Annotated in this window: 116 protein-coding genes and 2 tRNA genes (2 of these 118 only partly in view); 61 read left to right on the plus strand and 57 right to left on the minus strand. The window is 55.3% G+C overall.

Annotated elements, in window-relative coordinates; translation table 11 throughout:
• Positions 1–120, minus strand: partial view of a CvpA family protein gene (locus tag GGR95_RS06905; RefSeq protein ID WP_184564164.1) — the beginning only. 438 nt of this gene lie to the left of the window's left edge; only the first 120 of its 558 coding nucleotides appear in the window; the start codon lies at positions 118–120; its stop codon lies beyond the left edge, outside the window.
• Between the two features lie 27 nt (positions 121–147).
• Positions 148–1,515, minus strand: a complete 1,368-nt coding sequence (gene radA, locus GGR95_RS06910; RefSeq protein WP_184564166.1) for a DNA repair protein RadA — start codon at positions 1,513–1,515, stop codon at positions 148–150.
• Between the two features lie 64 nt (positions 1,516–1,579).
• Here radA and GGR95_RS06915 point away from each other — a divergent pair, with 64 nt between their 5' ends.
• The gene (locus GGR95_RS06915) at positions 1,580–2,053 is read left to right on the plus strand and encodes an SH3 domain-containing protein (protein WP_184564168.1); all 474 of its coding nucleotides are present in this window, start codon (positions 1,580–1,582) and stop codon (positions 2,051–2,053) included.
• 115 nt (positions 2,054–2,168) lie between these two features.
• The gene (locus GGR95_RS06920) at positions 2,169–2,642 is read left to right on the plus strand and encodes a tRNA (cytidine(34)-2'-O)-methyltransferase (RefSeq protein WP_184564170.1); all 474 of its coding nucleotides are present in this window, start codon (positions 2,169–2,171) and stop codon (positions 2,640–2,642) included.
• A 6-nt stretch (positions 2,643–2,648) separates the two neighbouring features.
• Here the strand turns inward: GGR95_RS06920 and GGR95_RS06925 are convergent, their stop codons facing one another.
• The 10 genes from GGR95_RS06925 to GGR95_RS06970 all read right to left on the minus strand — a co-directional run bounded on the left by GGR95_RS06925 (position 2,649) and on the right by GGR95_RS06970 (position 13,876).
• Complete coding sequence (locus GGR95_RS06925) at positions 2,649–3,455, minus strand: DNA repair protein (RefSeq protein WP_184564172.1); 807 nt, start codon at positions 3,453–3,455, stop codon at positions 2,649–2,651.
• A 138-nt stretch (positions 3,456–3,593) separates the two neighbouring features.
• Complete coding sequence (locus tag GGR95_RS06930; protein WP_246423313.1) at positions 3,594–4,025, minus strand: paraquat-inducible protein A; 432 nt, start codon at positions 4,023–4,025, stop codon at positions 3,594–3,596.
• A 14-nt stretch (positions 4,026–4,039) separates the two neighbouring features.
• Positions 4,040–5,074, minus strand: coding sequence for an alanine racemase (gene alr / locus GGR95_RS06935; RefSeq protein ID WP_184564176.1), 1,035 nt, complete (start codon positions 5,072–5,074; stop codon positions 4,040–4,042).
• 117 nt (positions 5,075–5,191) lie between these two features.
• Positions 5,192–6,688 carry a replicative DNA helicase gene (locus GGR95_RS06940; RefSeq protein WP_184564178.1) on the minus strand — a complete coding sequence of 499 codons (1,497 nt, stop codon included), beginning with the start codon at positions 6,686–6,688 and terminating at the stop codon, positions 5,192–5,194.
• Positions 6,689–6,828: 140 nt separating this feature from the next.
• Positions 6,829–7,506: an orotate phosphoribosyltransferase gene (locus GGR95_RS06945; protein ID WP_184564180.1), complete on the minus strand. Its 678-nt coding sequence runs from the start codon at positions 7,504–7,506 to the stop codon at positions 6,829–6,831.
• 58 nt (positions 7,507–7,564) lie between these two features.
• Complete coding sequence (pyrC, locus tag GGR95_RS06950; RefSeq protein ID WP_184564182.1) at positions 7,565–8,596, minus strand: dihydroorotase; 1,032 nt, start codon at positions 8,594–8,596, stop codon at positions 7,565–7,567.
• A gap of 61 nt (positions 8,597–8,657) precedes the next feature.
• On the minus strand, positions 8,658–9,596 hold the full coding sequence (locus GGR95_RS06955; protein ID WP_184564184.1) for a phosphoadenosine phosphosulfate reductase: 939 nt from the start codon (positions 9,594–9,596) through the stop codon (positions 8,658–8,660).
• 235 nt (positions 9,597–9,831) lie between these two features.
• On the minus strand, positions 9,832–12,210 hold the full coding sequence (locus tag GGR95_RS06960) for a glycosyltransferase family 2 protein (protein WP_184564186.1): 2,379 nt from the start codon (positions 12,208–12,210) through the stop codon (positions 9,832–9,834).
• Positions 12,210–12,839, minus strand: a complete 630-nt coding sequence (locus GGR95_RS06965) for a sulfotransferase (RefSeq protein WP_184564188.1) — start codon at positions 12,837–12,839, stop codon at positions 12,210–12,212. The genes GGR95_RS06960 and GGR95_RS06965 overlap by 1 nt, the downstream gene beginning before the upstream one ends.
• Complete coding sequence (locus tag GGR95_RS06970; protein ID WP_184564610.1) at positions 12,836–13,876, minus strand: glycosyltransferase family 2 protein; 1,041 nt, start codon at positions 13,874–13,876, stop codon at positions 12,836–12,838. Before GGR95_RS06970 ends, GGR95_RS06965 begins: the two co-directional genes overlap by 4 nt.
• Positions 13,877–14,134: 258 nt before the next feature.
• On the opposite strand from GGR95_RS06970, the gene GGR95_RS06975 reads away from it, so the two are divergent.
• Positions 14,135–15,040 carry an AAA family ATPase gene (locus GGR95_RS06975; protein WP_184564190.1) on the plus strand — a complete coding sequence of 302 codons (906 nt, stop codon included), beginning with the start codon at positions 14,135–14,137 and terminating at the stop codon, positions 15,038–15,040.
• A gap of 45 nt (positions 15,041–15,085) precedes the next feature.
• On the plus strand, positions 15,086–16,351 hold the full coding sequence (locus GGR95_RS06980) for a vWA domain-containing protein (protein WP_184564192.1): 1,266 nt from the start codon (positions 15,086–15,088) through the stop codon (positions 16,349–16,351).
• Positions 16,352–16,369: 18 nt separating this feature from the next.
• On the opposite strand, the gene purL is transcribed toward GGR95_RS06980, so the two are convergent.
• Both purL and GGR95_RS06990 read right to left on the minus strand, forming a co-directional pair.
• Complete coding sequence (purL, locus tag GGR95_RS06985; protein ID WP_184564194.1) at positions 16,370–18,529, minus strand: phosphoribosylformylglycinamidine synthase subunit PurL; 2,160 nt, start codon at positions 18,527–18,529, stop codon at positions 16,370–16,372.
• A gap of 310 nt (positions 18,530–18,839) precedes the next feature.
• On the minus strand, positions 18,840–19,736 hold the full coding sequence (locus GGR95_RS06990; protein WP_184564196.1) for a LysR family transcriptional regulator: 897 nt from the start codon (positions 19,734–19,736) through the stop codon (positions 18,840–18,842).
• A 184-nt stretch (positions 19,737–19,920) separates the two neighbouring features.
• Between GGR95_RS06990 and GGR95_RS06995 the strand changes: the two genes are divergently transcribed.
• The 10 genes from GGR95_RS06995 (at position 19,921) to GGR95_RS07040 (ending at position 31,215) form a co-directional block, all read left to right on the plus strand.
• A complete protein-coding gene (locus GGR95_RS06995) occupies positions 19,921–23,322 on the plus strand; it encodes an indolepyruvate ferredoxin oxidoreductase family protein (RefSeq protein WP_184564198.1) in 3,402 nt (1,133 codons plus the stop codon).
• 52 nt (positions 23,323–23,374) lie between these two features.
• Positions 23,375–24,262, plus strand: a complete 888-nt coding sequence (locus GGR95_RS07000) for a lysophospholipid acyltransferase family protein (protein ID WP_184564200.1) — start codon at positions 23,375–23,377, stop codon at positions 24,260–24,262.
• Positions 24,263–24,271: 9 nt separating this feature from the next.
• Complete coding sequence (locus GGR95_RS07005; protein WP_184564202.1) at positions 24,272–25,081, plus strand: glutamate racemase; 810 nt, start codon at positions 24,272–24,274, stop codon at positions 25,079–25,081.
• 48 nt (positions 25,082–25,129) lie between these two features.
• Entirely contained in the window at positions 25,130–26,158 is a 1,029-nt protein-coding gene (argC, locus tag GGR95_RS07010; RefSeq protein ID WP_184564204.1) for an N-acetyl-gamma-glutamyl-phosphate reductase, read from the plus strand.
• 16 nt (positions 26,159–26,174) lie between these two features.
• Positions 26,175–26,618, plus strand: coding sequence for a cytochrome c maturation protein CcmE (ccmE, locus tag GGR95_RS07015; RefSeq protein WP_184564206.1), 444 nt, complete (start codon positions 26,175–26,177; stop codon positions 26,616–26,618).
• A 72-nt stretch (positions 26,619–26,690) separates the two neighbouring features.
• Positions 26,691–27,302 (plus strand): holin-associated N-acetylmuramidase, encoded by a 612-nt coding sequence (locus GGR95_RS07020; protein ID WP_184564208.1) that lies wholly within the window; start codon positions 26,691–26,693, stop codon positions 27,300–27,302.
• Complete coding sequence (locus GGR95_RS07025) at positions 27,293–27,865, plus strand: holin family protein (protein ID WP_184564210.1); 573 nt, start codon at positions 27,293–27,295, stop codon at positions 27,863–27,865. Before GGR95_RS07020 ends, GGR95_RS07025 begins: the two co-directional genes overlap by 10 nt.
• A gap of 86 nt (positions 27,866–27,951) precedes the next feature.
• A complete protein-coding gene (locus GGR95_RS07030) occupies positions 27,952–29,919 on the plus strand; it encodes a heme lyase CcmF/NrfE family subunit (protein WP_184564212.1) in 1,968 nt (655 codons plus the stop codon).
• Entirely contained in the window at positions 29,916–30,368 is a 453-nt protein-coding gene (locus GGR95_RS07035; protein ID WP_184564214.1) for a cytochrome c-type biogenesis protein, read from the plus strand. The genes GGR95_RS07030 and GGR95_RS07035 overlap by 4 nt, the downstream gene beginning before the upstream one ends.
• Positions 30,369–30,438: 70 nt before the next feature.
• A complete protein-coding gene (locus tag GGR95_RS07040) occupies positions 30,439–31,215 on the plus strand; it encodes an enoyl-CoA hydratase-related protein (RefSeq protein ID WP_184564216.1) in 777 nt (258 codons plus the stop codon).
• Positions 31,216–31,300: 85 nt separating this feature from the next.
• On the opposite strand, the gene GGR95_RS07045 is transcribed toward GGR95_RS07040, so the two are convergent.
• From GGR95_RS07045 to gltX, 4 genes are all read right to left on the minus strand, one after another.
• Positions 31,301–31,612: a hypothetical protein gene (locus tag GGR95_RS07045; protein WP_246423314.1), complete on the minus strand. Its 312-nt coding sequence runs from the start codon at positions 31,610–31,612 to the stop codon at positions 31,301–31,303.
• Positions 31,613–31,688: 76 nt separating this feature from the next.
• Entirely contained in the window at positions 31,689–32,606 is a 918-nt protein-coding gene (locus GGR95_RS07050) for a calcium-binding protein (protein ID WP_184564218.1), read from the minus strand.
• A 352-nt stretch (positions 32,607–32,958) separates the two neighbouring features.
• Positions 32,959–34,254 (minus strand): citrate synthase, encoded by a 1,296-nt coding sequence (locus GGR95_RS07055; RefSeq protein WP_184564220.1) that lies wholly within the window; start codon positions 34,252–34,254, stop codon positions 32,959–32,961.
• A 122-nt stretch (positions 34,255–34,376) separates the two neighbouring features.
• Positions 34,377–35,777, minus strand: a complete 1,401-nt coding sequence (gltX, locus tag GGR95_RS07060) for a glutamate--tRNA ligase (protein WP_184564222.1) — start codon at positions 35,775–35,777, stop codon at positions 34,377–34,379.
• 111 nt (positions 35,778–35,888) lie between these two features.
• On the opposite strand from gltX, the gene GGR95_RS07065 reads away from it, so the two are divergent.
• On the plus strand, positions 35,889–37,952 hold the full coding sequence (locus GGR95_RS07065; RefSeq protein WP_184564225.1) for a ComEC/Rec2 family competence protein: 2,064 nt from the start codon (positions 35,889–35,891) through the stop codon (positions 37,950–37,952).
• 1 nt (position 37,953) lies between these two features.
• Here GGR95_RS07065 and lexA read toward each other — a convergent pair whose 3' ends face one another.
• From lexA to GGR95_RS07100, 7 genes are all read right to left on the minus strand, one after another.
• The gene (gene lexA / locus GGR95_RS07070) at positions 37,954–38,646 is read right to left on the minus strand and encodes a transcriptional repressor LexA (RefSeq protein WP_184564227.1); all 693 of its coding nucleotides are present in this window, start codon (positions 38,644–38,646) and stop codon (positions 37,954–37,956) included.
• A gap of 66 nt (positions 38,647–38,712) precedes the next feature.
• The gene (locus GGR95_RS07075) at positions 38,713–39,885 is read right to left on the minus strand and encodes a molybdopterin molybdotransferase MoeA (RefSeq protein WP_184564229.1); all 1,173 of its coding nucleotides are present in this window, start codon (positions 39,883–39,885) and stop codon (positions 38,713–38,715) included.
• Positions 39,882–40,355: a cyclic pyranopterin monophosphate synthase MoaC gene (moaC, locus tag GGR95_RS07080; protein WP_184564231.1), complete on the minus strand. Its 474-nt coding sequence runs from the start codon at positions 40,353–40,355 to the stop codon at positions 39,882–39,884. The genes GGR95_RS07075 and moaC overlap by 4 nt, the downstream gene beginning before the upstream one ends.
• On the minus strand, positions 40,355–41,167 hold the full coding sequence (trpC, locus tag GGR95_RS07085; protein ID WP_184564233.1) for an indole-3-glycerol phosphate synthase TrpC: 813 nt from the start codon (positions 41,165–41,167) through the stop codon (positions 40,355–40,357). Before trpC ends, moaC begins: the two co-directional genes overlap by 1 nt.
• A complete protein-coding gene (locus tag GGR95_RS07090) occupies positions 41,164–41,826 on the minus strand; it encodes a uracil-DNA glycosylase (RefSeq protein WP_184564235.1) in 663 nt (220 codons plus the stop codon). The genes trpC and GGR95_RS07090 overlap by 4 nt, the downstream gene beginning before the upstream one ends.
• Positions 41,826–42,845, minus strand: a complete 1,020-nt coding sequence (gene trpD / locus GGR95_RS07095; protein WP_184564237.1) for an anthranilate phosphoribosyltransferase — start codon at positions 42,843–42,845, stop codon at positions 41,826–41,828. Before trpD ends, GGR95_RS07090 begins: the two co-directional genes overlap by 1 nt.
• Positions 42,842–43,423, minus strand: a complete 582-nt coding sequence (locus GGR95_RS07100; protein ID WP_184564239.1) for an anthranilate synthase component II — start codon at positions 43,421–43,423, stop codon at positions 42,842–42,844. Before GGR95_RS07100 ends, trpD begins: the two co-directional genes overlap by 4 nt.
• Before the next feature lie 180 nt (positions 43,424–43,603).
• Between GGR95_RS07100 and GGR95_RS07105 the strand changes: the two genes are divergently transcribed.
• A complete protein-coding gene (locus tag GGR95_RS07105; RefSeq protein ID WP_184564241.1) occupies positions 43,604–45,247 on the plus strand; it encodes a divergent polysaccharide deacetylase family protein in 1,644 nt (547 codons plus the stop codon).
• A 104-nt stretch (positions 45,248–45,351) separates the two neighbouring features.
• Positions 45,352–46,392: a Hint domain-containing protein gene (locus GGR95_RS07110; protein WP_184564243.1), complete on the plus strand. Its 1,041-nt coding sequence runs from the start codon at positions 45,352–45,354 to the stop codon at positions 46,390–46,392.
• On the opposite strand, the gene trpE is transcribed toward GGR95_RS07110, so the two are convergent.
• The 7 genes from trpE to fabI form a co-directional block, all read right to left on the minus strand.
• Positions 46,389–47,900, minus strand: a complete 1,512-nt coding sequence (gene trpE, locus GGR95_RS07115) for an anthranilate synthase component I (RefSeq protein ID WP_184564245.1) — start codon at positions 47,898–47,900, stop codon at positions 46,389–46,391. The genes GGR95_RS07110 and trpE overlap by 4 nt on opposite strands.
• Before the next feature lies 1 nt (position 47,901).
• Positions 47,902–49,746 (minus strand): peptidyl-prolyl cis-trans isomerase, encoded by a 1,845-nt coding sequence (locus GGR95_RS07120; RefSeq protein ID WP_184564247.1) that lies wholly within the window; start codon positions 49,744–49,746, stop codon positions 47,902–47,904.
• 66 nt (positions 49,747–49,812) lie between these two features.
• On the minus strand, positions 49,813–50,997 hold the full coding sequence (locus GGR95_RS07125; RefSeq protein ID WP_184564249.1) for an aminotransferase: 1,185 nt from the start codon (positions 50,995–50,997) through the stop codon (positions 49,813–49,815).
• A gap of 48 nt (positions 50,998–51,045) precedes the next feature.
• Positions 51,046–51,567 (minus strand): xanthine phosphoribosyltransferase, encoded by a 522-nt coding sequence (gene gpt / locus GGR95_RS07130; RefSeq protein ID WP_184564251.1) that lies wholly within the window; start codon positions 51,565–51,567, stop codon positions 51,046–51,048.
• A gap of 5 nt (positions 51,568–51,572) precedes the next feature.
• Positions 51,573–52,187, minus strand: a complete 615-nt coding sequence (locus tag GGR95_RS07135; RefSeq protein WP_184564253.1) for a LysE family translocator — start codon at positions 52,185–52,187, stop codon at positions 51,573–51,575.
• A 17-nt stretch (positions 52,188–52,204) separates the two neighbouring features.
• Positions 52,205–52,819 (minus strand): LysE family translocator, encoded by a 615-nt coding sequence (locus GGR95_RS07140; RefSeq protein WP_184564255.1) that lies wholly within the window; start codon positions 52,817–52,819, stop codon positions 52,205–52,207.
• Positions 52,816–53,643: an enoyl-ACP reductase FabI gene (fabI, locus tag GGR95_RS07145; protein ID WP_184564257.1), complete on the minus strand. Its 828-nt coding sequence runs from the start codon at positions 53,641–53,643 to the stop codon at positions 52,816–52,818. Before fabI ends, GGR95_RS07140 begins: the two co-directional genes overlap by 4 nt.
• 254 nt (positions 53,644–53,897) lie before the next feature.
• Between fabI and pdxH the strand changes: the two genes are divergently transcribed.
• The 6 genes from pdxH (at position 53,898) to GGR95_RS07175 (ending at position 60,828) form a co-directional block, all read left to right on the plus strand.
• A complete protein-coding gene (gene pdxH, locus GGR95_RS07150) occupies positions 53,898–54,503 on the plus strand; it encodes a pyridoxamine 5'-phosphate oxidase (RefSeq protein ID WP_184564259.1) in 606 nt (201 codons plus the stop codon).
• 82 nt (positions 54,504–54,585) lie between these two features.
• On the plus strand, positions 54,586–55,140 hold the full coding sequence (locus GGR95_RS07155; RefSeq protein WP_184564261.1) for a cold-shock protein: 555 nt from the start codon (positions 54,586–54,588) through the stop codon (positions 55,138–55,140).
• Positions 55,095–55,601 (plus strand): DUF192 domain-containing protein, encoded by a 507-nt coding sequence (locus tag GGR95_RS07160; RefSeq protein ID WP_343042124.1) that lies wholly within the window; start codon positions 55,095–55,097, stop codon positions 55,599–55,601. Before GGR95_RS07155 ends, GGR95_RS07160 begins: the two co-directional genes overlap by 46 nt.
• Positions 55,602–55,673: 72 nt before the next feature.
• Positions 55,674–55,750: transfer RNA gene (locus tag GGR95_RS07165), tRNA-Pro, on the plus strand.
• Between the two features lie 741 nt (positions 55,751–56,491).
• Entirely contained in the window at positions 56,492–60,136 is a 3,645-nt protein-coding gene (locus tag GGR95_RS07170; protein ID WP_184564263.1) for a vitamin B12-dependent ribonucleotide reductase, read from the plus strand.
• Between the two features lie 263 nt (positions 60,137–60,399).
• On the plus strand, positions 60,400–60,828 hold the full coding sequence (locus tag GGR95_RS07175) for a YqaA family protein (RefSeq protein ID WP_184564265.1): 429 nt from the start codon (positions 60,400–60,402) through the stop codon (positions 60,826–60,828).
• Between the two features lie 4 nt (positions 60,829–60,832).
• Here the strand turns inward: GGR95_RS07175 and GGR95_RS07180 are convergent, their stop codons facing one another.
• The 3 genes from GGR95_RS07180 to GGR95_RS07190 form a co-directional block, all read right to left on the minus strand.
• Positions 60,833–61,888 (minus strand): YeeE/YedE family protein, encoded by a 1,056-nt coding sequence (locus tag GGR95_RS07180; RefSeq protein ID WP_184564267.1) that lies wholly within the window; start codon positions 61,886–61,888, stop codon positions 60,833–60,835.
• A gap of 43 nt (positions 61,889–61,931) precedes the next feature.
• Complete coding sequence (locus GGR95_RS07185; RefSeq protein WP_184564269.1) at positions 61,932–62,267, minus strand: ArsR/SmtB family transcription factor; 336 nt, start codon at positions 62,265–62,267, stop codon at positions 61,932–61,934.
• A gap of 80 nt (positions 62,268–62,347) precedes the next feature.
• Positions 62,348–62,716, minus strand: coding sequence for a thioredoxin domain-containing protein (locus GGR95_RS07190; protein WP_184564271.1), 369 nt, complete (start codon positions 62,714–62,716; stop codon positions 62,348–62,350).
• A 70-nt stretch (positions 62,717–62,786) separates the two neighbouring features.
• Between GGR95_RS07190 and GGR95_RS07195 the strand changes: the two genes are divergently transcribed.
• The 12 genes from GGR95_RS07195 to hemA all read left to right on the plus strand — a co-directional run bounded on the left by GGR95_RS07195 (position 62,787) and on the right by hemA (position 72,762).
• Positions 62,787–63,527, plus strand: a complete 741-nt coding sequence (locus GGR95_RS07195; RefSeq protein ID WP_184564273.1) for a cytochrome c biogenesis protein CcdA — start codon at positions 62,787–62,789, stop codon at positions 63,525–63,527.
• Between the two features lie 14 nt (positions 63,528–63,541).
• Positions 63,542–64,105: a thioredoxin family protein gene (locus tag GGR95_RS07200; RefSeq protein ID WP_184564275.1), complete on the plus strand. Its 564-nt coding sequence runs from the start codon at positions 63,542–63,544 to the stop codon at positions 64,103–64,105.
• Positions 64,106–64,215: 110 nt separating this feature from the next.
• Complete coding sequence (soxX, locus tag GGR95_RS07205) at positions 64,216–64,689, plus strand: sulfur oxidation c-type cytochrome SoxX (protein WP_184564277.1); 474 nt, start codon at positions 64,216–64,218, stop codon at positions 64,687–64,689.
• Between the two features lie 33 nt (positions 64,690–64,722).
• A complete protein-coding gene (gene soxY / locus GGR95_RS07210) occupies positions 64,723–65,139 on the plus strand; it encodes a thiosulfate oxidation carrier protein SoxY (protein WP_184564279.1) in 417 nt (138 codons plus the stop codon).
• Positions 65,140–65,160: 21 nt separating this feature from the next.
• A complete protein-coding gene (gene soxZ, locus GGR95_RS07215; protein ID WP_184564281.1) occupies positions 65,161–65,490 on the plus strand; it encodes a thiosulfate oxidation carrier complex protein SoxZ in 330 nt (109 codons plus the stop codon).
• 37 nt (positions 65,491–65,527) lie between these two features.
• Entirely contained in the window at positions 65,528–66,373 is an 846-nt protein-coding gene (gene soxA, locus GGR95_RS07220; protein WP_184564283.1) for a sulfur oxidation c-type cytochrome SoxA, read from the plus strand.
• A 96-nt stretch (positions 66,374–66,469) separates the two neighbouring features.
• On the plus strand, positions 66,470–68,173 hold the full coding sequence (gene soxB, locus GGR95_RS07225) for a thiosulfohydrolase SoxB (protein ID WP_184564285.1): 1,704 nt from the start codon (positions 66,470–66,472) through the stop codon (positions 68,171–68,173).
• A 24-nt stretch (positions 68,174–68,197) separates the two neighbouring features.
• A complete protein-coding gene (locus tag GGR95_RS07230; RefSeq protein WP_184564287.1) occupies positions 68,198–68,632 on the plus strand; it encodes a DsrE family protein in 435 nt (144 codons plus the stop codon).
• A 36-nt stretch (positions 68,633–68,668) separates the two neighbouring features.
• Complete coding sequence (soxC, locus tag GGR95_RS07235; protein ID WP_184564289.1) at positions 68,669–69,937, plus strand: sulfite dehydrogenase; 1,269 nt, start codon at positions 68,669–68,671, stop codon at positions 69,935–69,937.
• Entirely contained in the window at positions 69,921–70,988 is a 1,068-nt protein-coding gene (locus tag GGR95_RS07240) for a c-type cytochrome (RefSeq protein WP_184564291.1), read from the plus strand. The genes soxC and GGR95_RS07240 overlap by 17 nt, the downstream gene beginning before the upstream one ends.
• Positions 70,989–71,104: 116 nt before the next feature.
• Positions 71,105–71,542 (plus strand): DUF302 domain-containing protein, encoded by a 438-nt coding sequence (locus GGR95_RS07245; protein WP_184564293.1) that lies wholly within the window; start codon positions 71,105–71,107, stop codon positions 71,540–71,542.
• Positions 71,542–72,762, plus strand: coding sequence for a 5-aminolevulinate synthase (gene hemA / locus GGR95_RS07250; RefSeq protein ID WP_184564295.1), 1,221 nt, complete (start codon positions 71,542–71,544; stop codon positions 72,760–72,762). The genes GGR95_RS07245 and hemA overlap by 1 nt, the downstream gene beginning before the upstream one ends.
• A 50-nt stretch (positions 72,763–72,812) precedes the next feature.
• On the opposite strand, the gene GGR95_RS07255 is transcribed toward hemA, so the two are convergent.
• Together GGR95_RS07255 and GGR95_RS07260 are read right to left on the minus strand one after the other, a co-directional pair.
• Positions 72,813–73,757: an MBL fold metallo-hydrolase gene (locus tag GGR95_RS07255; RefSeq protein ID WP_184564297.1), complete on the minus strand. Its 945-nt coding sequence runs from the start codon at positions 73,755–73,757 to the stop codon at positions 72,813–72,815.
• A gap of 2 nt (positions 73,758–73,759) precedes the next feature.
• Positions 73,760–74,680 carry an MBL fold metallo-hydrolase gene (locus GGR95_RS07260; RefSeq protein WP_184564299.1) on the minus strand — a complete coding sequence of 307 codons (921 nt, stop codon included), beginning with the start codon at positions 74,678–74,680 and terminating at the stop codon, positions 73,760–73,762.
• Positions 74,681–74,978: 298 nt separating this feature from the next.
• On the opposite strand from GGR95_RS07260, the gene GGR95_RS07265 reads away from it, so the two are divergent.
• Entirely contained in the window at positions 74,979–75,662 is a 684-nt protein-coding gene (locus tag GGR95_RS07265) for a hypothetical protein (RefSeq protein ID WP_184564301.1), read from the plus strand.
• Between the two features lie 157 nt (positions 75,663–75,819).
• On the opposite strand, the gene GGR95_RS07270 is transcribed toward GGR95_RS07265, so the two are convergent.
• On the minus strand, positions 75,820–76,317 hold the full coding sequence (locus tag GGR95_RS07270; protein ID WP_184564303.1) for an RNA polymerase sigma factor: 498 nt from the start codon (positions 76,315–76,317) through the stop codon (positions 75,820–75,822).
• A 255-nt stretch (positions 76,318–76,572) separates the two neighbouring features.
• On the opposite strand from GGR95_RS07270, the gene GGR95_RS07275 reads away from it, so the two are divergent.
• Complete coding sequence (locus tag GGR95_RS07275) at positions 76,573–76,821, plus strand: EF-hand domain-containing protein (RefSeq protein ID WP_184564306.1); 249 nt, start codon at positions 76,573–76,575, stop codon at positions 76,819–76,821.
• 333 nt (positions 76,822–77,154) lie between these two features.
• Positions 77,155–77,745 carry an outer membrane protein gene (locus GGR95_RS07280; protein WP_246423315.1) on the plus strand — a complete coding sequence of 197 codons (591 nt, stop codon included), beginning with the start codon at positions 77,155–77,157 and terminating at the stop codon, positions 77,743–77,745.
• Positions 77,746–77,825: 80 nt separating this feature from the next.
• Here GGR95_RS07280 and GGR95_RS07285 read toward each other — a convergent pair whose 3' ends face one another.
• Positions 77,826–79,004, minus strand: coding sequence for a pyridoxal phosphate-dependent aminotransferase (locus GGR95_RS07285; protein ID WP_184564308.1), 1,179 nt, complete (start codon positions 79,002–79,004; stop codon positions 77,826–77,828).
• Positions 79,005–79,251: 247 nt separating this feature from the next.
• Here GGR95_RS07285 and cysS point away from each other — a divergent pair, with 247 nt between their 5' ends.
• From cysS to GGR95_RS07310, 5 genes are all read left to right on the plus strand, one after another.
• Positions 79,252–80,628 (plus strand): cysteine--tRNA ligase, encoded by a 1,377-nt coding sequence (cysS, locus tag GGR95_RS07290; RefSeq protein ID WP_184564310.1) that lies wholly within the window; start codon positions 79,252–79,254, stop codon positions 80,626–80,628.
• A gap of 100 nt (positions 80,629–80,728) precedes the next feature.
• Complete coding sequence (cimA, locus tag GGR95_RS07295) at positions 80,729–82,357, plus strand: citramalate synthase (RefSeq protein WP_184564312.1); 1,629 nt, start codon at positions 80,729–80,731, stop codon at positions 82,355–82,357.
• The gene (locus GGR95_RS07300; RefSeq protein WP_184564314.1) at positions 82,347–83,324 is read left to right on the plus strand and encodes an alpha/beta hydrolase; all 978 of its coding nucleotides are present in this window, start codon (positions 82,347–82,349) and stop codon (positions 83,322–83,324) included. The genes cimA and GGR95_RS07300 overlap by 11 nt, the downstream gene beginning before the upstream one ends.
• The gene (locus tag GGR95_RS07305) at positions 83,314–84,042 is read left to right on the plus strand and encodes a class I SAM-dependent methyltransferase (RefSeq protein WP_184564316.1); all 729 of its coding nucleotides are present in this window, start codon (positions 83,314–83,316) and stop codon (positions 84,040–84,042) included. Before GGR95_RS07300 ends, GGR95_RS07305 begins: the two co-directional genes overlap by 11 nt.
• Positions 84,039–84,803, plus strand: a complete 765-nt coding sequence (locus tag GGR95_RS07310; protein ID WP_184564318.1) for a squalene/phytoene synthase family protein — start codon at positions 84,039–84,041, stop codon at positions 84,801–84,803. Before GGR95_RS07305 ends, GGR95_RS07310 begins: the two co-directional genes overlap by 4 nt.
• A gap of 35 nt (positions 84,804–84,838) precedes the next feature.
• On the opposite strand, the gene GGR95_RS07315 is transcribed toward GGR95_RS07310, so the two are convergent.
• Complete coding sequence (locus GGR95_RS07315) at positions 84,839–86,113, minus strand: MFS transporter (RefSeq protein WP_184564320.1); 1,275 nt, start codon at positions 86,111–86,113, stop codon at positions 84,839–84,841.
• Between the two features lie 106 nt (positions 86,114–86,219).
• Between GGR95_RS07315 and GGR95_RS07320 the strand changes: the two genes are divergently transcribed.
• From GGR95_RS07320 to GGR95_RS07350, 7 genes are all read left to right on the plus strand, one after another.
• On the plus strand, positions 86,220–86,963 hold the full coding sequence (locus tag GGR95_RS07320; protein ID WP_184564322.1) for a precorrin-6A/cobalt-precorrin-6A reductase: 744 nt from the start codon (positions 86,220–86,222) through the stop codon (positions 86,961–86,963).
• Complete coding sequence (locus tag GGR95_RS07325; RefSeq protein ID WP_184564325.1) at positions 86,945–87,589, plus strand: DNA-3-methyladenine glycosylase family protein; 645 nt, start codon at positions 86,945–86,947, stop codon at positions 87,587–87,589. Before GGR95_RS07320 ends, GGR95_RS07325 begins: the two co-directional genes overlap by 19 nt.
• Entirely contained in the window at positions 87,586–88,251 is a 666-nt protein-coding gene (locus GGR95_RS07330) for an alpha/beta hydrolase (protein WP_184564327.1), read from the plus strand. The genes GGR95_RS07325 and GGR95_RS07330 overlap by 4 nt, the downstream gene beginning before the upstream one ends.
• 131 nt (positions 88,252–88,382) lie before the next feature.
• The gene (locus tag GGR95_RS07335) at positions 88,383–88,967 is read left to right on the plus strand and encodes an HNH endonuclease (protein ID WP_184564329.1); all 585 of its coding nucleotides are present in this window, start codon (positions 88,383–88,385) and stop codon (positions 88,965–88,967) included.
• A 112-nt stretch (positions 88,968–89,079) separates the two neighbouring features.
• Positions 89,080–89,754: a hypothetical protein gene (locus GGR95_RS07340; protein WP_184564331.1), complete on the plus strand. Its 675-nt coding sequence runs from the start codon at positions 89,080–89,082 to the stop codon at positions 89,752–89,754.
• Positions 89,755–89,858: 104 nt separating this feature from the next.
• Positions 89,859–90,731, plus strand: a complete 873-nt coding sequence (locus GGR95_RS07345) for a DUF805 domain-containing protein (protein ID WP_184564333.1) — start codon at positions 89,859–89,861, stop codon at positions 90,729–90,731.
• 153 nt (positions 90,732–90,884) lie between these two features.
• A complete protein-coding gene (locus tag GGR95_RS07350) occupies positions 90,885–91,250 on the plus strand; it encodes an MliC family protein (protein WP_184564334.1) in 366 nt (121 codons plus the stop codon).
• A gap of 16 nt (positions 91,251–91,266) precedes the next feature.
• Here the strand turns inward: GGR95_RS07350 and GGR95_RS07355 are convergent, their stop codons facing one another.
• The 4 genes from GGR95_RS07355 to GGR95_RS07370 all read right to left on the minus strand — a co-directional run bounded on the left by GGR95_RS07355 (position 91,267) and on the right by GGR95_RS07370 (position 93,600).
• On the minus strand, positions 91,267–91,980 hold the full coding sequence (locus tag GGR95_RS07355; protein ID WP_184564336.1) for a helix-turn-helix transcriptional regulator: 714 nt from the start codon (positions 91,978–91,980) through the stop codon (positions 91,267–91,269).
• Positions 91,981–91,988: 8 nt separating this feature from the next.
• Positions 91,989–92,294, minus strand: a complete 306-nt coding sequence (locus GGR95_RS07360) for an antibiotic biosynthesis monooxygenase family protein (protein WP_184564338.1) — start codon at positions 92,292–92,294, stop codon at positions 91,989–91,991.
• A gap of 95 nt (positions 92,295–92,389) precedes the next feature.
• Positions 92,390–93,199, minus strand: a complete 810-nt coding sequence (gene xth / locus GGR95_RS07365) for an exodeoxyribonuclease III (protein WP_184564340.1) — start codon at positions 93,197–93,199, stop codon at positions 92,390–92,392.
• A gap of 77 nt (positions 93,200–93,276) precedes the next feature.
• Entirely contained in the window at positions 93,277–93,600 is a 324-nt protein-coding gene (locus tag GGR95_RS07370; protein WP_184564342.1) for a HesB/IscA family protein, read from the minus strand.
• A gap of 95 nt (positions 93,601–93,695) precedes the next feature.
• Here GGR95_RS07370 and GGR95_RS07375 point away from each other — a divergent pair, with 95 nt between their 5' ends.
• The 8 genes from GGR95_RS07375 to GGR95_RS07410 all read left to right on the plus strand — a co-directional run bounded on the left by GGR95_RS07375 (position 93,696) and on the right by GGR95_RS07410 (position 101,107).
• On the plus strand, positions 93,696–94,877 hold the full coding sequence (locus GGR95_RS07375; protein WP_184564344.1) for a deoxyguanosinetriphosphate triphosphohydrolase: 1,182 nt from the start codon (positions 93,696–93,698) through the stop codon (positions 94,875–94,877).
• Positions 94,878–95,483, plus strand: coding sequence for an SDR family NAD(P)-dependent oxidoreductase (locus GGR95_RS07380; protein ID WP_184564346.1), 606 nt, complete (start codon positions 94,878–94,880; stop codon positions 95,481–95,483).
• A 58-nt stretch (positions 95,484–95,541) separates the two neighbouring features.
• Positions 95,542–97,287, plus strand: coding sequence for an arginine--tRNA ligase (argS, locus tag GGR95_RS07385; RefSeq protein ID WP_184564348.1), 1,746 nt, complete (start codon positions 95,542–95,544; stop codon positions 97,285–97,287).
• Positions 97,288–97,360: 73 nt separating this feature from the next.
• Positions 97,361–98,344 carry an SPOR domain-containing protein gene (locus tag GGR95_RS07390; protein ID WP_184564350.1) on the plus strand — a complete coding sequence of 328 codons (984 nt, stop codon included), beginning with the start codon at positions 97,361–97,363 and terminating at the stop codon, positions 98,342–98,344.
• Complete coding sequence (gene nagZ, locus GGR95_RS07395) at positions 98,341–99,360, plus strand: beta-N-acetylhexosaminidase (RefSeq protein WP_184564352.1); 1,020 nt, start codon at positions 98,341–98,343, stop codon at positions 99,358–99,360. The genes GGR95_RS07390 and nagZ overlap by 4 nt, the downstream gene beginning before the upstream one ends.
• Complete coding sequence (locus tag GGR95_RS07400; RefSeq protein WP_184564354.1) at positions 99,353–100,135, plus strand: segregation and condensation protein A; 783 nt, start codon at positions 99,353–99,355, stop codon at positions 100,133–100,135. Before nagZ ends, GGR95_RS07400 begins: the two co-directional genes overlap by 8 nt.
• A 4-nt stretch (positions 100,136–100,139) precedes the next feature.
• Positions 100,140–100,796 (plus strand): SMC-Scp complex subunit ScpB, encoded by a 657-nt coding sequence (gene scpB / locus GGR95_RS07405; protein ID WP_184564356.1) that lies wholly within the window; start codon positions 100,140–100,142, stop codon positions 100,794–100,796.
• A gap of 62 nt (positions 100,797–100,858) precedes the next feature.
• The gene (locus GGR95_RS07410; protein WP_184564358.1) at positions 100,859–101,107 is read left to right on the plus strand and encodes a hypothetical protein; all 249 of its coding nucleotides are present in this window, start codon (positions 100,859–100,861) and stop codon (positions 101,105–101,107) included.
• 41 nt (positions 101,108–101,148) lie between these two features.
• Here GGR95_RS07410 and GGR95_RS07415 read toward each other — a convergent pair whose 3' ends face one another.
• The 8 genes from GGR95_RS07415 to GGR95_RS07450 all read right to left on the minus strand — a co-directional run bounded on the left by GGR95_RS07415 (position 101,149) and on the right by GGR95_RS07450 (position 107,084).
• Complete coding sequence (locus tag GGR95_RS07415; protein ID WP_184564360.1) at positions 101,149–102,225, minus strand: 2'-deoxycytidine 5'-triphosphate deaminase; 1,077 nt, start codon at positions 102,223–102,225, stop codon at positions 101,149–101,151.
• Positions 102,226–102,303: 78 nt separating this feature from the next.
• Positions 102,304–102,380: transfer RNA gene (locus GGR95_RS07420), tRNA-Pro, on the minus strand.
• 70 nt (positions 102,381–102,450) lie between these two features.
• Positions 102,451–103,632 (minus strand): MerR family transcriptional regulator, encoded by a 1,182-nt coding sequence (locus tag GGR95_RS18895; RefSeq protein ID WP_246423316.1) that lies wholly within the window; start codon positions 103,630–103,632, stop codon positions 102,451–102,453.
• Positions 103,633–103,636: 4 nt separating this feature from the next.
• Positions 103,637–103,939: an integration host factor subunit alpha gene (gene ihfA, locus GGR95_RS07430; RefSeq protein WP_184564362.1), complete on the minus strand. Its 303-nt coding sequence runs from the start codon at positions 103,937–103,939 to the stop codon at positions 103,637–103,639.
• A 94-nt stretch (positions 103,940–104,033) separates the two neighbouring features.
• Entirely contained in the window at positions 104,034–105,005 is a 972-nt protein-coding gene (locus GGR95_RS07435; protein ID WP_184564364.1) for a beta-ketoacyl-ACP synthase III, read from the minus strand.
• Positions 105,002–106,078 carry a phosphate acyltransferase PlsX gene (gene plsX / locus GGR95_RS07440; protein WP_184564366.1) on the minus strand — a complete coding sequence of 359 codons (1,077 nt, stop codon included), beginning with the start codon at positions 106,076–106,078 and terminating at the stop codon, positions 105,002–105,004. The genes GGR95_RS07435 and plsX overlap by 4 nt, the downstream gene beginning before the upstream one ends.
• 40 nt (positions 106,079–106,118) lie before the next feature.
• Positions 106,119–106,325 (minus strand): 50S ribosomal protein L32, encoded by a 207-nt coding sequence (gene rpmF / locus GGR95_RS07445; RefSeq protein ID WP_184564368.1) that lies wholly within the window; start codon positions 106,323–106,325, stop codon positions 106,119–106,121.
• 204 nt (positions 106,326–106,529) lie between these two features.
• A complete protein-coding gene (locus tag GGR95_RS07450; RefSeq protein ID WP_184564370.1) occupies positions 106,530–107,084 on the minus strand; it encodes a YceD family protein in 555 nt (184 codons plus the stop codon).
• Positions 107,085–107,172: 88 nt separating this feature from the next.
• Between GGR95_RS07450 and GGR95_RS07455 the strand changes: the two genes are divergently transcribed.
• From GGR95_RS07455 to GGR95_RS07465, 3 genes are read left to right on the plus strand one after another with little or no spacing between them, the layout of a single operon-like run.
• On the plus strand, positions 107,173–107,637 hold the full coding sequence (locus tag GGR95_RS07455; protein WP_184564372.1) for an outer membrane protein assembly factor BamE: 465 nt from the start codon (positions 107,173–107,175) through the stop codon (positions 107,635–107,637).
• 39 nt (positions 107,638–107,676) lie between these two features.
• Positions 107,677–108,402: a GNAT family N-acetyltransferase gene (locus GGR95_RS07460; protein WP_184564374.1), complete on the plus strand. Its 726-nt coding sequence runs from the start codon at positions 107,677–107,679 to the stop codon at positions 108,400–108,402.
• Between the two features lie 35 nt (positions 108,403–108,437).
• Positions 108,438–110,246, plus strand: a complete 1,809-nt coding sequence (locus GGR95_RS07465) for an ABC-F family ATP-binding cassette domain-containing protein (protein WP_184564376.1) — start codon at positions 108,438–108,440, stop codon at positions 110,244–110,246.
• Between the two features lie 121 nt (positions 110,247–110,367).
• On the opposite strand, the gene GGR95_RS07470 is transcribed toward GGR95_RS07465, so the two are convergent.
• The 5 genes from GGR95_RS07470 to GGR95_RS07490 all read right to left on the minus strand — a co-directional run.
• Positions 110,368–110,904, minus strand: a complete 537-nt coding sequence (locus GGR95_RS07470) for a GNAT family N-acetyltransferase (protein ID WP_343042134.1) — start codon at positions 110,902–110,904, stop codon at positions 110,368–110,370.
• Between the two features lie 29 nt (positions 110,905–110,933).
• A complete protein-coding gene (locus GGR95_RS07475; protein WP_184564380.1) occupies positions 110,934–111,089 on the minus strand; it encodes a hypothetical protein in 156 nt (51 codons plus the stop codon).
• A gap of 157 nt (positions 111,090–111,246) precedes the next feature.
• A complete protein-coding gene (locus GGR95_RS07480; RefSeq protein WP_184564382.1) occupies positions 111,247–111,561 on the minus strand; it encodes a DUF1272 domain-containing protein in 315 nt (104 codons plus the stop codon).
• A 74-nt stretch (positions 111,562–111,635) separates the two neighbouring features.
• The gene (locus GGR95_RS07485) at positions 111,636–112,391 is read right to left on the minus strand and encodes a 3-hydroxyacyl-CoA dehydrogenase (protein WP_184564384.1); all 756 of its coding nucleotides are present in this window, start codon (positions 112,389–112,391) and stop codon (positions 111,636–111,638) included.
• 35 nt (positions 112,392–112,426) lie between these two features.
• Positions 112,427–112,865: the 3' portion of a GNAT family N-acetyltransferase gene (locus tag GGR95_RS07490; protein ID WP_184564387.1), read on the minus strand. 386 nt of this gene lie beyond the right edge of the window; the window shows 439 of its 825 coding nt (coding positions 387–825); the start codon falls outside the window, past its right edge; its stop codon occupies positions 112,427–112,429.

The following is a 112,865-nucleotide window of genomic DNA, read 5'->3' on the forward strand; positions in this document are numbered from 1 at the left end:
CGCTGCAACCCAACCCAAAATCGCCATAAGCTCGCGGACGAAACCGCGGCCATAGGCCAGCAGCGCTGACATCACAATGACCAACGCCACAACGCCGTCAATGATGGTAAAACCTTCCATGCTCGTCTTGCCTTTCTTAGGGGCGCATTAACCTGCGCCGAATATTTCGCCCACAAATGCAGTCAGATCAAACATCGGGCGAAGTGTGATCCCTTCGACGCCGACCGCTTTTCCGCCTTTCGGGGCTATTGCGGACGTAAAACCAAGTTTTTGCGCTTCTTTCAACCTATTTTCGGTTTGCGTCGCAGGTCTTAATGCGCCCGATAGGCTTAGTTCCCCAAAAACAACGGTCTCAGCGGGTAGGGCTGTGTCTTCGCGTGCGCTCAGAAGTGCGCAAGCAACGGCCAGATCGGCAGCGGGTTCGGATATCTTCATGCCGCCAGCCACGTTCAAATAGACATCCAGCCCCGCAAAAGGAATCCCGCAGCGGGCCTCCAGTACGGCGAGGATCATCGCCAGCCGGCCCCCGTCCCAGCCGACAACAGTGCGGCGCGGTTGCGAATGGGGTGACGGGGCGACCAGCGCTTGGATTTCAACCAGCACGGGGCGGGTGCCCTCGATACCTGCAAAAACCACGGACCCAGCAGAGGGTTGACCGCGTTCGGAGAGAAACAAGGCAGAGGGATTTGTGACTTCGGCCAAGCCACGGCCCGTCATCTCAAACACACCGATCTCATCGGCAGGACCAAAACGGTTTTTGACAGACCGCAGGATGCGAAACGGGTGACCGCGTTCGCCCTCGAAATAAAGTACGGTATCGACCATATGCTCGACCACACGAGGACCAGCAATCTGACCCTCTTTGGTGACATGTCCCACCAGCACAACAGAGGTGCCTGTGCGTTTGGCAAAGGATGTCAGCTCATGCGAGGCGGCGCGTACTTGGCTGACAGAGCCCGGCGCGCTCTCGACGTTGTCGGCCCACATGGTCTGGATGGAATCGATGATGGCCAGTTGCGGGCGTTCTTTGTCCAGCGTTGTCAGGATGTCGCGCAGGTTGGTTTCTGCGCCCAGTTTGACGGCAGCCTCTGACAGGCCAAGACGCTGTGCGCGCATACGCACCTGCGCCGAGGCTTCCTCGCCGGAGATATAGACAACTTTCAGGCCATTGTTTGCAAAGGCAGCAGCGGCTTGCAGCAACAGCGTAGATTTCCCGATGCCCGGGTCACCGCCCACCAGAATGGCCGATGCCGCAACCAACCCACCGCCCAAGACGCGGTCCAATTCACCCAAGCCCGAAAGGGTGCGGGGCGGTGGCGCTTCTTCGGTGGCGAGGTCCATCAGCATCATAGCGGACCCGCGCCGTGCGCCCAGCGATTTGGATGGGGGGCCTGCGCTTATGCCTATATCTTCTTGAATAGAGTTCCATTCGCCGCAATTATCACAGCGACCCGACCATTTTGGGAAGGTTGCTGCGCATTTGGTGCAGGAGAAGTTTTTGACCGGTTTTGCCATGCTGCGGCGATAGCAGCCTATCGTGCATGGGATCAATGGAAAACAATTGAAAGGGGTGTTTGTTATGCGAATGATTGGAATGGTGATTGCGTTTTTACTGGCTGCGACTGTGGCAATGGCGCAGGATTATACGGTTAAAAATACGTCTGACGGATATTTAAACCTGCGGAGTGGACCGGGGACATCTTATGATATCCAGCAGCGGCTTTATCCGGGCATGACCGTGCGCTGGATCGGCGAGCGTGGAAACTGGCTGAGGGTCAGGTTACAGGACGGGCGCACAGGATGGGCCTCTGCCAAGTTCCTGAAACAGGCTAAAGAATTAACTGGGAATGTGAATTACATACAGCCAACCTCAGACGGTTTTTTGAACCTGCGTTCGGGGCCAGGGACGAAGTATCGTGTTAAAGGTGAGCTCTATACTGGTGAAGAAGTATCTTTGATCGGAAGAAACGGGAATTGGACAAAGGTACGCAGCCGCAAATTCGGGTTGGGCTGGGTATATTCCAAATATATCGGTTACGATCCCGTCTATTAAGCACAGCGATGGCAGGGTCAGCATGAACTTGGCGTTGTGATACGGGCAGGTCTTGGGGTAACAGGGGCGCAAGATGGGCCACTCCCGAGCCTGCACGTTGGAAAGCGCCTAGTTTATGTCTGAACCCTCAATGAAAATGGTTCTGGTAACCCCTGAAATCCCCTTCAACACAGGGGCCATCGGGCGGACTTGTGTGGCGCTAAATCTGGAGCTGATCCTGATCAAGCCCCTTGGTTTTTTGCTGGATGAAAAATCCGTGCGCCGTGCGGGGACAGATTATTGGAAACACGTTAATCTGACACAATATGACGATTGGCAGAGCTTTCTTGAGGCGCGCAAACCGGCGCGTGACAGCATGTACTTCTTTGAAGAACACGGCGCACAGAGCATTTATGAGCCTGAGTTCAAAAAAGACGCCTATCTGGTTTTCGGATGTGAATCCGCAGGTTTACCGCGCAGCGTGTTGGACGGGATGGATGACCGTGTATTCCATCTGCCGATGCTGAATCCGGTTGTTCGGTCACTGAACTTGGCGAATGTTGCGACGGCTGTGGTCTATCAGGCTTTGCGGACGCAGTTGAGCGGCTGATTGCGCTTATTCCGCGGCTTTGGGTAGCTCATACAGGCTATTGTCCAGTGCAGTGCTGTCGATTTCCAGCGCCTCGCGAGGCACTTCGGGTTCAAAATGCACGGTGGTTTCGCGGCCCAGTTGCGGCAAAATCTCGTTCATTTCTTCGGTTAGACGCGCCAACTGCGCTGCTGCCACGCTCTCCTCCAGTTCAACCTCATGCAGCCAATGCTTCATCTCGGTCGAAATTGCCTTGGCCTGATCAAGGCGGTCATTGAATTGAGTGATCTCTTGTTGGCGCTGCTTGAGAAAGTCCCGTGCGCGGCCAATTTTCTCATCTGAGTAAACCTCAGCCAATTCTCGGCTGATATGGCTCATTTGTGCTGCGGTTTCCAGCAGGGCAGGTTCAAGCGTACTCAGATCAGGGTGATCACGCAGATAGGCCAGACGCTCACGCACGGCGTCAAACTCTGAACTCAGTTGAAATGTGCGGCCACGGTCCGCCGCATGGACGGCACCATAAGCACGCGCAACGTCATCCATGGAGACGGTAAAGTGGCGGTGAGAATTCTCAAGCCGCATAATGCGTGCATTGGCAGGCAGGAAAAAACAAATGCCAGCGGCTAGAACGGTTGCTATGATTTGCACATACATGCCAGCATTTTCGAGAGGTTGATCCCCGAAATTCAGCGAGATTTCAACCCACGGCCAATATCCCAATGCGGCCATGATGGTGGCAGTTGTCAATGCGGCAGCAAGGGCGGCAAAAAACAGCAACGCCAAGCGCTGCATCAAATACTGGATGACAAAGCCCACGGCTTTTAAGTGCTGCATGTTTCTTCCCCCGAAGAGCTTTGGGCAAAATATCGCTCAAAACCGCATGGGGTGAGGGTAGAGGGCTGCTCGGGGCTTGCAAAGGAAAATTTGTCTTAAATTAGGTGCAGGAAACCGCCATTGTAGTTCATTCGGCAGCTAATCCTCTAGTTTGACGGGTCTTTGTTGAGTTTTCCAGCTGATGAACAAAGAGGCAAGGATGCAAAAGGTGAAGAGGTACAGACCCCAAGCAACTTCGATTCTCCCCACGCCGATTCCTTTTGTGAGGGTAATATAGAGGGCAATCAGAAAGATATCGGCCATTGCCAGCTTGCCCATTACCTCAAGTACTTTTTCAACACGTGGATTGAGTAAATCAAAGTGGATCAGCGCAAGGCCGATGGTTTTGAGGTAGGGGGCAAAAAGCGCAAACAGGGTGACAACCAAACCCAGAAAAATGTCTGAAGCCCAAAGAGATTGCAGGCCCGTCATCACCGAAATTTCGCTTAGGCCAAAAAACGGCAGCAACCCCGCACGCATCAAGGGGGCAAACCATGCGATGGGATATAACACCAGCAACAGCAGGTTCATGCTGCGCAACAGTATCATGTGCGCCAGTCGCGGCTGTATCGTGCGCCAAGGTTTGTCAGGATTTCATATCCAATGGTGCCAGCAAAACCTGCGACAGCATCTACTGATTGATGTTTGCCGATCAGTTGCAAGCTTTCGGGGGTTTCCGGCAAGTCGGTGATATCCACAGTCATCAGGTCCATCGACACCCGCCCGATCAGCGGCACGGCAATATCACCTGCGTGCAATATCGCCTTTGCTCCCATGGCGCGGATCAAGCCATCGGCATAACCCGCAGAAATAGTTGCAACGCGGGAGGGCCGCTGTGCGGTCCAAGCGTTTGAATAGCCGACAGTTTCACCTGTCATGACGTCGCGGGTTTGGATGACGGGGATATCCAGTGTGACCACAGGCAGGGCGTCCGTAAACGGCAATCCACCGTACAGCCCGATACCGGGGCGGATTAAATCAAAGTGATAATCAGGCCCCAATAGCGTGCCGCCCGTGGCAGAGAGCGAACGCGGCACATCCAGACCTTCGGTCATATCCTCAAAGGAAAGGCGTTGGGCTTCGTTCATCGGGTGATCGGGTTCATCCGAGCAGGCAAGGTGTGACATGATCAGCGTCGGTTTTTGCGCCAAAGCAATATCACGCAACGCAGACCATTCGGCAGGTTCCATGCCCAGACGGTTCATACCTGTGTCCAGCTGGATGCCAAAGGGATGGCCGGGCAGGGCCTCAACATGGCGCAGCATTTGATCCAGAGAATTAATGATGGGGGTCAGATTAGCGCTGGCGATGGCCTGTGCATCGCCTGCCATATGCCCCGCAAAGACAGAGATCACAGGCCCGTTCCCCAATGCACGGCGCAGGGCCACACCTTCCTCAACGACGGCAACAAAAAACTGCCGTGCGCCTTGGGCCGCAAGGTGGTTCGCAACGCGTCCCGCATCCAGCCCATAGGCATCGGCCTTTACCACTGCTGCGGTTTCGACTTGTGAAATTTTGCCCAATGCGCGCCAGTTGGCGGTGATGGCGTTCAGGTCAATGGTTAGATGTGCTGTGCTCATGGTGTGTTTTTGACACTTTAACCAGTGGCGTCAAGATCATGCGCGAAGGTGAAACGGGAATTGCCGCTCTGCAATCGAAAAGGCCGCATAAAAATCATGCGGCCTTTGGTGGGCTGATCAATACTCTGGTTCGCTTTCGCCGTTTTGCCACGCCTTGGCGAGGTTGCCAAAACGGGTAAAGCGCCCTTCAAAGCTCAGCTCAACTGTACCGATGGGCCCGTGGCGCTGTTTACCAATCACCACTTCGGCGCGGCCATGTAGGCGTTCCATCTCTTCTTGCCACACGGCCATTTTGTCTAACTCATGATCACCGGGCTTTTCACGTTCTTTATAATATTCCTCACGGAACACGAACATAACCACATCCGCATCCTGTTCGATCGAGCCTGATTCACGAAGGTCAGACAGTTGCGGGCGTTTATCTTCGCGGTTTTCCACCTGACGCGAGAGCTGGGACAGGGCGATCACGGGGATATGCAGTTCTTTTGCAATGGCTTTGAGGCCCATCGTGATCTCGGAAATCTCGTTCACGCGGTTTTCGCTTTTGCCCGTACCACGGACAAGCTGGAGATAGTCGATGATCAGCACATCAAGCCCGTGTGTCCGTTTCAGGCGGCGCGCACGTGCGGCAAGCTGGGAAATCGGCAGGGCAGGTGTGTCATCAATGTAGAGCGGGCAGGCTTCCAGTGCTTTGGCGGCATCAACAAAGCGGCGGAACTCGGATTCGGTCATGTCGCCCGAACGAATCTGTTGTGACGGGATCTCAGATGCTTCGGAAAGGATACGCGCAGCAAGCTGCTCGGCGCTCATCTCCAGCGAATAGAAACCGACAACGCCGCCATCGATGGCCCCCTCTGTGCCATCGGCCAACTGCCCACGCTTATAGGCTTTGGCCACGTTGAACGCGATGTTCGTCGCAAGCGAGGTTTTCCCCATTGAGGGACGACCGGCGAGGATCAAAAGGTCGGACGGGTGCAAACCGCCCAGTTTCTTATCCATGTCAATCAGACCCGTCGAGACACCAGAGAGTCCACCGTCGCGCTGATAGGCGGCGTTGGCCACGTTGACCGCATCTGTTACCGCTTTGAGAAAGCTCTGAAATCCGCTTTCGGTCTGGCCTTGTTCGGCTAGTTTATACAGCGCTTGTTCTGCTTCGACGATTTGTTCACGTGGCTCGTTTGCTACGTCGACAACGGCGGCTTTGGCAGAAATATCGCGCCCGAGTGTGATAAGATCACGGCGCACGGCCAAATCGTAGATCATCTGCGCATAATCGCGCACAGCAAAGGCGGAAATGGCAGCGCCTGCCAGACGCGCCAGATAAGTCGGGCCGCCCAGTTCCTGTAGCCCTTCGTCATCTTCCATAAACGCCTTAAGCGTTACAGGGCTGGCGAGGTTGTTTTTGGCAATACGGGCAGCGGAAATCTCAAAAATGCGCGCATGAACGGGATCGTAAAAATGCTTTGGCCCGATGATGGAGGCAACACGGTCATAAATATCGTTGTTGGTAAGGATCGCACCCAGAAGCTGCTGTTCAGCCTCAATGGAGTGGGGCATGGTTTCGGCGGCCTGAACGGCGATACCTGTGGTGTTCAGTGATGATATTTCGTTCATGGCGAGCCCCTTGTTACCCGCTGTTGTGATAGCGAAGGGGGGCAGGCTGCGCAAATTGTATGTTTTTGTGGATAAATCTCGGCGGATGCCCGCGTGGCTATATCTAGTGTTTTGCCACGCAGGTGCGCCTGTATCTGGTATCAGCCTTTGCGGGCTTCTTGCCATTCACGAGGAGATTTGAGAAATTTTTCTACCTCGTTCAATGTCGCCTCTGGGAAGGCTGCCTGTGCTTTGGCTTCGGCCAGAACATCCCACCATGTGCACAGGTGGTGCAGTGCCACACCGTGGTCACCCAAGGTCTTTTCCGTTTCAGGGAAAATGTCGTAATAGAAAATGACAGCCGTATGGCCACAGGTTGCCCCTGTCTCGCGGATCGCATCGACAAAGCTGAGCTTGGAGCCGCCATCGGTGGTCAGGTCTTCGACCAAAAGCACGCGCTGGCCTTCGGACATATCGCCCTCAATACGGGCGTTGCGGCCATAGCCTTTGGGCTTTTTGCGCACATAGGTCATGGGCAGGGCCATACGTTCAGCGACAAGAGCGGCAAAAGGGATGCCTGCGGTTTCTCCACCAGCGATGTTGTCAAACGCCTCAAACCCCGCGTTGCGCATGACTGTGATGGTTAGGAAATCCATCAAGGTTGAGCGGATGCGCGGATAGCTGATCAGCTTGCGACAGTCGATATAGCTGGGCGATGGCAGGCCGGATGCCAGCGTATAGGGCGTATCGGTGTTAAAGTTTACTGCACCGATTTCCAGCAACATGCGGGCAGTCAGGCGGGCGATTTCGGAGGCATCAGGGTAGGTCGTGGGGATCATGTCGGACGGTCCTTGGAGTGACAGCAGCGGATTGAGATAAAATAGCGCCGGACAGCGGTTAGACTGTCCAGTTTAGCGGCATGGCGGGGTCAAAGATGGTGACAGGGCCTTCAGGCGTGTCCACATGGCTGGGATATTCAGGCGCATTGCGCGACAGGGTGAGCGTCGCCTCGTTTGGGGCCAAACCGTAAAATGCCGGGCCGTTAAGCGATGTGAAGGCTTCGAGTTTGTCCAGCGCGTTATCCTGCTCAAATACTTCGGCTAGAATGGCCATCGTATTGGGCGCGGTAAAGCACCCCGCGCAGCCGCACGGCAGCAATTTGTTAGCATCTGTGTGCGGTGCGGAATCAGTGCCAAGGAAGAAGCGGGCATCGCCAGAAGTAGCCGCATCGCGCAGAGCGAGGCGGTGTTCTTCGCGTTTGGCAACGGGTAGGCAATAGTAATGTGGTTTGATGCCGCCGACGAGGATGTGATTGCGGTTGATCACCAGATGATGCGTTGTGATGGTCGCACCGAGGTTCGTATCATTGGCACGCACATAATCCACAGCATTGGAGGTGGTGATATGCTCCATGATCACGCGCAGCTCTGGGTGGTCGCGGCGGATCGGGTCAAGGACACGGTCAATGAAAACGGATTCGCGGTCGAAGATATCAATGTCTGCGTCAGTGACTTCGCCGTGCATACATAATGGCAGGCCGATTTCTGCCATTTTTTCCAGTACTTTAGATACGTTGCTAAAGTTGGCAACGCCTGAGGCGGAATTGGTTGTCGCGCCTGCGGGGTAGAGCTTTACAGCCTTAACAAGACCTTCGGCATGGGCGGCCGCGACGTCTGCCGGATCGGTGTTCTCGGTCAGATACAACGTCATTAGCGGCGTGAAATCATCGCCCTCAGGTACTGCGGCTAGGATGCGGTCGCGGTATGCGCGGGCATCATTGGCTGTGACCACGGGCGGCACCAGATTGGGCATGATGATCGCACGGGCGAAGTGGCGGGAGGTGTGAGGAAGCACGGCGCGCAGCATATCGCCGTCGCGCAGGTGCAGGTGCCAGTCGTCTGGACGGCGGATCGTGAGCTTTTGTGTCATGCCAGCGTGCTAGCACGCAAGGGCAGGCCGCGCTAGTCGTCTTTGTCGGGCGGGGGCCTACTTAGTCTTCACTCAGATCCATGGATTTCTGCAGGCTTTCTAGACGATTTTTGAAACGGGGCGCGCGCATGCGTGACGAAACATTATGGGCCCAGGCATAGATCAACTGTTTGCGACCACTCCTTTCGAGGGTTTTCAACACGTTGCGCAGGTAGGGCAAGTGCTCACGACGTGCACGCATCATTTTTGCAAAACTCAGATCATCAAGCGTATTTTGCGAGATCGCGAGCAGCAGAGGCTCCAGCTGACCCATCTCTAGTAGGTCGGTTTGAATTGCACTGCCCATATGGCGCATCCGTAGTTTTTGGATGTAGGGGCGGGTGAAAAGGGCCGCGTGCATCGCATCCAGTTGTTCGTTCGGGTCATAGATCACATAGGCTTTGGCAGCACCCTCCAGCATATCGGGTGCAAAACCGTACCGCGAAGTGAAATCGGTCCGTCGCATGGTCATAAAGCGATCGTCCCATTCTGTTACACGGGGATCTAACGTTGCTTGGGGCTGAACGGCAAGGATGAGGGCTTCGGGCGAGGCAACAGAGAAAGCGGCAGCGGCGTATGCACAAGGGCCTGCGCCATAGAAAATAACTTGTTCGAAATCGTCAAAGAAACCGTCATCAATCAAGCGGTCAAAGTAGGCGTAGATGTCGGGGTCGCGAAACCATGTATCGCCGTTAGAGGTGATACATAGACTGGACCAATCGTGGCCCAGCATCATTTCCCAACCCAAAGGCTGTGCAAGGGGGGAGAGTGCCGGAATGCCCTGAAGTGTCTCGAAAGAAACCAGAAGTGTGGCAGATTTTTCGACAAAGGCGGCATAATGGCGGTTGCCCAACTTCTCAAAGTAGCCGTTTTCTTCGCAGAGCTCTTCAACAGCGATCAGCCAGTCTGCTGTTTTCATGCCCGCCAGTGATGTCTCGAAATTCAGGCTCTTGTCGACCATTTGCGCGTCCTCAATTATTCGGCCTAGCGTAGATTGCATGCCATTTCAGGCAGCTGGATAGCAAGTGAATAGGGCAGAATTGCGGAGAATTGTCTCATTTTTAAGGCGTGTTTAAGGCCTCTCTGCGTCCAAGGTTTGCATGATGTACCATGAAACGTGCAGCATTATGTGACACAGGCTGGGAAGGGGGATATCCTCGCAGGTACATTGATACAGGCGGCGTTACTGGGATTCCCTAGCTCTCTGTGTCGAGAATAAGGGCATATGCGACACGCTCGGTTGCGGTCAGTTTGAACGCCAGCGCCTCTTTATAGATGTCCGCGAATTCGGGATTTATGTGAAGCTCATCGGCCTTTGCACGATGCCACTGCAAGCCCTTTTTATGCCAGCCGCGCAGTGCGTCATCTTGCATCAGGCGGTTATATTCTAACGTCATGCGAGGTGAATTGCGTTGAATCGTGACGTCCTTGAAATCTGACCAATCCATGCGAATCCAATAGTTAATCCCGATCGAGCGATCCACATGCAGGGCGCGGCCCCGTTGGCGTTTGATCAGGAAACTCTCAGCGGAGCGCAAGGCATAGTGATTTAGTTGCAAAAGATCATAGCCGATGGTCTTTTGGGACGATCTCCAGCCGTTTTCGGCAAGGTCACTTGTCATGTCCATGCCCGACCCGTTGACCCATTTTACTTTCTTTTTGAAATTGTCACGTAGCTTGTTTGGGCGGTGGCATGAGAGTTTTTCATAGGCCCCGATGTTTTTGAAAATGGTTTTGAAACCCCAGACCGTATGCGGTTTGGGGCAGTATTTTGGGGCACAGGTATCAAACTGGTCAATGACCCTGTCGTCGCTCAGCTTGGTTACGCCGTTATGCCCGAACAGCCGCCACGTCATGGCTACATTGGTGGCATCAGGCACGGCGTCAAAGAAATCCTGCACGGTGCCGTTACCACAACGGACATTGATGAATTCATCCACATCGATGTGGGTGATCCATTCGGCGTTTTTGATCAGAGGTTCTTCTTGGGCTAGGTTCAAGGCGTGTTGCTGGGGCGAGTTTCCTGTCCATCCGTCATTGTTGCGATGTTGAAGAATACCCATGTCTTGCAACCGGTCCAGAATTTCGCTGGTCCCGTCTTCGCAACCGTTTGTATAGATGAGAAAATTATCGATCCCTATCGCGCGGTGATAAGCGACCCATTCGACAATATAGGGGGCTTCGTTTTTCATACATCCGACAATCACATTGCCGGAGTTGCCTTCGGGTAGTTTGCGCGGGGGCATCGGCGTGTAAGGGGCGGATAGTGTGGTTTCATCAACCGTGCCCATTTCGTTGTGCGGAGCGAAGGGGGAATTGCGCAGCTTTTCGACCTTTTTAGGCTTCAAAGGAGGCATCTGCTTGCGCGTGGTGCTCTTCTCCCCGTTTTGGTCGCGGCGGGGCGTCACATCTGCTGGTGCGCTTGCCGTAGGGGCCAGATCATCGCCTTGTTTAGATCTTTCTTCACGGGCGGCTTTGTTGATACGCCACATAAGCCCAAGCAGGTATTGCGAGGGGCGAAAGCCATAGAGCGGATCGGCTTCGGTCCAGCTCTCATTCGGAGTCGGGGCACTGGCTGGAGGGTGGAATGTGTGGGCGTTCAACCCTGAATGCTGCTTGAGCAAGGTTTCATAGCCTTGTGCAAAATACCGGGTAATCGGGCCCAAGCTGGCCAAATCAAGAGGCGGGCCTTCTACTGCTATTTCTTGCACAAATCCGCGCCATAGTTTGCGGGGCAGGGTATGCTGGCCGTTGGCAAGTACCTTTAGGATCAGGGCATTTAACTGCCGGCCCCGCGTCAGGGCGGCAGCGCTCATCGGGGTGGGGAGTGAGGTCGCCGCGGCTTTGCCCAGAGGCTCTTTGATGTCAAAGGCGCGTGCGATGTCTTCTGTCACATCAGGTGTGGTAAAACGATCTTCGTCATAGCTGTGGAGTGCGACGTTGCCTTTACCAAATGTGCCTTCCCAGAACGTCACCAATGCAGGTAAGTCCAGCCAGTGAATAGGGGATTGGGTCTCTGCAAAAACGCCCCTTTCCGGGGTGATCTGTGGGCAGGCTTCCAAGGCGGCTTGCCACCAGTCACTTTGTGTTACCAGATCGAATTCGGCCTGTAAGCTGAGGCCGCGCCCCCGCAAAATTTGTGTAGCATAGGCACGTGACAGCATACGTGCAGGCGAATCAACATGAGCAATCACGCGGATGTCTTTGGACAAAGGGGCAAGCATGGCACGTAAACGTTCAAGCTCGGATGTGGTGCGCAAGCTGTTGCCGAGGTCCGCACATGACAGGATCAGTGTGTCAGGTTTTTTGTTTTCAACCTCGCGGGCCAAACCCGCGACAACAGAGGCACGCAGCGTTTCTTGTTTTTGCGGTGTAACATATCCACGGCTATAACGAAGATGGTCTATATGATCTGGGTCTGTAGCAGCAATGAACAAACGTGCATGGTTTTTAACGCCGGGGCTACGGGCAAATAGAATGCCGCTGCGCTGCAATTGTGCGCGCTTTTCTGCCAGCACAGATTGGACGCGTTCGGCGCCTGTCTCGTCAGGGCCAATGTGAAGGTAAATGCGCATTACTCTGTTCTATATTTTCGGTTCGCGTTGGCGCGCCCCCACCATGGTAACTCTGTACCAAGATGTGCCGCCACGGCGGATTGGGCGCCTGTATCCGAAACGTCATAAGCCAGAAATGACGGGTCACCGGAAAATATAACGTCTAGGTGCGCGTAATGCCCGTCGATCCACTGGATGCGTTCGCGTGAGGTTTCGCCATAGCCCTCGGGCAGGCCGGGAATGCCCGATTTCGGTAACCTATCTGTGCCCAAGTCAGACCACGCCAGCATGGATTGTGACAGGTCCCAACTGTCGCGGCGCGAGGCGACAAAGCGCACGTCGGGGTGGTGTTTGCGAATGGCATCAATCAGAGCGAAATCCATTTGCGGCCACAGGGATTTCCCTTGCCGCAGGCAGCTTAATTCGGTGAGGGCTGTAAAATCCTCAAACAGCGCGCCCGGGTCTCCGCTTTGGAAATACCCCTGATATAGTACATCTGCCACAAAGGCGTCTTTGAGATGCGCCGCGTTGGTCTGGCGTGGACGGATGCGGTGATCTGCGACGAGATACCCAGCAACCTTCAGGGCGTGGGCAAGTGACGTTGTACCGGTTTTAGGTAAGCCAAGGTTCACAACTTTGAGGGTGCTCATACCACTTCCTCCCATAGTCCCAGTTCACGCAGTATCGCCTCTTCTTGCGGCGGAAGTTTGGACGCCGTCCGCAATTGTGTTTGCATGTCACGGTATACCTTTTGTTCCAACAGCGCATCACGGCGTGCGATATGCGCGGCAACACTGGCCTCATGCAAGGTGCCGATGTTGGCTTGCGCCTTGAGGGCGTCCATACGGGCGGTCATTGCAGGCAGGTAGCGGTGGATTGACGTATCCTCCCAAGCGGGATCGTTGCGTTCACGCCAATAGATATCGTCAAACGCGCGATTTTCGCGGTTCACATCGCCACGGTCATTTTTGACCAAATAGCTATCCATACTGCGCAGAGCGTAGTGATTGAGGGTCGCAAACTTCCGCGATCCGGCCGCAGGAAAGCAACGGATGTGGCGTGGCAAGGCGGCGGTAAGGAAACGGTTTGGCACTTTGCGGCCTGCGCCGTCTGTCCATTCGAGGAGCGCGCTGGATTGCACATTGTCCCGAGAAAACGGGCGATGCGCACCGTAGTATTTGAGCGGAAAATCCTGACGGACCAGTGTCTTGACTTCAATCGCTGCTTCGCCGCGCCAGATGTCGGGGTTGTGGCAGTGGGTGAATTGTTTGATCACGGGGCGGTCTTGGAATGTCTCGATATCGTTGTTGGCGAAAAACTGAAAATTTAAACTGATCGCTTGCGGATTACCGCAGGCCTCTATCAATGCAGGCAGGCTGTGATCGCCGACATGGATGTTCGGAAACTCATCGACATCTGCAATCCAGACCCAATCGGCATTGCGCACGATGTCCCGCTTTTTCGCGTCTTTAAGCGCTTCCATCTGGTAATTGCGACCCTCGGCAGGGTTGGGCAGGTGTTGGACATGTTCCAGTTCTTGCAGTGCATTCAGCAGGGTGTCCGTGCCGTCGTCACAATCGTTGGAGTAGAACAGAAAATCTGTGACGCCGATGCATTGGTGATAGGCGATCCACTCCAGCAAAAATGGCCCTTCGTTCTTTACGCATGTAACCGCAGTGATTTTCAGGTCATTTGCCATTGGCCGCTCCATCGGAAGCCGCCGCGCAGTGCTCGGGGTTTAACATTGTCGCCTCATATTTCGGGTCGCAGTGCCATTTAGGCCCGTAACCTCTTAATTACTTACATATACGATGCCACTTTGCGCGAATCCCGTCAATCTACGGACATAAGGGGATGGTATATCGTGACAAATCTATCGGTGACGCCTTGACCGAAACGCGAAGCGGTGGCCTTGTGGGCAGGTCAAATGCTGGGGAGGCGACAGATGACAGATATTTCATCCATAGATGCAGTGCAAAAGATGCTGGCAGATCAAGGCTATGTCTGTAGCCGTGCATTGGGTACGGTTGTTTTCCTAAGTCTGAAGCTGGGCCGCCCGTTGTTTCTGGAGGGGGAAGCAGGTGTTGGGAAAACCGAAATCGCCAAAGCGCTTGCTGCTGCGATGGGACGCCGTTTGATCCGTTTGCAATGTTATGAAGGATTGGACGCTTCGACAGCGGTCTATGAATGGAACTTCGCGGCGCAAATGGTTGCTATTAAAACCGCCGAGGCCACAGGTAGCACAGATCGCGCAGCCCTTAATGCGGAGCTGTTCAGCGAAGATTTTCTGATCGAGCGCCCGTTGTTACAAGCCTTACGTCCCGATGAAAACGGGGCACCTATTTTGTTGATTGATGAATTGGACCGCACGGATGCGCCGTTTGAGGCTTTCCTTCTTGAGGCGCTGAGTGATTTTCAAATTACGATCCCTGAAATGGGCACGATTACAGCGCCCGAGCCGCCTATCGTCATCCTGACGTCCAACCGCACGCGCGAAGTGCATGACGCGCTGAAACGTCGCTGCTTGTATCATTGGGTCGATTACCCTGATTTCGACCGTGAGATGGAGATACTCAATGCCCGTGCGCCTGAAGCCTCAGAAGCGCTGAGCCGGGAAGTGGTTGCATTTGTGCAGCGCCTGCGTACCGAAGACCTGTTCAAAAAACCCGGTGTTGCCGAAACCATTGATTGGGCGAAATGCCTGTTGGCGCTGGACGCTCTGACGCTGAGCCCCGAAGTCATCGCAGACACGCTTGGCGCGGTTTTGAAGTACCAAGATGATATCGCCAAGCTGCAAGGCTCGGAAGCGAAACGGCTGCTAGACGAAGCAAGGGCCAGTTTGGACGCATGAGGCATCTGACCCTATCCCCGCCACCCTACCGGTGGATGATGCCCCATGGTTGAGCATATCCCGCTTGAACTGCCGGATAACCCGCGTCTGACGGGGAACATCACGCATTTTGCCCGCGCTTTGCGCCGTGGGGGGCTGCCCATTGGGCCGGGGCGGGTGATTGACGCCATTCGTGCGGTGCAGGTGGCGGGGTTCACGGATAAACGTGATTTCTACTGGACGCTGCATGCCTGTTTTGTGAATCGTCCCGAACATTCGCGCATTTTTGCTCAGCTCTTTCGCCTTTACTGGCGTGATCCGCGGTATCTGGAACATATGATGGCGGCGATGCTGCCTGCCATTCGCGGCGTGCAAGAAGAACGGCCTGCCCAAGCGGCCGAAAAACGCGCAGCCGAGGCATTGCTGGACGGCGCACAAGCACCGCCAAAGGATGAAACAGACGCGCCAAAGGAAGAGGAAACGCTGATTGAGGTTGATGCCTCGCTGACGATGTCGCCTTCAGAACGGCTCAAGACGTTGGATTTTGAATTGATGAGTCTGGCCGAGGTGGCCGAGGCCAAGCGCATGCTGGCCCGTCTTTCACTACCGATCAAACCGCTGCCTTCACGGCGCAGCAGCGCCAGTTTTGGTCAGGGGCGCGTTGATGCTGCCCGTTCTTTGCGTGGTGCCTTGCGACAAGGAGGCGAGATGACCGCGCTGGCGCTCGAAAAGCCCAAACCCCGCTGGCCCAATCTGGTGGCGCTTTGCGATATTTCAGGCTCCATGAGCCAATACAGCCGTATCATCCTGCATTTCCTACATGCCGTTGCAAATGAACGCGGCGCGGGCTGGGCGCAGGTGCATGCGTTTACCTTTGGCACGCAACTGACAAATATCACCCGCCATTTGCGCACCCGTGATGTGGATGCCGCGTTGAAAGCCGCAGGTGCGCAGGCGCAAGATTGGGAAGGCGGCACAAGGATCGGGCAATCGCTGGATGCCTTCAACCGCGACTGGTCACGCCGTGTTCTGGGGCAGGGGGCGGTGGTGTTATTGATCACAGACGGGCTGGACCGCGATGATCCTGCTGCGTTGGCGCGTCAGATGCAGCGGTTACATCTTTCGGCGCGGCGGGTGATCTGGCTCAACCCTTTGTTGCGCTGGGACGGGTTTGCGCCCAAAGCGGCGGGTATCCGCGCCATGCTGCCGCATGTGGACAGTTTTCGCGCGGGACATTCTATTGAATCTCTGGAAGCTTTGGCCGCTGCAATTTCCAAGCCCGATGATGTGGGTGAAAAAGCACGGCTGATGGGGATGATCGAGGGCGCCTAGACGCCCCCGAAGATAATCTTAGGTCACGTTTGCCGCGAAGGCGCTGTTATAGGCGGCGCTTAGATCGGACAGCGGTGCCGAGCTGGTGCCAAAGGCAAGCGTATCACCGCCAAATGTACCAACTTGGGTCAAGGTCAGGCCCGCTGCGGCTGCGGCTGTTGCCAGTGCGGCAGCGTTTTGCGCTGTGGCTGCGATCAGGTAGCGGGCTTGGTCTTCGCCAAACAGCTGCGCTGTGTCGCCCGTTTCAATCGCAAGGCCAAGGCCCGCGTGATTGGCCATCTCAAAGGCTGCGACGGCCAGACCGCCATCAGACAGATCGGTACAGGCCGCGATTGCCTTGTGGTTCGCGCGGATGAAATCGCCGTGTGCGGCTTCGGCGGTCAGATCAACATGGGGCGCGTCGCCCTCAATGCGGCCAAAGGCTTCGGCCAGTAGGGCCGATTGACCCAGATGGCCAGCGGTTTCCCCCAACAACAAGGCCACATGACCCGTCTGTACGTCAAAGCCGATGATGTCTGATGATGCCTTGAGCAAGCCAACCGCGCCGATGGTTGGGGTTGGCAGGATCGCGGAGCCGTCTGTCTCATTGTACAAAGACACATTGCCCGAAACGATTGGCACGTTCAGCGCAGCAACCGCTTCGCCGATGCCTTTGATTGCGCCAACAAACTGGCCCATGATCTCGGGCTTTTCCGGGTTGCCAAAGTTCAGGTTGTCTGTGGTTGCCAAAGGTGTCGCGCCGACGGCTGTCAAGTTGCGGTATGCTTCGGCGACAGCTTGTTTGCCACCCTCTACGGGGTTGGCTTTGACATAGCGTGGCGTCACATCGGAGGTGAAGGCCAGCGATTTATCTGTGCCGTGTACGCGGATGATGCCTGCGCCCCAGCCCGGTGTGCGGGCGCTGTCACCCATGACCATCGTGTCATATTGTTCAAACACCCATGCTTTGCTGCCGTAGTTGGGCGAGGAAAGCAGCGCCTTCAACCCGTCAATGGCATCAATGCTGGGCGCATCCGCCAGCGGTGCGGCTGCGGGGGTCTCGACCCATGGGCGGTCATACTCGGGTGCTGTGCCAGACAAGGCTTTGAGCGGCAGGTCGCCTTTCACTTCGCCGTTGAGGCGGATGATGAAGCGGTCCTCGGCAATTGTTTCGCCGACGATGGCAAAATCGAGGTCCCATTTGTCAAATACGGCTTTGGCCTCTGCTTCCAGCTCTGGGCGCAGAACCATGAGCATGCGTTCTTGAGATTCGGAGAGCATCATCTCATAGGCGGTCATGTTTTCTTCGCGGGTCGGGACCTTTTCCAGATCAAGGATCACGCCAAGGTTGCCTTTGTCACCCATCTCAACAGCGGAGCAGGTCAAACCAGCAGCACCCATATCTTGAATAGAGATAACAGCACCCGTCGCCATCAGCTCTAGCGTGGCTTCCATCAGGCGTTTTTCAGTGAAGGGATCACCAACCTGAACTGTGGGGCGTTTTTCTTCAATTGTGTCGTCAAACTCGGCCGAGGCCATTGTCGCGCCGCCGACACCGTCGCGGCCCGTTTTAGCGCCCAGATAGACAACAGGCATGCCAACGCCAGAGGCGGCGGAGTAGAAGATTTTATCTGCATCCGCCAGGCCCGCCGCAAAAGCGTTCACAAGGCAGTTGCCGTTGTAAGCTTTGTCAAAGCGCACTTCACCGCCGACACAGGGCACACCAAAGCAATTGCCATAGCCGCCAACACCCGCAACTACACCATGTACCAGTTGCTTGGTTTTGTGGTGCGAGGGTTCGCCAAAGCTAAGGCTGTTCATTGCTGCGATAGGACGTGCGCCCATGGTGAAAACATCGCGCAGAATGCCGCCGACACCCGTAGCGGCCCCTTGGTAGGGTTCAATGTAGGACGGGTGGTTGTGGCTTTCCATTTTGAACACAACAGCCTGACCATCACCGATATCAACAACGCCAGCGTTTTCGCCGGGGCCGCAGATGACCTGTGGGCCATCGACGGGCAGGGTCCGCAGCCATTTCTTAGAGGATTTATACGAGCAATGTTCGTTCCACATGGCCGAGAAAACACCCAGCTCAGTGAAACTGGGGGTGCGCCCCATCAGGTCGAGAATGGTTTGATATTCGCTATCGCTCAACCCGTGAGCGGAAATGATCTCTTGGGTGATCTCTGGTTCTGACATGGTGACGCTCCCCGAAGGCGTTAAAACTTGGCCCCTCTCTTAGGGCAGGAGTGGCCAATGGGGAAGGGCTGTTTATACATGGCTTGGGGGCTGAAGGGCACAAATCTGACGATCAGGCAAAAAAAGACCGGGCACAAAGGCCCGGCCAAGTCCAACAGGGAGGTATAAGGCGAAACACACGAAGCGTCTCAATCCTTATGCAGTCCAAATATGTTGCAGGTTGCCCATAATCAAGGCGGATTCTAAATGTTGTTGATCATGCCCGATATGCGCTCAGCGCATAGCTTGTGTGCCTTCACCTTCGGTTGCCTCAGCTTTCCTTGAGAAGCTTGCGGTAGCTAATGATTTCCTCTTGGACAAAACCTTTGAAGGCAGCGACCCGTTTTGATTGCCGAAGCTCCTCTGGATAAGCAAGGAACACGGGGACTTCTGTTGATCTGACATCAGGTAAAATGCGGACCAAGTCGGGGAAGTCTTGGGTCAGATAATCGGGGAGAACGCCAATCCCCAGATTATTCACTACGGCTTGTAGAACGCCGAAGTAATTGTTCACGGTCAGCAGAGATTTGATGTCATGCATCATCAAGCGCTGGATCAGGTGCAACCCTGCGCCAACTTGATTGCTTTCGGCCTTTTGGCAAATCAAGCGGTGATTTGAAAAATCTTCAAGCTGTTCAGGTGTGCCGTTGGCCGCGAGGTAGGTGGGGCTGGCATAAAGGCACATGCGCACTGTCATCAGGCGTTTGCGTACCAGATCCGCTTGTGAGGGTTCTTTGAGGCGGATGGCAACATCTGCTTCGCGCATTGGCAGGTCCAGCACACGTTCTTCCAGCATCAGATCGACTTTGAGGTCTGGGTATTGTTCATAGAGTTTGGACATACGCGGCGCGAGCCATAGGGTGCCAAAGCCAGTGGTGGTGGTCACACGTAATTCGCCAAAGACCTCTTCTTCGCTGTCGCGGATACGCGCTGCAGCGGCGTCAAGGCGTTTGGACATGGCGCGTGTGGCGTCAAACAGCAATTCACCCTGTTCGGTCAGGATGAGGCCCCGCGCATGGCGGTGGAATAGATTGGTGTGCAGTTGCTCTTCCAGCCCGCGCACTTGCCGGCTGACTGCGGATTGCGACAGGTTCAATTTATCCCCCGCATGGGTGAGTGAACCCGCGTCAGCGACCGCGTGGAAGATCCTCAGTTTATCCCAATCCATCGTGTACCTTTCTGGTTAGATACCTGTTTAACCTAAATCATCGCATGAAACACCCTAAACTAAGGGGGAAAATCGCTGGGGTTGCATAAATTTGTATACAGGTCAGCTTTTGTGACCTATCGTGCTTATATACTACGCAGTTAAAGCAAGCCTTAATGCTTGCCGGTTTCTTGGGAGGGACGCCATGACCACGCAGAAAATTTCACTTAATGACCGTTTTGATCTGACCAAGAACTCGGTGTTGCTGAATGGCACGCAGGCCTTGGTACGAGTCGTTATGATGCAAGCCGAACGCGACAAGGCGGCGGGGCTGAATACGGCGGGTCTGGTCACGGGCTATCGCGGATCGCCTCTGGGGTCGGTGGATTTGCAAATGATGCGGGCCCAAAAGAAGTTGGCAGAGCATCAGGTTACCTTTCAGGCGGGGCTGAACGAAGATTTGGCCGCGACCGCCATTTGGGGGTCGCAGCAGGCCGAGGTGCGCGGCGAGGGGAAATATGACGGTGTCTTTGGCCTGTGGTACGGCAAAGGACCGGGCGTGGACCGTACAGGCGACGTGATGCGCCATGCCAATATGGCAGGCAGTTCGACGCATGGTGGTGTGATCATGGCGATGGGCGATGACCATACGGGCGAATCCTCAACCGTGCTGCACCAATCGGATTTTGCGATGGTGGATGCCTATATGCCGGTGCTTTCCCCAGCAGGTGTGCAAGAAGTGTTGGATTTCAGCCTCTATGGTTGGGCGCTATCGCGCTATACGGGCCTATGGGTGGGCTTGAAGACCATGAAAGACACTGTCGAGGTCACATCGGTTGTGGACGGTGATCCGCACCGGATGAAATTTGTAACGCCTGATTTTAGCATGCCCGAAGGCGGGTTGAACATCCGTCTGGTAGATGAGCGCATCGCGCAAGAGGCGCGTCTGATTGACTATAAACGCTATGCCGCCGAAGCATTTGCCCATGTCAATGGCATCGACAAACGTGTTTGGGGCGATAGCAAAGCCAAGATCGGTTTTGTCGCGGCGGGTAAAAACTATCTCGATCTGGTGCATGCGATGTCTTTGCTGAACATTGATGCTGATGAGGCCGCCCGTCTGGGCATCACGACCTATAAGGTCGGGCAGACATGGCCGCTGAATATGAAAGGTTTTCATGACTGGGCCGAAGACCTTGATCTGATTGTTGTGGTTGAAGAGAAACGCAAACTGATCGAAGTGCAGATTAAAGAAGCACTGTTTGACGATGACTTGCGCCACCGTGTTTATGGCGGGCGTAAAAACGGCGAGGAGTTCTTTAGCGCGCGTTGGGCGCTGGACCCCGTGGATATTGCTGAAAAGCTGGGTAATGTCCTGTGCGAAGAAGGGCGCGGCACTGATGGCATCCGCCAAGGGCTTGCCGATCTGGCAGATGCCAAACGCGCGGATAACGCCGAAGAACTGGCAGGCCGTCTGCCGTATTTCTGTTCGGGCTGTCCGCATAACTCTTCTACCAAAGTACCAGAGGGCAGTCGTGCCTATGCGGGGATCGGGTGCCACTTTATGGTGCAATGGATGGACCGTGAGACATTCGGCTTTACCCATATGGGGGGCGAGGGCGCGAATTGGATCGGCGAAGCGCCGTTTTCCACAACGCCGCATGTGTTCCAGAACCTTGGAGACGGGACGTATAACCACTCAGGCGTGCAGGCGATCCGTGCGGCCATCGCGGCAAAAACGAATATCACTTATAAAATCCTCTATAATGATGCCGTTGCCATGACGGGCGGCCAAGAGAACGAGGGCGATCTGACGGCGCCGCGTATCGTGGCCGAGTTGAAGGCGATGGGAATCAAGACGCTTGAAGTTGTCTATGATGAAAAAGAAGACGTGGATTTTGCGGCCTTTAAAGGCACACCCACTCACGAGCGTGCTGACCTGCAATCTGTGCAAGAGCGTCTGGCCAAAGTCGAAGGCGTGAGTGCTATCGTCTATATCCAGACCTGCGCCGCCGAAAAACGCCGCCGCCGCAAACGCGGGACATTCCCTGATCCGGACAAGCGGATGTTCATCAACACGGATGTCTGCGAAGGCTGTGGCGATTGTGGGGTGCAATCGAACTGCGTATCCATCGTGCCCGCTGAAACGGAACTGGGCCGCAAACGTGCGATTGACCAATCGTCGTGCAACAAGGACTTTTCCTGTGTGAATGGTTTCTGCCCGTCCTTTGTGACGCTGGAAGGCGCTACGGTACGCAAAGACCCGACAACAGAGGTGAAAATCCCTGATCTGCCGCAGCCTAATCTGCCGGTAATCAATGGCACGTATAACGTGGTAATCACGGGTGTTGGCGGTACGGGCGTTGTGACCATCGGTGCCGTTTTGGCCCAAGCTGCGCAGATCGATGGCAAAGGTGCTGGCATGATGGAAATGGCTGGCCTCGCGCAAAAGGGCGGCGCGGTGAGCATCCATTGCCGTCTGGCGGAGAGGCCTTCGGACATTAGCGCAATCCGTGTTGCCACTGGTGAATGTGACGCGCTGATCGGTGGTGATCTGGTTGTGTCGGCAGGGAACAAGACACTTGGCCTGACCTCAACAGGGCGTACAGGGGCGGTGGTGAACAGCCACCAGATTATCACGGGCGATTTTACCCGCGATACAGAGTTCCAACTGCCCTACGACCGTCTGGAGCTGGCGTTGGAAGCGCGGATCAAAGACAAGCTGTCAATGTTTGACGCCTCTGATCTGGCCAAAGCCACGCTGGGTGATAGCATCTATTCCAACATGATGATCTTTGGTGGTGCATGGCAGAGCGGGCTGGTGCCCCTGACGCTGGAAGCGATCACCGAGGCAATCCGTCTGAATGGCGCTGCGGTTGAGCGTAACTTGCGTGCGTTTGAGATCGGGCGCTGGGCGGTTCTGTTTCCCGCCGACGCACAGGCGGTCATGGAGCCTAGTAATGTGGTGTCCTTGCCCAAAACGCTGGACGAAAAGATTGCGTTCCGCCGTGACCATCTGACGGCCTACCAAGGCAGCGGGCTGGCTAAACGCTATAGCAAACTGGTGGATAGCATTAGCGATCTGGCAGTGCGTGAAGCGGTGGCTGAGGGATATCACAAGCTGTTGTCGTATAAGGACGAGTACGAAGTCGCACGGCTGTTGCTGTCCTCACGTGAAAAGGCGCAAGCCGAGTTTGAGGGCGATTTCAAAATGTCCTTTAACCTTGCCCCGCCGATCCTGTCCAAGATGGGATCAAACGGGCGGCCACTGAAGCGTGAGTTCGGTCCGTGGCTGGAACGGCCTTTGCGCCTTATGGCACGGATGAAAGGCCTGCGAGGCACACCGCTGGACATTTTCGGTTATACAACCGAGCGGAAAATGGAACGCGCCTTGATCACGCAATATGAAGCCGACATGCGTGATGTTCTACCGAAGCTGGATGATAACACGCGCGAAGCGATTGTTGCATTGGCTAAACTGCCATTGCAAATCCGTGGGTTCGGCCCTGTTAAGCAGGAGAATGAGGCAACTGCAGCCAAGCGTCGCGAAGAGATATTGGCGGTAATCCGTTCAGGGGGTGCACCACTTGCGCGCGCAGCAGAGTAGCGCAATGAAAGTGTAACAAAAAAAGGCTAGTTGCATAAAAAAGGATTGAAATATGTCCCTGATGCAACTGCCGCCCACCGCCCGTGATCTAAGCTATGCATGGTCTGCACAGACCCGCAGTGGCCAAGCTGTCATTCGTCTGATGGAGAACGCAACGGGCCGTATTGGCCTGATCAAACGGGCACGCGGCTATGAAGCGCAACTGGCGGCTGGGGCTAATTTCTTTGAGGTCATGGCTGAGCGTTATGGTTTGACCCTTGATGTGGCTGCTAGTGCGCTGAGCAATGTACCCCGCCAAGGGCCGCTGATTGTTATTGCCAACCATCCTTATGGGATTTTGGACGGGCTGATGATGGGGCACGTCCTGAGCCGCACACGCCCTGATTTCAAGATCATGGCGAGTTCAGTTTTTGGGAAAGTCTCAGAGTTACAAAGCAGCATCCTGCCGATCAACTTTGCGGAGACCAAAGAAGCCGTTGCGATGAATCTTGAAACGCGGCGCACCGCGCTGGAGTCTCTGGGCAATGGCGGGGCCGTGGGGATATTTCCGGGTGGCACGGTTAGCACGGGGGTGAAGCCGTTTTCACATCCCATGGACCCGAACTGGCGTAGCTTTACCGCGCGGATGATTTCCAAGTCCGATGCCACGATATTGCCGATCTATTTTGATGGCCATACCAGCAGAATGTTCCAAATTGCCAGCCACTTACATGCCACGTTGCGTATGGGGTTGTTGATTAAAGAGTTCCGCAAGCGGGTGGATACGCCTGTGCGCATGGTCATCGGAGAGCCGATCAACCGCGACGTTTTGAAGCCGATGTCAAATGATGCAAAAGGTATGATGGATTTCCTGCGCAAAGCCACGTATGAGTTGGCCCCAGAGCCGCTCAAATCCTTTGATGCGGGGTATGAATTCGAGGACCGGCATCGCAGCCGGTAGGGCGCGCATATGGCGGTAGGCATTTTTGACAGTGGATTGGGCGGGTTGACCATTTGGGATGCTGTTCAGGCCCGTCTTCCCGATCAGGAATTTGTGTATTTGGCCGATAGTGCCCATGCGCCTTATGGTGTGCGTAGTGCGGACGACATCTATGATCTGACCGTTTCCGCCACCCAGCGCCTATTTGATGCTGGCTGCGATCTGGTTGTTCTGGCCTGCAACACCGCCTCTGCGGCTGCGCTGCGCCGTATGCAAGAAAGCTGGGTGCCAGAAGGCAAACGTGTGCTGGGCGTCTTTGTGCCCTTGATCGAGGCGCTGACCGAACGGCAGTGGGGTGATAACTCACCGCCACGCGAAGTCGGCGTGAACCATGTGGCGCTATTTGCCACACCCGCCACCGTTGCGACCCGTGCGTTCCAGCGGGAACTGGCGTTCCGTGCGATTGGTGTGGACGTTGAGGCGCAGGCCTGTGGTGGTGTCGTGGACGCGATTGAGGACGGGGATATGATCCTTGCCGAAGCACTGGTGCGCAGCCATGTGGACGCCTTGATGCGCAAAATGCCCAAACCTCAGGCGGCCATTCTGGGCTGCACACATTATCCGCTGCTGAAATCCACTTTCCAAGACGCTTTGGGCGCGGATGTTGCCGTGTTTTCGCAGGCTGATCTGGTGGCAGAAAGCCTTGCGGATTATCTGATCCGTCACCCTGACAAGACTGGCAGTGGCAATGCCGCGTTTTTGACCACAGGCGATCCCAAACGCGTCAGTGACCGCGCGACCCAGTTTTTGCGACGACCGTTGACCTTTACCGCAGCCTGAGGGCGCAAGATTCAATACGCAAAACACGTTTTTTCAGGACGACACATCATGACTTACAATATCGCTATTCTGGGCGCTTCGGGTTACACGGGCGCAGAGTTGATCCGGCTGATTGCTGGACATTCTTCTATGACAATCAAATCTTTGGGTGGTAATTCCAAAGCAGGGCAGAGCATGGCATCGGTGTTCCCACATCTTCGCCATCTGGACCTGCCTGATTTGGTAACCATGGAAGAAATTGATTTCTCACAGATTGATCTGTGCTTTTGCGCTTTGCCGCATAAAACCTCGCAAGAGGTGATTGCGCAATTGCCCAAAGATTTGAAGATTGTGGATCTTTCCGCTGATTTCCGGTTGCGTGACCCTGAGGAGTACCAGCGCTGGTACGGTAATCCGCATGCGGCATTGGAGCAGCAAGCCGAGGCTGTTTATGGCTTGTCCGAGTTCTACCGCACAGAAATTAAAGCGGCGCGTTTGGTGGCGGGAACAGGCTGTAACGCCGCGACGGGCCAGTTTGCGCTTCGGCCGCTGATCAGTGCAGGGCTAATTGATCTGGATGATATCATTCTAGACCTGAAATGTGCCGTATCGGGTGCGGGCCGTGCTTTGAAAGAAAACCTGCTGCATGCCGAGTTGTCCGAGGGCTATCATGCCTATGCGTTGGGCAGTACGCACCGTCATTTGGGTGAATTCGATCAGGAGTTTTCCGCGTTGGCAGGGCGGCCTGTGAAGGTTCAATTTACGCCACATTTGGTGCCTGCAAACCGAGGTATTTTAGCGACCTGCTATGTCAAAGGTGATCCGCAGGCCATGCACGCAGCATTGGAAGCGGCCTATGCGGATGAACCGTTTATCGTGGTACTACCTTATGGCGAGGCACCTTCTACGCGGCATATTCGGGGCTCGAACTTCTGCCACATCGGGGTCAGCGGTGACCGGACGTCTGGCCGTGCAACTGTGATCGCTGCGCTGGACAATCTGACCAAAGGGTCATCTGGCCAAGCCTTGCAAAACGCGAACCTGATGTTGGGCATTGATGAGACCGAAGGCCTGATGATGGCACCCCTGTTCCCATGATGCATATGAGGTCTGTATGAAAAGCCTGAAAAAACAGCGCCGAATTCAACTGATCGCTGTGGCGGTTGTGGCCCTTATCGGCTCAACTGCCTTGATCGGTTACGGGATGCGGGACGGGATCAATTTTTTCCGCGCCCCCAGCCAAGTTATGGCGGAACCGCCTGCGCCAAGTGAGGTGTTTCGCATTGGCGGCTTGGTGGAAGAAGGCACGTTGAAGCGTGGTCAAGGCGAGCAGATCAGCTTCTCGGTGACCGATGGTGGTGCCAGTGTTCCAGTGGTTTTTACAGGGGTGTTGCCTGATCTTTTTGGTGAGAATGAAGGCATGGTGGGGACGGGCCGTTATATCAACGGGGTCTTCGAAGCCACTGAAATCCTTGCCAAACATGATGAAACTTACATGCCAAAAGAGGTCGTAGACGCGTTGAAAGCACAAGGCGTCTACAAAGAGCCTGACAGCTAGAAGCGTACGCTCGGCTTAGCGGGTATTAACTATTTTGGCGCTTGATTTCCCCGACTGGAAAAGGGGAAATCCATGGCGACTGTCAGGCAGATTGCACAAGAGATTGTAAACCGCGAAGGCGGGTATGTGAACGATCCCGATGACCCGGGTGGCGCAACTAATTTTGGTGTGACCATCCACACTATGCGGCGTCTGGGGCTTGATCTGGACCGCGACGGCAGTATCACCGCCGTGGACGTCAAGCGCCTGACGCGGGCGCAAGCGATTGAAATTTTTCTAGAACATTACTTCAACAGCCCGCGTATTGCCGAACTTCCTGCGGCACTGCAGCCATCGGTTTTTGACATGTATGTGAACGCAGGCAGTAATGCGGTGAAAATTCTGCAACAGCTTTTGGTGGATATGGGCTATGCCGTTGCTGTTGACGGCGTGCTGGGGCCGCAGAGTTTTGCAGCCGTGCGTGTGGCCTTTGGTGCTGCGCCCGACGAGGTGGTGAACGCCTATGGCATTGCGCGGCGAAATTATTACTTTCGTCTTGCGGACCGCCGCACGGCAAGCCGGAAATACGCCCGTACGCTGGCGGGGGGCAAAGGTGGGTGGATCAAACGCGCAGAGGAATTCATTGCGCCCAAATACCATATGACGGATGCCGAATTCAAAGCGAGGACGCAGCAATGGGGATGATGGGGCGTTTTTTGAATGTTGTCTTTGGCGGAGAGCGTAACGTGATCCGAGAGACAGTTGAGGTGTTTCGCGAAAATGCTGACGCGGGTGGCGCGCGTAATGCGCAGGTGCAGGGGCAGGCGATGGGGCAATATGGCGAAGAGTTTCGCGCCGCACGGAGCGGTGGTTTTGATCGGTTTATGGATGGTTTGAATCGCTTGCCGCGTCCGGCAATGGCGCTGGGAACTTTGGGTCTGTTTATCTCGGCGATGGTGTCGCCCTTATGGTTCGCTCAGCGGATGCAGGGGATCGCCTTGGTGCCAGAGCCGCTTTGGTGGCTGCTGGGGGTGATCGTGTCGTTTTACTTTGGAGCACGGCATCAGATGAAGTCGCAAGAGTATCATCGTGGTATTGTTAGCGCTGTACAGCAGGTGCCTCGGGCTGTTCAAAACATAGAAATGATCGGTGGCCTGCGCGCCGAGTCTGCGGGTGTTGCGGATACAGGCACAGATGCCCGGTTGGATGCTGTGGCGATCAAACCTGATGACAATCCGGCGCTGGTGGCGTGGAAGGCCGCACATTGAGGTTCAGACCTGCGGCTCTTTGACCACTGTTAGCGGATCAGGTGAAATCAACTGGATCAAATCCGTGGTTCGTTTATATTGCGCCCATGATTACAGAGCTCGGACATTTCGCCCTCCTGCTCGCCTTTGGCGTAGCGCTTGTTCAAATGATAGTGCCCATGATCGGGGCGGCCAAAGGTTGGCCCGGTTGGATGGCGGTGGCTGAACCCGCTGCGATGGTGCAGTTTGTGCTGATTGCGGCCTCCTTCGGGGCGCTGACTTGGGCGTTTGTGACCTCGGATTTCAGCCTTGCTGTTGTTGTTTCAAACAGCCACTCGCTCAAACCGCTGATCTATAAAATTAGCGGTACGTGGGGCAACCACGAAGGCTCGATGTTGCTTTGGGTGCTGATTGTGGCGCTGTTTGGCGCGATGGCCGCATGGTTTGGCGGGCAGCTTCCTGCTACTTTACGTGCACGGGTTTTGGCGGTTCAAGCCTCTATCGGGGTGGCGTTTCTGGCGTTTATCTTGCTCACGTCCAACCCGTTTTCGCGGATGGAAGTACCGCCGTTTGATGGACAAGACCTTAACCCGCTGCTGCAAGACCCGGGTTTGGCCTTCCATCCCCCATTTTTATACCTTGGCTATGTGGGCCTGAGCATGGCGTTTAGTTTTGCCGTGGCTGCATTGATTGAGGGCCGCGTTGATGCCGCATGGGGGCGCTGGGTGCGCCCATGGACACTGGCGGCCTGGATTTTCCTGACCATCGGTATCGGTCTTGGCTCGTGGTGGGCCTATTATGAATTGGGCTGGGGCGGATTTTGGTTTTGGGACCCTGTTGAAAACGCCAGCTTTATGCCGTGGCTATTGGCGGGAGCGTTGTTGCATTCTGCCATTGTGGTGGAAAAACGCGAGGCGTTGAAAAGCTGGACCATCCTACTGGCCATCCTTGCCTTCGGTTTCTCACTGATCGGGACGTTCATCGTGCGTTCGGGTTTGCTGACATCGGTCCATGCTTTTGCGAATGACCCCGAGCGTGGGATTTTCATTCTTGGCATTATGGCATTCTTCATGGGTGGTGCATTGGTTCTGTTTACAATCCGTGCAGGCGCGATGGAGGCAAAGGGGGTGTTTTCCCTTGCCTCACGCGAAAGCGCGTTGGTGGTGAACAACCTGCTGTTGGCGGTTGCGTGTTTTGTGGTGTTTGTCGGGACGATGTGGCCACTGCTGGCCGAGTTGTTCTTTGATCGTAAGCTGAGTGTGGGGCCGCCATTTTTCGATAAGGCGTTTACGCCGTTTATGGTTTTGCTAGGGCTGGCGCTGCCTATCGGGTCGGCCATGCCGTGGAAACGCGCAAACATGCGACGTGCCATCTACCCGCTGCGCTATGCGTTTCTGGTGGCTGTCGCGATTGGCGGGCTTGTGTGGTCCATGCAGACAGGGCGTAGCCTGATCGGGCCTGTTGGCATGTTTCTTGGCGCGTGGATTTTGATGGGCGTTGTCATTGATCTGGCGCAGCGCACGGGGCGGGGGCCGAACCGCTTGCGCCGCTTGTTCCGTCTGCCTGGTGCAGATTGGGGTAAGGCGGTTGCACACGCAGGGCTTGGTATTACATTTATTGGCGTGGCAGGCATTTATGCGTGGACGGTTGATGACATCCGCGTGGCGCAAATTAATGTGCCGTTTGAAGTGTTTGACTACGACATGACGCTACGCAGTGTCACAAAAAGCAATGGACCCAACTATGTTGCGACAACTGCGGTCATTGATGTTTCGCAAGGCGGTGCATTTCTAGCGACACTTTCGCCCGAAAAACGGTTTTACCCTGTTGCGCAGATGCCAACCACGGAAGCCGCAATTCATCAGACCGCCAAACGTGACCTTTATGTTGTCATTGGAGATGAGCAGGAAGGCGGCGGTTGGGCGGTGCGGACTTATATCAAGGCGATGACCACATGGATCTGGATTGGTACGGGGCTGATGGCGCTTGGCGGGATATTCAGTCTGTTTGACAGGCGCTTCCGCGTTGCTGTGGGGACGCGCAAGACACCCGTCAAGGGAGTACCAGCAGAATGAAGCGGCTTGTCCTGATCCTCATGCTGTTGGCCAGCCCCGTGACGGCGGTTGAGCCTGACGAAATCCTTTCTGATCCTGTGCTAGAGCAACGGGCGCGCGAACTCTCCAAGGGGTTGCGCTGCCTTGTGTGTCGCAACGAAAGCATCGACGAGAGTAACGCCTCGCTGGCGAAAGACCTGCGCATTTTGTTGCGTGAACGTCTGGTAGCAGGGGATAGCGACGCGCAGGCGGTTGATTTCATCGTTGCACGGTTTGGGGAATATGTGTTGCTGAACCCACGAAGCGGCGGCATGAACTGGCTGCTGTGGGGGGCAGGGCCGCTGATGCTGATGCTGGCGGGTACAACTGGTGCCTTCTATGTCCGCAGCCGCAGCCGTGCGAAAGCCCCGCAAGACGAAGAGTTGAGCGCTGATGAGGCGCAGAAATTGCGCGACATCCTGAACAATTGACGCGCCGTTTGGCTGGCAGCTTTGAAAATGCCTGTTATCATCTGGCGTAGTTGTAAAATGTGAGGCCACGATGGACTATCAAACGATTACCTATGAGTTGAGCGATGGCATGGCCATTGTGACCATGAACCGTGCGGATAAATATAATGCCCTGACCACCCAAATGCGTGCCGAGATCGAGCATGCATTTTCGCGCGGGGGCCGTGAGGCGCGCGTGGTGGTGATCACCGGCGCTGGCAAAGCCTTTTGTTCCGGGCAAGACCTTGGGGATGCCGCAAGCGGCGGCTCAATTGATCTAGAGCGTACTTTGCGCGACGAATACGCACCGATGTTGCGTGCGATCGTCAACTGTCCTGTGCCTACTATTGCCGCCGTTAACGGCCCCGCTGCGGGGGCTGGTGCCAATCTGGCGCTGGCGGCGGATGTCGTGTTTGCGACCGATAGTGCATATTTTTTGCAGGCGTTTACGCGCATTGGCCTGATCCCCGATGCAGGCGGGACTTATACGATGCCTCGTCAGGTGGGCATGGCCAAAGCAATGGGCGCGGCCCTGTTTGCGGATAAAATCTCTGCCCGTCAGGCCGACGACTGGGGGATGATCTGGGAAGCCGTTGAGGATGCCAAGTTTGACGCCCACTGGCGCGCCAAAGCGGCCCATCTGGCAGCGGGTCCAACCGCAGCCTATGCTGCCACCAAGCAAGTTATCCGTGACAGTTGGGGCAATAACTTTGAAGAGCAATTAAACCTCGAAGCCCAAGAACAAGGGAAATGCGGAAATTCGCGCGACTTTAAAGAGGGTGTGATGGCCTTTACACAAAAACGCCCTGCGGTATTTGAAGGGCGCTAACCTAGCCAATAAAGCCACGACACAAGAAAGGCCGCAGCATTCATATGCTGCGGCCTTTCTTTGTTGTCTCATACTTCGATTAGCCTCAGGGCGTCACGCGGCGCTCTACCAGCAATACATCCGAAACGGTGGGGGCCTTGCCATTCTTGCGCGCAACCACGGCCACCGCAATGCCATTTGCCAAAACTGTGTGGACTGAACCAGAGACCTGTTTGATCGTGATCTCAGGGGGCATATCGCCTTTGTCATACACAACTGCGATATGATCAGACGCACCGTCGGTATCAGGGACAAGCGCACCTTTAGGGCCTTTTTCGCATTGGGCTTGGGGTGGCATAAGGCTCTTGGCTTCTGACCATTCGTAACGTGTAAAGGATGTGTCGGGCTGCGGTGCCATTATGGGGAGCTCCTATGAAACTGGCGTCAGGATCAGGTAGGGTCGTTGTATTTCTACCCTACCTGAGTTTTTTTGATCAGACTACTGCCGGATTTGGTTCGAACATTTGTTCGATGGTGTTTTCAGCGATGAGAGAAATGTCCGCAGCTGTAAGCGTACCTGCACCACCAGCAACGCGGGCCAGAACAGTGTCCCCCATTCTGATCACAGCATCATCGCCATCATCTGAAACGGATATGTCCGCATCTTCATCGATATCATCAACAATCACAGTGATGGCATCGTCGCTTGGTACAAAGCTTGCGATAACAGGCGCAACGTCACCTACTTGTTCGGACATGATGTGATAGGTATCGCTGCCTTCGTGGCCATTAGCGATATCGCCGGACCCGAGGATCAGGTCATCATCGCCTGCGCCGCCCCAAACGCGGTTGCCAACGCTATCATCACGCATATCAATGCCGCCATTGATATCAGTCAGTTCACCGCCATCACGCAACTCGGTCAATTCAGTCAGGTTCAAAGGCAGGTTTTCGATGATGCCACCAAAGACAACGTCGTCACCTTCGCCGCCAGCGACCATATCGCCGCCGCGACCACCGATAACCGTGTCGTTACCTTCATCGCCGCGCACCGTGTCCCAGCCGTAATCGCCTGACAAGAAATCATCGCCGCCTTGGCCTTCAATCAGGTCTTGGCCGGTGTTACCCGTCACGAAATCATCGCCATCGCCCGAGCACAACATGTCGTCGCCAGCTTCTCCAACCAATACGTCTTCGCCATCGCGGCCAAAGATCGTATCGTTGCCTGCGCGGCCATTCATGACATCGTCGCCAGCGTTGCCATCAATGAAGTCGTCGCCAGTGTTGCCTTCAAGGCGGTCATCGCCTTCGCCGCCTTCAATCTCTTCTGCTTCGGTGTGATCGTCATCATTGCTATCCAGAGCGAAACCCAAAAGCGCGAGCGGGAGAGCCAAACTAAGTAACATCAACATCGTAAAATTCCTTTGAGCGTGTTAGTTACCCATGACTACGCAACCTTTTAGCAACGGGTCAAGGTTCTGTTAACCATTGTATGCTCCAGCGAAACAATGCCTTACTTCTGCCTCTTTTTCGTATTTTCTGATGATTCTGACAGGGGGTTTTGTGCACAATGACCTCATTAAAAGGGGATTGGGCTGTACGGCTTTAAGCCGTTCTCGATGTGATTCGCAGCCTGTGTAGGCCACTTGAACCAATAGAGTGATCGGGGGGTAGTGGGGCGTAGCGGCTTGGAAATTACAGTCACGCAAAAGAAAACCCCCAGTCGCGATGAGCGGCTGGAGGCTTGTGTGTCTTAGAATAAGCTTAGCGCTTTTCGATATCCACATAAGGGCGGATATCTGCACCTTGATAGAGCTGGCGTGGGCGGCCAATTTTCAGCTGTGGATCGTTAAGCTGTTCTTTCCACTGTGAAATCCAGCCAACCGTCCGTGCCAATGCAAAGATCGGTGTGAACATCGAGGTTGGGAAACCCATCGCTTCGAGGATGATGCCCGAGTAGAAATCGACGTTCGGGAACAATTTCTTTTCTGCGAAGTACGGATCGGCCAAAGCTTGCTTTTCAAGCTCTTTGGCGACCTGCAAAATCGGGTTGTTTTCAACGCCGAGCAGTTCCAGAACCTCATCCGCTGACTGCTTCATCACAGTTGCACGTGGGTCGCGATTTTTATAGACGCGGTGGCCAAAGCCCATCAGGCGGAAGGGATCGTTTTTGTCTTTGGCGCGGGCAATGAATTCAGGAATACGGTCCGGTGTGCCGATTTCCTTAAGCATTTCGAGGCACGCTTGGTTTGCACCACCGTGGGCAGGGCCCCAGAGGCAAGCAATACCGGCAGCGATACATGCAAAGGGGTTCGCACCCGAAGAAGACGCCAGACGCACTGTGGAGGTCGATGCGTTTTGCTCGTGATCTGCGTGCAGGGTAAAGATGCGGTCCATTGCGCGGCTGAGGATCGGATCAACAACGTAGTCTTCGGCAGGTACGGCAAAGCACATGCGCAAGAAGTTGGAAGCGTAATCCAGATCGTTGCGCGGATACACAAACGGTTGGCCGATGGTGTATTTGAATGCCATCGCAGCGATTGTTGGCATTTTGGCGATCAGACGGATCGAAGCCACTTCGCGCTGCCATTCATCGTTGATGTCAGTTGAGTCGTGGTAGAATGCAGACATCGCGCCAACCACACCCACCATAACGGCCATAGGGTGTGCATCGCGGCGGAAGCCACGGAAGAAGTTGATCATCTGTTCGTGAATCATCGTGTGGTTTGTCACACGGTTCTCGAAATCTTCCAGCTCTTTGGGAGAGGGAAGCTCACCGTAAAGGAGCAAATAGCAGACTTCGAGGTAATGGGAGTTTTCGGCCAGATCGCCAATCTCATAACCACGGTGCGTCAGGATGCCCTCATCCCCATCGATAAAGGTGATTGTGCTGTCGCAAGACGCTGTTGAGGTAAAGCCCGGATCATAGGTGAAAACACCTGCTTGGCTGTATAGTTTACGGATGTCGATTACGTCCGGTCCGGAAGTAGGCGTGAACATCGGCAATTCGACTGTCTTGTCTCCAATGGTCAGTTTCGCTGATTTGGTACTCTCGGCCATTCGTATCCCCTTTTAGGTTGGCTTCGGGTGAGGCAATAGTCCACCCGCATCTGAGCCAGCGCGCGCTGGCTCGTTTTTTAGTTTTATCTACAACATCCATTAACGACAGATTTATGACTGTCTCAGGATGAAGCGTCTTTTAGGCGGGCCAAGGTTTCATCGCGGCCCAGCACCAGCATCATATCATAGACCGAAGGCGTCGCAGCGCGTCCTGCAAGGGCTGCACGCAGCGGCCCTGCCAGCACACCGAACTTGATCTCTTTCGCGGCAGCAAAGCCGTTCAGAACCTCTTCGAGCGTTTCACGTTCCCAGCTACCATCTTGCAACTGCGGCGTCAATTCTCCCAGTATACCACGGGATACCGGATCAAGATTTTTTGAAGATTTCTCGTCTGGTGTGATTGGACGCTGGGCTAAAATAAAGTGACCCTTTTCAAGCAGTTCTGGTAGTTTTTTTGCACGTTCTTTCAGGCAGTACATTGCCCGCTCTAATCCGTCACCTTGTTCTGGTGTCAAAGCAGGCAGGTCTGATGCCTCCAAAAACGCTTGTATTTCCTGCCGCAACGCAGCGTCATTTGCGATGGCAATATGTTGACCACAGATGTTCTCAAGTTTCTTGAGGTCAAACTGTGCTGGGCTTTTGCGGATTCCGTCAATATCGAACCATTCTTTTGCCTGTTCGTCGCTAAAGAACTCGTCATCGCCATGGCTCCACCCCAGCCGCGCCAGATAGTTGCGCATGCCAGCAGCAGGGTAGCCCATGGTCTGATATTCCTGTGCGCCCAAAGCCCCGTGGCGTTTGCTGAGCTTTTTGCCGTCGCTGCCATGGATCAACGGGATATGTGACCAGACTGGAACGTCCCAGCCCATGCCGTGATAGATCATCATCTGGCGGGCGGCGTTGTTCAGGTGGTCATCGCCGCGGATCACATGTGTGACGCCCATATCGTGGTCATCGACCACAACCGCCAGCATATAAACGGGTGAGCCGTCCGAGCGCAGCAAAACCATGTCATCCAGTTGTGCGTTGTCGATGGTAACATCGCCCTGAACGGTATCGCGGATCACGGTTTTGCCACCATCGGGGGCTTTGATACGGATCACAAAAGGCGCGTCGGGGTGGCTGGCAGCATCTGCATCGCGCCACGGCGAACGGTACAGCGTGCTGCGCCCCTCGGCGCGGGCTGTTTCGCGGAAGGCTTCGATTTCTTCTTGGCTGGCAAAGCACTTGAATGCCGCGCCCTTTTCCAGCAACGCATGGGCCACTTCAATGTGGCGGGGGGCCATTTCATGCTGGCTGATGACGTCGCCGTCATGGTCAAGTCCTAGCCATGCAAGGCCCTGCAAAATCGCTTCGGTCGCTTCGGGCGTGTGGCGCGCACGGTCTGTGTCTTCGATCCGCAACAAAAACTTGCCTCCACGGCCACGGGCATACAGCCAGTTGAACAGCGCAGTACGCGCGCCGCCAATATGCAGAAAACCCGTAGGCGAGGGGGCGAAGCGGGTAACGATTTCAGAGCACATGGGCGGTCCTTTCGGGGGGCTGTTCATGTTCGATTCATGTTTACCATTTGGTAACCAGCCCGAGCATAGAGTTTGAACCTATTTAGCCAGTGCAGCGAACGGGGGCAAGCAATGGGCGCGGCATCTGCTTTTGCCACGATGATGTCAGCGCAGCGCGGCGCCTTGTTCGGCTGGGTGCCTGTCTGTCTGGCAGTAGGGATAAGCCTTTATTTTCAGATGAAATTCGAGCCGTCGGTGATTCATATATTTATGATTGCTGTCATCGGCGCATTCTTTGGGGCAGTGGCGTATTTCCTGCCCGAGACGACGCGCCCTTTTGCCGTGGCTGTCATGCTGGTCTGTATTGGCGTGTTGCTTGCAGTGGTGCGGGCGCATTCAGTCGCCGGTCCGGTTTTGAGCTTTCGGTATTATGGCGCGGTAGAGGGGCGGATCATCGCGATTGACCGCAGCCAATCGGATGCTTTGCGGCTGACGCTGGATGATGTTGTGCTCGAGCGCGTTCCCCCGTCGCGAACTCCTGAGCGTGTGCGCGTGTCGTTGCATGGTGATCGCAGCGCGGATATCGCGGCTGAACCAGGTTTGCGCGTGATGCTGACAGGCCATCTGTCGCCGCCCTCTGGACCCGTAGAACCAGGGGGATTTGATTTTCAACGCCATGCGTGGTTTGCGCGATTGGGGGCTGTTGGCTATGCGCGTACGCCGCTGATGGGCGTGGCCGAGCCAGAAGGCGGCTTGGGTGTGTTCCGCATCCGCATGGCTGCATCGGCACGGATTCAATCGCATCTTGGCGGCGATACAGGCGGATTTGCTGCCGCCATCACAACGGGGGATCGTTCGGCGATCAGCCAAGCGTCACTGGACGCATTGCGTGCCAGTAATTTGGCGCATTTGCTGGCAATTTCCGGTTTGCATATGGGGCTGATGACAAGCGTTGTTTTTGCAGCACTACGGCTGGTTCTGGCCCTGATGCCGCCACTGGTCTTGCGCTGGCCTGCGCGTAGCATCGCGGCAGCTGGCGCGTTGGTGGTGGCTGCTGGATATTTGGCATTGTCTGGGGGCAACGTCGCCACCCAGCGGGCGTTTGTTATGGTTGCCGTGGCGTTGTTTGCGCTGATGATCGGGCGTCGCGCAATCAGCCTACGCGGCGTGGCGATTGCAGCTATAATTGTACTGGCTCTGCGTCCCGAAGCCCTGATGGGGCCGGGATTTCAGATGTCATTTGCGGCGACAACGGCATTAGTGGCCGTGTTCGGCTGGATGCGTGACGGGGCTGTCAAATTCGGGCCAAAATGGATGCAGCCTGTTGTTGCAGTGGTTATTTCGTCTGCTGTGGCCGGGTTTGCAACCGCGCCGATTGCTGCCGCCCATTTCAATGCCATCGCGCAATATGGGTTGCTCGCCAATCTGGTCACGGTGCCATTGATGGGCGTTTTGGTGATTCCTGCCGCCGTTGTCGCAGCGGTGCTGGCGCCTATCGGACTGGAGATGGTTGCCCTTTGGATTATGGGGCTGGGGGTGGATTGGATATTGTTCGTTGCGCATTTCATGGCAGACCTCCCCCAAGCGCGTAGTTATGTCATCGGACCCTCAGCGCAGGTAGTGCCATTACTGACGCTCGGGTTCCTGACGCTGCTGCTGTGGCGGGGGCGTTTGCGTTGGTGCGGCGTTGTGGCGATGGCGGCTTCATTTGTGATTTGGCACGGCAGCGAACGGCCTGACGTTTTGATTTCTGATACAGGTACATTGGTCGGCGTCATGACGGATCAGGGCCGCGCGCTGAGTAAGGAACGTGGGGCAGGGTTTGCCGCAAGCAACTGGCTTGAAAACGATGGGGAGGGTATCAGCCAAAGCGCTGCTGCTGCCCGTTGGCAAAATGATATTCCAGTGATCCATTTATCGAGAAAACGCGCTGTCGCCGCATTTTCGGGTTGCGTAAAAGGGCAGGTGGTGGTGAGCTCCGTGGCCTTTGATCAAGGTGACATGCCGTGCTTTTTGCACGATCCAGACAGCCTGAAGCACACAGGCGCAGTTGCGTATCATAGGGGGGAGGAGGGGCGGTTGGTCATCACGACGGCCCGCAGCATCGCAGGAGAGCGGCTTTGGACGCAATGGCCAAAGAAAAAACCGCTGCGCCATGATATGAAACAGGCGCAGCGTAAGAACAATTTACAATAAATCAGTAAGAGCGGATCAGCCCGACAAGACGCCCTTGAACTTTTACCTGATCCGAAGGGAAAACGCGGGTTTCATACAGCGGGTTTGCCGCTTCAAGGGCGATGGCATTGCCTTTGCGCTTGAATCTTTTCAGCGTCGCCTCTTGGTCTTCCACCAAAGCGACAACGATATCACCGTCGTCCGCCACAGATGTCTCAAGAATCACAACAACATCACCGTCATTGATGCCCGCCTCGATCATCGAGTCGCCTTTGACCTCAAGCGCATAATGCGCGCCGTTTCCTGCCAGCATCCCATTTGGCACTGTCACGCCATGTGACCGTTGACTGATGGCTTCAATCGGAACACCCGCCGCGATTTTACCCATGACAGGCAGTTCGGTTGCTTCAATTGTGCTGACGGGCAGGGCGTTTGCAGGGGGGGGGATATCAGGCAGGTCGCCGTCAATCACGCGCGGGGCAAAACCCGTACCGCCCATGCTGTCGGGCAGTTTCACAACTTCGATGGCACGGGCGCGGTGCGCCAAACGGCGGATGAAGCCGCGTTCTTCCAGCGCAGTAATCAGGCGGTGAATGCCAGATTTAGACCGCAGATCAAGCGCATCTTTCATCTCATCAAAACTGGGCGGAACACCGTCGCGCTGCACTCGTTTGTGAATGAATGCCAGAAGGTCGAGTTGTTTTTTTGTCAGCACAGAACTTACCTCATCCCTAGTTGTCTCACTTTGTTCTAGGGATGTTCTTGTTTTGTGTCAACCGTTTCAGATGTCAATCAGCCGGACTATTTCGCCTGTGCGCTGCGCGGGGGCATTTGCGGGGCGTACCAGCAAGGCGTCAGCAGTGGCAAGCACGCTGAGCAGGGAGCTGTCTTGACGCGGGGCTGGCGTGATACCGTCCTGCGAGATGTGGGCGCGCATGTAGTGTTCGCGCGGGCCATTGGCGGGAATATCCTGCGCAAGGGGCAGCGTGCGCTCTGGTGCGGGGTGGTGTCCTAGGCCCAGCATGGCGCGGATCATGGGGACGACAAAGACGCAACCGCAGACCATGGCCGACACTGGATTTCCGGGCAGGCCGATCATCGCAGCGCCTTCCAGCCGTCCCGCCATCAGGGGTTTGCCCGGGCGCATGGCGACTTTGTAGAACGATTGCTCCATCCCCATTTCAGCCGCGACAGGCGCAACCAGATCGTGATCGCCGACAGACGCACCGCCAATGGTGACGATCAAATCAGATCCACGCGCCAGCTCAAAACTACGGCGTAGGGAGGCGGCATCATCGCGTGCAATGGGCAGCAGACGTGTTTGCGCGCCCATATCTTCCAGCATCGCAGCGAGGCCATAGGTGTTGGAGGCGATGATCTGGTCTTGGTTGGGAGCCTCGCCCGGTTGAACCAATTCATCCCCAGTGGCAAGAATGGCCACGATAGGTTTACGGAACACAGGCACGCGCGCGATGTTCATAGAGGCAAGCAAAGCAATGTCCGCAGGCCGTAAACGGCGCGGGGCGGCAAGCGGCTGGCCTTGGGTGAAATCACCGCCTGCGGGGCGGATGTTGTCTTTGCCGTCGATGTTGTGACCCAAAGTGATCAGATTACCGCGCCGAGTAACATCCTCTTGGATAACGACAAAATCGGCACCCTCTGGAACGGGCGCACCTGTGAAAATGCGCACGGCCTGACCTGCGCGCAGCGTGCCTACATAGCGATGCCCTGCCGCAGATTCGCCGACCACTTTGAACATTACATCAGGTTCAACTTCGTCACGGCGGACCGCATAACCATCCATTGAGGAGGCGGCAAAGGGCGGCTGGGTGCGTTTGGCGTTCACTTCTTGCGCCAGAACACGGCCATGGGCGTCGCGTAGGGCAATCTCCTCAACGGGCATTACCGTGGTGAGCGAAAACAGCTGCTCTAACGCTTGGGTGACGGTGATCATGGAGCCGTGTGGCGGCCCGATTTGCCGCCGTCTTTCAGCGTGACGCGCAAGCCGCCGATTTCCATGGTCTTATCGACGGCTTTGCTCATGTCATAGACGGTTAGTGCCGTGACAGAAGCCGCAGTGAGCGCCTCCATCTCGACCCCTGTTTGACCTGTGGTTTTCACGGTTGCCGTGATGCGGATGCCAGGAAGGTCTGGATCAGGCGTCAGATCAACAGAGACGGATGTGATCGGCAGCGGGTGGCAGAGCGGAATGAGATCGGATGTTTTTTTGGCGGCCATGATGCCCGCCAATCGCGCAACGCCCAGAACGTCGCCTTTTTTGGCGCGACCTTCTGTAATGATATCAAGTGTTTCACGCTGCATTTGAATGTAGTTTTCAGCCGTGGCAATCCGCGCGGTCACAGCCTTTTCAGACACATCCACCATATGCGCATGACCTTCGCCATCAAAATGGGTCAGCGCCACTACATGCCTCCCGCTTGCAACGGGTTGGCAAGCAGTGTGCGTGTGGCATGAGCAACATCGTCCTGCCGCATCAGGCTTTCGCCAATCAAGAAGCTGCGGGCACCGTAACGGGCCATATCTGCAAGATCGGCAGGCGTGTTTAACCCGCTTTCACAGATGATCATCCGTTCGCCTGGAATGTGCTTGGAAAGTGTGCGTGTCACATCAAGAGACGTCTCGAACGTATTGAGATTGCGGTTATTAATCCCAATCATGCGCGATTTAAGAAGCATTGCGCGCTCTAGTTCTTTGGCGTTATGCGTTTCGATCAGAGCATCCATGCCGTAGTGTGTGGCGGCATCTTCCAACTCAATCGCTTGGGCGTCCGATACAGAGGCCATAATGATCAAGATGCAATCAGCACCAAGGCTGCGTGCCTCGGCTACTTGATAGGTATCATAGAGAAAGTCTTTGCGCAGCACAGGCAATTCACAGGCTGCGCGGGCCTCGACGAGGAACTCTTTGGCGCCCTGAAAACTGGGGGTGTCGGTCAGAACGGACAGGCAGGTAGCCCCGCCAGCTTCATAAGCAGCGGCCAGTGCTGCTGGCTGGAAATCTTCGCGGATCAGACCTTTGGAGGGGCTGGCCTTTTTGATTTCGGCAATCAGGCCGTAATTCTCGATGGATGCCTCAAACAGCGCTTCCGCAAAGGGCCGCACAACGGGGGCAGCGGCGGCGCGTGCCTCCATTTCCTCAAGGGGAACAGCGGCTTTGTCTGCTGCAATTTCTTCAAGCTTGTAGGCTTTGATTTTGTCTAGGATTGTTTGGGTCATGGTGCCTCCGGATCACCCCAGTTTATGGACCTATGCCCTTGGCTGTGCAACCATACATTGGTGCGGCTAAAGGGACGGGAGCCAAAGAAGCCGCGATGGGCGGAAAGCGGCGAAGGGTGTGCTGTTTCCAGCTTGAGATTTTTCGTGTTGTCCACGGCGCTTGCGGCCTTATGCGCAGGCCCACCCCACAGCAGATAAGCGCGTGGTTGGTCTGCGAGGCGTTTCAGCACTTGTTCGGTGAGACTTTCCCAGCCCAGCTTTGCGTGGCCTTTGGGGGTGCCCTGTGGCACGGTCAGGATCGTGTTGAGCAGCAAAACGCCCTGATCGGCCCAATCATCCAGCTGGGTGCGGGTGCGTGTAACATCTAGATCGCTGCGTAACTCTTTGAAAATATTCCCAAGACTATCGAGCCTTCCACCAAAATCTGCTGTGATGGAGAAGGCCAGAGCATGGGCCTTGGCGGGGGTGTGGTAGGGGTCTTGACCCAATATCACCACACGCACGTCATCGGGTTGTAGTCGCTCCAGTGCATTAAACACCAGCGGCGCGGGGGGCAGGATCACGCGTGTCTCTTCCGCCAGCGTCGCTTCGATTCTTGGCAACGTTTCGTCAAAGAATGGCAAACTACGCCACGCGCCCAGACGGCTTAGGTCAAACATCAGCCAGCTTGCGTAATTCGGGCGACGGCAGTGATCTTCTCACGTGCGGCGCCCGAATCAATACTGGCGCGGGCCATCTCAACCCCTGCTTTCAGGTCCGGCGCGGCATCGGCAATCACCAGCGCCGCAGCAGAGTTGAGCAGCACGGCATCGCGGTAGGCAGATTGCTCGCCGTCCAGCAGGGCGTTAAACGCCACGGCGTTTTGTTCAGGTGTGCCGCCGACAATTGCCTCAAACGGATGCACGGGCAGGCCAGCGTCTTCGGGATGGATTTCAATGTCATCAATGGCGCCAGTTTTGCGCAAGGCACTGACCCAGCTGACACCCGTGATGGTCAGTTCATCCGTCCCATCCGAGCCATGCACCAACCATGCGGCTTCCGAGCCGAGGAGTTTCAGCGTCTCTGCCATCGGGCGGGTCAATTCACGGGTGTAAGTCCCTGTGAGTTGGCGCTTGACCCCAGCGGGATTGGTGAGCGGTCCAAGAATGTTAAAAATCGTGCGCGTGCCCAGCTCAGAGCGGGTGGGCATGACATGCGCAATCGCAGGATGGTGCATCGGGGCCATCATAAAGCCGATGCCAGCCTCGTTCAGGGCCTTTTCCACCACTGCCGCGCCGACCATGGTTTTCAGGCCCATTTGGCCCAATGCATCCGCTGCACCTGATTTTGAGCTCAGATTACGGTTGCCATGTTTGGCCACAACCACCCCTGCACCAGCCACCACAAAGGCGGTTGCGGTTGAGATGTTCAGCGTGCCTTTGCCGTCGCCGCCTGTGCCAACAATATCCATCGCGCCCTCGGGGGCCACAACGGGATTGCATTTGCGGCGCATCACAGAGGCGGCTGCGGTGAATTCATCCACTGTTTCGCCGCGTGTGCGCAGGGCCATCAGGAAACCGCCAATCTGGCTGGGGGTCGCTTGGCCTGCAAAAAGGATGTCAAAGGCTTGTTCAGCCTGTGTACGGGTCAGCGGGCCGTTGGCAGCCGCATCAATGAGGGGTTTTAGGGCGTCGCTCATGCGGGTTCTTTGACCTCCTTGAGGAAGTTTTCCAGCAGCGCGTGGCCATGCTCGGAACGGATTGATTCAGGGTGGAATTGCACGCCGTGGATCGGCAATGTGCGGTGTTGCAGGCCCATGATGGTGCCATCTTCCAGCTCGGCAGTGACCTCAAGGCAATCTGGCAGGCTGGCGCGTTCAACGATCAAGGAATGATACCGCGTGGCGGCAAAAGGGGTGGGTAGCCCCGCAAACAGGCCTTTGCCTGTGTGCTGCATCTGGCCCAGCTTGCCGTGTACAATATCATCTGCACGGATTACGCGGCCGCCAAAAGCTTCGCCAATGGTCTGATGACCCAAACAGACCCCCAGCAGCGGGATACCCGCAGCGGCGGCAGCATGGGTGAGTTCCAAGCAAATACCTGCCTGCGCGGGATCGCAAGGACCGGGGGACAAGACGATGCCCGAAGGGCGCATTGCCATAGCTTCATCTACGCTCAACGTATCATTGCGGCGGATTTCCATCTGCGCGCCCAGAGCGCCCAGATAGTGCACTAGGTTATAGGTGAAGCTGTCATAGTTATCGATCAACAGGAGCATCTTGGGAAAACTTCGTATTAGGACTAGAGAAGGGAGGCGTTGGAGGTGTATAGATCGTGAGGGTAGATGGTCAGTCTTGGACGCAATCGTCAAGGGGCAGGCCGCTGCATTGCGCATTAACCGGAGCATAATATTCGGGATGCGAGGGGTGCAGAGTAACAGGACAAGGGTGCAACAGCTATGGCACATGGTGTATTAAGCGGAATCGGTTTGGGCGCAGTATTTAGCCTAAGCGTGGCGGGAGTCATTTCAGTTGTGGTTCCAATGGAGCCGCAACCCATGCCCGAAACAGAAGTTGCGGCACCGGCGACCAAGCCAGTGCTTGCCGTGCCAGAACCTGCAGTATCAGAGCCAGTGACATCTTTATCGGCGCAGAGCGGCACAAACACTTCTCCAGCAGAGGTCGTGCCTGACGTCATTGAAAACACTGACTTGCCGATTGAATCCGACGCGCCGATCGAACCCGACATGCCCATCGAAGCGGACGTGCCGCCAGAACCCGAGACCACAGCGCTTGCGCCACAGCTTGAGAGCGACTTGGGAGCAGGCGTTGCGCCAGCCATTGTGCAGCAAGCACCTGTGACGCCGCCGACAGCAGACCCCGTTGTTGCGCCCACAGCATCCACATCTGCTGCCGCACCTGTTCAAGATGTCACAGAAGCAGACAGTGTACCGCAGGTGCCAGTAGCTACGCCGCGACCAGAAACCGGCGACATTGGCGCACTGACATTGCCCAAACCACTGCCATCGAGTGTGACCGCACGCATTGCAGAGGACGCGCCCGTTTTGCCCAATCCGCAAGCGCTCGCCCCGATGATGCCTGATGACAGCCCAGATGTTGCGATGCCCGAGCCAGCAGAAGTCGTTGCTCCGCAAGAAGATCTGGTACCAAGCGCCCCTGAGGCAGCAGAGACACCAGAAGCGGCGCCCCAAACGGCAGCAGAAGAAACCTTGGAGCCAAAGCCCGTCAAACCGCGTGTTTTGCCAGCGCCAAATAGCAGCAGCACTGAAACGCTGGGCACTTCAGCGCGCCCGAGTATTGGTACGCCTGCAAAGACCCTGATTGACCGGAATACTAAAACAGCGCAAACGCAGCAGGCGGGTTCAACGCCATCCAGCTTGGGTGTTTCTGCTGAGAACCAACCGATTAACCTCTATGCGCAACCTTTTTCGAACCCCGATGACCTGCCCATGATGAGCATTGTGCTGATAGACACGGGTGTCGATCTGGATACCAATGAAATCGGCTTGCCTGCTCTTTCAAGTTTCCCCTATCCGATCAGTTTTGCTGTCGATGTGAGTTTACCAGACGCAGCGGAGCGTGTTGCACAGTATCGTGCAAACGGGTTTGAAGTGTTGGCAATGCTGAACCTGCCGCAAGGCGCTCAACCCTCGGACGCAGAAGTGTCCATGAGTGTCGCTCTCAGCGAAATGCCAGAAGTGATTGGTGTCTTGGAGGGCACTGGTGAAGGGGTGCAGGGCTCACGCGAGGTTGCCGATCAAGTTACACGGATTCTGAAAGCCAGCGGTCACGGGTTGGTCACGCAGAGCAAAGGTCTCAATTCAGTACCCAAATTGGCGGTGAAACAAGGTGTGCCTGCGGCCCCAATTTTCCGCGACTTTGATTCTGAAGGCCAAAAGCCCCGCGTTATCCGGCGTTTTCTGGATCAAGCTGCATTTAAGGCGGGCCAAGAAGGCGGTGTGATCATGTTGGGTCGCTTGCGCCCCGAAACCATCGAAGCCTTATTGGTTTGGGGGCTTGCAGATCGCGCGGGGTCTGTGGCTTTGGTGCCTGTATCGGCAGTATTGTTGGACCAACGCTAAGTTTGTCACATCTAAAACACCTTACATCCTGAATGGTCTAAAATCCGTCTCTTATTTGCCATTTTTGTGAGTAAAAACAGAGAGGATTTTAGAAGGATGTGTCGGTGTTTTTATATATCTATAAACCAAGTGACTTTGTAGAAACCGTACCCTCTGAAGCCGGCAGTGGCTCGGTTTCTGGAGGGCCATGGACACTTACCTTAAAACCAGGTGCTACGCCGATATCGGTTGAGATCACAGATAACGACAACATCTTTGACGAACTCGACACGACCCAGAATATCACAAATGCTGTGACCTTGGACGGTAACACTTGGGCAGCAGGAGAGACGATTCACTCCGCTTATGATTTAATTAATTCGACGACGGGCCATAAAGTCACGACGCTGCATTTCGGAGGCAATGGGAACCAGGTTGGGGCGGTTGATGGTTTGGTGTCGACTGTGCGTCTTGTTGAAGGTGAGAGCTATACCTTTAATCAGAGCCGTACATCCAACAAAGAGACCAATGAATATGAGCAGTACGTTGCCTGCTTTACCGCTGATACTTTGATCGAGACAGTGGATGGCCTTATACCTGTGCAGGATTTGCAGGTGGGCTGCATGATTCAAACACTTGATCATGGGCCGCAACCGCTTATGGCTTTGTTGTCACGACATGTAGATGTGGCGACACTGCAGGAGATGCCAAATTTGGCACCTGTCCGTATCACCGCGGGCGCATTGGGGCAGGGGCTTCCCTTGCGCGATCTGCTTGTGTCCCCCCAACACCGTTTCCTTGCGCGTTCGGTTGTGGTGCGGCGGATGTTTGAAGCGGCTGAAACATTACTCAGTGCAAAGCAACTTACCGCTTTGCCGGGCATTGCCGTGGACAACAGCCAAAGTGAGGTGACATATTTTCACCTTGTGATGCCGCACCATGAAATTGTGATCGCGGAAGGGACCCCGACAGAAAGTTTTTATTGCGGAGAGATGGCTATGAAATCTCTGACGCCCGCTGCCCGTGCGGAGCTAAGCAAGCTGTTCCCAGACCTTCTGACAGGCGTGTCTGGAGTAGAGCCTGTGCGCCCGTTGCCCAGCCCTCGCCGCCAGAAACAACTGGTCAGCAGGCTGCTGCGCAACACCAAACCCGTGCTTGCCGCTTAGCTGTTGCCGTTACCGTCAAAGCGCGCTGCATCTTCGGCGGCGCGTCTGATGGCACCGGATTTATGCACGGTTTCCATATATTCGGCTTCAGGGTCGCTGTCATAAACAACACCGCCGCCTGCTTGGATATACAGCGTTTCATCTTTGATTACGGCAGTACGCAAGGCGATACACATATCCATGTCGCCGCCTGCGCTGAAATACCCGACACCGCCGCCATAGACGCCGCGTTTCTCCGGCTCTAACTCGTCGATGATCTGCATGGCACGGACTTTGGGCGCACCAGAAACCGTACCCGCAGGCATACCCGCAAAGAAGGCATCCAGTGCGTCGCAATCTTCGCGCAGCTCGCCGACAACGTTAGACACGATGTGCATGACGTGGCTATAGCGCTCGACGATGAATTCCTCGGTAGGGCGCACGGTGCCTATCTTGGCAACACGGCCCACATCGTTACGGCCCAAATCAAACAGCATCAGATGTTCGGCCAGTTCTTTTTGATCGGCCATCAAATCCGCTTCAAGTGCGCGATCTTCTTCGGGTGTTGCACCACGGGGGCGGGTGCCTGCGATGGGGCGGATGGTGATTTCCTGACCAAACACACGCACTAGAATTTCAGGGCTGGCACCAACCACATGGAAGCCGCCAAAGTTGAAGTAAAACATGAACGGCGACGGGTTGGTCCGGCGCAGCGAGCGATAAAGCGAGAAGGGCGGCTGCGGAAAGGCCTGCGCCCAGCGTTGGCTTGGCACAACCTGAAAGATGTCACCGGCTTTGATGTATTCTTTGGCCTTCAGAACGGCTTCTTTATAGGCGTCTTTGGTGAAGTTGCTGACAGGGGCAGGGACGGCCGCAGCTTCGCCCAGATTGCGTGAGGTGCCAGCAGGCGCGCGCTCCAGATCCCGTACGGCATCCATCACACGCTCAGCCGCTTGGGCATAGGCGGCGCGGGCGGATTGGCCATCGGCCACCCATGCAGGGGACACAACTGTGACTTCGCCTTTGACACCGTCCAGCACTGCCACAACAGAAGGACGCAGCATTACGGCGTCAGGCAGGCCCAATGGATCAGAGTTTACGTCGGGCAGGCGTTCGACCAGCCGGATCATATCATAGCCTAGATAGCCAAACAGTCCCGCAGCCGATTGCGGCAGGTCTTCGGGTAGGTCGATTTTGCTTTCGGCGATGAGGCTGCGCAGGGCGTCCAGTGGTCCGCCCTCAATCGCGACATAGGCATCGGGATCATAACGCGCAGCGCGGTTGACCTCGGATGTGGTGCCGCGACACCGCCAGATCAGATCAGGTTTCATACCGATGATGGAATAACGTCCGCGCACTTCGCCGCCAGTGACGGATTCCAGCATAAATGCGTTTTCCGCCGCCCCGCCCAGCTTGAGCATCAAGGACACAGGCGTATCCAGATCAGCAGCCAGACGGGTATAGACCACCTGATGTTGACCCGCGTTATAACGGGCCGCGAAAGTATCAAAATCGGGTGTCAGTTGCATCTTATTGGAAACCTACGTTCACAGCAGTCACAGCACGCGGATCAATGTTTTGACCAGCACGCAGCAATACATCATTGGAATAGATATCGAACAAATCACGCGCCAACGCATCGTTTTGTTGGGTGCGTAGATTGGCGATAAAGGCTTGTGATTGGGCGTTGTCCATATCGGCGGGTGTGATTGCATCCAGACGCACGATCACAACGGTGTCTTCGCCTTCCATGATACGGATTTCGCCTGTTTCCATTTCAAACACTTCCTCGGTAAAGCCTGCTGGTGTGGCAGGAAGGAAAGCGTTGCGGGTTTGGTCCGTTTCTACACGCTCCGACAGGCCAGAAGCCGAAAGGGCAGCGCCTGCTTCGGTTTGTGCTTTGGCCGCTTCGGCCTGAACGCGCAACTGAGTGACGATCTGTTCTGAGCGCCAGCGATCTGCCACTTGGTCAGCGACATCTTCATAGGAGGCAGGGCGCTCTGGCAGGGCTTCATCCAGACGCAGCGCAAAGATACTGCCATCATCCAGCTGATCGACTTTCGGAAAGTCCGTATCGGTTACCGTGGCGGCAGCTTCGCGGAAACCTTCATAGGCGGCGATGCCATCAGAGCTGTCCACAGTCCAATCGACTTGCCCCAATACCATGTCGGTTTCTTGCGCAAGTTGCTCTAGGGTGGACCCACCGGCAAGGCGGTCATCAAAGTCTTCTGCTTGGGCTTCAACAATGCGAACTGCGCGGTCAGCCGCAAGAATATCACGAAGCTCGGGCTCGGCTTCTTCGAAGGTTACGGTTTGGGCGGGGAGGACCGCATTGACGCGAAACAGGGCAGGGCCAAGGTTGCTATCGGCGGGGCCAACAACGTCACCGACTTGGGCGGCAAAGACTACCTCGCCTGCCGCACCTAGTGCGTCCAGATCAACATCACCCAAATCCACATCTGTCAGGGCCAGACCGCGGTCAGTAACCAGAGTTTCAAAGGTGGTACCACCGACTTCGAGTGCCGCAGCAGCTTGGTCTGCGGCTTCTTGATCAGAAAAGACCAGTCGCTCAACCAGACGGCGGGCGGGTTGATTGTATTGCTCGGAGCGGGAGGCATATTCTGCGCGCAGATCATCTTCGGCCAGTTCAACCTGATCAATGATGTCGGTTGGGTTCAGCCACACATATGTTATTTTCTTGGTTGCAGGCAAAACGAAGTTATCGGCATTTGCGTCGAAATATGCCTTTAATGTCGCTTCATCTGCGTCTTCGATTGGGGTTTTCAGCGTCGTTTCGTCCAGCAGAGCCCAAGTGAAATTTCTGTTTTCAGCGACATAAGAAACCAGCGTTTCTGCATAGGCGGCAGGCATTTCCACACCGCTTATGATGGCGTCTTGCAGGAGTTGACGTGCGGCCTCTTCGCGCAGGCTTGTTTCAAACTCGGCTTCGGTTAAGCCCGCAGAGCGCAGCGTCTGGGCATAGCCTTGGCGGTCAAAACTTCCGTCAACACCTTGGAATGACGAAATTGCAACGACGCGGTCGCGGAGGGTTTCGTCACCGATGGACAGGCCAATTAGTGTGGCCTCATGATCCAAAGCGCGCTCGCGTACGATACGTTGCAAAACGATTGTGTCGAGACCCAGTTGCTGGGCCTGTGCAAAGCTGATGTTGCTGCCCGACTGGGCACTGATGTTGCGCAGGTCTTGCTGCATTTGACGGGCGTAGGTATCTACGGAAATGGATTTATCCCCGACGGTACCAATGGTGCGTAAATTGCCGCTCAGGTTGACTGCGCCAAAGCCGCCCAGCCCGACAAAGAGCAGGCCCATTAGGCCCCAGGTTGCAGTTTTTCCGATACTAGATCTCTTGGCCATAACAGGTGCCCCTTAAACGGTGTTTGCGACTGTCTAAGGGCTTGTCCGCTAAGGGGCAAGAGGCTGCTACCTAAGGGGTAGATCAACGGCCTCAAGGCGGGCGAATAATGTGGCAATTCCCGCAGCATCCAGATTGGCAAAAGCGATGCGCAACTCATTGGCGCCTTCTGGGGCATCCTTGGGGTAGAACATCGTGCCCGGCAGGGTCAGAACTCCGGCGTCGCGCACCAAGGCTGGGGCCAGATCGGCACTGCTGAGCGCGAAAGGGTGCCGCAGATAGGCGAAATATCCGCCCAATCCCAGCAGGGTCCAGCCTTTGGCCTCTAAAACGGACAGATTTTCAGTGATTGCAGCGCGGCGGGTGAGAATTTCGTCGCGTTCACCAGCCAGCCATTGATCAAGGTTCTGCATTCCCCAGAGGGCGGCGTATTGGCCGATCTGATTGGGGCAAATTGCAACCGTGTCGAGGAATTTTTCGACCTCGGCGAGGCGTGCCTCGGAGGCCGCAACCGCGCCGACACGGTGACCTGTCAGGCGGTAGGCTTTGGAGAACGAATAGAGGTGGATCAGCGTGTCATCCCAATCCGGCCGTTGGAACAGGCTGTGGGGGATATCGGTGCTGGAATGAAAGTCGCGGTAAGTCTCATCTACGATCAGGGCAATACCGCGTGATTTGGCAATGTCATAGAAAGCCGTGATCAGATCATCAGGATATTCTGCGCCCGTCGGGTTATTGGGCGTGACCAACACAATGGCGCGGGTGCGCGGCGTGATCAGCTTGGCCGCATCCCACGGATCGGGCATCATATCGCCTTCGCATTTCAGCGGAACGGCTTTTGCACCCGCCATATCCAGCCACATTTTGTGGTTGAAATACCATGGCACAGGGATGATGACCTCGTCGCCCTCAGCACACAATGTGGCGATCGCTGCGGCAAATGCCTGATTGCAGCCAGAGGTGATGGCAACCTGTGAGGCCGCGACCGTGCCACTATAAATGCGCGATGTCCGTGCCGCCAATTCGCTGCGCAACTCGGGCATGCCCAGAACGGGACCATAGAGATGCATAGCGTCATCTTGGATCACCGCATCGGCCATTGCCTTGCGCATATCCGGATGGGGTGCTTCAACTGGAGCGGCCTGACTGACATTGATCAGCGGGCGCTCGGTGGTGAAATTCACCCCCTCCAGCCAGCGGCGGGCCTCCATCACAGGGGGCGGGAAGGTGGTTGCTGTGCGGGGGAGCGTCATGGCGGATGTCCGGATATGGAAGGAAGATGGGGGCGGCTAAGGGCGGGGTCAGTCTTTGCCGCGATAGGGTTCGACGTATTGCAGGGCCATATCCCAAGGGAAGAAAATCCACGTGTCCTGACTGACGCCAGTGATGAAGGTATCGACCATAGGTTCGCCTTCGGGTTTGGCATAGACGGTGGCGAAATGGGCTTTGGGATAGAGTGTGCGCACCAGCTCCAGTGTTTTGCCACTGTCCACCAGATCATCAATGATCAAAATGCCTGTGCCGTCGCCCATGATTTCTACATCTGGTGATTTAAGAACACGCGCTTCGCGACGTTCGTCTGCTTTGCCGCCGCCAGAATGATAAGAAACCACCGAGATTGTATCAACAGTACGGATGTCCAGTTCACGGGCCACAATCATCGCGGGGGCCATGCCGCCACGAGTAATGGCAACAACTGCGTCCCATGCGCCACCGTTGGGGCCTTTACCATCCAGACGCCATGCCAATGCGCGGCTGTCGCGGTGGATTTGATCCCAGCTGATGTGGAAGCCTTTTTCGTGGGGGAGACGTGTATCGGACATTATAGTTACCTTTCAAGCAAGAGGCGCAGGCCAAGGGCAGCCATGACGCCCGAAGCGATCCGGTCGGCCCATGTCTTGACGCGCAAATAGGCCGCACGGGCGCGCGGAGTGGAGAGGCCGAAGGCCATGGCGGAATACACCGTGATCTCGACGATGAAGTGATTGGTGATGATGAGGGCGCTATCGCTGAGAGACAGGCCACTTGGGAAAATCACAACAATCACCGCCCCCGCAAACAGGACGGATTTGGGATTGCTGATGTTAACGATGACGCCAGAGCGAAAAGCGCGTTTGTGGGAGGGGTTGGTGCCTGTTTCCAGCGGCTGTGAAGCCCCGCGCCACATGCTCCAAGCGAGGTAGAGCAAATAAATCGCCCCCCCCAGTTTCATGGCGCCGTAAAGCCATGGCAGCAAATCGAACAAGGCGGCGAGCCCAAGCAAGGCGGCGCTGGTCCACACCGTTGCGATCACGCTAAGACCCAGCCCAGTGAGGATACCTGCCCTGCGCCCATCGGCCATGCTATTGCGCAGCACCAGCAAGAAGGCAGGTCCAGGCGAAGCCATGGCAGCCAGCAATGTGAGATTAAAGGCGATGAGCTGGGCAAGGGTGAGATCGGTCATGGCGTGGTCTGATCCGGTTAGGTGGTTACAATTTTCACGCCCAGCAGGGCGAGCAGGCCGCCAAAGCTGCGGTCGATGATGGTTTTTAGTGAAATATAGGTGGTGCGGCTCTGTTCAAGCGCAAAGACCCTTGCCACAGACATGTTCCACACGGCTTCGTTCAGGAAAACCACAACCAGTAATGCCATGTAAATCCAAAACGGGGCTTCTGGCGGGACGGTGCCGATGAAGATGGCCGAGAAAAGAACGGCGGGTTTGGGATTGGCCAATTGAGTGAATAGACCAAGGCGAAAAGCGCTGGCTGTAGTGCGCGGGGGGCGGTCACCCGTTTCGGTCTCTAGGGGCAAACTTGCGTCACGCCACATGGTATAACCAAGCCAGAGCAAATAGGCCGCGCCGAAAATTTTAAGCGCCCAGAGCAATGCGGGGGCAACTTGAAACAATAGAGCCAGCCCGAACAGCGCCGCGGCAGCCCAGATCACTGCGCCTGCGCCGATGCCTGCCGCAAGGAAGGCCCCTGTACGGGGGCCTTCGGTCAGACCCGTGCGTGCTGATAGAATGACGGCGGGCCCTGGGCTGATGGCAGCCAGCAAATGCAGGAACGCCACCGTCAAAAATGCAGCCAGTGTCATTCGGCGTTGCCTTTACGTACAGGCGCTTCGATATCAGGCGCATCGACGGCTTTCATGCCCACGACATGATAACCCGCATCGACATGAAGGTTTTCACCTGTTGTGCCAGAACCAAGATCAGACAGCAGGAAGAGGGCGGATTTACCGACTTCGTCGATGGTCACATTGCGGCGCAGCGGCGAATTGTACTCGTTCCACTTCATGATGTAGCGGAAATCACCGATGCCTGACGCTGCAAGCGTTTTGATCGGACCTGCTGAAATCGCGTTCACGCGGATTCCATCTTTGCCTAAATCTTCAGCAAGGTACTTCACAGATGCCTCTAAAGCAGCCTTTGCCACGCCCATGACATTATAATGGGGCATTACTTTTTCTGCGCCATAATAAGTGAGGGTCAGGCAAGAACCGCCATTTTTCATCATTTTTTCGGCCCGCTGCACAACGGCAGTAAAGGAATAGACCGAGATATCCATAGACAGGGCAAAGTTGCCGCGCGAGGTATCAACGTAGCGGCCGCGCAATTCATTTTTATCAGAAAACCCAATGGCATGCACAATAAAGTCAATGTTATCCCAGCGTTCAGCCAGACCGGCGAAGAGGGCGTCGATGGAGGCTTCATCGCCCACATCGCAAGGCAAAACAATGTCAGACCCCAGCTGCGCTGCCAGTGGCTCCACGCGCTTTTTCAGCGCATCCCCTTGAAAAGAAAAGGCAAGTTCGGCGCCGGCATCGGCAAGTTGACGGGCAATGCCCCAGGCAATTGATTTGTCGTTGGCCAATCCCATGATTAGCCCCCGCTTGCCCGCCATCAGGTTGTTTGACATTGCCGTGTTCTCCGTAAAAATATTTGTTCCGTACGGTTTACGCGATTGCCTGCTGGCCGACAAGTGAGCGTGCGCTATATCGTATTAGTCGGTCGTCTTTCGGGTTGCACAGGTTCGCCAGATGGTAGAATTAGAGAGTTGAAAGGTGACCTTACTATAAGTCACTTGAGGTAACTCCGCTTTTCAGAGAGACTTCTCGGAAGTATGGATATAACGCGTGATGCGCTGCACTTGGATTTGAAGAGGAAAAGGGAATGACCAACAACGACAACATCTTTTCTGGAGATGATCCATTTGAGCTAACACGCACTTGGTTGGCTGCGGCGACTGACGTGGAAGTAAATGACCCGAACGCAATCTCGCTGAGCACTGTAGATGCTGATGGCATGCCTAATGCGCGAGTGGTCTTGTTAAAAGGTATCGAGGACAACGCGTTTGTCTTCTATACCAACTACACAAGTGCAAAGGCAGTCGAGCTTGAGCAGTCTGGCAAAGCTGCATTTGTTATGCATTGGAAATCCCTGCGTCGTCAGGTGCGGGCGCGTGGTTTGATTAGCCGTGAAGATGGTGTAAAAGCAGATGAATATTATGCCTCTCGTTCGTTGATGAGCCGTTATGGTGCTTGGGCATCGCGGCAATCTCAACCGCTTGAGAACCGCGACGCGCTGGAACTGGCTGTAAAGCAGGCGCAATCCGAGCAGGGGGGTGATCCGGCACGGCCACCGTTTTGGGGTGGCTTTCGGTTGGTGCCGCTCGAAATGGAGTTTTGGGCAGATGGCGCTTCGCGTTTGCATGATCGGTTTCAATGGCGTCGTTCTGCTGTTGATAAACCTTGGGAAATTAAACGGCTAAATCCGTAACCGTACCAGTGTGGCCAAGCGTTATTTTGGCATTGGAGCTTGAAATGCTCCTTCATTTGATTTGAAAGACGGTGCGATTGTTATGACGGAATCTGATGGGCAGAATACGGCCCTGATAAAAGTGACCGGTGAGGTCAAGTGGTTCGACCCAGTTAAGGGATTCGGCTTTGTCGTCTCTGATTCTGGGGGGGCTGATATTCTCCTCCATGTGAATGTATTGCGAAATTTCGGCCAAAGCTCGGTTGCGGATGGTGCGCGCATAGAATTGTTGACACATCAGACCGAGCGCGGCGTGCAAGCCGCATCGGTGGTGTCTATCACACCCCCTGAGGGCATGATGCCAACCCTACCAGACATTGTAGAGATGGACCGCGCCGAGATCGAGCGAAGCCCGCTTTTGCCTGCACGGATCAAATGGTTCGACAAGGGTAAGGGATTTGGGTTTGCAAATGCCTTTGGGCGCAGCGACGATGTGTTTGTGCATGTCGATGTGCTGCGTCAATCTGGGCTATCTGATCTGGCACCGGGCGAAGCAATTGCCATGCGTATCATAGATGGCAAGAGAGGCCGGATGGCCGCAGAGGTACGCGCGTGGGAAACAGTCATTTCAACAGACGAAGAGTTATTGCAGGATTAGGTGCTCTTGCTGTCGGGGCAGGGCCTCTGACAGCAAAAACACCACGCTACCGATGCCCTACGGGGCGTGTCACCATTCAGGGCGGGTTCGGCACTGCTGCATTTAATGTAGATGTTGCTGCTGATGTGGAAACCCGTGCCCGTGGTCTGATGTACGTCAAAGAAATGCCCCTGAGCCGTGGCATGCTGTTTGTCTACCCAGCCCCCCAATTACTCAGCTTTTGGATGCGAAATACGTTGATCGAGCTGGATATGCTCTTTCTCGATCGCTTTGGTGTGATCCAGAAGATTCATCACCGCGCGGTACCATTAAATGAAACGCCGATCTCGGGCGGGGATCAATTGCTGACAGGCGTGTTGGAAATCAACGGTGGGTTGGCGAAAAGAATGGGCATCGCGCAGGGCGATATACTGCGCCATCCGGCCTTTATCAGCCAGTCTGAACCTTGGTCGTGCAGTTAGAGTGAAATAGTTCATGCGAAAGGCAAATTATGCCTTTTCAATCCCGATAGGCTTCGCTAAAGAAGCGTTAGTCGGGGCGTGGCGCAGCCTGGTAGCGCACCTGTTTTGGGTACAGGGGGTCGGATGTTCGAATCATCTCGCCCCGACCACTAAGAAAGACGATAACTCATGTGGCCTCTTCGTGAATAGCGAGGAGGCCACAAGTCTTTTCAGCCTCTAGATGTACTTGTTTCTGCTGTGGGAATCGCCCGGGGTTTCGGGGCGGTCTTTTAGGTCACGGTGATCTCGACTTATCCACATCTTGTGTCTTCTTTGTGTTTTAGGCCGAATTTTACCCAACTTGTTGTGGTGCGGATGTTACACGCATGTGACGCCTTCGGGCGAATTTGCATTTTTTTGCCGATGTGCCAAAAATATTTGCAGCGCGGTCAGAGCAAAGGAGGCCGCGTTAACGATTTCGGATTTTTTGATGCAGACGGTGGGGCGAGGTTGCTAGTCGTGCCATTTTAAAGCGTTTTTTGGACTCTCGAAAGATTAACCTTTTTGACAAGTCGCTTCAGTGAATCGCGTTGGGTCTTCGCACTCTTGATTAGACACTTCCGTCAACCGTTTAAAACAAATTTTAGTCTAATATATCCGTTGACCAAAGGGGGCCATTTACGCCAAATTGTGGAGGCTTACGGCAGTACCCACAATATGTAGTGGTTGAACGCTATGCAGGTGTGTCGGGCAGCAGGATACAGGTAAACGGTCTATTTTTAATGGTTCCAGTGAGTCGCAGTCGGGTTTTTAAAGCCCCGAGCACTGCGATTGTGTGTTTTGCAAAATGTTTGAGGTTGGGCGCGCAAGGCACGTCTGTGAATTTTAACGCTGGAAAACGGGACGGCGCGATGAGAATTGAACGTAGATTTACCACTCAAGGAAAAGATGCATACGCGGATCTGAATTTTGTGAGCACAGTCTCCGAAATTCGTAACCCAGACGGCTCTATTGTTTTTCACCTCGATAACGTCGAGGTGCCAAAGTCATGGAGCCAAGTGGCCTCTGACGTCATCGCACAGAAATATTTCCGCAAAGCGGGTGTCCCAGCCGAATCCAAACGCGTGAAAGAAAAAGGCGTACCAGAATTCTTGTGGCGCTCTGTTCCTGTTGAGGGCACCGAGATGGGCGGCGAGACATCTTCCAAACAAGTGTTTGACCGTTTGGCAGGCGCTTGGGCCTATTGGGGCTGGAAAGGTGGCTACTTCACCACAGAAGAAGATGCGCGCACCTATTACGACGAAATGCGTCACATGCTGGCCTCTCAGCGCGCTGCGCCCAATTCTCCACAGTGGTTTAACACAGGGCTGCACTGGGCCTACGGCATCGACGGCCCTGCGCAGGGTCACTATTATGTGGATCACAAGTCAGGCAAACTGACACGCTCTACTTCTTCTTACGAACACCCCCAACCGCACGCCTGTTTCATCCAATCTGTGGCCGATGATCTGGTTGGCGATGGCGGCATCATGGACCTTTGGGTGCGCGAAGCGCGTCTGTTCAAATATGGCTCCGGTACGGGTACGAACTTCTCAAGCCTGCGCGGCGCAGGAGAGAACCTGTCTGGCGGTGGTAAATCATCGGGTCTGATGGGGTTCTTGAAAATAGGTGACCGCGCTGCGGGCGCGATCAAGTCTGGCGGCACCACACGGCGTGCGGCGAAAATGGTGATCGTTGATGCAGACCACCCGGATATTGAAGACTTCATCAACTGGAAGGTGATCGAAGAGCAAAAAGTGGCAAGTATTGTCGCGGGCTCCAAGATGCACGAACAGAAGTTGAACCTGATCTTTAAGGCCATCGCGGCGTGGGACGGTCTGGCAGTAGACGCCTATGATCCCACCAAAAACGAACAACTTAAAGACGCGATCCGTTCGGCCAAAAAGGTCGCCATCCCCGAGACATACGTGAAGCGCGTGCTGGATTATGCCAAACAGGGCCACACCAGCATCGAATTCCCCAGCTACGATACCGATTGGGATAGCGAGGCCTATAGCTCTGTCTCCGGTCAGAACTCCAACAACTCGATCCGCGTCACGGATGCCTTCCTGAAAGCTGTCGAAGCTGATGGTGATTGGGAACTTCTGGACCGCACCACCGGCAAGGTTTCCAAAACCATTCGCGCCCGTGATTTGTGGGATCAGGTTGGCCATGCCGCTTGGGCCTGTGCCGATCCGGGCATCCAGTACCACGATACAGTGAATGACTGGCATACATGCCCAGAAGATGGTGCGATCCGTGGGTCCAACCCGTGTTCGGAATATATGTTCCTTGATGACACGGCGTGTAACCTTGCTTCTATGAACTTGCTGACCTTCCTGAAGGACGGTGAATTCCAAGTCGAAGACTACATGCACGCCTCGCGTCTGTGGACCGTGACGCTGGAAATCTCGGTGATGATGGCGCAATTCCCGTCCAAGGAAATCGCGCAGCGGTCATATGACTTCCGCACGCTGGGTCTGGGCTATGCCAACATTGGTGGCCTGCTGATGAACATGGGCTTCAGCTATGACAGTGACGAGGGGCGGGCGCTGTGTGGTGCGCTCACCGCGATTATGACTGGTGTTGCCTATGCAACCTCTGCCGAAATGGCGGGCGAGTTGGGTCCGTTCCCTGGTTACAATAAAAACGCGGCGCATATGTTGCGTGTGATGCGCAATCACCGCAACGCAGCCCATGGCAACACGGACGGGTATGAGAAGCTGGCGATCAAACCGCTGGCGCTGGATCATGCCAATTGCCCGCAAGCGGGTCTGGTCGATGTGGCAATGTCTACATGGGACGAAGCGCTGGCCATGGGGGAAAAGCACGGCTACCGCAATGCGCAGACCTCCGTAATCGCGCCTACAGGCACAATTGGTCTGGTGATGGATTGTGACACTACTGGGATCGAACCTGACTTTGCGCTGGTGAAATTCAAGAAACTCGCGGGCGGTGGTTACTTTAAAATCATCAACCAATCGGTTCCTGCGGCACTGGAAAAGCTCGGTTACGGTTCTGCTCAGATCGAAGAAATCATTGCTTATGCGGTTGGCCACGGATCTATCGGTAATGCACCGGGGATCAACCATACCATTCTGATGGGACATGGCTTTGGTCCTGCTGAACTGGAGAAGGTAGACGCGGCGCTGGCCTCGGCCTTTGATATCCGCTTTGTGTTCAACCAATGGACATTGGGGCAGGATTTCTGCACCAATGTTCTGGGTATTCCCGCAGCCAAGCTGAACGATCCGACGTTTGATTTGCTGAAATCCCTTGGTTTCTCCAAGAAAGATGTCGACGCGGCCAATGACCATGTCTGCGGCACCATGACACTGGAAGGCGCACCGCACCTGAAAGAAGAGCATTACGCGATCTTTGACTGTGCCAATCCTTGTGGCAAAAAAGGCAAACGCTATTTGTCGGTGAACAGCCACATTTACATGATGGCCGCCGCGCAATCTTTCATCTCGGGTGCGATCTCCAAGACGATCAACATGCCGAATGATGCCACCATCGAAGATTGCCAAAAAGCCTATGAGCTGTCTTGGTCTTTGGGCATCAAAGCCAACGCGCTTTACCGTGACGGATCGAAACTGTCGCAGCCTTTGGCGGCCGCTCTGGTCGAGGATGATGATGATGCCGCAGAAACGCTTGAAAGTGGCTCAAACCACGAGAAGGCTCTCGTGTTGGCCGAAAAAATCGTTGAGAAAGTCGTCATAAAAGAGATCATCAAATCGCACCGCGAAAAGATGCCTCAGCGCCGCAAAGGCTATACCCAAAAGGCGAATGTAGGGGGGCACAAAGTCTACCTGCGCACAGGTGAGTACACAGACGGCTCTTTGGGCGAAATCTTTATCGACATGCACAAAGAGGGTGCGGGTTTCCGTGCCATGATGAACAACTTTGCCATCGCTGTGTCTGTGGGTCTGCAATACGGCGTACCGTTGGAAGAATTTGTTGATGCGTTCACCTTCACCAAGTTCGAACCTGCAGGGATGGTACAAGGCAATGACAGCATCAAATCAGCGACCTCGATCCTTGATTACATCTTCCGCGAGCTTGCTGTCAGCTATCTGGACCGTACCGATCTGGCCCATGTGAAACCTGAAGGCGCGTCATTTGACGATCTGGGGCGTGGCGAAGAAGAAGGTGTGGCGAATGTCGCCGAGATTTCCGAAAGCGCTGCAGCCAAGTCGCTGGAAGTGCTCAAGCAGATCACCTCACCCGGATACCTGCGCAACCGCTTCCCGCAAAGCCTGACAGTCTTCCAAGGCGGTCAGCCCGGGCCTGTGGCTGCACTGCGTCCCAAAGGCGACGGGGGCGTTGCAGTGGCGTCAGCCAGCACAAGTACAACGGCCATTTCCTCGGGTGCGGTTACGATGGACAACCGGACCAAAGCCAAGATGCAAGGCTATGAAGGCGAGGCTTGCGGCGAATGCGGCAACTACACATTAGTGCGTAACGGCACTTGCATGAAGTGCAACACCTGCGGTGGCACATCGGGCTGTAGCTGATCAGATAACTGCGGTGGCCAGCCAAAGTGCAGGCCGCCGTACACGAGACCCAGAGCAGGTGCGCTTGCTCTGTGCTTTGGACAGGCCACAGGCATAAAACAAACCGAGCGGTGAACCAACTGAGCCTGATCCAAAGAAACTAAGGGGCGCCCCAGTGGCGCCCCCTTTTTTATGCGCAAGGAGTGTAGCAGGACAGCCTGTAACCAGAGTAACCCTATTTGAGGATGATGGTCATTGCCTAAACATTGAGGCATGGAGGGGACATGTTTACATATTTAGTTCTTTTCGCCTCCGCCCTAATTGCCGCCACAATCCTGCCGATGCAGTCCGAGGCGGTTCTGACGGGTTTGTTGTTGTCGGGAGGCCGCTCTGTAGCGGTTTTGCTGGCGGTGGCGACTGTGGGAAATGTGCTGGGCGCCGTGATCAACTGGTATTTGGGGCGCTCTGTACTGCGGTTTCGTGAGAAACGGTGGTTTCCTGCGTCGGATGCGCAGCTGGCGCGGGCGCAGGGCTGGTATCAGCGGTACGGGCGATGGTCATTGTTGGGCAGTTGGCTGCCGCTGGTCGGTGACCCGCTGACGGTGGTGGCAGGTGTGATGCGTGAACCTTTGTTGCCTTTTGTGGTGCTGGTCACAGTGGCCAAAGGCGGCAGGTATCTGGCCCTGACCGCAGCTGTGCTGAGCTGGGGATGACGGATTAGATTTTTGGCGAAAAGCCCCAGATCAATTGCCGCAGACCAAGGGCAGCGCCCGCCATAATGCTCAGCAATGTCACAGGTGCGCTAAAGGCCAATACGGAAAAACCGGATAACCCTTGCCCGACACTGCACCCGACTGCCACAACCGCGCCCATGCCCATCAGCGCCGCACCAAGGATTTGACGGCGTAATTCGCGCGGATCATCACAGGCCTCCCAGCGGAACTGACCTTTGATGAGGCAGCCAATAAACGCACCCAATACAACACCCGCAACTGAACCGGTGCCAAAGCTGATCGTGTTGCCAGAGGATGTCATGACATAAAGGATTGTCTCGCCCAGCGGGGCAGAGAAGGTATGGCTGAGCACGGGGGTTGCTTCATAGCCGTGGCTGGACACCCATTGCGTGCCAACCCAGCCCGTGACAATCGCGGCCCCTGCAACAGCGCCCCAGAAGATGTAGGAAGGCGACGCGCGCAAGGAGCGGCTGAGCAATGTTGCGGCAAGGATGAGAGCGCCGATGGAGATGCCCACGGCCTCAAAAGAGAGGCCCGTTAATCGTGCCACCATCTGTGCGATGCCGGGCGGTGTTGTTGTGTAGACCGTGTCGCCAAACGCCCAAAGCCGCAGCGCGGATAGGGGGCCGCCCAAAGTGACATAGGCCGAAATGCCCATGATCATGACAATGAGCAGCGATCGCAGATCACCGCCGCCCAGCCGCGCCAATGCGCCATAGCCGCAATTGCCTGCCAGTGCCATGCCATAGCCAAAGACCACACCACCAAAGACGCTGGCCGCTGGGTTCCACACACGGTTGAGGTAGAAGGATTGCTCAAGGTTGAGAAGGCCCGCCGCCGACAGCCAGAAGGTGCCGATCACCGATACACCGATCGCAACGCCCCACATCCGCAGGCGCAGGGGGTTTTGACCATAGAACAGGTCTTCGATGGCGCCAAGGGTGCAAAAGCGCCCCATGCGTGCAGCAAGTCCCAACAGGATGCCGCCAAACAGTCCCATAAGGGCAACCAATGCAGGATCAGATAAGTGGCTGTTCATCTTGTGCAGGCTAAGTGGCGGCTGCTAGAGGCAGGGCGCGTGATCATTTGTCTCGGCAAAACAGATCATAGACAACTTCCATGATTTGTTTGGGGCGGTCATCTGCCAGACTGTAATAAATCGCTTTGCCGTCACGGCGCGGCGTGACCAACCCCTCCAAGCGCAGGCGCGATAGCTGCTGTGACACGGCCGCCTGACGGGCCGACAACAGCTCTTCCAACTCGGTCACGGATTTCTCGCCCGAGGCCAGATGGCACAGGATCATCAGGCGCCCTTCATGGCTGATCGCTTTGAGGAAATTGGAGGCCTCGACAGCGCTGGCGGCCATTTTATCCATGTCTTCTGCGCACATGTTCAAATCGAATACAGGTAGTCCCATCGTTTCCCCGTTTTAAGTATTGTGATTGGCTGTGTCAGCCTGATCATAATGTTTTGTTTTATATGGCATATCAGCGGCCATCAATTCATCACTTTTTGGTCAGCGCGTTCGAGCATCTGACCGAGCATCCCCCAGAAGAAATCCTCGCCAGGATACCCCTCAATCCGCGAGTCCTCCACACCGTCCACCATCAGCACAAAGGTTGGAGTGAAAACCAGTTTGCGGGCAAATTCCAGATCAGAAGGATAGGGCGCACGAATATCCATGCGCACCAATGGCGCGGCTTTGCCTTCGGGTGTTTTGGGGTAAATGGGGCCGATTTCTTTGTTCCAACGGGCACACCAGATACAGCCTTCTTCCTCGACCATAACAAGCATGGTTTGCGCCACTGCACCAAAGGCAGTCAGGCACATCAGTGGAATACTAAAAATAACAGCCTTGAATGACATGCTGAAATGACCTCTAATTCACAAATATCATAATGTGAATGTGTGGTTTAGGCAAGGGAGGGTCAAGATCGTGTTTGATATTACATTTATGGGTGCCGCGATTGCAGGCATTTTGTCGTTCTTGTCACCGTGTATTTTGCCAATTGTCCCATTTTACCTGAGCTATCTGGCGGGTGTCGGAATGAATCAGATTTCCGCCGATGCCCAGATTGACCGCAAAACCCGTATCCGTGCTGTGCTGTCTGCTTGCTGTTTTGCGGCGGGGGTCATCACGATCTTCATGGGGCTAGGGGCGGCGGCATCGATGTTCGGGCAGGTGGTGCGCGAATATCTTGATATCCTGCGCTGGATTGCTGCGGCGATCATCATCGCGATGGGGCTGCATTTTCTGGGCGTGATCCGAATTGGCATTCTATACCGTCAGATGCGCACCGACGCGGGGAATACATCAAACGCCAGCTATCTTGGTGCCTATGTGATCGGGTTGGCTTTTGCCTTTGGCTGGACCCCATGTGTGGGACCGGTTCTGGCGGCGATTTTGTTCACAGCGGCAGGGACTGACACGGCCACCACTGGGGCATTGCTGCTGTTTGTTTACGGCCTTGGGATGACTGCGCCCTTTGTTTTGGCGGCGCTGTTCATCGGACCGTTTATGCGCTGGATGCAGAAATTCCGCAGGCATCTGGGGACGATCGAAAAAGTCATGGGCGTGATGTTGATCATCTTTGGTCTGTTGATTGCTACAAACAAGGTTAACTATATCGCGCTGTGGATGATTGAGGTCATGCCAGTCTTTGGCACAATTGGATAAGGGGAGGACGTCTGATGAAAAATCTATTTACCGCCACTCTGGCGCTGTTGGCGATGACGGTTTGGGCCGCTGCCGCCACGCTGGGCGACGACGGGCTGCACAAAGCACCGTGGATGCGCGATACTTTCAAAGACCTGCGCGAAGATTTGGCCGAGGCCAATGCCGAAGGCAAACGCCTGATGGTCATCATCGAGCAACGCGGCTGTATCTACTGCAAAAAAATGCATGATGAGGTTTTCTCGGTTGAGGAAGTCGCCGACTATATCGACGAGAACTTCTTTGTGGTGCAGATCAACATGTTCGGCGATGTCGAAGTTACCGATTTTGACGGCGAGGCATTGGCGGAAAAGAATATGGTCAAAAAATGGGGCACATTGTTTACGCCCATGATCCTGTTTTTCCCCGAAGAGGTAGCAGAGGGTGCTACAGCATCACAAGCGGCTGTGGCGACAATGCCCGGGGCGTTTGGGCGCTATACCACCTTTAACCTGCTAAATTGGGTGGTTGAAAAGGGCTATGATGGGGATGAGCCTTTTCAAAAATATCACGCCCGCATGCTTGAGACGCAAAGCCAATAGGGACGCGGCAAAGCGGGGCTTTGAATGGTTATCATTCAATTAACTGAATTTGTTGTTGCGTCAATATGTCACTCTGGGTTAGAATGACTCTACAAAGTCTGGGAGGACGCATGAAAATTTCTGTTATTACAGCCCTCGCGGCTGGGGTCATAGCTTCTGGCGTTTACGCCGAAGAAGTCGCGCCAACAGCGGTTAGCTTTGAAGATGGCGCGGTTGCGCAGTCACTCACTGGCGTTGCTGGAGATTCTGCAAATGGCCGCGAGATCGTCGGGGATAAGGGGCAGGGCAATTGCGTGGCATGTCACATGTTGACTGATCTTGCAGACGTGCCGTTCCAAGGCAACATCGGTCCCAACCTTGATGGTGTGGGGGATCGCTGGTCCGAAGCGGATTTGCGCGGTTTGGTGGTGAATGCAAAGATGATGTTTGAAGACAGCATGATGCCGTCCTTCTACCGCACCGAAGGGTATACGCGTCCGGGTAACGCCTACACAGGCAAGGCCGCTGACGATACTTTCGCGCCACTGCTGAGCGCGCAACAAGTTGAAGATGTTGTGGCCTATCTTGCCACGCTCAAGGAATAATCAAGCCCTTTCAAGGGTGAAGGAGTAAACACAATGGAAATGACAAGACGTGACGCCATTGCAGTGGGGGCCGCGGCCTTTCTAATCGCGGGCTTGCCTATGCGGGCATCCGCGGCAACGGAAGATTTGATTGCGGCATTCACTGGCGGTGCCGAAGTGGGCGCAGGCGATATCACACTGACCGCGCCAGAGATTGCTGAGAACGGCAACACTGTGCCAATCGAGGTTTCTTCGGAAACAGCGGTAGAGATTTTGGTGCTGGCAACGGGCAACCCCGCGCCCAGCGTTGCAACGTTTAAATTCGGCCCCTTGGCTGCATCGCGCGCGGCATCTACGCGTATCCGCCTTGCTGGTACGCAGGATGTTGTGGCGATCGCCAAACTGCCCGACGGCTCGTTTGTGCAAGCAGCAAGCACTGTCAAAGTAACAATCGGCGGCTGCGGCGGCTAAGCCTTTCAAGGAGAAAATAACATGGCATCTGGTGTAAAACCTCGCGTCAAAGTACCAAAATCGGCAGCAGCCGGAGAAGCGATCACAATCAAGACGTTGATCAGCCACAAAATGGAATCCGGCCAGCGCAAAGACGCGGATGGCAACATCATTCCACGTTCGATTATCAACCGTTTCACTTGTGATTTTAACGGTGAAAGCGTGATCGACGTAACAATGGACCCGGCGATTTCCACAAACCCGTATTTTGAATTTCAGGCCACCGTGCCCGAAGCGGGTGAGTTCAAGTTCACATGGTATGACGATGATGGCTCGGTCTATGAAGAAGCCAAGTCAATCGCAATCGGCTAAATACATAGTTACCAAGGGAAACCAAGGGAGGGATACCATGCGGAAATTGACAGGCGCAGTACTTGCTACGCTGTTAACCACATCGGCGGCGTTCGCCGATCCGGTTGATGATACATTGATCTTGAATGAGGAAACCGAAGTTGTGGTGCGCACTGCCGCGCCTGAGCATCTGGCGGATGCCTTTGACGAAGTCATGTCAGGCTGGCTGTTTCGCGGTGATGAAACCCGCGCCATGCAGATGGATGATTTCGATAATCCGGGCATGATTTTTGTTGAGCAGGCCGAGGATAAGTGGAACACAGCCGAAGGCACCGCGGGTAAATCCTGTGCGGATTGCCATGGCGCGTCTGAGGAAATGGCGGGGGTACGCCCGACTTATCCCAAGTGGAACGCAGACGCAGGCGAAGTGCGTACGTTGGAAATGCAAGTCAACGACTGCCGGACAACCCAAATGGGCGCGGATGAATGGAAGTACACGGGCGGTGACATGGTCAACATGACCGCACTTCTTGCTTCTGTTTCACGCGGTTTGCCAATGAACGTCGCTATTGACGGGCCTGCGCAAGCCACATGGGAACAGGGCAAAGAGATGTATTACACCCGCTACGGCCAGCTGGAGCTGTCTTGTGCAAATTGTCACGAGAACAACTTTGGTAACATGATCCGTGCGGACCATCTGAGCCAAGGCCAGACCAACGGCTTTCCTGTTTACCGTCTGAAAAACACCAAACTGAACGCAGCCCATTCGCGTTTCAAAGGGTGTATTCGTGATACACGTGCCGAAACTTTTGCGGCCGGCAGCCCCGAGTTTGTCGCACTTGAACTGTATGTCGCCTCGCGCGGCAATGGTTTGGGTGTCGAAGGGCCTGCAATCCGTAACTAAATACTACGAACCCCGCCCGAGAGATCGGCGCGGGGTTTTTCGATCTATATCCATTCAATAATGCGCATATGTATGTGTAATCGGGAGCCCCCAAAAATGATTTCTCGTCGTGATTTTTTGCAAACCAGCATGGCCGCAGCCGCGCTTTATGGATCATCAGGTTTCGGGAACTGGGGGCGGTTGGCTGCTCAGCAGGCATTGACCCAAGACAAGCTGCTGGAGTTTGATACCTTCGGAAATGTATCTTTGATCCACATCACGGATATTCACGCGCAGTTAAAACCGATCTATTTCCGTGAGCCATCGGTGAACATCGGGGTAGGCGGGAACAAAGGTGCCGTGCCGCACATCACGGGTGCCGATTTTCGCAAGCTCTACGGGATCAACGATGGCAGCCCTTCTGCTTATGCACTGACCCATGATGATTTTAGCGCTCTGGCGCAGGGCTATGGCCGCGTGGGGGGCTTGGACCGTGTGGCAACGGTGATCAATTCGATCCGCGCTGACCGCCCAGACGCGCTGCTGTTGGATGGTGGCGATACGTGGCACGGCAGCTATACCTGCCACCATACGCAAGGGCAGGACATGGTGAATGTCATGAATGCGTTGAAGCCTGATGCGATGACCTTCCACTGGGAATTCACGTTGGGATCCGAACGGGTGCAAGAAATCGTCGAGGGGCTGCCTTTTGCCGCCCTTGGCCAGAACATCTTTGATTCTGAATGGGATGAACCAGCAGAGCTGTTCCCGCCTTACAAATTCTATGAAACCGGCGGCGTGAAGGTTGCTGTGATCGGTCAGGCGTTCCCCTATATGCCCATCGCCAATCCGGGCTGGATGTTCCCTGAATATTCATTCGGCATCCGTGATGAAAACATGCAAGCCATGGTGAATGAGGTCCGCGCAGCAGGGGCTGAACTGGTTGTTTTGCTCAGCCATAATGGCTTTGACGTTGACAAGCAGATGGCAGGCAAGGTGACAGGCATTGACGTGATCTTGTCTGGCCACACCCATGATGCGCTGCCCGAGCCCGTTCTGGTGGGCGAAACAATTATTGTTGCCTCTGGGTCAAACGGAAAATTCGTCAGCCGCGTCGATCTGGACGTGCAGAATGGCCGCATGATGGGGTTCCGTCACAAGCTGATCCCGATCTTCTCGGATGTGATTACGCCTGATGCCGACGTGGCCAAGGTCATCGACGCACAGCGCGCGCCTTATGTGGATCAATTGAGCGAAGTCATTGGACGTACCGCTGATGATCAGACGCTATACCGCCGCGGCAATTTTAACGGCACTTGGGATGATCTGATCTGTGATGCGCTGATTTCCGAGCGCGAAGCAGATATTGCTCTGTCGCCCGGTGTGCGTTGGGGGCCGTCGATCCTGCCCGGGCAGGACATCACCCGCGAAGACATCTGGAACGTCACCTCCATGAGTTATGGCGAAGCCTACCGCACGGAAATGACAGGCGAATTCCTGCATGTGGTGTTGGAAGACGTGGCCGACAACCTGTTCAATCCTGATCCGTATTACCAGCAGGGCGGTGATATGGTGCGTGTGGGTGGCCTTGGTTACCGCATCGATGTGACAAAACCCCAAGGGGACCGCATCACCGAAATGACACTGCTGAAAACGGGCGAAAAGATTGACCCGTCGAAGACCTATCAAATCGCAGGCTGGGCCTCGGTGAACGAGGGCACAGAAGGGCCGCCGATCTGGGATGTGGTCGAAGCGCATATCGCCAAGCAAGGGGTGATCTCGCTTGATCCCAATAACAGCGTGGAAGTGGTCGGCGCTTAGGCGGGCTGAACAGGGAGAGATGTGATGAAAAAGGTGTTTGGAGCAGCCGCATTGCTGGCGATACTGGCAACCAGTGCTTTTGCCGAAGGTGTGGAGCACCGCGTGGCGGTGCATGTGGATCAGAACGATCCGCAGGTGATGAATATGGCGCTTAACAATGTGGCCAACCTCACCAGCTATTATGAGGCGCAAGGCGACACGGTACTGGTTGAGGTGGTTGCTTATGGGCCTGGCCTCAACATGTTCTTACCTGACAAAAGCCCTGTCGAAGACCGCATTTCTACGATGTCTCTGAGTATGGATAACCTCACTTTCTCTGCTTGCGGCAACACGTTGGCCGCGATGGAGAAGAAGGCGGGGAACAAGATTTCCCTGATAGATGAGGCAGAGATCGTGCCATCGGGCGTTGTTCGCCTGATTGAACTTCAAGAAAATGATTATGCCTACATCAAGCCTTGAGGGCTGGATGTTGGTTCCCAACCAAAGGAAAATGCTATGACGCATAAACCCTCACGCAGGCAGTTCCTGCGTAACACGGTGGCGGCAGGTGCTGCGATCACCGTTGCAGGCAAGGCAGATGCCCAATCGCCTGATCCACTGATCACCGAGGTCCAACCTTGGGCGCAGAGCTTTGGAGATGGTGTGGACGAAACACCATATGGTCTGCCGATCAGCTATGAAAATGACGTCATTCGTCGCAATGTGGAATGGCTCACTGCGGATACGGTAAGTTCAATCAACTTTACGCCGATCCATGCGTTGGACGGCACAATCACCCCCCAAGGCTGCGCCTTTGAGCGGCATCATTCGGGTGCGATTGACCTCAAGAAAGAAGACTACCGCCTGATGATCAACGGGTTGGTCGACACGCCACTGGTATTCACTTACGCCGACCTTGAGCGTTTCCCGCGTGAAAATCACGTGTATTTCTGCGAATGTGCCGCAAATAGCGGTATGGAATGGGCGGGCGCGCAGTTGAACGGTGCGCAATTCACGCACGGTATGATCCACAACATGGAATATACGGGTGTGCCGCTGCGCACGCTGCTGGAAGAAGCAGGGCTGGATACGGCGGGTGATCTGAAGGACAAATGGGTGTTTGTTGAGGGCGCGGATGCGTCGTCCAACGGGCGCTCTATCCCGATGGAAAAGGCGCTGGATGACGTGTTGGTGGCATTCAAGGCCAATGGCGAAGCACTACGCAAAGAGCATGGCTATCCTGTGCGGCTTGTGGTGCCGGGCTGGGAAGGCAACATGTGGATCAAATGGATCCGCCGCATCGAGGTGATGGATGCCGCCGTTCAAGCCCGCGAAGAAACCTCGAAATACACCGATACGTTGGCGGATGGTGTCAGCCGCAAATGGACATGGGAGATGGACGCGAAATCGGTTGTGACCAGCCCCAGCCCACAATCCCCGATCACCCATGGTACAGGGCCGCTGGTGATTACGGGCCTTGCATGGTCTGGACGCGGTGCGATTACCCGTGTGGACGTGTCCAAAGACGGTGGCATGACGTGGGAAACGGCCCGTCTGGCCAAGGCGGGCGAGAAGATGGCGTTGACGCGTTTCTATCTGGATACGGATTGGGACGGCTCGGAAATGATGCTGCAATCGCGGGCTATGGATGACACGGGTTATGTGCAGCCCACCAAAACCCAACTGCGCGAAGTGCGCGGGTTGAACTCTATCTATCATAACAACGGCATCCAGACATGGCTGGTGCGGGCGAACGGTGAGGCTGAAAATGTCGAAGTTTCTTAAATCAACGACCATTCTGGCGGCGCTGTCTCTGGCTGCTGCACCTGCAATGGCGCAAAAACTGGGTCTTGGCCGTACCGCCTTGCCTGAAGAAATCGCTGCTTGGAATGGGGATATCAGCCCCGATGGCACGGGTTTGCCCATAGGCCAAGGTGACGCAATTGAGGGCGAAGAGATATTCGCCACTAAATGCGCGGCCTGCCATGGTGATTTCGCCGAAGGCATCGGCAACTGGCCCAAACTGGCGGGGGGCAAAGATACGCTGAACCACGAAGACCCGCTGAAAACTGTCGGATCATATTGGCCCTATTTGTCCACTGCCTTTGATTACATCCAGCGCTCCATGCCTTACGGCGATGCGGGGACGTTGGGCGATGATGAAACCTATGCGATCCTTGCCTATATCCTCTATTCTAACGATTTGATTGAGGATGATTTTGTCTTGTCCAATGAAACGTTTCTGGATGTGGCAATGCCCAACGCGGACGGCTTTATCGTGGATAACCGCGCCGAGACGGAATACGCACATTGGAGAAGTGAGCCTTGCATGGAAAATTGCAAAGCCGCCCCTGTGAAAGTAACCATGCGCGCCATGGTGCTGGATGTGACCCCGCAAGAAGAGGCCGCAGCAGTTCCCGCGCCGGAAGTGGAAGCTGTGGTGGCAGAGCCTGTGCAAGAAGCAGCCGCCACACCAGAACCCGAAGTCCCGCAAGTGGTTGCAGCGTCCTTTGATGCGGAACTGGCAGCGCAGGGCGAGAAAGTGTTTCGCAAGTGCAAAGCCTGCCATCAGGTCGGGGAGGGTGCAAAAAACCGTACAGGCCCGATCTTGACGGGTATTGTAGATAAGGCAGCTGGTACAGTTGACGGGTTCAAATACTCTAAACCCATGCAGCAGGCGGGGGCCGATGGGCTGATCTGGAGCCAAGACGCGCTTGCGGCCTTTCTTGCTAAACCCAAAAGCTATATGAAAGGGACAAAGATGTCTTTCGCTGGCCTCAAAAGCGAGGATGATCAGCTGGCAGTCATCGAATACCTCAAGTCCTTTGCCGATTGAGCATCGGGCGCACCTGTCGATCTAACCGGCACCCAAAAAATGCGGGGGCTTTGATCTAAATCAAAGTTCCCGCGGCCATAGTCTGCGAAACGAAAATCATACTGGGGGAAGACGTTATGAAAGCATTATTTCTGGCAGGGGTAACCTGTGTGGTGACGGCTTTTGGCGCACAAGCGCAGGAAATCGCAACGGTCTACCCTTTTGAGGGTAGTTTTGATGACGCGACCTTCAGTGTTGAGAGCGCCATTATTGGCCGTGGTTTGGTGATTGATCACATCAGCAATACGGGTGAGATGCTAAACCGTACGGCAGCGGATGTTGGCAGTGACGTAAAGATATTCGACGGGGCGGATGTGTTTTTGTTCTGCTCGGCAGTACTGTCACGCAAAATGATGGAGGCCGATCCATTGAATCTTGCCCATTGTCCTTATGGGATATTTGTGGCGGACCGTGCAGGTGAGGTCACCATCGGTTATCGCAATTACCCTGAGGGCGCGATGCAAGAAGTACAGGCTTTTCTGGACGAAATCGTCCGTGAGGCCGTGGGGGAATAATGGACTATCAGAATTTTTTCAAAACCGCGTTGGATGATCTGCGCAGCCAAGGCAACTACCGCGTGTTTGCGAATCTGGAACGCCATTGCGGTGCATTTCCAAATGCCACAGCACGCGGCATGGAAACGGCGGATGTAACGATCTGGTGTTCAAATGATTATCTGGGCATGGGGCAACACCCCTCTGTTCTGGCGGCGATGCACGAGGCGATTGACCGTTGCGGCGCAGGGGCAGGCGGTACGCGCAATATTTCCGGCACCACCCATGATCACGTGTTGTTAGAGGCCGAATTGGCTGATCTGCATGGCAAAGAAGACGCGCTTTTGTTCACCTCGGGCTATGTCTCCAACTGGGCGGCGCTTGGCACTTTAGGATCACGTATCCCTGATTGTGTGATCCTATCAGACGCACTGAACCATGCCTCGATGATTGAGGGCATCCGCCATTCCCGTGCTGAACGGTTGGTCTGGAAGCACAATGATTTGGTTGATCTTGAGGCCAAGCTGGCTGCGCTACCACTGGAGCGGCCCAAGCTGATCGCTTTTGAAAGCGTCTATTCTATGGATGGTGATATCGCACCCATCAGAGAAATCTGTGATCTGGCCGATAAATACAACGCGATGACCTATCTGGACGAAGTTCACGCCGTTGGGCTGTATGGCCCGCGCGGCGGTGGCATCGCTGAACGCGAAGGGCTGATGGACCGCATCACCGTGATTGAGGGCACATTGGGCAAAGCATTTGGCGTTGTCGGCGGGTATATCTCCGCTTCAACCGAACTGTGCGATTTCGTGCGCAGCTTTGCCAGCGGGTTCATTTTTACCACTGCCTTGCCGCCTGCGGTTGCTGCGGGTGCGGCGGCCTCCATTCGCCACCTCAAAAACAGCAATGCGGAGCGTGAGATGCATCAGGCCAAAGTGGCCGAGGTGCGGGAAAAGCTTTCAGCGGTTGGTATTCCCCATGCGGATAATCCCAGTCACATCATCCCTGTGATGGTCGGCGACCCGCATAAATGTAAATTCATCTCGGATAAGCTGTTGGAAGAATTCGGCATCTATATTCAGCCGATCAATTACCCAACTGTCCCCAAAGGCACCGAGCGGCTGCGTATCACGCCATCGCCTGTGCATAGCGCAAATGATATTGACCGTTTGGTCGGCGCGCTTGAGGATTTATGGGGTCAGTGCCAACTGGCACGTATGCCATTGGCGGCGCAGTAATCTGAACACCGCACGCGCCTGATCGGGCGCGTGCGGTGTTCTTTGTAAAATTATTCGAATTCCATCTGCTCATAAACGCGGCCCGCATTTTTAGTGGCCAGTTCCTCAAACGTATCCAGATTTTTATAGGGCGTTTGATCGACGTAATAGGCGTCGGCCAGATCGCCGCCATCCTCCAGATGCGCGCCAATTTTCTCACGTAAATACACCAGATAGTCGCGGGTATAGCGGCGCACCTGATCCATATTGGTCGGGTGGCCGTGACCGGGGATGACATAGGTCGCCTCTAGCGGCTCAAACGCGGTTTCCCATGTCTCAATCCAATCGGCGGTCATTGTGTCGGGAAAGATCGGCAGCATCCGCTCATGAAACGCCATATCGCCCGAAATGACCAAGCTTTGCGCGGGCAGCCAGACGACAATGTCACCGGGGCTATGCGCAGGGCCAAGATAGCGTGCTTCGATTTTCATATCGCCCATCTCGACGATGTACTCGTCTTCAAATGTGATGTTGGGCGGGGTGAGTTCGGTTTTATCGGCGCGTTCTTTGGTCACCGCAATGGCACCGCGTAGGGATTGCGCACCGTTTCCCTCAAAGGCGGCGGCAGCGTCCACATGGGCGACAATATCAACACCTTGCTGCGCCCAATAGGTATTGCCCAACATCGCATGGCCTTGGCCGTTTTCATTGAACACCAGTTTCACAGGCTGGTCAGTGACGGCCTTGATTTCGCTGTGCAGCGCCTTGGCCAATGCATAAGACGCGCCGCTGTTCATCACAACCACGCCATCACCCGTGATGATGAAGCTGAGGTTGTTGTTGTGGCCTGCATTTTCATAGGTGGGGGGGGCCGTGGCCCCTATGGCGGAAAACACATTCGGGATCACCTCAACAGGTTTTGAATAAAGTTCAGAGGCGGGATATTGATCTGCGATGTCTTCGCTTGCATAGGCGGGCAAGGCGATCAGAGCGCATAGCGCGGCAACATATTTCATCGTTATTCTCCTGCAACAAAGGCGTAACCAGACGCCGTTTTATCCACATACCCCATGCCACCACCTGCAAGGTGGAAGCCGATGATCTGTGTTTTCTCGCTTGCGAGTTTATCCAATAACGCAAGGCGGGTTTTCACTCCTTGTTCACCGTCCTGATCCGATCCGGCTATCCACGCGGGTTGCTCAAACGCGACATGGTGGTTGCCGATGCAATCGCCCAGCACCATCACCGAATTGCTACCGTCCTTGATTTCAAATGACATATGGCCGGGAGTATGGCCAAAGGTAGCATGTGCCGCGACACCCGAGATGATTTCTTCGCCGTCGTTGATAAAGCTGATCTGATCTTCCAGCATCGCCAACCGCCGCTGGGCACCGACTGCAAAGCTGGCGCGTTCGGCACCGATTTCATCCACGGTGTTGGGGTTCATCCAATAGTCCCATTCCACTTGGCCGATCATATAGGCGGCATTGGGGAACAGAGGATCATCAAAATCATCCAGCACACCCCAGAGGTGATCAGGGTGGGCGTGGGTGAAGACAATATCGGTCACGTCTTCGGGCGCGACAGCCAAAGCGTCGAGCGAAGTCAGTAGCTGACCTGTGCTGGCCATGAAGTCCGACCCTGCACCCACATCAAAAAGGATTGTACGGTCTGCGCGCCGCATCAATGTGATGTTGCAGGGTGGGGTGATGACATCGCCAGTCAGACCGTATTTGGTGCGGATCGGGGCCAGTTGATCTTGGGGAAGCCCCCCGAAGGTGGCGCTGCTGGGTAGGGTAAGGGTGCCATCGCTGACCACATCCAGCCTGATATCACCCAATGTGATTTCTGCGTGGGTGCGAAACGGGGCAAGCCCAAGCGCGGCGCCTGCGGTGATGCTGGCTCCCGACGCCATGAATTTGCGTCTTGTGAACGGCATTTGTGGTCCTCCCCCATAAATTCGTTATTAAGAATATGTAGGATTGCCCGCAGCCGCGCAAGTGCGGAACGCCGTACATCTTGGCCACGATGCACAGGATTTTCTGTATCCGCTCATTGGGTCGCGTCACGTAATACTGACCCAAACGCCCGAAGATAGTTCTCGTGCTGTATCACAAGCCTTCAACAACCGATCTAGTTTTGAGCGGGGTTTTTGGAGCGATATTTTTAATCGGTGGAATACGTGCCAGTCGTGTGGTTAGGTGTAATTGTAATAAGTGAAGGCTACGATAAGTCATATGAAACATACGTATTTTCAGTTTTTTTGCATTTTAGCGCTTACGCTAAATATTTCGACACAGGCACAGGCACAGGCACAGGCCGAGGTTGAGAGTGAAATATCTGATCATTTTATAGATCGGGCAATCACCGCGTGTATTGATTGGATCAATGGTGGCACCTTGGATTATTTCGAGAGCGATTGGATCTTGAGTGATGAGACTCGGGACATGCGTACTGCCGCCGAGAAATTCCCGGAATTGAACAGGGGTGAGTCCTTTTTCGAAAGCCAACAGCACACATTTAATGCTATGATCAAGAAGCAGGCTGGAACCGAAAGCTGCAAAATTGTTGAGAACTTTTTAGCAGTCCTATTGGGCCCTGAGGAGTTTGATTTTGCTAGAGGTAAATCAATATTAACCAGTTGGGGAGAAGTCCGTGCAGCGGAAGAAGGCTTCTCTGACTGGCCCGACGGCGCTACACTTGGCTTTAAAAATCGTGAAAATACAGTTTTTTTCAAGAAGAAGTGTAGTCCCTCAGGGTTAGTGATTATTGACGGAATGGCTGCAGCTTCACCTATTTCTTATGATGGGCTGCGTCTGCCATCTTGGTCTGTATCAATTGAGTATTTTGACCGACAGCTTGCAGAGGGAAATCAAGGCCTGATTGACTATATTGATCTGGCTTGCCCGCAGGTGTCCTGATCAACCTTCTTTGAAGGATGTAGCTAAGTTCTTCCAAAAACCACCATTTATAGAACGCTTTTGGGACATCTTTTTTTGGGGAGGTTTTTGATGCCAGTTGATGATGTAAAAGTCAAAGCCATCTGACGTTCAAAAGCAAGGGGGGTGCTCTTGCTGTTCACAGCAGTGTAGCGATCGGGGTGCCTGCGTCCAATCCGACCTGCGCGCGCAGTGTAACCCGTGCCCGCGCCAGCCGTGACATTACTGTCCCTGTGGGCAGGTCTAACAGTTGCGCAATCGCATTCGGGCTCAGCTCGCCTTGTAGCACCAATTGCATGATCTGCGCCTGATCTGCGGGCAGGGCTTTGATGGCGTGGCGCAGCGCCTCTACGGCCAGCCTGCTGTCGCCTTCGGGCAAGGTGCTGGCGGTGTCTTCTTCTAGTTCAGTCAGTTCTACCTTGGCCCGCCACCGTGCGCGGGCAAGGTTGTGTAGGATGATCATCGCGTAATGTTCAGGTGTTTCAATTGTTGAGCGCCCCATGCGCTGCATCAACCGCATCAGGGCTTCTTGGGCCATATCTTCGGCATCGCAGGGTTGCAGGCCCAGACGTTGTGCACGGCGCATGAGTTTGGTTGCCAGTTTTTCCATCGCCACTGTCTCGCTCAATTTATCCATCACTGTCTCCTCTGTGTGATTGTTGTGGTGACCATGCCGATTTTTGACGCTGCAGCCACAAGAGGTATTCCGCTGGTCGGCCAAACGGGGGCTTTTTGGGCGGTGGCGCGCGCATGGGCCGGGGCCATATCGGCGGTGCCTCGCCCGAGCGTATAGGGCAGGGACGCAACCGCCGTTTTGCGCATCTAACTTTGTGAAGGCGCCAAACGGTGCCCTCGTAACCTCAGAAGACTAAACAAAAAATGGAGACACCAAATGACAAATCTTAAAACTCTCGCAGCCGTTGCCGTAACTGCTCTTTGCGTTCCAGCCTTCGCCATGGCCCAAGACGCTGTTCAAGTGGATGCAAACGCAGATGGTGTTCTGAGCCTTGAGGAAATGCAGACGGTCTATCCCGAAATCACCGCTGAGCAATTCACGACACTGGACCTGAACGCAGACGGCGCATTGGACGATGCCGAAGTCAAAGCCGCACAAGAAGCGGGCCTGATCCCCGCGGAGTAATCCACCGCGGGTTAGATGCGGCGCTATGGCAGTAGCGTCGCATTTTTTGAGCATCACAGGTCCGCACGCCCCAGCTGCCGGACCTGTGATGTTTTCTTTTGCGCAAATGCGACCCACTTAGATGTGGTAGCTGACGTCTTGTACAAGTTTAGGTTGAATTTCGAACTCCAGAAGAAGCTGATATTCGCTGATATTAACCTTCACTAAGCCAACTGACGCCGATGTGTACAACTTGTGATTGGATAAGTTGGAACCTCGCTCCTATCTGAACGTTGTGAGGGTGACGGGCAGACAAGCTGTCAGAAATTCACTCTCGAACTCTAGGAGATAAAAATGAAAAAGTTCCACAAATACGGCGCAATGACCGTGCTTTCCACTTCCTTGATCGGTTCCGCTGCCTTTGCAGGTAACTTGGAAGAACCAGTCATCGAAACCGTAGCGACACCTGTTTATGAACCGGTTGCTGTTGGCACCGATTGGACAGGCGCATATGGCGGTTTGAACCTTGGTTACGGTGATATCGACGGCTCCGGTACTGCGGATGGCGATGATATGACATACGGTGTGCACCTTGGTTACGACTATGACTTTGGCAAATTCGTACTGGGTGGCGAGCTTGAGTATGATAAAACCGACATTGACCTGAACGGTGCTGCCGACGTTGATGGCGTAACACGTCTGAAAGTCCGTGGCGGTTATGATTTGGGCCGCACATTGGTCTATGCAACTGCGGGTGCAGCACGCGTGAACACCAGCATCGGTGATGACACAGGTGAATTCATCGGTGTTGGTATGGCCTATCAGGTCACCGAAAAATTCACTGTCGGCGGTGAAGTGTTGGAGCATCGCTTTGATGATATCGGCGGTACAGGCGTAGATGCCGATGCGACCACCTTTAACGTGCGTGGTTCGTTCCGCTTCTAAGCAGATCTAAAGACACAAGAAAGGCGCGCCTGTGATGGGCGCGCCTTTTGCGTTTCAGGTGTGTGGTGAGCTTTGGATGCTTAGGCTTGTGTAGTCAGGCTTTCGGCATAGGCGCATAATGTCTTCATTGCCGCCTCAAACGCGCTGTCTTCGATTGTCATGGCCACACGGATGTGGCCCGCTGCTGCCGCGCCAAAGCTCTCGCCGGGCATGACCGCGATGTGGTGTGCCTCTAGCAGGCCATAAGCAAAGGCTTCGCCGCTTAGGCCCGTGGCGGTAATATCCAGCATCATGTACATCGCGCCGCCATTGGGGACCGCACCGACAACGTTTTGCGAGGCCAGCACGGCCAGCGCCAAATCACGGCGGCGGCGGAAGGGTTCGGCGATCTCGGTTTCAAACTCTTTGCCCAGTTCTAGCGCAAACAGCGCCGCATCCTGAATAAAGCCCGCAACGCCGTAGGTCGTATGGGTGGCCAGATTAACCAGATGCGAAATCACATGCGCAGGCCCGACAACCCACCCTATCCGCGATCCGGTCATGGCATGGCTTTTGGACATAGACCCGACAACAAGCGTGCGTTCTTCCATTCCCTCCAAGGCACGCGGCGAGATATGCTCGCCTTCCCAGATTTGCGTGTCATAGACTTCGTCCGAGATTAGCCAAAGATCATGATCACGGCAGACCTGCGCAATGCCTTCCAGCGTTTCACGGGTATAGACCACACCAGTGGGGTTGTTGGGGGAATTGATCAGCAGTGATTTCGCGCCTTTGGCCGCGGCGGCGATGTCGCTGGCGCGGGGTTGGAAGGCGTCACTGGCATGCGCTTGAACGGCTACCGGTTTTGCACAGACACCGCGCAGCGTGCCGGGGTAGGTGGCATAATAGGGATCAATATACAGCGCGGTATCACCCGGATCGGTCACGGCAGTATGGCTGGCAAAAAGGGCGGCCTGCCCACCGGGGGTGATCATGACGTTGTCGCGGGTGGTGGGGACACCTGTACTTGCGGTGACCCGTGCCGCAATTGCATCCCGCAACGCTGCGATGCCGGGGATAGAGGCATAACCCGTATGCCCGCCAACAGCCGCGCGGTGCATGTCTTGTAGGATAGGCGCAGCCGTGCGGATGTCATGCTCGCCGATGGTCAATTCCGTCACAGAGGTGCCTGCGTCAATCATCTGGCGGGCACGGTTAAATACCTCCCAACCATCTGACCCGCCGCCCAGAATTGTGCTGATCCGTTGTGAAGCCTGCATGATACGTCCTTTCCTATATTCGCGCGCAGGGGCGCAGAGGCACAGCGCTTTGTCAATCTCGTGAATCTTTAATCAGCCTTGACCGCATTGCGCGCGCTGGCTAGTGTCGGGGCATGACAATGATGACAACCACAATTATTTGTACAATTACCTGCTGAGTTACCTCTCGCGGGCCTTGATCACGTTGTTTTAATTCCATCAAAACTGTGCCATGTCCCGCGCATCCCGCGTTGATAGGACATATGCCATGACGACCGCCAAACCGACACTCAAGCTGCACAACACAAAGACCCGCAAGCGCGAGGAATTTGTGCCGATTGATCCGCAAAACGTGCGGATGTATGTCTGTGGCCCCACGGTGTATGACCGCGCCCATATTGGTAATGCGCGGCCTGTGATTGTGTTTGACGTGCTCAACCGCCTGCTGCGTCACGTATATGGGGAAAGCAACGTCACCTATGTGCGCAACTTCACCGATATCGACGACAAAATTAACGCCCGCGCGGCGCGGGATGGCAAAGACATCTCCGAGATCACAGCGCAGACGACGCAGTGGTTCCTTGACGATATGGCGGCTGTTGGCGCGATAGAGCCCGATCACATGCCCCGCGCCACGGCCTATGTGCCGCAAATGATCGCAATGATCGAAGACCTGATCGCCAAAGGCCACGCTTATGCGGCAGAGGGCCATGCGCTGTTTGCCGTAGATAGCTATAAGGACTACGGTGCGCTGTCTGGGCGCAGCACTGACGATATGATTGCAGGCGCACGGGTAGAGATCGCCCCGTACAAGCGCAATCCGATGGATTTTGTCCTCTGGAAACCCTCGGATGCCGACACGCCGGGATGGGATAGCCCGTGGGGCCGTGGGCGTCCGGGCTGGCATATCGAATGCTCTGCCATGGCGCATGAGCTGCTGGGCACACATTTTGACATCCACGGTGGTGGAAATGACCTGATGTTCCCGCACCATGAGAACGAGATCGCCCAAAGCTGCTGCGCGGGGGATGATTTTGCCAATGTCTGGCTGCACAATGAGATGTTGCAGGTAGAGGGCAAGAAGATGTCCAAATCGCTGGGTAACTTCTTCACCGCGCGTGATTTACTAGACAAGGGTGTACCGGGAGAGGTGATCCGCTTTGTGATGCTGTCGACGCATTATCGCAAGCCGATGGATTGGACTGAGAAAAAGGCACAAGAGGCATCTCGGTCATTGAAAAAATGGCGGGACCTTACCGCAGATATTGAAGCCGCACCGTCAATTCCGGCGGTGGTTTTGACTACGCTTTGCGATGACTTGAATACGGCTGGCGTCCTCACACTGCTACATGAATTTGCAAGTAATGGCGATCTGGCCTCCTTGAAGGCGAGCGCGCAGCTATTGGGACTGCTTACAGAGGAATTAGGGGGCTGGACTGAACGCGGCGGTGCTCTTTTGGACGGTTGGACTGAGAGACTTACCGTTGCGCGGGAAAAAGCGATGGAAACGAAAGACTTTGTAGAAGTTGATCGGATCAAGTTACTTCTGACTGACGCTGGTGTGAAAGTTCAAATGGGTAAAGAGGGGATCGTCTTGGCTGCTGGTCCTGAGGTTGATCTGGCTAAACTTGAGGCCCTCAAATGACCCGCCTCACAACACAGACCTGTTCCCGTCCGAGGGGAGGGCGGGGACAGGTCGTGCTAAGGGCACGACCTAAGAAAGTGAAGAGCAGAGGCGATGTGCTATGACCAAACAACGCCTCTCTCTCTATGACACCACCCTACGTGACGGCCAACAAACCCAAGGCGTGCAATTCTCCACCGAGGAAAAGCACCTGATCGCCAAATCCCTTGACGCGCTGGGCGTGGATTACATCGAAGGCGGCTGGCCGGGGGCGAACCCGACCGATAGCGCTTTTTTTGATGAAGCCCCCCAGACCCGTGCCCGCATGACAGCCTTTGGCATGACCAAACGCAAAGGCATGTCCGCGCAAAACGATGATGTCTTGGCTGCTGTGCTAAACGCCAATACCGCCAGCGTCTGTCTGGTCGGTAAAACCCATGAATTCCACGTGCATACCGCGCTGGGCATTACGCTGGATGAGAACACCGAGAACATCGCGAAATCCATCGCCCATCTGGTCGCTCAGGGCCGCGAAGCGCTGTTTGACGCAGAGCATTTCTTTGACGGGTACAAAGCCAATCCTGATTACGCCCTAGAGGCGATCCGCGCCGCTTATGACGCAGGGGCGCGCTGGATTGTGCTGTGTGACACCAATGGCGGGACACTCCCCGCCGAGATCGGGCGCATCACCGCCGAGGTGATTGCCGCAGGGATAGAGGGCAGCCGCCTAGGCATCCACACCCATGACGACACGGAAAACGCCGTGGCCTGTACGCTGGCCGCTGTGGATGCAGGGGTGCGGCAGATCCAAGGCACGTTGAACGGGCTGGGCGAACGCTGTGGCAATGCCAATCTGACCGCGCTAATCCCGATCCTCAAGCTAAAGGAACCCTACGCCAGTCTCTATGAGACAGGGGTGAGTGACGCGGCGCTGCAAGGGCTGACCCGCACATCTCGGATGCTGGATGAAATCCTCAACCGTGTGCCCATGAAACAGGCGGGGTTTGTCGGCAGTTCGGCCTTTGCGCATAAAGCAGGGCTGCACGCCAGCGCGATCTTGAAAGACCCCAGTACATATGAACATGTTGATCCTGCTGTGGTCGGTAATACGCGCATTATCCCCATGTCTAATCAGGCTGGGCAATCCAATCTGCGCCGCCGTCTGGAGGTCGCAGGGCTGGTTGTGGCGAAAGGCGATCCCGCACTTGCGCAAATCCTCGATGAGGTGAAAGCGCGTGAGGGCATTGGCTATAGCTATGACACCGCACAGGCGAGCTTTGAGCTATTGGCACGCAGTGTGTTGGGGCAGATGCCTGACCTGTTTGAGGTTAAACGTTACCGCGTCACCGTAGAGCGGCGTAAAAACAAATACGACCAGATGATCAGCCTGTCGGAAGCCGTTGTGGTGGTGAAGGTGGACGGTGAAAAGCGTCTGTCGGTCTCGGAGAGTATGGATGAGGCAGGCAGTGACCGTGGCCCTGTGAACGCCCTGTCCAAAGCGCTGGTCAAAGACCTCGGGCAATATTCGGCCCTGCTGGAAGGCTGGCGGTTGGTAGACTTCAAAGTACGCATCACTCAGGGCGGCACCGAAGCGGTCACGCGTGTGACCATCGACAGCGAAGACGCACAGGGGCGGCGGTGGTCCACGGTTGGGGTTTCGGCGAACATCGTTGATGCTTCGTTCGAGGCGCTGTTGGATGCGATCCGTTGGAAGTTAATCCGCGATAAGGGGGCAGCAAATGCTGGCTAGAATTCTAGGTGTCACCCTCTTTTCCGTGCTGATCACTTTGGTGGCAGCGCTTGTCTTGATTTTTACCCAAACCCCCAAAGAGATGAGCGGCGAAGGCGGGCTGGACTTTAGCCGCACGCTGGCGGCAGGGCGAGACACGCCTGCGCCGTTGCAAAGCGTACCGATGCGTGATGGTTATCCGTTACAGGTGCGCACCTATGGCGGTGCGGATGATGTGCCATTGCTGGTGCTGATCCACGGCTCAGGTTGGCACGGGTTGCAGTTTGATGCGCTGGGCGCGGCGTTGCAGGGTAGTGCGGATGTGATTGTCCCTGACTTGCGCGGCCATGGCACAGCCCCCGGACGGCGCGGCGATGTGGATTACATTGGGCAATTTGAGGATGATCTGGCCGATCTGATCAACGCGGTTGCCAAGCCGGGTCAAAAAGTGATCATGGGCGGCCACAGTTCGGGCGGTGGTTTGGTTGTGCGTTTTGCGGGCGGTGAACATGGCAAGATGTTGGATGGTGCGGTGCTGCTGGCACCTTTCCTTAAATATAACGCACCAACGACACGGACCGATTCAGGCGGTTGGGCTTATGCACTGACGCGGCGGATCATCGGGTTGAGCGTCCTCAACACATTCAAGATCACCGCGCTCAATGACCTGCCGATCCTTCAGTTCAATATGCCACAAGCCGTGTTGGATGGCCCCTTGGGTGACACGGCTACGCTGGCGTATTCTTACCGCCTGAATGCCTCTTACGCGCCGCGCAGTGACTATCTGGCTGATGTGGCCGCACTGCCGCCCTTTGTGCTGCTGGCTGGCGGCGCGGATGAGGCGTTTTTTGCGCAGAAATATGCGCCCACCATGGGGGCGGTCACGGATAAGGGCCGCTTTGACCTTATGACAGGGGCCACGCATCTGGGTATCGTGGATGATCCACGCACCAAAGCTATCATTAAAGGATTTCTGGATGACTATTGATCCGGCACAAGACGCGTTTTTCACACTGCACCGCGATTTGCCCCGCGAAGGGCCGGGTGTGGCCGATGACGTCGCTTGGGCGGCGTCATTGTTGGACCTGCCCGCCAATGCGCGTTTGGCGGATGTTGCCTGTGGGCCCGGCGCGGATATCGCAGCGTTATTGGATGCTGCGCCGCTGGGCCATGTCACCGCGTTGGATAAGACCGCGCATTTTGTGCAAGCGGCGCGTGATGTGTGGCATGATGATCCACGGGTCACAGTACTACGTGCGGATATGGCGGCCATCGCCAATGATTTTCATATGATTTGGTGCGCGGGTGCTGTGTATTTCATGGGCATCGAGGCTGCTTTGGCCGCTTGGCGGAAGTCTGTGAAAAAAGGCGGGGTGATTGCGTTCTCCGAGGCCTGTTGGTTCACAGATGCGCCCTCAGATCGCGCCAAGGCATTTTGGAATAAGAGCAATCCCGCGATGACAGACACCGCTGGGATCACCGCGCAGATCGCTGCGGCGGGGTATGAAATTATCGGCCAGCGCCGTTTGCCCGATGCGGCATGGGAGGCGTATTATACACCACTAGAGGCGCGTATCACTTTGCTGCGCGAGGGCGCGGATGACGCGTTGAACAAAGTGCTGGATGAAGCTGTGGATGAGATCGAATGCTGGCGCGGGCACCGCAAGGAATTCGGTTATCTGCTCAGCGTTGTGCGGCCTTTATGAACTGGTCTGATGATCTGACTGCTTGCGCCGCGATTGTTGAGCGAGGGGACCCGCTGCGCTTTCGCACGGCGATGCTGGCCCCTGTGGCGCAGCGCGGGGCATTGTTTGCGCTTTATGCGTTTAACGTCGAAGTCAGTCGCGCCCCTTGGGTGACCCAAGAGTCGATGATCGCAGAAATGCGTCTACAATGGTGGCGCGATGTGCTGGAGGAAATCACCAAAGGCGGGACTGTGCGCAGGCATGAGGTGGCGACCCCGCTGTCGCAGGTGATTACCCCCACGCAGGCGGAACTGCTGGATGAATTGGTCGCTGCACGGCGTTGGGATATTTACCGTGACGCGTTCGAGGATGCGGCGGATTTGAACAGGTACATTGACCAGACTGCAGGGCATTTGATGTGGGTTGCGGCATCGTTGCTGGGGCAGGCGGCAGAGGTGCCTGTGCGCCATGCGGGGCGTGCCGCAGGTATTGGCGCGTGGTTGCGGGCCATCCCCGCATTAGAAGAAGCAGGCCGTGTGCCGTTGCTGGATGGTACACCTGACGGGGTTTCCGGTTTGGCGCAAAGCGGGCTTGAGGCTTTGGCCTTGGCCCGTAAAGGCAGGGGCGCAGTCCCACGTGCCTGTACGCCTGCGTTGCTGGCGGCTACGGCGGCGGAACCTGCGCTTGGTTATGCGGCGCGCTATCCGCAGGCTGTGGTAGAGGGGGTTTTGCCCGATGCAGGGCTGGGCTTTACTCTGCGCGCAGCAACAGCACGCTGGTAGCGGCTTGGGGCCAGATGTGGCCCCAAGCGTGTGTTTTAGGCTGCGCTGCGGCGGTTGTGCATGACCAACCAGATCAACGCACATCCTGCCAGCAGCAAGAATGGGATCATCGCATAGTTCACGGCGGCCCATCCTGCCTGCGGTGTCCCGCCAGAGCAGTTCATCAAGCCGCCAGAGGCCAGTGATGCCATGGTCACGCCGCCAAAGACCAACAGATCATTCAGCCCTTGCATCCGCCCGCGCTCATGGGGGGCATGTGCCCCTGCCAACATTGTCGTTGCGCCAATAAAGCCAAAGTTCCAGCCCAGCCCGAGCAAGATCAACGCGCCAAAGAAGTTGCCCATCTGAACACCCTGCAGGGCCACAAGCCCCGCAGCGGCAAGGATCGCAAGGCCAAGGCCGACGATTTTCTCAACGCCAAATCGGTTGATCAAATGGCCTGTAAAGAACGAAGGCGCAAACATTGCCAAGACATGCGCGGTGACAACAAAACCGGCGATGATCTTGAAGCTGGCCGAGGTTTCTTGACCGGAAAACATATCACTAAAGATTTGCGGCATGACCGTATCGCCTGCGATGCCACAGCCCACAACGGCCAGAGGTGTCGATGTCATCACGAGGTTCATCAAGGCATAAGAAACCATGGCACAGATCACTGCGACCGCGATGCGCGGTGTGCGCAGCAGTTCCATGCGGCTACGGCCCATGGGGGCGTCTAATGCGGGGACGGGGGGCTTGGGGATGTCGATAAAGAGAAACAGCAAAGAGCCGAGGATGTTGAGCACTGCGACAGCCACATAGGTTCCGACAAAAGGCACGGCAGAGAGGCTGAGTGAGGTAAAAGAGGCCAGTTGTGGCCCGATGATGGCCGAGATCAAACCGCCTGCCATGACATAGGAAATCGCCTTGGCGCGGTAGGCTTCCGACGCTGTATCAGCGGCTGCAAAACGGTAAAAACCCTGTGCAGACATATAGATACCCGTCAGGAATGACCCGGCCAGAAAGATCGGAAAGGAGGCCACGTATAGGCCGTAAGCCGCGACAATCGCGCCCGATGCGCCACCAGCAGCGCCCAAGAAGAACCCTGCGCGGCGACCATAACGCTGCATGATCGCAGAGACAGGCGTAGCGGCCAGCATGGAGCCAAGGACAACCATCGAAATAGGCAGCGTCGCAAAGCAAATATTGGAGGCAAGTGATTGACCAGCAAGCCCTGCAACCAGAAAAATCATGGGCATTTGCGCGCCCAATATTGCCTGTGCTGCCACCAGCACGGCTACGTTGCGCTTGGCGCGTGTATCGTCGATCATTTCTTTGTCCCTTAAATCTTGCGATATGGCTACTCCTGCGGCGGGAAGGGGGCAACCCCTGCTGCACACTCTTGCGCTTGGCGCAGGGGCGGCTAAAGCTGGGGCCATGACAATACGTCCCCATATCCTGTTGCTTGCTGGCAGTTTCGAAGCCCGCCGTGTGGCCGAGGCGCTGACCGCGCGTGGGCTGTCTTATGCTGGGTGGTTGTCTGAGCCGCCGCGTGGGGATGCGGTTATGCCTCAGACGCCTGAATTGCGCTGTTTTGACGATGCGCAGGCGATGCAAGCTGCAATGGTGCAAGGGAAATTTACGGCTGTGCTGGACGCCAGCCACGGGTTTGACCGCACGATCACACAGCAAGCGACACAGGCGGCGATGGCCTTGGGGATACCTTATTTGCGGCTGGAACGACCTGTCTGGGACGTTGCCCAGAATGCGAATTGGCAGGCGGCTGCCGATGTGTCTTCGGCCAACCATATGATAGCAGCAGGTGAGCGGGTGTTTTGTGCAACAGGCTGGGATAGTCTGGTGGATTTCACACCGTTTCGTGGTGCGGTTTTGATGCTTCGCCAGACACGCAGGCACACACGCCCTGCGCCTTACCCGTTTGTCGAACTGGTATTTGGCGATCCGCCTTTCAACGCTGCGGATGAGCAGGCGCTTTTTACCCAGCTAAAGGTCGACACGCTGATTTGCCGCAATCTTGGTGGTGCGGCCAGCCGTCCGAAACTGGATGCGGCTGCAGCACTTGGCCTGAAGGTGATCCTGATTGAACGGCCTGTCCCGCCGCAAGGATTAGACAGCGTGGAGTGCATAGACCAAGCAATGGCATGGATACACGCCCTGTGACCCGTTTGATCACCTGTGATGAGGATGTGGCAGAAGGGGCAGCATGGCTGGCGCAAGCCGAGCCGCGCTTTGCAACTGTTTTAGCTCAAACCGGCCCTTTGCCGCTGCGCCTTGCGCCTGACGGATTTGCAGCGCTGTTTAACAAAATCGTCAGCCAGCAAGTCTCGGTTGCGTCGGCGCGGGCGATTTGGGGCAGGGTGGCTGCTGCGGGGTTACTGACGCCTGAAGCCGTGTGTGCGGCCAGCGAAGATGATCTGAGGGCTGTGGGCCTAAGCCGGCCCAAGGTGAAATATGCGCGCGCATTGGCGCAAGCTCAGATCGATTACGCGGCGCTGCGCGATGCAACGGATGCAGAGGTGATCGCAACCCTGACCGCCGTGTCGGGGATCGGCGTCTGGACAGCGCAAGTTTATGCCATGTTCAATCTGGGTCGTTCCGATGTCTTTGCTCCGGGTGATCTGGCCTTGCAGGAGGCCGCGCGAATGGTGTTTGATCTGCCCGAAAGACCATCGGCGAAAGCGTTGGAAACCATGGCGACGGCATGGTCACCGTGGCGGGCGGTTGCGGCGCGGTTGCTGTTCACTTACTACCGCATTGAAAAAGATCGGGAAGGAATAATCACATGACACGAGTCCTCAATTCACTACGCCGCGAGCCAGTATCAGGCGAGACCCGCTCCGTTGTCGTGCTGCTACACGGCTACGGCGCCAATGGCGCAGACCTGCTGGGCCTTGCCGATCCTCTGAGCGAGCATCTGCCCGATACGCTGTTTGTGGCACCTGATGCACCCGAAAGCGTTGCAGGCATGCCCAACGGCTATCAGTGGTTTCCAATCCCGTGGATTGACGGTTCTAGCGAAGAAGAAAGCGAACGGGGCATGATGCAGGCCATGGCGGACCTGAATTCATTCCTTGATGCGCTGATGGTGGATGAAGACGTATTGCCTGAACAGGTTGTGCTGCTGGGCTTTTCCCAAGGTACAATGATGGCGCTACATATTGCGGCGCGGCGTGAAGATGAGGTCGCTGGCGTTGTGGCCTTCTCGGGCCGTTTGCTGGCCCCCGAAAGCCTGAAGGATGAAGCGGTGTCGCGCCCGCCGATCTTGTTAATTCATGGCGATCAAGACGATGTTGTACCACCCGAGTCGCTGCCCGCCGCCGCCGAAGCGCTGCAAGAAGCAGGCTGGACCGATGTTTATGCCCATATCATGAAAGGCACGGCCCATGGCATTGCGCCTGATGGTCTGTCCGTCGCGTTGGCCTTTATGCGCGACAAATTGGGTCTGTAAGAAGCTTAAGGCTTCAAATTGCTGTTACATTTGGCACTTAGGCTACCTGCGACATCCTGTGATCAACTGAGGCTTGCCAGCCTAAATTCACGAGATATAGTCATAACAAACGGGTAGAGGGTGGCGTGCAGATGGACGGCGATTTCAGGACCGATTTTACGAGAAGTCCGGCGGGGCTTAGAAACAAGCCCGCGCTGGTGCTTAATGCGGACTATCGACCATTAAGTTATTATCCACTTTCGCTTTGGACTTGGCAGGAAGCGGTGAAGGCCAAATATCTTGATCGGGTGGATATTGTGGCGGAGTATGATGATTGTGTCCGCTCTCCCACGACCACCCTGCGGATACCTTCGGTGGTGGTGCTCAAAGATTATGTAAAACCTCAAAAGCGCGTGGCCTTCACGCGCTTTAATTTATTTTTGAGGGATGAATTCAGGTGTCAATACTGCGGCTCCAAAGGCGAGCTGACGTTTGACCATGTTGTGCCGCGTGCCAGTGGCGGGGTGACCAGTTGGCAAAACGTGGTGGCTGCCTGTAGCCCGTGCAACCTGCGCAAAGGGTCCAAAGCGCTCCACCAGACGGGGTTCTCCTTGCGCAAGCCCCCGCGCCAACCCGCCGCAGAAGAGCTGCGCAATACGGGCCGTAAATTCCCGCCCGGTCATTTGCACGACAGTTGGATGGATTTCCTATATTGGGATGCTGAACTAGAGGCGTGATACGACCACTTACCGTTCTCTACCGTTTCGTTTAGAAATCGCGGGTGCAATTTTCTCCAACGGTTTTTAGTGTGAAGTGATGTCAGTTAACTTTTCTAACACAGTCAACTTTGTGAAAAGACGTGTCCTGACTTGTGCAACATTGTTTTGGTGCTGCTTTGTTGTTGCACTCATTTGGTGCACCAATGCCTTTGTTAACTCGGGGATCAACGAATTTTATCACCCGATGGCGGCGCGGGGCGATTTGTTTCATCCTGTGCGAAAGGTCGCATTGCCTCTGATAGGCTTTGCTGCGGTTGCGATGTTGGGGCTGTGGTTCTGGCGGCGGCCGCTTGCGCCCCAAACTTACCTGTTTGGTCTAGCTGCTATCGTGGGTATTTCCATGCTGCCGATCTTGCCCAAAATCGATAGTGGCTATCAGCAGGTCTACCGCCTTGGGGATGTCGTCTCCGAAGTTCCTTGGCGCTATGGGCCTGTGATGGGGGGCCGCGTTGAGAGTGAAAAGTACTTTACAGTTACTGTGACAGTTCCCGATCTTGCACCCGTTTATGGTAATTCGGGGCCGACACTCACCATCGGAAAAGCTATTGATTTTAATAATGGCGAGGGGGGCGCTGTACCTGCGGAAACTTGCAACTCGCAATATGGCTCGTTGGACTGTCAGTGGCAGCACGGGGATTTTGTCTATTTTGCAAATAACAGCCGTGAGGTCACAGATAACGATCTAACCAGACTGATGCCCGCCATAGTGGAACTTTTAGACAGCTTTCAGATTTCACTACCCTAATATTTGCATTTTTCCGGCATTTTTGAGCATTTGAGCGGGTATGCCGTACTTTGGTCTTTTTCATGATGAAATAACTGTGGGGTTTTTGGTGAAAGGGTTTTTAGTTGAAGCAGTTCATTTTATGCGTTTGGAAATTCGTTGCGCGGGCCTTTGATTTTAAGGGGCGATCTACACGACTGGAGTATTGGAGCGTCGTTCCACTGGTCTGGGCGTTGATCGTAATTACCTTGTTGGACGATATGCGGCAGGTTCAAGAGACTTTGCTGGAAGGTCAAATTCCCGAGCTTAATCCGTTTCTTTATCCCAGTTTTGTTATTTTCTTTGTAACTCTCATTCCGCGCTTGTCTTTGAACATTCGCCGCTTACACGATTCAGGCCGCAGCTTAATTTTTAGCTTGGTGCCTGCTTTTTGCATGTTTTCTGTTTTGGTGCTGGTTTCGGGCTTGTTGGGCGCGATGATGAATTCCAGCCTGACGGGTGTCAGTGACGGACCAGATGATCCCGCTAACATTATCTATCCGGTCCGATTGTATCTTTCTTCGCCACCCGAGTTTTGGGGCGAAGTATTCCAAATTGCAAAAGTGCTTCAAGCCACCGAGCTGGGCGCGATCAACACCCTCGTCGATGAAATTTTGGCCCAAAACGGCAGAGTTAATATCCGGCGGAGTAACACGGACATTAGCATCGGAATATTTGGAGATATCAGCCACACCCTTGCGATGATAATTATCTATGTTCTTTTGCTTTTGACACCTGTCTCAAGTTTTCTGACCCATATGGTTTTTGTGCTGATCACATCAAACCCCAAGGCAAACCGCTATGGCAAAGGTGCATTTCGGCAAAACCTCGGAATGAACGGTCAACCGCATTTGGGAGAGCAGGGTCAATCCGGCACAACAAGCGCACCCCAAAACAAACGCCAAGCAGAAATCAATTCCCTATATCAAAAGCGGGTTTTGGGCGGGCAAAGCGGATGATTGGCATGATCCTCTATTGGGCCTTTGGGGAGATCTGAGCGTCTATGGAGATGTGTTGAAAAACCAATAGCAGGTGGAGTGTAAGTGGCGTAATCTGCGACAACCAAGCGCGGTGTTCGTGCGATGGTCAATTAACAATCTTGAGGTTACACAATGCGTTCAGTTCTTTTTTGCCTTGCTCTGCTTGGTTTTTCAGGTGCCGTGGCAGCAGATGTTACAGTTTCTATTCCGCTGGTGAATAGCCCTTCCTCTAGCGTGATGTCAGAGACCTATAGCTGTAGCGACGGAAATCCGCTTACCGTTCAATATGTGAATTCTGGCGCGAATGCGCTGGCGATTATCCCGCTTGACGGTGAAGATCGCATTTTTGTGAACGTAGTTTCCGGATCTGGCGCAACCTATGTCTCCGGTGCCTCTACTTGGTCAACCAAGGGAGAATCTGCAATGCTGGAGACTGAGATGGAATCCGGAAATAATATGGAATGCGAATTGGCTGAAGGTGCAGCTGCATCTGAATGATCTAATTTTCCGATCTCTACTTTACCTGCGTAGATGCATCGGGGCGACCTGTCATTTGGGAATTCACTTTTTCAAGGTAGTCTTCCAGACGTCGCCCCGGTTCATCTTTGAAAAAGATGCCGCTGGGGCGACACCGCGATATACGGTCTATGCGGAAGGACCTGAAATCATCACGCGCTTCACACCAGCAGGTCACAGTCCAAATTTTCCCCCAATAGGCGCTCTGTAAAGGCCGCACTATGCGGGTTGAGGAAATGTCATCTAATGACAAATAGTCGATCTTGAGCTTCTCTTTGGCGCGAATAGCGGATCGAATTTTCGGCATATGCTCAAAGCCAATTCTGGCTTGCACAAAGGGATACACTCCAAACCCCCAATTCTTGGGCACAGTGCCGTTTGCTGTCGCAACTTTATTCATTTTACGTGTGAGCGATATAGACGCGGCTTGAAGCTCTGTGTCTGCTGCCTCAGCGACAATTGCCATGCCAAGATGCAGGGCTTCCAATTCGGCCAATGATAGGTTCATCGGTGGTAAAAACACTGGCTCGCGCAGCAGATAGCCTACTCCGCGTTCCCCCTCGATCGGGATGCCTGAGGCGACAAGCGTGTCGAAGTCACGGTAGATCGTGCGCACGGAAACCTCCAGCCGTGCGGCGATATCCCGGGCTAGGTGCAAGCGACCATCTTGCACAATCTCGATGATCTCTGAAAGACGGTCACTGCGGCGCATGGCGTTCCCTAGTTAACAGATATTTCTAAATCCGAGTGATGCAGGGTGACACTTGGGCCGTGTATCGCACTCATGCAGTTTTCCAGTGTCGGATCGGTGCCAATCGCGGCCGCGGCAGACTGTGCAGCTTCAAGGCTGGCCCATTCAATGTGTTCAATCCAAAGACCGTCGTTCGTGCACGATAGCCGCCGTGAGATAAAACCCTCGCGTTTGCTGGCAAAGGCACTAATGGCTTGGGCGGCTTTGGCAAACTCATCGCGTGATACGCCTGGGTTCAGTTTAAATGTGACCGTTTCGATAACTGGTTTTGTCATGTCTAATCTCCTGTGTTTGATCGACAGGATAAGGCATAACCACCCGCAACTGACAAATGCTGTCAGTTGATGTGACGTGAGGCAAGAAGCGTAGATTATAAAGCCAGATCAACCCAGACAGGTACATGGTCCGAGGGTTTGTCAAAGCCGCGGATTTCTTTATCAATTTGGCAGTCGCGCAAAAGATCGGCCGTGTAAGGGCACAGCAGGAAGTGGTCGATGCGGATGCCGTTGTTGCGGTTCCATGCCCCTGCTTGGTAGTCCCAGAAGCTATAGTGATCTGGTCCTTGTGTGCGTGCGCGGAAGGCTTCGGTCAGGCCAAGGTTCAGCAACTGACGCCATTTGTCGTGGCTTTCGGGGCGGTAAAGCGCATCGCCAACCCAGCTTTCGGGTTTGGCGGCGTCTTCGGCTTGGGGGATGATGTTGTAGTCGCCTGCCATTAAAAACGGCGTTTCTTCGGCTAGCAATTCCTGAGCACGGGCGCGCAGGCGGTCCATCCATGCCAGTTTATAGGCGTATTTGCCGCCCGCAACGGGGCTGCCATCGGGCTCCAGTTCAACGGGGTTGCCATTGGGTAGGTATAAGCCGCACAGGCGGACAGAGTGGTGATCCCCTACAACCGTGGCTTCGATGTAGCGGGCTTGTTCGTCGCCCTCATCACCGGGTAGGCCGCGTGTGACGTCCTCTAGAGGCAGCTTTGACAGGATGCCGACACCGTTGAAGGATTTTTGGCCGTGAACCTCAACATTATAGCCAAGATCCTCGAAAACTTCGCGTGGAAAGGCCTCATCGACGGATTTGATTTCTTGCATCAAAACGACATCAGGCTGGGCGCTGTCCAGCCAATCGGGCAGGGCGTTGATGCGGGCCTTGATGCCGTTGATGTTGAATGTGGCGATTTTCATGGCGCGGCGCTCCTCTGGGATGGGGTTTCTATCGCGCAATCAGGGCGGCAGGGCAAGCAGGCTTACCGCCGTATGGCTTACATCGAGAAAGAGGTGCCGCAGCCGCAAGACGAACTGGCGTTTGGGTTCTCAATCACAAACCGTGCGCCGATCAGCTCTTCTGTAAAGTCGATCACGGCGTTGGACAGAAACGGCAAAGAAATGCTGTCTACCACAACTTGCTGGCCACTGCCCTCTAGGATCAGGTCATCCTCTTTGGCTTCATCAAGGGCGATTTCATATTGAAATCCCGAACATCCGCCGCCCTCAACTGCCACGCGCAGGGCTTTGCCATCTGTGGCAGCGCCGATCTCGGACAGGCGGGCAAAGGCGCGTTCGGTCACTTTTGGGGGCAGGTTCATTTTGGTCACTCCGCAGTGTGTTTCCATTGGGCCGTAACCGTAATATAGAAACGGACAAAGCGGGGTACAAGCTCCGCGTTAAAGGAGACCGCCAGATGCGTGCATCTTTTGCTTCCGATCCTGACCTCGCACGTGGCCGCCGTGTGCATGAGGATGAAAGCAGCTTCAGGTCGTGTTTTCAGCGGGACCGTGACCGGATCATCCATGCCAGCGCCTTTCGCAGGCTGAAACATAAAACCCAAGTCTTTGTTGAACATGAGGGCGATTATTACCGCACGCGCCTGACCCACAGCATCGAAGTGGCACAGGTGGCGCGGACCGTTGCTGGGGCGCTGTATCTGAACGCAGAATTAACCGAAGCCGTAGCCTTGGCCCATGATCTGGGCCATCCGCCTTTTGGTCATACGGGCGAAGATGCTTTGCATGTGCTGATGGCCCCCTATGGCGGGTTTGACCATAATGCGCAGGCGATCAAAATCGTCACCTCGCTCGAGCGGCATTACGCGGATTTCGACGGGCTGAACCTGACGTGGGAGACGCTGGAAGGGATCGCCAAACACAACGGCCCTGTGACGGGTGATTTACCCCATGCTTTGGCAGATTATAACGCGCTGCATGATCTGGAACTGCACACACACGCGAGCGCAGAGGCGCAGGTTGCGGCATTGGCGGATGACATCGCCTATAACAACCACGATTTGCATGATGGACTGCGTGCGGGCCTGTTCACGGAAGAGGACATTGCAGAGCTGCCGCTGCTGAAAGCATCTTTTGCCGAAGTCGATAAATTGCATCCGGGTTTGGATAAATCACGCCGCCGCCACGAGGCGCTGCGCCGTGTGTTCGGCCTGATGGTGGCCGATGTGATCGACACCTCGCGGCATTTGCTTGTGGAATCTGGTGCACATAGCGCGCAGGACATCCGTGAATTAGGGTATCCCGTGATCCAGTTTTCCGCTGGGATGTGGCGTGATTTGGGGGAGATCCGCAAATTTTTGTTCACCCGCATGTACCGCGCCCCCGAGGTGATGGTCATTCGCGCAGATGTTACCCGCGTTGTGGAAGAGCTGTTCCCACTCTTTTTAGACAAACCTGAATTGATGCCCGAGAATTGGACCGAGTCCATTGCCGGTGCCCGATCTGACCTTACAATTCTGGCCCGAATCGTGTCAGATTACATCGCAGGAATGACCGACCGTTTTGCACTGCAAGAGCACGAGCGGTTGATCGGAAATACGCCACGTGTTGGCGTCCATGTAACGAATAGAGGCTCTTAGATGTTGGACAGCGAAACACAATCCATCAGACGCCCTGCGGGTGTGTTGCAGGGGCAGCGGATCATGATTCTGGGCGCATGCTCAGGATTTGGTCACAGCATGGCGCGCGTTCTGGCGGCCTCGGGTGCGCAGGTGGTTGCAGCAGATAGCAACATCGAAGCACTTCAGCAGGTTCCGGGCGCTGTGCCTATGGCGCTCAAAGGGGCGCCCCAAGATGCTGTGCGCCGTGTGGGCCGCATATGGGGTAAGGCGCGGCTTGATGCTGTGCTTAACCTGATGCCTCTTCGTTACCCCGACAAAGTTGATTTGAATGTTGCCGTGCTGCAGTCGCTGGTGCAGGGGTTCTTGCCTGCCCTTTCTGCCGACGAAGGGCAGATCGTCACGGTGTTAACACGTCCGACGCAGGCCTTGGATGTTGGGGCAGGGGCCATGGGGCCTGCACTGGTCTCGGCACAGGCGGCGTTTGCCGATGCGCTGCACCGCGAAGGTCTGTCGCTGAACCTGATCAATGTCCGCGCTGACGCGGTCAAGCCTGCGCGCACAGCGATTACAGGTCTTTTGGCGCAAACCTTGGGTCCAATCACAGGCGCTGAATTGCGCCTTTGATTGACGCGGGGCGATATAGTGATAAACGGGGAAAACCTAACACCCCGAAAGCACTGACATGAACCTTTTTGCCGATATCCGTACCCTAGTTCTGAGCTCCGTTGACGCGATGGTTGCCTCTGGTGACCTGCCTGCAGGTTTGACCACTGACAACATTACAGCAGAACCACCGCGAGATGCCGCGCATGGGGACATGGCGACAAATGCGGCGATGGTATTGGCAAAGCCGGCAGGCATGAAACCCCGCGACATTGCCGAAAAACTGGCCGTGATTTTGGTGCAAGACCCTCGTGTCACCAGCGCCGATGTCGCCGGACCGGGTTTTTTGAACCTGCGGTTGGCAGATGGCGTGTGGCAGCAAGTGGCCAGCACAGTTCTGGATGCTGTTACGGATTATGGCCGTGGCGATCTGGGCACGGGCAAAACTGTTAACGTCGAATATGTTTCTGCAAACCCGACTGGACCGCTGCATGTGGGCCATACCCGTGGCGCGGTTTTCGGTGATGCGTTGGCCAGCCTGCTGGATTTCGCAGGTTGGGACGTGACCCGCGAATATGTGATCAATGATGGCGGCGGGCAGATTGGCGTGCTCGCACGGTCGGTCTATTTGCGGTATCTTGAGGCACACGGCCAAGAAGTGGCCTTCCCCGATGGGACATATCCCGGTGATTATCTGATCCCCGTTGGGCAAAAGCTGAAAGATAAAGTCGGCGATCAATATATTGACCAACCCGAAGATGTCTGGCTGGGTCCGATTGGCGATTTTGCTACAGATGAGATGATGGACCTGATCCGCGATGATCTGGCGCAGCTTGGTGTCAGGATGGACCGTTTTTTCTCGGAGAAGTCGCTGTACAACACAGGCAAGATCGAAGCCTGTCTGAAAAAGCTCGATGATATGGGCCTGATCTATCGCGGGACTCTTGAGCCGCCAAAAGGCAAGTTGCCTGATGATTATGAGGCCCGCGAACAGACGCTGTTCAAATCCACCGACTTTGGCGATGACCAAGACCGCGCCATCCAAAAACATGACGGCGCATGGACCTATTTCGCCCCTGATATTGCCTACCACAATGATAAGGTCGAGCGCGGCTATGATCAGTTGATCAATGTCTTTGGCGCTGATCATGGCGGTTATGTCAAACGGATGAAAGCCGCAGTTCACGCGTTGTCTGATGGCAAGGTGCCATTGGACATCAAGCTAACACAACTGGTTAAGCTGTTCAAAAACGGTGAAGAATTCAAAATGTCCAAACGGGCGGGGAACTTTGTTCTGCTTAGTGATCTGATCAAGGAAGTGGGCAAGGATGTGACCCGCTTTGTGATGCTGACACGCAAAAATGACGCGCCGCTGGACTTTGATTTTAACAAGGTGATGGAGCAATCGCGCGAAAACCCCGTGTTCTACGTGCAATACGCCCACGCCCGTGTGGCAAGTGTGATGCGCAAAGCTACCGAGGCGGGCATCGACGTGAGCGATGCTGCGCTGAAAGCCGCTGACCTGAGCAAGCTGGATCACACCGCCGAACTGGCCTTGCTGCGCAAAGTTGCGGAATGGCCCCGTCTGGTTGAAACTGCGGCGCGCAGCAACGAGCCGCACCGCATCGCCTTTTACCTCTATGAATTGGCGGGCGATTTGCATGGTTTCTGGAACCTTGGCAACGCCGAGACAGGTCTGCGGTTCATCCAAGAGGACGATCCTGCAACATCACAAGCGAAAATCGCCCTTGCACGCTCCGTTGCGATTGTAATTGCGGCTGGCTTGGGTATCCTTGGCGTAACTCCTGCGGAAGAGATGCGTTAAGCGCTCGCGCAGGCGAAGAGGCAAACGACGTCAGATCCGTGCGGCAATGTACTGTGCGGACAGAGAGGCAACGATGGCAGACTACACACAAACCCCTCAGGGGGGCTATGCGGCGCATCAGCATCCTGAATATGCAGTGGCGCCTTCAAAGTCTTTGGGCAAGCTGACCAATTTTGCAGGGGCCGCGATTTCGCTGGCTCTTGTGGTGGGTGTTGGCGTTTGGGGATACAAGCTTTTGGTGCGCGATGTCAGCGGTATCCCGATTGTGCGGGCCGCTGCCGGGGAAATGCGTGTGCGCCCCGAAGAGCCGGGCGGAGAGTTTGCCCAGCATCAAGGATTGTCTGTGAATTCGGTTGCCGCAATTGGCGCCGCAGGGGAGCAAGCCGATGAACTGCGCCTTGCCCCGCGCCCGATTGATCTGGCGGAAGAAGACCAGCCAATGTTGTCAACGCAAGAGGTCTCCATGGAGGAAGCCGATAGCACCCCGCCTCAGGCTCCAGATACGCAAGAAATAGCGGCTGCTTTTGAAAATGGCTCTGTGGATGACATTGTGGCGCAATTGACCAATGGCGTGACGCCAATGGAGGTTGAGCCTGATGAAGCGGAACCTGTGCTGGCATCGGTTGATACGCAAGGCCTGATCGGTTTGGATGCTGATGGTGCCATGCGTACATCGCTTCGCCCCTCCCTGCGTCCACAACGTGCAGCACGTACCACAGCCGTGGATACGGCTGTTGCCGCAGCTGTGTCAGCCGTGGCGGGTGGTGCAGCGTCAGGCGGAGAGATCAACGCAGCGACATTGCCTGCGGGGACACGCTTGGTTCAATTGGGTGCTTTTGACACACCCGAAATTGCACGTACTCAATGGGGTAAACTAAACGCGCGCTTTGCGCCGTTTATGGAAGGCAAAAATCGTATTGTGATGGAGGCAAAATCAGGGGGGCGCACGTTCTACCGTCTTCGTGCAGAGGGTTTTGAAGACATCGGCGATGCGCGCCGGTTCTGTTCGGCATTAGTTGCCGAAAGCGTGGATTGCATTCCCGTGGTTACACGGTGAGCGGCGCAAGACCGCGCTTTGGCGCAACGATCCTTGATGCAGAGGGCCATCGCCTGAGTGCTGATGAAAAAGCCCTGTTTCGCGATGTGAATCCTTTTGGGTTTATCCTGTTTGCCCGTAACATTGATACGCCGGATCAGGTTCGTGCGCTTTGTGATGATTTCCGCGAAGCGGTGGGCCATCACTGCCCGATCACAATTGACCAAGAAGGCGGGCGTGTGCAGCGCCTGCGTGCGCCGTTGTGGCGTGAATGGTTGCCACCGATGGATTTTGTGAAGGCTGCTGGCGACAAGGCTGCCGAGGCGATATATATCCGGTTCCGCCTGATTGCGCATGAACTCTATGATCTCGGTATTGATAGCAATTGCGCCCCGATGGTGGATGTCCCGCGTGCCGAGACGCATGAGTTTTTGTACAACCGCTGCTACGGCGTGACGGCATCCAGCATCGCGCTGATGGGGCAGGCGGCCAATGATGCGATGTTGGCGGGCGGTGTTCTGCCTGTGATCAAACACATTCCGGGCCATGGTCTGGCCACTGCGGACAGCCATTTTGAATTGCCCCGCGTCAGCGCGCCTCGCGAAGAGCTAGACCGTGTCGATTTTTCACCGTTCAAAGCCTTGCGGGATACCCCGATGGGGATGACGGCCCATGTGGTTTATGACGCGGTTGATAAGGCCCCTGCAACTCTGTCCAAACGCATGATGCAGGTGATCCGTGAGGACATCGGTTTTGACAATCTGGTCATGACCGATGACATTTCGATGAAAGCCCTCAGTGGTACGCTGAGTGATCTGAGCCGCGATGCGATCAAAGCGGGCTGTGATGTGATTTTGCATTGCAACGGTACACTGGCCGAGCGCGCAGAAGTGGCCGAAGCGGCAGGCGAGATGACAGATGCCGCGCAACGCCGCGCCTTGCGTGCGCTCAGCTATCGCCAGAAACCTGATGACATTGACACTGCCGCCCTCGATGCCCAGCTTAAGGTGCTGTTGGGGGAGGGCATGCATGGCTGACAACATCTTTGAGCAAGACAGCGATGCGGTAGCCGAGCGGGTTGCCGCAGAAGCGCTGATTGTGGATGTCGACGGGTTTGAAGGCCCGCTCGATCTATTGCTGACGCTTAGCCGTACACAGAAAGTGGACCTGCGCAAAGTGTCCGTCCTGCAATTGGCGCGGCAGTATCTGGCGTTTGTGGACCGTGCCAAGGAATTGCGGCTGGAGCTGGCGGCAGATTATTTGGTGATGGCCGCTTGGTTGGCCTTCCTCAAATCACGGCTTTTATTACCTTCTGACCCCACCGAAGAAGGCCCCTCTGGTGAGGAATTGGCCGCTCATCTGGCCTTCCAGCTAGAACGTCTTGCAGCGATGCGCGATGCGGCAGCACGGCTGATGGGGCGGGATCAATTGGGGCGTGATTTCTTTGCGCGTGGTGAGACGCAGATGGTCGAGCGGGTGCGCCGTGTCACCTATACGGCCACGTTATTGGACTTGATGCAGGCTTATGCCCGTACCCGTACCCGAGACGAGTTTCGCCCCTTTGTGATGGACCGCGAAAAAGTATTCACCATGGAACAAGCGCTGGATCGGATGCGCGGCTTAATCGGATTTGCAGGCGATTGGGGGGATCTGTTTAGCTATCTGCCAGAGGGCTGGGAAGTTGACCCCGTCAAACGCCGATCCGCCACTGCTGCCACATTTGCCGCTTCGCTGGAGCTGGTGAAAGAGGGCCATCTGGAAATCCGCCAAAGTGAGATGTTCGCGCCGATTCAGTTGCGAAAGAAAGTTTAGAGCGATGCCCGAAGTTAACGAAGATCAAACAGAAAGCCTGTTCTCCGCCCCTCCAATGGCTGAACAGGAACGGATGATCGAAGCCGTTCTTTTCGCTTGCGCCGAGCCGCTCACACTGCGTGAACTAGAGGCACGCATGCCGCATGGCTGCGACGTTGCTGAAGCGATGGTGCATGTGCGCCGCCGCTATCAAGGGCGCGGTGTTCATGTGATGAAGATTGGTGACAGCTACGCCCTGCGTACCGCAGCCGATCTGAGCTATTTGATGCAAAAAGAAACCGTTGAGGTGCGCAAACTTAGCCGCGCCGCGATCGAGACGCTTGCGATTATTGCTTATCATCAGCCGGTTACGCGTGCCGAGATCGAAGAAATTCGCGGTGTATCTGTGTCACGCGGGACGGTGGATCAATTGCTCGAACTGGAATGGATTCGCTTTGGCCGCCGTAAGATGACGCCGGGCCGTCCGGTGACATTTGTTGTGACTGAAGGATTTTTGGATCACTTTGGCTTGGAGAATGCCCGCGACTTGCCGGGGCTCAAAGAACTACGTTCTGCGGGCTTGCTGGAAAGCCGTCCAGCCTTTGGCCTGATGCCAACTGTGGGAGACGGCGAAGACGAACCCGAAAGCACCGAAGGACAAAGTGAACTTTTCGAAGATTAGTTCGTATTATTGCCGCATTATTCCCCTATAGTGCGGGAATTCGGAAACCCGAGGAGAGCAGTATGAACCAGATCATTAACATGATTATTCGACAGCTAACGCGCAAATTTGTCAATAAAGGTATTGATGCAGGGTTTAACAAAGCCTCGTCGATGCAAAACAACCGCAAAAAGCAATCTCAAAGCGAGATCGATGATTACGGAAATCCGATCCCACAAAAGGCGAACCCGACCAAACGCCTAGGTGGCGGGCAGGGCGCCAAACAAGCGAAGCAAGCAATGCGTGCGATGCGCCGGTTCGGTAAGTTCTGATCGCGTAGAGGGGCTGTTGGCCCCTCACGACCCAAAGCTGGTTAAGGCGCTTTGAAATGCTTGGACAGTTTTAGGCCCTGACCCTGATAATTTGACGCAATGCCAGCCCCGTACAACTGGGTTGGGACTTCGGCCATTTTTTCATAGACCAATCGCCCGACAACCTGACCGTGCTCCAGCACAAAAGGCGCTTCATGGCAGCGCACTTCCAACACGCCACGTGATCCGGCACCGCCTGCTGCGTCATGGCCAAAGCCCGGATCAAAGAAACCCGCGTAATGCACGCGGAACTCACCGACCATTGCGAGATAGGGTGCCATTTCGGCGGCATATTGCGGGGGAATGGTCACGGCCTCGCGACTCACCAGAATATAAAACGCACCGGGGTCCAGAATGATCTGGCCGTTGCTACTGTGGACTTCTTCCCAATATTCCGCAGGGGGGTAGTGGCCGATACGGTCCAGATCAATCACCCCTGTATGGGGTTTGGCACGGTAGCCGACCAATGTGGTGTCTTGCAGCCGTAGATCAACGGAGAAGCCCAAACCATCATCGATCACGGCCTTGCCATCCACCAGCGGCGTTTGCGCATGTAACGCGCGTAAATCATCGTCGCTGAGCACGGCATTGCCAGTGCCAAAACGGATTTGGTTCAACCGCATGCCAGGGCGCACAAGTACGGAAAAGGAACGGGGGCAAATTTCGGCATACAATGGGCCGTGATACCCTGCTGTAACGCGGTCAAACTCGGTCCCGCCATCGGTGATGGTGCGGGTCAGCAGGTCCAGCCGTCCGGTTGAGCTTTTGGCATTTGCAACGGCGGTCACGCCGTCGGGCAGTGCAAGACGTTCCATCAAAGGAACCACATAAACCGCGCCTTTTTCCAGCACAGCACCCTGTGTAAGGTCCACGCGGTGCATCTCGAACTCTTCCAGACGGTCGGTGACCTTTGCCCCATGCCCTGCCAAAAACGAGGCCCGCACGCGGTAGGCGACATTGCCCAACCGCAGATCAAGACTGGCGGGCTGTATTTGTGCCGGATCAATCGCGGGATCAGCGGCAATCACGCCCGTAGATATCATTGTCTCTAGCTGTTGGTTGGGAATTACGCCGGGCATATGATGTCCTTTTGGTATCGGGCTCTAGATGTGCAAAACGCCCGCACCTGATGGGATGCGAGCGTTTTGAGTATGTCGTGGTCGGGCTAGCAGGACTCGAACCTGCGACCTTCCGTCCCCCAGACGGACGCGCTACCAGGCTGCGCCATAGCCCGACATGGCGCTGTTCATACCGTATAAACGGGGGCGTGCAAGAGGCAATTGCACCCATTGCGGTATCAATCATTATTTAGGTTGGGCATCGCCCGTATCGGCGGCCATACGGTCACGCAGCGCAGAGAGCTGGGCCAGCAGCGGCGCCATTTTGCGGGCTGTCGTGCTGTCAACTGAACGCAGGCGGCTTGCGTGGGCCAGCGTTGCCAATTCGGCTTGGATGTCCTGTTCGGCGGTCACCGTAGGCATACCGATATCACGTGGCTTTGCGGCTGCGGGGAGGGAAACGGGCTGTGGCTCCGGTTCCGCGATATCTGTCTGTTCAGGCTCTTCCGGCGCATCTGGCGTTGGTTCGGACAGCGCGGCGTGCACAGGCGATTCTGCGCGGGCAGGTGCGGTATCAGAGGTATCTGCAACAACTGCTGTATCTGTGCTGGGAATCTGGGTAATTGGATCGGGAAGTGGCAAATTAACAGGAGAGGCATCGCGTATTTCTGCGATCTCTTCGTCTGTCTCTTCCTGAGCTGGGTCTTCCAATGTTTCGGCATCTGAAGCGTCTGGAGCTTCGGAAATGTCATCGGCAGTGGATGCTTCGATTCGAATATTTTCTAGAGGTTCTTCAATAGAAGCAACTTCCGCAACTTCTTCATCTTTGTCTTCAGCTGCGGTCACAGGCGCAGCATGTTCAGGCTCGCTTGATGATTCCGCTTCAACGATAGGTGAAGTGCTTTCGGGCGCTTCGCAATGATCGTCTACATCAGTAGAGATTTCTTCCGCTGCATTTGTATGCAGCTCCTCTTGAGGGCGCACTGGTTCTGCTTCGACGGGCAGGGGGGCAGTGGCGGATTCTGCTTCTGCTGGCTCCACGCTTTTGGCCACGGCTTTTGGTGCCTCAAACGGGAGAACTACAGAAACGGGTTCGGGTGCTGGCTGCGTAGCAGGGGTTGGTGCTTCAACCTCCTCATAGACATCACCATCCTCCAGCGGGGTCGACATGGCCGCAACATGGCTCATGCCTTCCTCGCGCAGGATTTTTTGCACACCTTTGATGGTGAACCCGTCTTCGTGAAGTAGTTTTTTGATGCCGCCCAACAGCAACATATCAGCTGGGCGATAATACCTGCGACCGCCCGCACGTTTGATCGGTTTTACTTGGGTGAATTTACTCTCCCAAAAGCGCAAAACATGCGCTTGGATGCCAAGCCAGTCGGCAACTTCAGAGATCGTGCGGAATGCGTCAGGCGATTTTGGCATTAATTCAGGTCTTGTTTCCGTCCGCTACGCGGTCTTTCATGAGATGGGACGGGCGGAATGTCAGTACGCGACGTGGATTGATCGGTACTTCTTCGCCCGTTTTCGGGTTGCGCCCGATACGTGCTGTCTTGTCGCGTACGGAAAACGTACCGAAAGAGGATATTTTTACCTGCTCGCCACGCACCAGCGCGTCGGACATTTCTTCTAAAACTGTTTCAACCAACTGTGCGCTTTCATTGCGCGACAATCCCACTTCGCGAAAAACAGCTTCGCTCAGATCCATGCGTGTTAGTGTGTTACTCGTCATAATAGTCCCCCGTTATTACAGTGACATTGGCCAGCTTATGCGTTCAAGTCAACAACCTAGCAGCTTTTCTGCGTCCAGATGCGGTTCTACGCCTTTACCAGCGTAAAACGACAGCGCCCCACGCGAGGCCACCACCGATGGCTTCTGTGACCAGCAGGTCACCTTGTTTGATTTGGCCGCGTTGCACACCCACCGAAAGCGCAAGAGGAATGGAGGCGGCAGAGGTGTTGCCGTGATCCTGAACCGTGACAACAACTTTATCCATAGGTAGGCCCAGCTTTTTGGCGGTGCCCTGAATGATGCGGATGTTCGCTTGATGTGGGACAATCCAGTCCACATCATCACTGGAGACATTTGCGCGCTCCATGGCGGTGGTCGCGGTCTTGCTTAGTTTCTCTACCGCATGGCGGAACACTTGGTTGCCCTGCATGCGCAGATAGCCTGTAGCGCCCGTAGAGACACCGCCATCAACATACAGAAGGTCGCGGTGAGTGCCGTCTGAATTAAGATCGGTTGAAAGAATACCGCGGTCGTCAGATGTGCCAGCGCCTTCTTCGGCTTGCAGCAAAATAGCGCCTGCGCCATCGCCAAAAAGCACACAGGTGCTGCGATCGGTCCAGTCCATCAAGCGGCTAAAGGTTTCGGCCCCGATGACCAGCACGCGGTTGGCCTGACCTGACACAATCAACGCATTCGCATTGGCCAACGCAAAGACGAAACCCGCACAAACTGCTTGAATATCAAAGGCAAAGCCTTTGGTCATGCCCAATTGGGACTGCACCATTGTAGCAGCAGAAGGGAACGTAAGATCGGCAGTTGAGGTGGCTACAATAACGGCGTCAACATCTTGTGCTGTCAGTCCAGCCATTTCCAGCGCGGAATTTGCCGCAGCGGTTGCCATTGAGGATGTGGTTTCGCCTTCACCTGCAAAATGACGGCGCTCAATCCCCGAGCGAGAACGGATCCATGCGTCGTCAGTCTCCAGAGTTGCTTCAAATTCGGCATTCTCGACGACTCGGGTCGGCAGGTAATGACCCACGCCCTTTACAACAGCACGCAAGGTCATTCTTGGGGGGACTCCTCAGTTGGCAAAATGGCGGCGACGCGGGCCGCTAGTTTGTCGTTAAATCCGTTTTCTACCAATTGGGCCGCCAGCTTGATCGCGGCGGAAACACCTGTGGCATCGGCCGAGCCGTGGGATTTTACAACGGTTCCGTTCAACCCTAGAAACACGCCACCGTTAACGCGGCGCGGGTCGATCTTTTTCTGTAGGCGCATCAGCGATGTATAGGCCAAAAGAGAGGCCAGCTGTGACAGAAGAGAGTATTTAAATGCTTCTTTCAGGCGGCGGCCAATCAGGCTGGCTGTGCCTTCACCCGTCTTGATCGCGATGTTGCCGGTAAAGCCGTCAGTGACGATGACATCGGCTTTGCTGCCTGAAATGTCGCCGCCTTCAACAAAGCCGACAAACTCAAACCCTGCTTTTTGCTCTTGTTTGCGAATCAGATCATAGGCTTCTTTAAGCTCGGTGCGGCCTTTGTGTTCTTCTGTGCCGACGTTCAGCAGGCCGATGCGCGGCGTATCTACGTTAAGGCCGTTACGTGCATAAGACGCGCCCATCAATGCATACCGTAGCAGATCATCCGCATCAGCACGGATGTCCGCACCAACATCCAGCATGACGTTAAAGCCCTGAGCGTTGGAGGAGGGGTAGAGAACCGCAATGGCAGGGCGGTTTACGCCTGGTAATTTGCGCAAGCGGATCATCGACAGCGCCATCAGCGCGCCTGTGTTGCCGCATGACACAGCGACGCTGGCCTCGCCACTTCGGACCGACTCAATAGCCGACCACATTGAGGTATCTTTGCCAGTTCGCACAACCTGACTGGGTTTGTCTTCCATTGTGACGATGCCTACGGCGTCGCGGATGGTTGTGCGTTCTGCTAAAATAGGGTGTTTGGACACAAGCGGGCTCAGCGTGGCCTCGGGGCCATGCAGAATAAACGCAATTTCATCGTTTGCTTTAGCCGAAATGAGGCAACCGGCAACCACTGCTGCCGGTCCCTGATCGCCCCCCATCGCATCAACCGATATGAAGGTACGTGCCTTCGCTGTATTCTGATCGGGCTGGGCCGTCATTTGCTGCGAATGCCTTTAAATTGTTGTGGTTGGACGCAGCTTATGCTGCGTCGTCTTCCAGATCAATCTCGTCAACCTGTGCGACGATTTCTTTATCTGCATAGTGACCGCAAGATGCACATACGTGGTGCGGGCGCTTCAACTCGCCACAGTTTGTGCATTCATTCGGGTTCGCTGCAGTCAGCGAATCGTGTGAACGACGGTTGTTGCGACGGGACTTTGATACTTTATTCTGCTGGACAGCCATTTCGGGTGCCTTTGTATTCGGGGCCAGAATGCGCAGATCGGCTGCGGCAGGCCGTGTTTCGGGTCAACTCCCATACGGGTGTGTGGTGCGTTTAGGCAAGTGCTGCTCACTTGTCCAACGCTATTTAGCAAGAGGGCCGCAAAATACCGTCGAAATAGGTCATTGCAAGCCAGTTTTTGCCTTTCGGGGGCTGGAAAAGGGGATTTACTCGTCTGAACCCTTCTCTAGCTGTTCTTTGAAAGCGGCTAATCCTGCAAAGGGGCGGGCCTCTTCGTCACTCATGGGCTTTTTACCCGGTTCTGTGACGCGAATAGTTGTGGTCTCACTATCGGCGAGACGCGGATATTCGGGGATCGCCAAAGCCAGTGCTTCTTCCATAACAATTGCAGGATCAATCCAGACTCCGAGTTGTTCAACACTGTCATCTTCAGGAACTTCTGCTTCTGGAAGATCGATATCAACGTAATCACGCAGGAAGGTGCGTACTACATCTGTGTCGATCCGTGTGGTTACGGGCTCCAGCGTGACAACGCAGGGCTGGGTGACGGTGGCACCCAAGCGGCCTTTCAACTGCCAATCGCTGTCTCCCAGAGGCTTTAGACTGCCTTCAAAAGATAATTTCCGCAGGCCCGATAGTTCCAATGCTTTGGCGATCTCAGCCAGCGCAGGGGCGTCAGGACGCAATGAAAACGGGGTCGGAGCCGTTTGGGAGAGGTTGGCGACGCGCAAACTTGTTGCGCTAGGAGGGGTAGGAGACATGAGCTTGTGCTTTCGTTTCTTGAACCATGTGGCGCATCTGGTGTATGCGAGATAGAAGCCAGACAGGTTAAGGGCAAGGGGCAGTACCATGGGTATCTTCAACAACACAGGCATTACGCGGCGGGTACTGTTCGCAGCAGTGCTTCTGGGCAGTGTTTCCGCTTGCTCTCCACAATACGCAAATCACGGGTATCTCCCGCCAGAAGAAGACCTCGATCAGATCGTGGTAGGGGTTGATACGCGGGACTCGGTGGCACAGAGCATCGGCACACCGTCTACAGCGGGTGTCGCCAATGACAGCGGATACTATTATGTGCGCAGCCGTCGCCGGACAGTTGGCGCATTGGCGCCAAAGGTGATCGAGCGTCAGGTGCTTGCCATCAGTTTCGACAGCGCAGGCGTGGTCAGCAATATTGAAAAATTCGGCATGGAGCGGGGCCAGGTTGTGCCGCTGTCACGGCGTGTGACCACAGCGGGCGTGCGTGATAACAGCTTCTTGCGCCAGTTGTTGGGTAACATCGGTCGCTTTAATCCGGCGGGACTGGGCGGCTGATTTTCGGCTTTGGCCTGATGAACAGATGCGGAGAATGCAATGACCCCGCTACGCAAAGGCAGATATATTGCACGCGCCGTGCAAGGACGCGCCGATATGGAGGCTGTCTTTGCATTGCGCGGCATATGTTTTGGCGATGCGGGTGGCATTGAAGATGCATTTGATGAAACTGCTGTTCATGGTCTGGTAGAAGAAGCAGCAGAAGGCGGCGCAGTTGTGGCGACCTTTCGGATGTCTGTTTCAAACGGTGCCCGAATTTCCCAAACCTATTGCGCGCAATATTATGATCTGACTGCCCTTGAAGGGTTTGAAGGCGCAATGCTGGAGCTTGGGCGATTCTGTATCCATCCGGCGCATCCCGATCCTGACATCCTGCGGATCGCTTGGGCTGCGTTGACGGCCCATGTGGACGCGCATGGGATTGATCTGTTGTTTGGCTGCACTTCCTTCAAGGGCACAAACCCCGCACTCTACCTTGATGCGCTTTCTTTGTTAAAAGAGCGCCATCAAGCGCCTGAACGCTGGGCGCCAAAGGTCAAATCTGTTGATGTTTTTCCCTATGCGGAAACCGTGCTAACCAAGCCAGATATGAAAAAAGCCACTGCAACGCTGCCGCCATTGTTGCGCACTTATCTTTTGATGGGGGGCTGGGTCAGTGACCATGCGGTGATAGATTACACGCTAAATACGCTGCATGTCTTCACAGGGCTTGAGATCGGGGCGATTCCCCCTGCACGGAAAAAGCTGTTGCGTGCACTTGTCTGATTGACGAATTCGCTGCGGCACAGTAGGCGAACGTTATGGCACGTGCACCCCTTCTCCAAGTTTCCGATATCGCCCTCACTTTTGGCGGTGATCCTGTATTTGATGACCTGTCGCTGGTCGTCCAGAGTGGCGACCGTCTGGCGCTGGTCGGGCGAAATGGCTCTGGTAAGTCCACATTGATGAAAGTCATGGCTGGCATTGTCGAAGCCGACAAAGGCGAGATTATCGCCGGTCCAGGCGTGAGCGTCGGATATATGGAGCAAGACCCTGATTTGACGGGTTTTGAGACATTGGGCGATTTCGCTGCGCATGGTCTGGAACCGGGCGAGCTGTATAAGGTCGAACGCGCGGGCGAGGGCCTGAAATTTGATCCAGAACGCCCAGTAGCGACTGCTTCGGGCGGGGAACGTCGCCGCGCGGCGCTGGCACGTCTGATGGCGCTTGAGCCTGAATTGATGCTGCTGGACGAACCCACCAACCACCTAGATATCGAAGCTATTGCATGGCTTGAGAACGAGCTGAAAACAACACGCGCGGCCTATGTGATCATCAGTCACGACCGTGCATTCCTGAACGCATTGACCCGCGCCACCCTTTGGGTCGATCGCGGTGCAGTGCGCCGTCAAGAAATCGGTTTTCAAGGATTCGAAGCGTGGCGTGATACGATCTGGGAAGAAGAGGACATGCAGCGCCACAAGCTGAACCGCAAAATCAAAGCGGAAGCACGTTGGGCTGTTGAAGGTATTTCTGCGCGCCGCAAACGCAACCAAGGCCGCGTACGTGCTTTGCAAGATTTGCGCGCTGAGCGGGCAGGGCAGATCACCCGCCAAGGCACCGCTGCTATGGCGCTGGAAGCAGGGCCGAAATCGGGCCGCAAGGTCATGGAAGCCATTAACATCACCAAGGCCTTTGGTGAAAAAACGATTCTGCGTGATTTTTCTCTTACAGTGAACCGAGGGGACCGCATTGCGCTGGTCGGCCCGAACGGTGTGGGTAAAACCACGTTGTTGAACATGCTGATCGGCAAAGAACTGCCCGATACAGGCGAGGTCAAGATCGGCACCAATCTGGCGGTTGCCCTGTTTGATCAGGCGCGTGCACAGTTGGACGGGGATATGACCCTGTGGGACAGCCTGACAGGTGATCCCGACATGCGAGTGAGTGGCAAAGCGGATCAAATTCTGGTGCGCGGTAATCCCAAACATGTTGTTGGCTACCTCAAGGAATTCTTGTTTGACGAAGCGCAAGCCCGTGCGCCTGTCCGCTCTCTTTCAGGGGGCGAAAAGGCGCGGTTGCTGCTGGCCAAACTGATGGCGCGTGAAAGCAACCTGTTGATTCTCGATGAACCGACCAACGATCTGGATGTCGAAACACTTGATTTGATGCAAGAATTGCTAGGCAGCTATGACGGGACTGTCATTCTTGTCAGCCACGACCGTGACTTTCTGGACCGCGTTGCCGCGACAACAATCGCCATGGAAGGCGACGGACGTGCGACCGTCTATGCGGGCGGCTGGACCGATTACATCTCGCAGCGCGGGATGGAAGATTTTTCCGAAAGCGTTGTGAAGTCAAAATCATCCGCGCCGAAAGCACAGCAGAAATCACAAGCCAAAGGCGGGTTGAGCTTTACTGAAAAGCACCGCCTCGAGACCCTACCAGCCGAGATCGAGCGCATCACCGCAGAAATCGCCAAGCTGGAAGAGCTGCTGGGCGATCCTGCATTGTTCACAGAACAGCCTGCCAAATTCCAAAAAGCCAGCGATGCGTTGGTGCAACGGCATGGCAAACTGTCGGATGCAGAGGAAGAATGGCTGATGCTGGAAGAAAAAGCAGGTAGTTGATTTTGGTCACCAACCGGTAGCGGATGGTGAAACCTGCCCGAGCGACAGCCAATGTTTGAGAGCATTCAACGAGGGTTCGTTCATTGAACGTGCGCTTTTGGCCACTTCGATCCCAAGCTGTTCACATGAGGGCCGTTGGGTGGGTCCATATTTCGGCATTTGGCTCGTGGTCAGCGTGCGTACCATCTGTCTGTGCACCAAGACGTTTTGCAACCGCTTGCGAGCGGTGATTTTCGGAATCAATGTAGCTAACCAATTGGGTAAAACCATGGGCTTGATAGGCCCAACTGCGCACGGCTTGCGCTGCTTCGGTTGCATATCCTTTGCCTTCAGCCCCTTCAAAAAGATGCCATGCCAACTCAACTTCGGGCCAATTTGAGTGCTTCAGCAGCCCTACACGACCAATAGGAAGGCTCAGTCCACGTTCAACAAGCGTAAAGAAACCAAATCCATGCCATTGCCAGTGACCGACCCCGATCAAGAAGCCAAACCAAGCTTGCTCTTTGCTGACAGTTTCTCCCTGAGCCTGCATTCTTGGCGAACTCGTCATAAATCTGGTAAGTTCGGGGAGGTCGCTGTGTATTGGTCCGCGTAAAGTTAGGCGTTCCGTTTCAAGGACCGGCGCGGATGTTAAGGGGGCGGTCATATTGTGCTCCATCCGCTCATAACCTCATAGCTACCGCTCACCTAAAAGTTGAAAATTTTGCGCAGGGAAGCCCAACCGAGCAGTAAAGACAGGCCCGTCCTATTCGCATCAGGGTTCCAACTGTCCAGACATTGCGCCCGAAACTCTTCTTCCACATCGTAAGCCGCGCCTGCGTATTGTGTACCATTATAAAGCAACAGCACTCTCCTCGTTATAAATCTAGGAGAGGTAGACTGCCGAATTAAGGCGCAAATGGGGCAGTGACCTCATCTTGCTCTACAGTACGGGAAGAGGGGCAGCATTGTTGCGATTTTGCGACTAATTGATCTGCCATTTTTTCCGCATCAGTCAGAGTTAGCGTTTGTGAGGCGGGACATCGCGTAGCCGCAGGCTCTGTTCGCTTACTTGGTCCAATGTCCATTTCGAATGTATGCGCGTGGTGCTTGCAGGTTGGTTTTGCAGCCCCAACTTCAGTGTCTCACGGTGGGCACCTTTCGGGCGGATCGGACGTGGGGTAAATCCGCCGCCGCAGGTGGCGCAGACGTTATGCAGCACGTTATCAACACAATCGGCGCAATAGGTACATTCATAGCTACAGATACGCGCATCGGGCGAATGGGGCGGCAGATCGCGGTCACACCATTCGCAATTTGGTCTGAGTTCTAGCATGATGGTTTCCTGTGCAATTACTCATGGTTCGGCCAAAGGCTCGGATCAGCGCCTTTGGCCCTTTGAGGCGCCCGTTAACGCATGCGCAACGCGCCATCCAGACGGATCACTTCACCATTCAAATAGCCCATTTCAACGATAAATGCGACCATACGGGCATATTCATTCGGCTCGCCCAGACGTGCAGGGTTTGGTACTTCGGCAGCAAGGCTGTCTTGCACCTCTTGCGGAAGACCTTTCAGCATCGGCGTGCCAAAGATACCCGGTGCAATGGTCATTACACGAATGCCATATTGCGCCAGATCGCGGGCCATGGGCAGGGTCATGCCAACGATACCGCCCTTGGATGCGGCATAGGCCACTTGGCCTTTTTGCCCGTCATAGGCGGCGACTGAGGCGGTGTTAATCACCACGCCCCGTGCGCCATCTGCGTCAGGTTCGTTTTTTGCCATGGCGGTCGAGGCAAGGCGCGCAATGTTGAAGCTGCCTGTCAGGTTGATGTCGATGGTTTTTTGAAATGCGGCCAGCGGATGCGCGCCATCACGGCCCGTGGTTTTGATGCCAAGGGCGATACCTGCGCAATTCACCGCAACATTCAGCGCGCCCATCTGGCTTTGCGCCTGTGCAATCGCGGCCTCAACCGAGGCTTCGTCGGTCACATCGGTTTCAATGAAATATCCGCCGATCTCTTCGGCCACGATCGGGCCGCGTGTTGTATCACGGTCCAGCAGGGTGACTTTGGCGCCTTGGGCAGCAAAATGGCGGGCTGTTGCTTCACCCAGACCGGATGCGCCTCCGGTGATGACAGCGGCAGTGTTGGACATGAGCATGGGCATATTCCTTATTTGAACTGATGTTCAGATAATCACGCGCATCTGTTTTGGGCAAGAGGGGTCCAGCGCAACCAAGTACCACCTGTTGTATGCACTGACGCGCCAGCACGGCGTTTGAAACGGTCAATTTCAGGTGTGGTTTCCACGCCAAGGTCCAGTGACCTGATCCCGCGATCGGCTAATGCGTTCATCGCCTGCCATAGCAGCAGGTTATGGGCACGGGTGGTGCGGCCCATCGCAGTGCTATGACCTATGTGATAGGTCGCTGCGCTGCCGTGGGTCAGAAACAGCATATAGGCCACAGGATGACCACGCAGCAGGGCGGTAAACAGATGGGTTTGATCTGGTGATGTTTGGGCAAAGGCGGAGGTCAGGGCTGTGGGCCAACTTTGATAACGTTGGGAACTGGCTTGTTTAGCCTCCAGTGCCAGCAGCGGGTGATCGGGTGACAAGGGGCGGTGTAACACCCGT

Source organism: Sulfitobacter undariae, assembly GCF_014196805.1.
In the GTDB taxonomy this organism is placed as follows: Bacteria; Pseudomonadota; Alphaproteobacteria; order Rhodobacterales; family Rhodobacteraceae; genus Sulfitobacter; species Sulfitobacter undariae.

What these genes read in the sequence shown, in the direction of transcription:
- radA (WP_184564166.1), bottom strand. Translation starts at nt 1,515, where the DNA reads ATGGCAAAACCGGTCAAAAACTTCTCCTGCACCAAATGCGCAGCAACC.
- GGR95_RS06915 (WP_184564168.1), top strand. Translation starts at nt 1,580, where the DNA reads ATGCGAATGATTGGAATGGTGATTGCGTTTTTACTGGCTGCGACTGTG.
- GGR95_RS06920 (WP_184564170.1), top strand. Translation starts at nt 2,169, where the DNA reads ATGTCTGAACCCTCAATGAAAATGGTTCTGGTAACCCCTGAAATCCCC.
- GGR95_RS06925 (WP_184564172.1), bottom strand. Translation starts at nt 3,455, where the DNA reads ATGCAGCACTTAAAAGCCGTGGGCTTTGTCATCCAGTATTTGATGCAG.
- GGR95_RS06930 (WP_246423313.1), bottom strand. Translation starts at nt 4,025, where the DNA reads ATGAACCTGCTGTTGCTGGTGTTATATCCCATCGCATGGTTTGCCCCC.
- alr (WP_184564176.1), bottom strand. Translation starts at nt 5,074, where the DNA reads ATGAGCACAGCACATCTAACCATTGACCTGAACGCCATCACCGCCAAC.
- GGR95_RS06940 (WP_184564178.1), bottom strand. Translation starts at nt 6,688, where the DNA reads ATGAACGAAATATCATCACTGAACACCACAGGTATCGCCGTTCAGGCC.
- GGR95_RS06945 (WP_184564180.1), bottom strand. Translation starts at nt 7,506, where the DNA reads ATGATCCCCACGACCTACCCTGATGCCTCCGAAATCGCCCGCCTGACT.
- pyrC (WP_184564182.1), bottom strand. Translation starts at nt 8,596, where the DNA reads ATGACACAAAAGCTCACGATCCGCCGTCCAGACGACTGGCACCTGCAC.
- GGR95_RS06955 (WP_184564184.1), bottom strand. Translation starts at nt 9,596, where the DNA reads ATGGTCGACAAGAGCCTGAATTTCGAGACATCACTGGCGGGCATGAAA.
- GGR95_RS06960 (WP_184564186.1), bottom strand. Translation starts at nt 12,210, where the DNA reads ATGCGCATTTACCTTCACATTGGCCCTGACGAGACAGGCGCCGAACGC.
- GGR95_RS06965 (WP_184564188.1), bottom strand. Translation starts at nt 12,839, where the DNA reads ATGAGCACCCTCAAAGTTGTGAACCTTGGCTTACCTAAAACCGGTACA.
- GGR95_RS06975 (WP_184564190.1), top strand. Translation starts at nt 14,135, where the DNA reads ATGACAGATATTTCATCCATAGATGCAGTGCAAAAGATGCTGGCAGAT.
- GGR95_RS06980 (WP_184564192.1), top strand. Translation starts at nt 15,086, where the DNA reads ATGGTTGAGCATATCCCGCTTGAACTGCCGGATAACCCGCGTCTGACG.
- purL (WP_184564194.1), bottom strand. Translation starts at nt 18,529, where the DNA reads ATGTCAGAACCAGAGATCACCCAAGAGATCATTTCCGCTCACGGGTTG.
- GGR95_RS06990 (WP_184564196.1), bottom strand. Translation starts at nt 19,736, where the DNA reads ATGGATTGGGATAAACTGAGGATCTTCCACGCGGTCGCTGACGCGGGT.
- GGR95_RS06995 (WP_184564198.1), top strand. Translation starts at nt 19,921, where the DNA reads ATGACCACGCAGAAAATTTCACTTAATGACCGTTTTGATCTGACCAAG.
- GGR95_RS07000 (WP_184564200.1), top strand. Translation starts at nt 23,375, where the DNA reads ATGTCCCTGATGCAACTGCCGCCCACCGCCCGTGATCTAAGCTATGCA.
- GGR95_RS07005 (WP_184564202.1), top strand. Translation starts at nt 24,272, where the DNA reads ATGGCGGTAGGCATTTTTGACAGTGGATTGGGCGGGTTGACCATTTGG.
- argC (WP_184564204.1), top strand. Translation starts at nt 25,130, where the DNA reads ATGACTTACAATATCGCTATTCTGGGCGCTTCGGGTTACACGGGCGCA.
- ccmE (WP_184564206.1), top strand. Translation starts at nt 26,175, where the DNA reads ATGAAAAGCCTGAAAAAACAGCGCCGAATTCAACTGATCGCTGTGGCG.
- GGR95_RS07020 (WP_184564208.1), top strand. Translation starts at nt 26,691, where the DNA reads ATGGCGACTGTCAGGCAGATTGCACAAGAGATTGTAAACCGCGAAGGC.
- GGR95_RS07025 (WP_184564210.1), top strand. Translation starts at nt 27,293, where the DNA reads ATGGGGATGATGGGGCGTTTTTTGAATGTTGTCTTTGGCGGAGAGCGT.
- GGR95_RS07030 (WP_184564212.1), top strand. Translation starts at nt 27,952, where the DNA reads ATGATTACAGAGCTCGGACATTTCGCCCTCCTGCTCGCCTTTGGCGTA.
- GGR95_RS07035 (WP_184564214.1), top strand. Translation starts at nt 29,916, where the DNA reads ATGAAGCGGCTTGTCCTGATCCTCATGCTGTTGGCCAGCCCCGTGACG.
- GGR95_RS07040 (WP_184564216.1), top strand. Translation starts at nt 30,439, where the DNA reads ATGGACTATCAAACGATTACCTATGAGTTGAGCGATGGCATGGCCATT.
- GGR95_RS07045 (WP_246423314.1), bottom strand. Translation starts at nt 31,612, where the DNA reads ATGGCACCGCAGCCCGACACATCCTTTACACGTTACGAATGGTCAGAA.
- GGR95_RS07050 (WP_184564218.1), bottom strand. Translation starts at nt 32,606, where the DNA reads ATGTTGATGTTACTTAGTTTGGCTCTCCCGCTCGCGCTTTTGGGTTTC.
- GGR95_RS07055 (WP_184564220.1), bottom strand. Translation starts at nt 34,254, where the DNA reads ATGGCCGAGAGTACCAAATCAGCGAAACTGACCATTGGAGACAAGACA.
- gltX (WP_184564222.1), bottom strand. Translation starts at nt 35,777, where the DNA reads ATGTGCTCTGAAATCGTTACCCGCTTCGCCCCCTCGCCTACGGGTTTT.
- GGR95_RS07065 (WP_184564225.1), top strand. Translation starts at nt 35,889, where the DNA reads ATGGGCGCGGCATCTGCTTTTGCCACGATGATGTCAGCGCAGCGCGGC.
- GGR95_RS07075 (WP_184564229.1), bottom strand. Translation starts at nt 39,885, where the DNA reads ATGATCACCGTCACCCAAGCGTTAGAGCAGCTGTTTTCGCTCACCACG.
- trpC (WP_184564233.1), bottom strand. Translation starts at nt 41,167, where the DNA reads ATGACCCAAACAATCCTAGACAAAATCAAAGCCTACAAGCTTGAAGAA.
- GGR95_RS07090 (WP_184564235.1), bottom strand. Translation starts at nt 41,826, where the DNA reads ATGTTTGACCTAAGCCGTCTGGGCGCGTGGCGTAGTTTGCCATTCTTT.
- trpD (WP_184564237.1), bottom strand. Translation starts at nt 42,845, where the DNA reads ATGAGCGACGCCCTAAAACCCCTCATTGATGCGGCTGCCAACGGCCCG.
- GGR95_RS07100 (WP_184564239.1), bottom strand. Translation starts at nt 43,423, where the DNA reads ATGCTCCTGTTGATCGATAACTATGACAGCTTCACCTATAACCTAGTG.
- GGR95_RS07105 (WP_184564241.1), top strand. Translation starts at nt 43,604, where the DNA reads ATGGCACATGGTGTATTAAGCGGAATCGGTTTGGGCGCAGTATTTAGC.
- trpE (WP_184564245.1), bottom strand. Translation starts at nt 47,900, where the DNA reads ATGCAACTGACACCCGATTTTGATACTTTCGCGGCCCGTTATAACGCG.
- GGR95_RS07120 (WP_184564247.1), bottom strand. Translation starts at nt 49,746, where the DNA reads ATGGCCAAGAGATCTAGTATCGGAAAAACTGCAACCTGGGGCCTAATG.
- GGR95_RS07125 (WP_184564249.1), bottom strand. Translation starts at nt 50,997, where the DNA reads ATGACGCTCCCCCGCACAGCAACCACCTTCCCGCCCCCTGTGATGGAG.
- gpt (WP_184564251.1), bottom strand. Translation starts at nt 51,567, where the DNA reads ATGTCCGATACACGTCTCCCCCACGAAAAAGGCTTCCACATCAGCTGG.
- GGR95_RS07135 (WP_184564253.1), bottom strand. Translation starts at nt 52,187, where the DNA reads ATGACCGATCTCACCCTTGCCCAGCTCATCGCCTTTAATCTCACATTG.
- GGR95_RS07140 (WP_184564255.1), bottom strand. Translation starts at nt 52,819, where the DNA reads ATGACACTGGCTGCATTTTTGACGGTGGCGTTCCTGCATTTGCTGGCT.
- fabI (WP_184564257.1), bottom strand. Translation starts at nt 53,643, where the DNA reads ATGTCAAACAACCTGATGGCGGGCAAGCGGGGGCTAATCATGGGATTG.
- pdxH (WP_184564259.1), top strand. Translation starts at nt 53,898, where the DNA reads ATGACCAACAACGACAACATCTTTTCTGGAGATGATCCATTTGAGCTA.
- GGR95_RS07155 (WP_184564261.1), top strand. Translation starts at nt 54,586, where the DNA reads ATGACGGAATCTGATGGGCAGAATACGGCCCTGATAAAAGTGACCGGT.
- GGR95_RS07170 (WP_184564263.1), top strand. Translation starts at nt 56,492, where the DNA reads ATGAGAATTGAACGTAGATTTACCACTCAAGGAAAAGATGCATACGCG.
- GGR95_RS07175 (WP_184564265.1), top strand. Translation starts at nt 60,400, where the DNA reads ATGTTTACATATTTAGTTCTTTTCGCCTCCGCCCTAATTGCCGCCACA.
- GGR95_RS07180 (WP_184564267.1), bottom strand. Translation starts at nt 61,888, where the DNA reads ATGAACAGCCACTTATCTGATCCTGCATTGGTTGCCCTTATGGGACTG.
- GGR95_RS07185 (WP_184564269.1), bottom strand. Translation starts at nt 62,267, where the DNA reads ATGGGACTACCTGTATTCGATTTGAACATGTGCGCAGAAGACATGGAT.
- GGR95_RS07190 (WP_184564271.1), bottom strand. Translation starts at nt 62,716, where the DNA reads ATGTCATTCAAGGCTGTTATTTTTAGTATTCCACTGATGTGCCTGACT.
- GGR95_RS07200 (WP_184564275.1), top strand. Translation starts at nt 63,542, where the DNA reads ATGAAAAATCTATTTACCGCCACTCTGGCGCTGTTGGCGATGACGGTT.
- soxX (WP_184564277.1), top strand. Translation starts at nt 64,216, where the DNA reads ATGAAAATTTCTGTTATTACAGCCCTCGCGGCTGGGGTCATAGCTTCT.
- soxY (WP_184564279.1), top strand. Translation starts at nt 64,723, where the DNA reads ATGGAAATGACAAGACGTGACGCCATTGCAGTGGGGGCCGCGGCCTTT.
- soxZ (WP_184564281.1), top strand. Translation starts at nt 65,161, where the DNA reads ATGGCATCTGGTGTAAAACCTCGCGTCAAAGTACCAAAATCGGCAGCA.
- soxA (WP_184564283.1), top strand. Translation starts at nt 65,528, where the DNA reads ATGCGGAAATTGACAGGCGCAGTACTTGCTACGCTGTTAACCACATCG.
- soxB (WP_184564285.1), top strand. Translation starts at nt 66,470, where the DNA reads ATGATTTCTCGTCGTGATTTTTTGCAAACCAGCATGGCCGCAGCCGCG.
- GGR95_RS07230 (WP_184564287.1), top strand. Translation starts at nt 68,198, where the DNA reads ATGAAAAAGGTGTTTGGAGCAGCCGCATTGCTGGCGATACTGGCAACC.
- soxC (WP_184564289.1), top strand. Translation starts at nt 68,669, where the DNA reads ATGACGCATAAACCCTCACGCAGGCAGTTCCTGCGTAACACGGTGGCG.
- GGR95_RS07240 (WP_184564291.1), top strand. Translation starts at nt 69,921, where the DNA reads ATGTCGAAGTTTCTTAAATCAACGACCATTCTGGCGGCGCTGTCTCTG.
- GGR95_RS07245 (WP_184564293.1), top strand. Translation starts at nt 71,105, where the DNA reads ATGAAAGCATTATTTCTGGCAGGGGTAACCTGTGTGGTGACGGCTTTT.
- hemA (WP_184564295.1), top strand. Translation starts at nt 71,542, where the DNA reads ATGGACTATCAGAATTTTTTCAAAACCGCGTTGGATGATCTGCGCAGC.
- GGR95_RS07255 (WP_184564297.1), bottom strand. Translation starts at nt 73,757, where the DNA reads ATGAAATATGTTGCCGCGCTATGCGCTCTGATCGCCTTGCCCGCCTAT.
- GGR95_RS07260 (WP_184564299.1), bottom strand. Translation starts at nt 74,680, where the DNA reads ATGCCGTTCACAAGACGCAAATTCATGGCGTCGGGAGCCAGCATCACC.
- GGR95_RS07265 (WP_184564301.1), top strand. Translation starts at nt 74,979, where the DNA reads ATGAAACATACGTATTTTCAGTTTTTTTGCATTTTAGCGCTTACGCTA.
- GGR95_RS07270 (WP_184564303.1), bottom strand. Translation starts at nt 76,317, where the DNA reads ATGGATAAATTGAGCGAGACAGTGGCGATGGAAAAACTGGCAACCAAA.
- GGR95_RS07275 (WP_184564306.1), top strand. Translation starts at nt 76,573, where the DNA reads ATGACAAATCTTAAAACTCTCGCAGCCGTTGCCGTAACTGCTCTTTGC.
- GGR95_RS07280 (WP_246423315.1), top strand. Translation starts at nt 77,155, where the DNA reads ATGAAAAAGTTCCACAAATACGGCGCAATGACCGTGCTTTCCACTTCC.
- GGR95_RS07285 (WP_184564308.1), bottom strand. Translation starts at nt 79,004, where the DNA reads ATGCAGGCTTCACAACGGATCAGCACAATTCTGGGCGGCGGGTCAGAT.
- cysS (WP_184564310.1), top strand. Translation starts at nt 79,252, where the DNA reads ATGACGACCGCCAAACCGACACTCAAGCTGCACAACACAAAGACCCGC.
- cimA (WP_184564312.1), top strand. Translation starts at nt 80,729, where the DNA reads ATGACCAAACAACGCCTCTCTCTCTATGACACCACCCTACGTGACGGC.
- GGR95_RS07300 (WP_184564314.1), top strand. Translation starts at nt 82,347, where the DNA reads ATGCTGGCTAGAATTCTAGGTGTCACCCTCTTTTCCGTGCTGATCACT.
- GGR95_RS07305 (WP_184564316.1), top strand. Translation starts at nt 83,314, where the DNA reads ATGACTATTGATCCGGCACAAGACGCGTTTTTCACACTGCACCGCGAT.
- GGR95_RS07310 (WP_184564318.1), top strand. Translation starts at nt 84,039, where the DNA reads ATGAACTGGTCTGATGATCTGACTGCTTGCGCCGCGATTGTTGAGCGA.
- GGR95_RS07315 (WP_184564320.1), bottom strand. Translation starts at nt 86,113, where the DNA reads ATGATCGACGATACACGCGCCAAGCGCAACGTAGCCGTGCTGGTGGCA.
- GGR95_RS07320 (WP_184564322.1), top strand. Translation starts at nt 86,220, where the DNA reads ATGACAATACGTCCCCATATCCTGTTGCTTGCTGGCAGTTTCGAAGCC.
- GGR95_RS07325 (WP_184564325.1), top strand. Translation starts at nt 86,945, where the DNA reads ATGGATACACGCCCTGTGACCCGTTTGATCACCTGTGATGAGGATGTG.
- GGR95_RS07330 (WP_184564327.1), top strand. Translation starts at nt 87,586, where the DNA reads ATGACACGAGTCCTCAATTCACTACGCCGCGAGCCAGTATCAGGCGAG.
- GGR95_RS07335 (WP_184564329.1), top strand. Translation starts at nt 88,383, where the DNA reads ATGGACGGCGATTTCAGGACCGATTTTACGAGAAGTCCGGCGGGGCTT.
- GGR95_RS07350 (WP_184564334.1), top strand. Translation starts at nt 90,885, where the DNA reads ATGCGTTCAGTTCTTTTTTGCCTTGCTCTGCTTGGTTTTTCAGGTGCC.
- GGR95_RS07355 (WP_184564336.1), bottom strand. Translation starts at nt 91,980, where the DNA reads ATGCGCCGCAGTGACCGTCTTTCAGAGATCATCGAGATTGTGCAAGAT.
- GGR95_RS07360 (WP_184564338.1), bottom strand. Translation starts at nt 92,294, where the DNA reads ATGACAAAACCAGTTATCGAAACGGTCACATTTAAACTGAACCCAGGC.
- xth (WP_184564340.1), bottom strand. Translation starts at nt 93,199, where the DNA reads ATGAAAATCGCCACATTCAACATCAACGGCATCAAGGCCCGCATCAAC.
- GGR95_RS07370 (WP_184564342.1), bottom strand. Translation starts at nt 93,600, where the DNA reads ATGAACCTGCCCCCAAAAGTGACCGAACGCGCCTTTGCCCGCCTGTCC.
- GGR95_RS07375 (WP_184564344.1), top strand. Translation starts at nt 93,696, where the DNA reads ATGCGTGCATCTTTTGCTTCCGATCCTGACCTCGCACGTGGCCGCCGT.
- GGR95_RS07380 (WP_184564346.1), top strand. Translation starts at nt 94,878, where the DNA reads ATGTTGGACAGCGAAACACAATCCATCAGACGCCCTGCGGGTGTGTTG.
- argS (WP_184564348.1), top strand. Translation starts at nt 95,542, where the DNA reads ATGAACCTTTTTGCCGATATCCGTACCCTAGTTCTGAGCTCCGTTGAC.
- GGR95_RS07390 (WP_184564350.1), top strand. Translation starts at nt 97,361, where the DNA reads ATGGCAGACTACACACAAACCCCTCAGGGGGGCTATGCGGCGCATCAG.
- GGR95_RS07400 (WP_184564354.1), top strand. Translation starts at nt 99,353, where the DNA reads ATGGCTGACAACATCTTTGAGCAAGACAGCGATGCGGTAGCCGAGCGG.
- scpB (WP_184564356.1), top strand. Translation starts at nt 100,140, where the DNA reads ATGCCCGAAGTTAACGAAGATCAAACAGAAAGCCTGTTCTCCGCCCCT.
- GGR95_RS07410 (WP_184564358.1), top strand. Translation starts at nt 100,859, where the DNA reads ATGAACCAGATCATTAACATGATTATTCGACAGCTAACGCGCAAATTT.
- GGR95_RS07415 (WP_184564360.1), bottom strand. Translation starts at nt 102,225, where the DNA reads ATGCCCGGCGTAATTCCCAACCAACAGCTAGAGACAATGATATCTACG.
- GGR95_RS18895 (WP_246423316.1), bottom strand. Translation starts at nt 103,632, where the DNA reads ATGCCAAAATCGCCTGACGCATTCCGCACGATCTCTGAAGTTGCCGAC.
- ihfA (WP_184564362.1), bottom strand. Translation starts at nt 103,939, where the DNA reads ATGACGAGTAACACACTAACACGCATGGATCTGAGCGAAGCTGTTTTT.
- GGR95_RS07435 (WP_184564364.1), bottom strand. Translation starts at nt 105,005, where the DNA reads ATGACCTTGCGTGCTGTTGTAAAGGGCGTGGGTCATTACCTGCCGACC.
- plsX (WP_184564366.1), bottom strand. Translation starts at nt 106,078, where the DNA reads ATGACGGCCCAGCCCGATCAGAATACAGCGAAGGCACGTACCTTCATA.
- rpmF (WP_184564368.1), bottom strand. Translation starts at nt 106,325, where the DNA reads ATGGCTGTCCAGCAGAATAAAGTATCAAAGTCCCGTCGCAACAACCGT.
- GGR95_RS07450 (WP_184564370.1), bottom strand. Translation starts at nt 107,084, where the DNA reads ATGTCTCCTACCCCTCCTAGCGCAACAAGTTTGCGCGTCGCCAACCTC.
- GGR95_RS07455 (WP_184564372.1), top strand. Translation starts at nt 107,173, where the DNA reads ATGGGTATCTTCAACAACACAGGCATTACGCGGCGGGTACTGTTCGCA.
- GGR95_RS07460 (WP_184564374.1), top strand. Translation starts at nt 107,677, where the DNA reads ATGACCCCGCTACGCAAAGGCAGATATATTGCACGCGCCGTGCAAGGA.
- GGR95_RS07465 (WP_184564376.1), top strand. Translation starts at nt 108,438, where the DNA reads ATGGCACGTGCACCCCTTCTCCAAGTTTCCGATATCGCCCTCACTTTT.
- GGR95_RS07470 (WP_343042134.1), bottom strand. Translation starts at nt 110,904, where the DNA reads ATGGAGCACAATATGACCGCCCCCTTAACATCCGCGCCGGTCCTTGAA.
- GGR95_RS07480 (WP_184564382.1), bottom strand. Translation starts at nt 111,561, where the DNA reads ATGCTAGAACTCAGACCAAATTGCGAATGGTGTGACCGCGATCTGCCG.
- GGR95_RS07485 (WP_184564384.1), bottom strand. Translation starts at nt 112,391, where the DNA reads ATGCTCATGTCCAACACTGCCGCTGTCATCACCGGAGGCGCATCCGGT.